Origin of the sequence: Branchiibius sp. NY16-3462-2 (genome assembly GCF_001594145.1) — a bacterium.
Classification (GTDB): Bacteria; Actinomycetota; Actinomycetes; order Actinomycetales; family Dermatophilaceae; genus Branchiibius.
Genome location: NZ_LVCF01000004.1, coordinates 1 through 112,580, shown reverse-complemented (window position 1 = coordinate 112,580; position 112,580 = coordinate 1). Strand labels below are relative to the sequence as shown.

General features: G+C 67.7%; 114 protein-coding genes, 2 tRNA genes and 1 pseudogene (1 of these 117 running past the window's edge). 60 read left to right on the top strand and 57 right to left on the bottom strand.

What is annotated here, in order from left to right; all coding sequences use genetic code 11:
• Positions 1–747, top strand: the 3' end of a protein-coding gene (locus tag AZH51_RS04150; RefSeq protein ID WP_291521646.1) for an ABC-F family ATP-binding cassette domain-containing protein. Its footprint begins 1,020 nt before the window's first position; 747 of the gene's 1,767 nt are visible here — the last part of the coding sequence; its start codon lies beyond the left edge, outside the window; its stop codon occupies positions 745–747.
• A 27-nt stretch (positions 748–774) separates the two neighbouring features.
• On the opposite strand, the gene AZH51_RS04145 is transcribed toward AZH51_RS04150, so the two are convergent.
• On the bottom strand, positions 775–1,221 hold the full coding sequence (locus AZH51_RS04145) for a hypothetical protein (protein ID WP_291521644.1): 447 nt from the start codon (positions 1,219–1,221) through the stop codon (positions 775–777).
• Positions 1,222–1,379: 158 nt separating this feature from the next.
• Between AZH51_RS04145 and AZH51_RS04140 the strand changes: the two genes are divergently transcribed.
• Both AZH51_RS04140 and AZH51_RS04135 read left to right on the top strand, forming a co-directional pair.
• Positions 1,380–3,053: a hypothetical protein gene (locus AZH51_RS04140; protein ID WP_291521642.1), complete on the top strand. Its 1,674-nt coding sequence runs from the start codon at positions 1,380–1,382 to the stop codon at positions 3,051–3,053.
• A 238-nt stretch (positions 3,054–3,291) separates the two neighbouring features.
• Entirely contained in the window at positions 3,292–4,179 is an 888-nt protein-coding gene (locus tag AZH51_RS04135; RefSeq protein WP_291521640.1) for a fructose bisphosphate aldolase, read from the top strand.
• Here the strand turns inward: AZH51_RS04135 and AZH51_RS04130 are convergent.
• The 11 genes from AZH51_RS04130 to metG form a co-directional block, all read right to left on the bottom strand.
• Positions 4,161–5,054 (bottom strand): nucleoside hydrolase, encoded by an 894-nt coding sequence (locus AZH51_RS04130; protein WP_291521638.1) that lies wholly within the window; start codon positions 5,052–5,054, stop codon positions 4,161–4,163. The two genes, AZH51_RS04135 and AZH51_RS04130, sit on opposite strands and share 19 nt — an antisense overlap.
• Complete coding sequence (locus AZH51_RS04125) at positions 5,018–5,890, bottom strand: ABC transporter permease (RefSeq protein ID WP_291521636.1); 873 nt, start codon at positions 5,888–5,890, stop codon at positions 5,018–5,020. The genes AZH51_RS04130 and AZH51_RS04125 overlap by 37 nt, the downstream gene beginning before the upstream one ends.
• The gene (locus tag AZH51_RS04120) at positions 5,890–6,744 is read right to left on the bottom strand and encodes an ABC transporter permease (protein ID WP_291521634.1); all 855 of its coding nucleotides are present in this window, start codon (positions 6,742–6,744) and stop codon (positions 5,890–5,892) included. Before AZH51_RS04120 ends, AZH51_RS04125 begins: the two co-directional genes overlap by 1 nt.
• On the bottom strand, positions 6,741–7,628 hold the full coding sequence (locus tag AZH51_RS04115) for an ABC transporter ATP-binding protein (RefSeq protein ID WP_291521632.1): 888 nt from the start codon (positions 7,626–7,628) through the stop codon (positions 6,741–6,743). The genes AZH51_RS04120 and AZH51_RS04115 overlap by 4 nt, the downstream gene beginning before the upstream one ends.
• Positions 7,629–7,706: 78 nt before the next feature.
• Positions 7,707–8,837: an ABC transporter substrate-binding protein gene (locus AZH51_RS04110; RefSeq protein ID WP_291521631.1), complete on the bottom strand. Its 1,131-nt coding sequence runs from the start codon at positions 8,835–8,837 to the stop codon at positions 7,707–7,709.
• Positions 8,838–9,007: 170 nt separating this feature from the next.
• Complete coding sequence (locus AZH51_RS04105) at positions 9,008–9,925, bottom strand: 4-(cytidine 5'-diphospho)-2-C-methyl-D-erythritol kinase (protein WP_291521629.1); 918 nt, start codon at positions 9,923–9,925, stop codon at positions 9,008–9,010.
• Between the two features lie 5 nt (positions 9,926–9,930).
• Entirely contained in the window at positions 9,931–10,764 is an 834-nt protein-coding gene (gene rsmA, locus AZH51_RS04100; RefSeq protein ID WP_291521627.1) for a 16S rRNA (adenine(1518)-N(6)/adenine(1519)-N(6))-dimethyltransferase RsmA, read from the bottom strand.
• A gap of 35 nt (positions 10,765–10,799) precedes the next feature.
• Complete coding sequence (locus AZH51_RS04095) at positions 10,800–11,825, bottom strand: peptidoglycan-binding protein (RefSeq protein WP_291521625.1); 1,026 nt, start codon at positions 11,823–11,825, stop codon at positions 10,800–10,802.
• A 331-nt stretch (positions 11,826–12,156) separates the two neighbouring features.
• Positions 12,157–13,002 (bottom strand): resuscitation-promoting factor, encoded by an 846-nt coding sequence (locus AZH51_RS04090; protein ID WP_291521624.1) that lies wholly within the window; start codon positions 13,000–13,002, stop codon positions 12,157–12,159.
• Positions 13,003–13,372: 370 nt separating this feature from the next.
• Entirely contained in the window at positions 13,373–14,221 is an 849-nt protein-coding gene (locus AZH51_RS04085; protein WP_291521622.1) for a TatD family hydrolase, read from the bottom strand.
• Positions 14,218–16,005: a methionine--tRNA ligase gene (gene metG / locus AZH51_RS04080; protein ID WP_291521620.1), complete on the bottom strand. Its 1,788-nt coding sequence runs from the start codon at positions 16,003–16,005 to the stop codon at positions 14,218–14,220. Before metG ends, AZH51_RS04085 begins: the two co-directional genes overlap by 4 nt.
• A gap of 53 nt (positions 16,006–16,058) precedes the next feature.
• On the opposite strand from metG, the gene AZH51_RS04075 reads away from it, so the two are divergent.
• Together AZH51_RS04075 and AZH51_RS04070 are read left to right on the top strand one after the other, a co-directional pair.
• A complete protein-coding gene (locus tag AZH51_RS04075) occupies positions 16,059–16,658 on the top strand; it encodes a DUF4126 domain-containing protein (protein ID WP_291521618.1) in 600 nt (199 codons plus the stop codon).
• Complete coding sequence (locus AZH51_RS04070; protein ID WP_291521616.1) at positions 16,639–16,965, top strand: hypothetical protein; 327 nt, start codon at positions 16,639–16,641, stop codon at positions 16,963–16,965. The genes AZH51_RS04075 and AZH51_RS04070 overlap by 20 nt, the downstream gene beginning before the upstream one ends.
• A gap of 6 nt (positions 16,966–16,971) precedes the next feature.
• Here AZH51_RS04070 and AZH51_RS04065 read toward each other — a convergent pair whose 3' ends face one another.
• From AZH51_RS04065 to AZH51_RS04055, 3 genes are read right to left on the bottom strand one after another with little or no spacing between them, the layout of a single operon-like run.
• Positions 16,972–17,490 (bottom strand): flavin reductase family protein, encoded by a 519-nt coding sequence (locus AZH51_RS04065; RefSeq protein WP_291521615.1) that lies wholly within the window; start codon positions 17,488–17,490, stop codon positions 16,972–16,974.
• Positions 17,490–18,911: an NtaA/DmoA family FMN-dependent monooxygenase gene (locus AZH51_RS04060; RefSeq protein ID WP_291521613.1), complete on the bottom strand. Its 1,422-nt coding sequence runs from the start codon at positions 18,909–18,911 to the stop codon at positions 17,490–17,492. The genes AZH51_RS04065 and AZH51_RS04060 overlap by 1 nt, the downstream gene beginning before the upstream one ends.
• 54 nt (positions 18,912–18,965) lie before the next feature.
• The gene (locus tag AZH51_RS04055; RefSeq protein WP_291521611.1) at positions 18,966–19,550 is read right to left on the bottom strand and encodes a TetR/AcrR family transcriptional regulator; all 585 of its coding nucleotides are present in this window, start codon (positions 19,548–19,550) and stop codon (positions 18,966–18,968) included.
• 82 nt (positions 19,551–19,632) lie between these two features.
• On the opposite strand from AZH51_RS04055, the gene AZH51_RS04050 reads away from it, so the two are divergent.
• Positions 19,633–19,956 carry a hypothetical protein gene (locus tag AZH51_RS04050; RefSeq protein WP_291521609.1) on the top strand — a complete coding sequence of 108 codons (324 nt, stop codon included), beginning with the start codon at positions 19,633–19,635 and terminating at the stop codon, positions 19,954–19,956.
• 3 nt (positions 19,957–19,959) lie between these two features.
• Here the strand turns inward: AZH51_RS04050 and AZH51_RS04045 are convergent, their stop codons facing one another.
• Genes AZH51_RS04045 through AZH51_RS04020 form a run of 6 tightly spaced genes read right to left on the bottom strand, consistent with a single transcriptional unit; the run spans position 19,960 to position 26,676 of the window.
• Complete coding sequence (locus tag AZH51_RS04045) at positions 19,960–21,249, bottom strand: PLP-dependent cysteine synthase family protein (RefSeq protein WP_291521607.1); 1,290 nt, start codon at positions 21,247–21,249, stop codon at positions 19,960–19,962.
• An 8-nt stretch (positions 21,250–21,257) separates the two neighbouring features.
• Entirely contained in the window at positions 21,258–22,853 is a 1,596-nt protein-coding gene (locus tag AZH51_RS04040; protein ID WP_291521605.1) for a copper resistance protein CopC, read from the bottom strand.
• Between the two features lie 3 nt (positions 22,854–22,856).
• The gene (locus tag AZH51_RS04035; protein WP_291521603.1) at positions 22,857–23,588 is read right to left on the bottom strand and encodes a YcnI family protein; all 732 of its coding nucleotides are present in this window, start codon (positions 23,586–23,588) and stop codon (positions 22,857–22,859) included.
• A 21-nt stretch (positions 23,589–23,609) separates the two neighbouring features.
• A complete protein-coding gene (locus AZH51_RS04030; RefSeq protein WP_291521601.1) occupies positions 23,610–24,392 on the bottom strand; it encodes an ABC transporter ATP-binding protein in 783 nt (260 codons plus the stop codon).
• The gene (locus AZH51_RS04025) at positions 24,386–25,501 is read right to left on the bottom strand and encodes an ABC transporter permease (protein ID WP_291521599.1); all 1,116 of its coding nucleotides are present in this window, start codon (positions 25,499–25,501) and stop codon (positions 24,386–24,388) included. Before AZH51_RS04025 ends, AZH51_RS04030 begins: the two co-directional genes overlap by 7 nt.
• 5 nt (positions 25,502–25,506) lie before the next feature.
• Positions 25,507–26,676, bottom strand: coding sequence for an ABC transporter substrate-binding protein (locus AZH51_RS04020; RefSeq protein ID WP_291521597.1), 1,170 nt, complete (start codon positions 26,674–26,676; stop codon positions 25,507–25,509).
• Positions 26,677–26,895: 219 nt separating this feature from the next.
• Here AZH51_RS04020 and AZH51_RS04015 point away from each other — a divergent pair, with 219 nt between their 5' ends.
• Positions 26,896–27,885: a PLP-dependent cysteine synthase family protein gene (locus tag AZH51_RS04015; RefSeq protein ID WP_291521595.1), complete on the top strand. Its 990-nt coding sequence runs from the start codon at positions 26,896–26,898 to the stop codon at positions 27,883–27,885.
• Here AZH51_RS04015 and AZH51_RS04010 read toward each other — a convergent pair.
• A complete protein-coding gene (locus AZH51_RS04010; protein ID WP_291521593.1) occupies positions 27,874–29,304 on the bottom strand; it encodes a DUF2079 domain-containing protein in 1,431 nt (476 codons plus the stop codon). The two genes, AZH51_RS04015 and AZH51_RS04010, sit on opposite strands and share 12 nt — an antisense overlap.
• Positions 29,301–30,131, bottom strand: coding sequence for a 16S rRNA (cytidine(1402)-2'-O)-methyltransferase (gene rsmI, locus AZH51_RS04005; protein WP_291521591.1), 831 nt, complete (start codon positions 30,129–30,131; stop codon positions 29,301–29,303). Before rsmI ends, AZH51_RS04010 begins: the two co-directional genes overlap by 4 nt.
• A gap of 52 nt (positions 30,132–30,183) precedes the next feature.
• Between rsmI and AZH51_RS04000 the strand changes: the two genes are divergently transcribed.
• Entirely contained in the window at positions 30,184–31,827 is a 1,644-nt protein-coding gene (locus AZH51_RS04000; RefSeq protein WP_367188026.1) for a dolichyl-phosphate-mannose--protein mannosyltransferase, read from the top strand.
• A gap of 7 nt (positions 31,828–31,834) precedes the next feature.
• Here AZH51_RS04000 and AZH51_RS03995 read toward each other — a convergent pair whose 3' ends face one another.
• A complete protein-coding gene (locus AZH51_RS03995) occupies positions 31,835–33,316 on the bottom strand; it encodes a PH domain-containing protein (RefSeq protein WP_291521586.1) in 1,482 nt (493 codons plus the stop codon).
• Positions 33,316–33,798 carry a PH domain-containing protein gene (locus tag AZH51_RS03990; protein ID WP_291521584.1) on the bottom strand — a complete coding sequence of 161 codons (483 nt, stop codon included), beginning with the start codon at positions 33,796–33,798 and terminating at the stop codon, positions 33,316–33,318. The genes AZH51_RS03995 and AZH51_RS03990 overlap by 1 nt, the downstream gene beginning before the upstream one ends.
• 82 nt (positions 33,799–33,880) lie before the next feature.
• Between AZH51_RS03990 and AZH51_RS03985 the strand changes: the two genes are divergently transcribed.
• The 6 genes from AZH51_RS03985 (at position 33,881) to AZH51_RS03960 (ending at position 38,729) form a co-directional block, all read left to right on the top strand.
• On the top strand, positions 33,881–35,251 hold the full coding sequence (locus AZH51_RS03985) for an FAD-binding oxidoreductase (protein ID WP_367188025.1): 1,371 nt from the start codon (positions 33,881–33,883) through the stop codon (positions 35,249–35,251).
• A 118-nt stretch (positions 35,252–35,369) separates the two neighbouring features.
• Complete coding sequence (sigK, locus tag AZH51_RS03980) at positions 35,370–35,930, top strand: ECF RNA polymerase sigma factor SigK (RefSeq protein WP_291521582.1); 561 nt, start codon at positions 35,370–35,372, stop codon at positions 35,928–35,930.
• Positions 35,927–36,598 (top strand): anti-sigma factor, encoded by a 672-nt coding sequence (locus AZH51_RS03975; RefSeq protein WP_291521580.1) that lies wholly within the window; start codon positions 35,927–35,929, stop codon positions 36,596–36,598. The genes sigK and AZH51_RS03975 overlap by 4 nt, the downstream gene beginning before the upstream one ends.
• Before the next feature lie 79 nt (positions 36,599–36,677).
• Positions 36,678–37,472: a hypothetical protein gene (locus AZH51_RS03970; protein WP_291521579.1), complete on the top strand. Its 795-nt coding sequence runs from the start codon at positions 36,678–36,680 to the stop codon at positions 37,470–37,472.
• A 75-nt stretch (positions 37,473–37,547) separates the two neighbouring features.
• A complete protein-coding gene (locus AZH51_RS03965; protein WP_291521577.1) occupies positions 37,548–38,243 on the top strand; it encodes a class F sortase in 696 nt (231 codons plus the stop codon).
• Positions 38,244–38,252: 9 nt separating this feature from the next.
• Positions 38,253–38,729, top strand: coding sequence for a GNAT family N-acetyltransferase (locus AZH51_RS03960; RefSeq protein ID WP_291521575.1), 477 nt, complete (start codon positions 38,253–38,255; stop codon positions 38,727–38,729).
• Between the two features lie 27 nt (positions 38,730–38,756).
• Here the strand turns inward: AZH51_RS03960 and AZH51_RS03955 are convergent, their stop codons facing one another.
• The 5 genes from AZH51_RS03955 to AZH51_RS03935 all read right to left on the bottom strand — a co-directional run bounded on the left by AZH51_RS03955 (position 38,757) and on the right by AZH51_RS03935 (position 45,128).
• On the bottom strand, positions 38,757–39,527 hold the full coding sequence (locus AZH51_RS03955) for an SDR family oxidoreductase (protein WP_291521573.1): 771 nt from the start codon (positions 39,525–39,527) through the stop codon (positions 38,757–38,759).
• A 26-nt stretch (positions 39,528–39,553) separates the two neighbouring features.
• Positions 39,554–40,309, bottom strand: coding sequence for an SDR family NAD(P)-dependent oxidoreductase (locus tag AZH51_RS03950; protein ID WP_291521571.1), 756 nt, complete (start codon positions 40,307–40,309; stop codon positions 39,554–39,556).
• Between the two features lie 77 nt (positions 40,310–40,386).
• The gene (locus AZH51_RS03945; protein WP_291521569.1) at positions 40,387–41,841 is read right to left on the bottom strand and encodes an NAD(P)/FAD-dependent oxidoreductase; all 1,455 of its coding nucleotides are present in this window, start codon (positions 41,839–41,841) and stop codon (positions 40,387–40,389) included.
• Positions 41,838–43,658, bottom strand: coding sequence for a DUF3556 domain-containing protein (locus AZH51_RS03940; protein WP_291521567.1), 1,821 nt, complete (start codon positions 43,656–43,658; stop codon positions 41,838–41,840). Before AZH51_RS03940 ends, AZH51_RS03945 begins: the two co-directional genes overlap by 4 nt.
• A gap of 195 nt (positions 43,659–43,853) precedes the next feature.
• Complete coding sequence (locus AZH51_RS03935; protein WP_291521565.1) at positions 43,854–45,128, bottom strand: helix-turn-helix domain-containing protein; 1,275 nt, start codon at positions 45,126–45,128, stop codon at positions 43,854–43,856.
• A gap of 130 nt (positions 45,129–45,258) precedes the next feature.
• On the opposite strand from AZH51_RS03935, the gene AZH51_RS03930 reads away from it, so the two are divergent.
• Both AZH51_RS03930 and AZH51_RS03925 read left to right on the top strand, forming a co-directional pair.
• Positions 45,259–46,758, top strand: coding sequence for a class I adenylate-forming enzyme family protein (locus AZH51_RS03930; RefSeq protein ID WP_291521563.1), 1,500 nt, complete (start codon positions 45,259–45,261; stop codon positions 46,756–46,758).
• 91 nt (positions 46,759–46,849) lie between these two features.
• Positions 46,850–47,275, top strand: a complete 426-nt coding sequence (locus AZH51_RS03925) for an organic hydroperoxide resistance protein (RefSeq protein WP_291521561.1) — start codon at positions 46,850–46,852, stop codon at positions 47,273–47,275.
• A 26-nt stretch (positions 47,276–47,301) separates the two neighbouring features.
• Here the strand turns inward: AZH51_RS03925 and AZH51_RS03920 are convergent, their stop codons facing one another.
• A complete protein-coding gene (locus tag AZH51_RS03920; RefSeq protein WP_291521559.1) occupies positions 47,302–48,534 on the bottom strand; it encodes a dipeptidyl aminopeptidase in 1,233 nt (410 codons plus the stop codon).
• 93 nt (positions 48,535–48,627) lie between these two features.
• On the opposite strand from AZH51_RS03920, the gene AZH51_RS03915 reads away from it, so the two are divergent.
• Positions 48,628–49,230: a TetR/AcrR family transcriptional regulator gene (locus AZH51_RS03915; protein ID WP_291521558.1), complete on the top strand. Its 603-nt coding sequence runs from the start codon at positions 48,628–48,630 to the stop codon at positions 49,228–49,230.
• Positions 49,231–49,308: 78 nt separating this feature from the next.
• Here AZH51_RS03915 and AZH51_RS03910 read toward each other — a convergent pair.
• The 6 genes from AZH51_RS03910 to AZH51_RS03885 all read right to left on the bottom strand — a co-directional run bounded on the left by AZH51_RS03910 (position 49,309) and on the right by AZH51_RS03885 (position 55,242).
• Positions 49,309–49,384: transfer RNA gene (locus AZH51_RS03910), tRNA-Ala, on the bottom strand.
• A 59-nt stretch (positions 49,385–49,443) separates the two neighbouring features.
• The gene (locus AZH51_RS03905; protein ID WP_291521556.1) at positions 49,444–50,397 is read right to left on the bottom strand and encodes a hypothetical protein; all 954 of its coding nucleotides are present in this window, start codon (positions 50,395–50,397) and stop codon (positions 49,444–49,446) included.
• An 89-nt stretch (positions 50,398–50,486) separates the two neighbouring features.
• A complete protein-coding gene (locus AZH51_RS03900) occupies positions 50,487–51,095 on the bottom strand; it encodes a GNAT family protein (protein ID WP_291521554.1) in 609 nt (202 codons plus the stop codon).
• Complete coding sequence (locus AZH51_RS03895) at positions 51,088–51,564, bottom strand: molybdenum cofactor biosynthesis protein B (RefSeq protein ID WP_291521552.1); 477 nt, start codon at positions 51,562–51,564, stop codon at positions 51,088–51,090. The genes AZH51_RS03900 and AZH51_RS03895 overlap by 8 nt, the downstream gene beginning before the upstream one ends.
• Positions 51,557–52,045 carry a cyclic pyranopterin monophosphate synthase MoaC gene (moaC, locus tag AZH51_RS03890; RefSeq protein ID WP_291521550.1) on the bottom strand — a complete coding sequence of 163 codons (489 nt, stop codon included), beginning with the start codon at positions 52,043–52,045 and terminating at the stop codon, positions 51,557–51,559. The genes AZH51_RS03895 and moaC overlap by 8 nt, the downstream gene beginning before the upstream one ends.
• 47 nt (positions 52,046–52,092) lie before the next feature.
• Positions 52,093–55,242 (bottom strand): carboxyl transferase domain-containing protein, encoded by a 3,150-nt coding sequence (locus tag AZH51_RS03885; protein WP_291521548.1) that lies wholly within the window; start codon positions 55,240–55,242, stop codon positions 52,093–52,095.
• A 50-nt stretch (positions 55,243–55,292) separates the two neighbouring features.
• Here AZH51_RS03885 and AZH51_RS03880 point away from each other — a divergent pair, with 50 nt between their 5' ends.
• Together AZH51_RS03880 and AZH51_RS03875 are read left to right on the top strand one after the other, a co-directional pair.
• Entirely contained in the window at positions 55,293–55,931 is a 639-nt protein-coding gene (locus AZH51_RS03880; RefSeq protein ID WP_291521546.1) for a TetR/AcrR family transcriptional regulator, read from the top strand.
• Positions 55,928–57,646, top strand: a complete 1,719-nt coding sequence (locus AZH51_RS03875; RefSeq protein ID WP_291521544.1) for an AMP-binding protein — start codon at positions 55,928–55,930, stop codon at positions 57,644–57,646. Before AZH51_RS03880 ends, AZH51_RS03875 begins: the two co-directional genes overlap by 4 nt.
• Position 57,647: 1 nt before the next feature.
• Here AZH51_RS03875 and glp read toward each other — a convergent pair whose 3' ends face one another.
• Positions 57,648–58,826, bottom strand: a complete 1,179-nt coding sequence (glp, locus tag AZH51_RS03870; RefSeq protein WP_291521542.1) for a gephyrin-like molybdotransferase Glp — start codon at positions 58,824–58,826, stop codon at positions 57,648–57,650.
• 15 nt (positions 58,827–58,841) lie between these two features.
• Entirely contained in the window at positions 58,842–59,780 is a 939-nt protein-coding gene (gene galU, locus AZH51_RS03865) for a UTP--glucose-1-phosphate uridylyltransferase GalU (protein WP_291521540.1), read from the bottom strand.
• Positions 59,781–59,814: 34 nt separating this feature from the next.
• Here galU and AZH51_RS03860 point away from each other — a divergent pair, with 34 nt between their 5' ends.
• The 6 genes from AZH51_RS03860 (at position 59,815) to AZH51_RS03835 (ending at position 64,357) form a co-directional block, all read left to right on the top strand.
• The gene (locus tag AZH51_RS03860; protein WP_291521538.1) at positions 59,815–60,378 is read left to right on the top strand and encodes a 5-formyltetrahydrofolate cyclo-ligase; all 564 of its coding nucleotides are present in this window, start codon (positions 59,815–59,817) and stop codon (positions 60,376–60,378) included.
• A gap of 43 nt (positions 60,379–60,421) precedes the next feature.
• The gene (locus tag AZH51_RS03855) at positions 60,422–61,960 is read left to right on the top strand and encodes a potassium/proton antiporter (protein ID WP_291521535.1); all 1,539 of its coding nucleotides are present in this window, start codon (positions 60,422–60,424) and stop codon (positions 61,958–61,960) included.
• A 10-nt stretch (positions 61,961–61,970) separates the two neighbouring features.
• The gene (locus tag AZH51_RS03850) at positions 61,971–62,321 is read left to right on the top strand and encodes an FmdB family zinc ribbon protein (RefSeq protein WP_291521533.1); all 351 of its coding nucleotides are present in this window, start codon (positions 61,971–61,973) and stop codon (positions 62,319–62,321) included.
• Positions 62,322–62,338: 17 nt separating this feature from the next.
• On the top strand, positions 62,339–63,154 hold the full coding sequence (locus tag AZH51_RS03845) for an S-methyl-5'-thioadenosine phosphorylase (protein ID WP_291521531.1): 816 nt from the start codon (positions 62,339–62,341) through the stop codon (positions 63,152–63,154).
• Positions 63,151–63,795 (top strand): SAF domain-containing protein, encoded by a 645-nt coding sequence (locus tag AZH51_RS03840; protein WP_291521530.1) that lies wholly within the window; start codon positions 63,151–63,153, stop codon positions 63,793–63,795. The genes AZH51_RS03845 and AZH51_RS03840 overlap by 4 nt, the downstream gene beginning before the upstream one ends.
• Positions 63,796–63,925: 130 nt before the next feature.
• Complete coding sequence (locus AZH51_RS03835; RefSeq protein ID WP_291521527.1) at positions 63,926–64,357, top strand: MscL family protein; 432 nt, start codon at positions 63,926–63,928, stop codon at positions 64,355–64,357.
• A 5-nt stretch (positions 64,358–64,362) separates the two neighbouring features.
• On the opposite strand, the gene AZH51_RS03830 is transcribed toward AZH51_RS03835, so the two are convergent.
• The 3 genes from AZH51_RS03830 to AZH51_RS03820 all read right to left on the bottom strand — a co-directional run bounded on the left by AZH51_RS03830 (position 64,363) and on the right by AZH51_RS03820 (position 69,853).
• Positions 64,363–64,512 carry a hypothetical protein gene (locus AZH51_RS03830; RefSeq protein ID WP_291521526.1) on the bottom strand — a complete coding sequence of 50 codons (150 nt, stop codon included), beginning with the start codon at positions 64,510–64,512 and terminating at the stop codon, positions 64,363–64,365.
• Between the two features lie 85 nt (positions 64,513–64,597).
• Complete coding sequence (locus AZH51_RS03825; protein WP_291521524.1) at positions 64,598–68,203, bottom strand: hypothetical protein; 3,606 nt, start codon at positions 68,201–68,203, stop codon at positions 64,598–64,600.
• 9 nt (positions 68,204–68,212) lie between these two features.
• On the bottom strand, positions 68,213–69,853 hold the full coding sequence (locus AZH51_RS03820) for a substrate-binding and VWA domain-containing protein (protein ID WP_291521522.1): 1,641 nt from the start codon (positions 69,851–69,853) through the stop codon (positions 68,213–68,215).
• Positions 69,854–69,927: 74 nt separating this feature from the next.
• Here AZH51_RS03820 and AZH51_RS03815 point away from each other — a divergent pair, with 74 nt between their 5' ends.
• Positions 69,928–71,196 carry an AI-2E family transporter gene (locus tag AZH51_RS03815; protein ID WP_291521519.1) on the top strand — a complete coding sequence of 423 codons (1,269 nt, stop codon included), beginning with the start codon at positions 69,928–69,930 and terminating at the stop codon, positions 71,194–71,196.
• Here the strand turns inward: AZH51_RS03815 and AZH51_RS03810 are convergent.
• Entirely contained in the window at positions 71,193–71,702 is a 510-nt protein-coding gene (locus tag AZH51_RS03810; RefSeq protein ID WP_291521518.1) for a gamma carbonic anhydrase family protein, read from the bottom strand. The two genes, AZH51_RS03815 and AZH51_RS03810, sit on opposite strands and share 4 nt — an antisense overlap.
• A 167-nt stretch (positions 71,703–71,869) precedes the next feature.
• Between AZH51_RS03810 and AZH51_RS03805 the strand changes: the two genes are divergently transcribed.
• Positions 71,870–71,942, top strand: a tRNA-Arg gene (locus AZH51_RS03805).
• Positions 71,943–72,368: 426 nt separating this feature from the next.
• Positions 72,369–73,280: a restriction endonuclease gene (locus AZH51_RS03800; RefSeq protein ID WP_291521516.1), complete on the top strand. Its 912-nt coding sequence runs from the start codon at positions 72,369–72,371 to the stop codon at positions 73,278–73,280.
• 239 nt (positions 73,281–73,519) lie between these two features.
• Here AZH51_RS03800 and AZH51_RS03795 read toward each other — a convergent pair whose 3' ends face one another.
• Both AZH51_RS03795 and AZH51_RS03790 read right to left on the bottom strand, forming a co-directional pair.
• Positions 73,520–73,954 carry a hypothetical protein gene (locus AZH51_RS03795; RefSeq protein WP_291521515.1) on the bottom strand — a complete coding sequence of 145 codons (435 nt, stop codon included), beginning with the start codon at positions 73,952–73,954 and terminating at the stop codon, positions 73,520–73,522.
• 61 nt (positions 73,955–74,015) lie between these two features.
• Positions 74,016–74,618 carry a TetR/AcrR family transcriptional regulator gene (locus AZH51_RS03790; RefSeq protein ID WP_291521513.1) on the bottom strand — a complete coding sequence of 201 codons (603 nt, stop codon included), beginning with the start codon at positions 74,616–74,618 and terminating at the stop codon, positions 74,016–74,018.
• Between the two features lie 128 nt (positions 74,619–74,746).
• Between AZH51_RS03790 and AZH51_RS03785 the strand changes: the two genes are divergently transcribed.
• Positions 74,747–76,237, top strand: coding sequence for an MFS transporter (locus AZH51_RS03785; RefSeq protein WP_291521511.1), 1,491 nt, complete (start codon positions 74,747–74,749; stop codon positions 76,235–76,237).
• Between the two features lie 57 nt (positions 76,238–76,294).
• Here the strand turns inward: AZH51_RS03785 and AZH51_RS03780 are convergent, their stop codons facing one another.
• Together AZH51_RS03780 and AZH51_RS03775 are read right to left on the bottom strand one after the other, a co-directional pair.
• Positions 76,295–76,528: a hypothetical protein gene (locus AZH51_RS03780; RefSeq protein ID WP_291521509.1), complete on the bottom strand. Its 234-nt coding sequence runs from the start codon at positions 76,526–76,528 to the stop codon at positions 76,295–76,297.
• Positions 76,521–76,988: a hypothetical protein gene (locus AZH51_RS03775; RefSeq protein ID WP_291521507.1), complete on the bottom strand. Its 468-nt coding sequence runs from the start codon at positions 76,986–76,988 to the stop codon at positions 76,521–76,523. The genes AZH51_RS03780 and AZH51_RS03775 overlap by 8 nt, the downstream gene beginning before the upstream one ends.
• Positions 76,989–77,399: 411 nt before the next feature.
• Between AZH51_RS03775 and AZH51_RS03770 the strand changes: the two genes are divergently transcribed.
• Both AZH51_RS03770 and AZH51_RS03765 read left to right on the top strand, forming a co-directional pair.
• Positions 77,400–78,407 carry a D-alanyl-D-alanine carboxypeptidase family protein gene (locus tag AZH51_RS03770; protein ID WP_291521505.1) on the top strand — a complete coding sequence of 336 codons (1,008 nt, stop codon included), beginning with the start codon at positions 77,400–77,402 and terminating at the stop codon, positions 78,405–78,407.
• Positions 78,408–78,517: 110 nt separating this feature from the next.
• Positions 78,518–79,630, top strand: coding sequence for a DUF4331 family protein (locus AZH51_RS03765; RefSeq protein WP_291521503.1), 1,113 nt, complete (start codon positions 78,518–78,520; stop codon positions 79,628–79,630).
• 8 nt (positions 79,631–79,638) lie between these two features.
• On the opposite strand, the gene AZH51_RS03760 is transcribed toward AZH51_RS03765, so the two are convergent.
• Positions 79,639–80,682, bottom strand: coding sequence for a hypothetical protein (locus tag AZH51_RS03760; RefSeq protein ID WP_291521501.1), 1,044 nt, complete (start codon positions 80,680–80,682; stop codon positions 79,639–79,641).
• A 200-nt stretch (positions 80,683–80,882) separates the two neighbouring features.
• Between AZH51_RS03760 and AZH51_RS03755 the strand changes: the two genes are divergently transcribed.
• Entirely contained in the window at positions 80,883–81,563 is a 681-nt protein-coding gene (locus AZH51_RS03755) for an A24 family peptidase (RefSeq protein WP_291521499.1), read from the top strand.
• Positions 81,564–81,653: 90 nt separating this feature from the next.
• Positions 81,654–81,914, top strand: a pseudogene (locus AZH51_RS03750) (DUF192 domain-containing protein); the annotation flags it as partial.
• A gap of 17 nt (positions 81,915–81,931) precedes the next feature.
• Here the strand turns inward: AZH51_RS03750 and AZH51_RS03745 are convergent.
• Positions 81,932–83,203: a hypothetical protein gene (locus AZH51_RS03745; protein WP_291521497.1), complete on the bottom strand. Its 1,272-nt coding sequence runs from the start codon at positions 83,201–83,203 to the stop codon at positions 81,932–81,934.
• A 123-nt stretch (positions 83,204–83,326) separates the two neighbouring features.
• Here AZH51_RS03745 and AZH51_RS03740 point away from each other — a divergent pair, with 123 nt between their 5' ends.
• Both AZH51_RS03740 and AZH51_RS03735 read left to right on the top strand, forming a co-directional pair.
• A complete protein-coding gene (locus AZH51_RS03740; RefSeq protein ID WP_291521495.1) occupies positions 83,327–83,755 on the top strand; it encodes a hypothetical protein in 429 nt (142 codons plus the stop codon).
• Positions 83,752–84,378: a hypothetical protein gene (locus AZH51_RS03735; RefSeq protein ID WP_291521493.1), complete on the top strand. Its 627-nt coding sequence runs from the start codon at positions 83,752–83,754 to the stop codon at positions 84,376–84,378. The genes AZH51_RS03740 and AZH51_RS03735 overlap by 4 nt, the downstream gene beginning before the upstream one ends.
• Here AZH51_RS03735 and AZH51_RS03730 read toward each other — a convergent pair.
• Positions 84,368–84,919, bottom strand: a complete 552-nt coding sequence (locus AZH51_RS03730; protein ID WP_291521491.1) for a hypothetical protein — start codon at positions 84,917–84,919, stop codon at positions 84,368–84,370. The two genes, AZH51_RS03735 and AZH51_RS03730, sit on opposite strands and share 11 nt — an antisense overlap.
• Positions 84,920–85,079: 160 nt before the next feature.
• The gene (locus AZH51_RS03725) at positions 85,080–85,652 is read right to left on the bottom strand and encodes a hypothetical protein (protein ID WP_291521489.1); all 573 of its coding nucleotides are present in this window, start codon (positions 85,650–85,652) and stop codon (positions 85,080–85,082) included.
• 144 nt (positions 85,653–85,796) lie between these two features.
• Between AZH51_RS03725 and AZH51_RS03720 the strand changes: the two genes are divergently transcribed.
• The 18 genes from AZH51_RS03720 to AZH51_RS03635 all read left to right on the top strand — a co-directional run bounded on the left by AZH51_RS03720 (position 85,797) and on the right by AZH51_RS03635 (position 101,208).
• On the top strand, positions 85,797–86,558 hold the full coding sequence (locus tag AZH51_RS03720) for a hypothetical protein (protein ID WP_291521487.1): 762 nt from the start codon (positions 85,797–85,799) through the stop codon (positions 86,556–86,558).
• 32 nt (positions 86,559–86,590) lie between these two features.
• A complete protein-coding gene (cpaB, locus tag AZH51_RS03715) occupies positions 86,591–87,283 on the top strand; it encodes a Flp pilus assembly protein CpaB (RefSeq protein WP_291521485.1) in 693 nt (230 codons plus the stop codon).
• Entirely contained in the window at positions 87,280–88,818 is a 1,539-nt protein-coding gene (locus AZH51_RS03710; RefSeq protein ID WP_291521484.1) for an AAA family ATPase, read from the top strand. Before cpaB ends, AZH51_RS03710 begins: the two co-directional genes overlap by 4 nt.
• Complete coding sequence (locus tag AZH51_RS03705) at positions 88,815–89,165, top strand: TadE/TadG family type IV pilus assembly protein (RefSeq protein WP_291521482.1); 351 nt, start codon at positions 88,815–88,817, stop codon at positions 89,163–89,165. The genes AZH51_RS03710 and AZH51_RS03705 overlap by 4 nt, the downstream gene beginning before the upstream one ends.
• Positions 89,162–90,472, top strand: a complete 1,311-nt coding sequence (locus AZH51_RS03700; RefSeq protein ID WP_291521480.1) for a CpaF family protein — start codon at positions 89,162–89,164, stop codon at positions 90,470–90,472. The genes AZH51_RS03705 and AZH51_RS03700 overlap by 4 nt, the downstream gene beginning before the upstream one ends.
• Entirely contained in the window at positions 90,469–91,395 is a 927-nt protein-coding gene (locus AZH51_RS03695) for a type II secretion system F family protein (protein ID WP_291521478.1), read from the top strand. The genes AZH51_RS03700 and AZH51_RS03695 overlap by 4 nt, the downstream gene beginning before the upstream one ends.
• Positions 91,392–92,303 carry a type II secretion system F family protein gene (locus tag AZH51_RS03690; protein ID WP_291521476.1) on the top strand — a complete coding sequence of 304 codons (912 nt, stop codon included), beginning with the start codon at positions 91,392–91,394 and terminating at the stop codon, positions 92,301–92,303. Before AZH51_RS03695 ends, AZH51_RS03690 begins: the two co-directional genes overlap by 4 nt.
• Complete coding sequence (locus tag AZH51_RS03685) at positions 92,293–93,474, top strand: ATP-binding protein (protein ID WP_291521473.1); 1,182 nt, start codon at positions 92,293–92,295, stop codon at positions 93,472–93,474. Before AZH51_RS03690 ends, AZH51_RS03685 begins: the two co-directional genes overlap by 11 nt.
• Entirely contained in the window at positions 93,471–94,178 is a 708-nt protein-coding gene (locus tag AZH51_RS03680) for a response regulator transcription factor (RefSeq protein ID WP_291521471.1), read from the top strand. Before AZH51_RS03685 ends, AZH51_RS03680 begins: the two co-directional genes overlap by 4 nt.
• A 91-nt stretch (positions 94,179–94,269) precedes the next feature.
• Positions 94,270–94,482 (top strand): hypothetical protein, encoded by a 213-nt coding sequence (locus AZH51_RS03675; protein WP_291521470.1) that lies wholly within the window; start codon positions 94,270–94,272, stop codon positions 94,480–94,482.
• 84 nt (positions 94,483–94,566) lie between these two features.
• A complete protein-coding gene (locus tag AZH51_RS03670) occupies positions 94,567–95,220 on the top strand; it encodes a pilus assembly protein TadG-related protein (RefSeq protein WP_291521468.1) in 654 nt (217 codons plus the stop codon).
• Positions 95,221–95,316: 96 nt separating this feature from the next.
• Positions 95,317–96,402, top strand: coding sequence for an OmpA family protein (locus AZH51_RS03665; protein ID WP_291521466.1), 1,086 nt, complete (start codon positions 95,317–95,319; stop codon positions 96,400–96,402).
• Positions 96,399–96,992 carry a hypothetical protein gene (locus tag AZH51_RS03660; RefSeq protein ID WP_291521464.1) on the top strand — a complete coding sequence of 198 codons (594 nt, stop codon included), beginning with the start codon at positions 96,399–96,401 and terminating at the stop codon, positions 96,990–96,992. Before AZH51_RS03665 ends, AZH51_RS03660 begins: the two co-directional genes overlap by 4 nt.
• 7 nt (positions 96,993–96,999) lie before the next feature.
• Positions 97,000–98,085: an OmpA family protein gene (locus tag AZH51_RS03655; RefSeq protein ID WP_291521462.1), complete on the top strand. Its 1,086-nt coding sequence runs from the start codon at positions 97,000–97,002 to the stop codon at positions 98,083–98,085.
• Positions 98,082–98,663 (top strand): hypothetical protein, encoded by a 582-nt coding sequence (locus tag AZH51_RS03650; RefSeq protein WP_291521460.1) that lies wholly within the window; start codon positions 98,082–98,084, stop codon positions 98,661–98,663. Before AZH51_RS03655 ends, AZH51_RS03650 begins: the two co-directional genes overlap by 4 nt.
• Before the next feature lie 88 nt (positions 98,664–98,751).
• The gene (locus tag AZH51_RS03645; protein WP_291521458.1) at positions 98,752–100,197 is read left to right on the top strand and encodes a hypothetical protein; all 1,446 of its coding nucleotides are present in this window, start codon (positions 98,752–98,754) and stop codon (positions 100,195–100,197) included.
• Complete coding sequence (locus AZH51_RS03640; RefSeq protein WP_291521456.1) at positions 100,197–100,733, top strand: hypothetical protein; 537 nt, start codon at positions 100,197–100,199, stop codon at positions 100,731–100,733. Before AZH51_RS03645 ends, AZH51_RS03640 begins: the two co-directional genes overlap by 1 nt.
• Before the next feature lie 25 nt (positions 100,734–100,758).
• The gene (locus AZH51_RS03635) at positions 100,759–101,208 is read left to right on the top strand and encodes a hypothetical protein (protein ID WP_291521454.1); all 450 of its coding nucleotides are present in this window, start codon (positions 100,759–100,761) and stop codon (positions 101,206–101,208) included.
• A gap of 10 nt (positions 101,209–101,218) precedes the next feature.
• Here the strand turns inward: AZH51_RS03635 and AZH51_RS03630 are convergent, their stop codons facing one another.
• The 4 genes from AZH51_RS03630 to AZH51_RS03615 form a co-directional block, all read right to left on the bottom strand.
• A complete protein-coding gene (locus tag AZH51_RS03630; RefSeq protein WP_291521452.1) occupies positions 101,219–101,740 on the bottom strand; it encodes a hypothetical protein in 522 nt (173 codons plus the stop codon).
• An 82-nt stretch (positions 101,741–101,822) separates the two neighbouring features.
• On the bottom strand, positions 101,823–102,908 hold the full coding sequence (locus tag AZH51_RS03625) for a serine hydrolase (RefSeq protein WP_291521450.1): 1,086 nt from the start codon (positions 102,906–102,908) through the stop codon (positions 101,823–101,825).
• 24 nt (positions 102,909–102,932) lie between these two features.
• Positions 102,933–103,973, bottom strand: a complete 1,041-nt coding sequence (locus AZH51_RS03620; RefSeq protein WP_291521448.1) for a 2-oxoglutarate and iron-dependent oxygenase domain-containing protein — start codon at positions 103,971–103,973, stop codon at positions 102,933–102,935.
• Between the two features lie 50 nt (positions 103,974–104,023).
• Positions 104,024–104,815, bottom strand: a complete 792-nt coding sequence (locus tag AZH51_RS03615) for an IclR family transcriptional regulator (RefSeq protein ID WP_291521446.1) — start codon at positions 104,813–104,815, stop codon at positions 104,024–104,026.
• Positions 104,816–104,915: 100 nt separating this feature from the next.
• On the opposite strand from AZH51_RS03615, the gene AZH51_RS03610 reads away from it, so the two are divergent.
• The 6 genes from AZH51_RS03610 to AZH51_RS03585 all read left to right on the top strand — a co-directional run bounded on the left by AZH51_RS03610 (position 104,916) and on the right by AZH51_RS03585 (position 110,452).
• Positions 104,916–105,713 (top strand): TIM barrel protein, encoded by a 798-nt coding sequence (locus AZH51_RS03610; RefSeq protein WP_291521444.1) that lies wholly within the window; start codon positions 104,916–104,918, stop codon positions 105,711–105,713.
• Positions 105,714–105,749: 36 nt separating this feature from the next.
• Positions 105,750–106,640, top strand: a complete 891-nt coding sequence (locus AZH51_RS03605) for a 2-hydroxy-3-oxopropionate reductase (protein WP_291521442.1) — start codon at positions 105,750–105,752, stop codon at positions 106,638–106,640.
• Positions 106,637–108,400, top strand: coding sequence for a glyoxylate carboligase (gcl, locus tag AZH51_RS03600; protein ID WP_291521441.1), 1,764 nt, complete (start codon positions 106,637–106,639; stop codon positions 108,398–108,400). The genes AZH51_RS03605 and gcl overlap by 4 nt, the downstream gene beginning before the upstream one ends.
• A gap of 5 nt (positions 108,401–108,405) precedes the next feature.
• Positions 108,406–109,521 carry a glycerate kinase gene (locus tag AZH51_RS03595; protein ID WP_291521439.1) on the top strand — a complete coding sequence of 372 codons (1,116 nt, stop codon included), beginning with the start codon at positions 108,406–108,408 and terminating at the stop codon, positions 109,519–109,521.
• A 104-nt stretch (positions 109,522–109,625) separates the two neighbouring features.
• Positions 109,626–109,919: a GNAT family N-acetyltransferase gene (locus AZH51_RS03590; RefSeq protein WP_291521437.1), complete on the top strand. Its 294-nt coding sequence runs from the start codon at positions 109,626–109,628 to the stop codon at positions 109,917–109,919.
• Positions 109,850–110,452, top strand: coding sequence for an AAA family ATPase (locus tag AZH51_RS03585; protein WP_291521435.1), 603 nt, complete (start codon positions 109,850–109,852; stop codon positions 110,450–110,452). Before AZH51_RS03590 ends, AZH51_RS03585 begins: the two co-directional genes overlap by 70 nt.
• Positions 110,453–110,474: 22 nt before the next feature.
• Here AZH51_RS03585 and AZH51_RS03580 read toward each other — a convergent pair whose 3' ends face one another.
• A complete protein-coding gene (locus AZH51_RS03580; RefSeq protein ID WP_291521432.1) occupies positions 110,475–110,837 on the bottom strand; it encodes a cupin domain-containing protein in 363 nt (120 codons plus the stop codon).
• Between the two features lie 19 nt (positions 110,838–110,856).
• Positions 110,857–111,153 carry a hypothetical protein gene (locus AZH51_RS03575; RefSeq protein WP_291521431.1) on the bottom strand — a complete coding sequence of 99 codons (297 nt, stop codon included), beginning with the start codon at positions 111,151–111,153 and terminating at the stop codon, positions 110,857–110,859.
• A gap of 236 nt (positions 111,154–111,389) precedes the next feature.
• On the opposite strand from AZH51_RS03575, the gene AZH51_RS03570 reads away from it, so the two are divergent.
• On the top strand, positions 111,390–112,580 hold a 1,191-nt coding region (locus tag AZH51_RS03570), incomplete at its 3' end, for a DUF222 domain-containing protein (protein WP_291521428.1).

Below are 112,580 nucleotides of genomic sequence, written 5' to 3'. Positions count from 1 at the left end.
CGCGTAAAGCGTGGCAAGACAGTGCAATTGGCGATCCTGGACCAGCGGATGACCCAGCTGGAGCCGGTCAAGCACGAGTTGGTGCGCGACGTACTGGCGCGGACCAAGACGACCTACTTCGTTGACGGCAAGGAGATGACGCCGGCGCAGTTGTTGGAGCGGTTGGGCTTCCAGCGCGAGCAACTCTCCACCCGAGTCGGCGAGTTGTCCGGTGGGCAGCAGCGGCGCTTGCAACTGCTGTTGATCCTGTTGTCCGAGCCGAACGTGTTGATCCTGGACGAGCCGACCAACGACGTCGACACCGACATGCTGACTGCGATGGAGGACCTGCTCGACTCGTGGCCGGGCACGTTGATCGTGGTGTCGCACGACCGTTACCTGATCGAGCGCGTGACCGATCAGCAGTACGCCGTGTGGCAGGGCGGCCTGCGCCACCTGCCTGGCGGGGTGGACCAGTACCTGTCGTTGCGGCACGCGGTCCCTTCGAAAAACGTTGCGGTTGAGGCCGATTCGTCGCCTGAGTTGTCTGGTGCGCAGCGGCAGTCGCTGCGCAAGGAGCTCACCGCAGCCGAGCGCCGCATGGCCAAGATCGACGATCTGGTTGCCGGGCTACACGCGAAGATGGCGGGGCACGACCAGGACGACTACACCGGATTAGCCTCTCTCACAACGCAAGTGACGGAGTTGGAGGAGGAGAAAGTCGAGCTGGAGGACCGCTGGCTGGAGCTTTCCGACGCACTTGAGTAGTAAAGAACGCCCTACGTGCCGTAGCGGCTACTCCGAGAGTGCGTCCAGCCGATGTTGTAGGCCATCGATACCCCGACGGATCATCGCTCCGTATCCCCCATCAGGCAGAAGATGTTCTGCCGCAAGGGCCTTCGCGAGTTGCTCGCGAGCCATCTCGAGCTGACCGGCGCGAAGGTAATCGTCGCCAAGGTTGAGGTGGAGGCTGGGTGCGAACCCGGCGGCAGCGTCGATGCCCAAGGCCGTGAAGGCCGACTCCTCGACCTGGGCGTGCTCAGCGAGAGCACGCGCGTCCCACTCCGTCTCCAGATTGAGGTCGGTCTGTTGGTCAGCCAGATAGTGAGCGATCACGCAGCGCTCAGCGTGGTCGCTGGGCTGGGTGCGCTCCCAGCAGGCCTGCAACGTCTCTTGGGCGTCGTCGCTCCGGCCGGCTGTTGCAGCACCCACGGCTTCGAGGATGGGCTCCCACGAGTTCATGCGGCCGACTTTAGTCGCGCCAGCGTCGTTGCTCGTGGCCCAGCATGAATTGATCGGTGCGGGATTGACTACGAATTCCGCTGTGAGCGTAGTGAATTGGGCCGAATTCGGGCTGTGTATATCTGGTTCCGGGTGTCGAACACCAGTACACTATGGGTATGTCCGCGACCCGCTCCGTGATCCGCCAGAAGGCGCTGTCGGATGCCTCGGTTGCGGACTTGTTGGCGGCCGCTGAGCAGTTGCTGCAGGTCGCGTATGACCGGGCCGGTTCGGGTGCTGCTGCCCTGTCGGAAGAAGCGTTGCTGTCTGAGGTGGCGGCCGCGCAGCGGGTGCAGAACTCCGCGTGGGGTGTGCAGACCCACCGCATCACCCAGGCTGCGGCGATCGAGCACCGCGAGGACCCCAACACGGTCGAGGACGCGTTGCCGCGGTTGGTGTCGCGGGAGGTGCGGCATGAGCCGGGGTCGTACGTCGATGAATGGTTCCCCCTGGAACTATCCACCCGCCTGGGCTGGTCGGACCGGCAAGCCGGTAACCGGATCAGCGACGCCATCGACACCCTGTCGCAGTGTCCGCGGTTGCTGGACCGGGTCGGTGCCGGTGGGTTGGACCCGTTCAAAGCCACCGTCGTCGCCGACGTCACCCACGGTGCCCCCGAACACGTCACCCAGGCTGTTCAGGACCGGGTTCTGGCCGGTGACCCCGAAACCACCACAGCAGCGAAACTACGGGCGAAGGCTCGCCGGCTGCGGGTGCGCCTGGACCCGGTCGGAGCCGATGCCGCAGCGAAGGCACGGCGTCGTTCGGCGGTGGGGGTGTTCGTCCGTGAGCATCACGAACCAGGCCTGTCGGAACTGACCGCGGTGCTACCCACTCTGGATGCGGCGAAACTGATGGCCGCCATCGACCAATTAGCCCGGGACCTGCACTCAGTCACCACGACCGACAAGACGTTGGCGGAATGCCGGGTCAATGCCCTCACTGACCTTGCGCTGGCCGGGGTCGGTGTCGACACCCGGCTGACGTTCCTGATCCCGATCAACACCCCCGAACCAGCGGTTCCGTCTGTCCAGGACTGGGCGGACCCGTTCGCGGGTGACCCCGGCGAGGACCTGTTCGATGGGGTGGATTTCGACGAGGCATCCCTGCTAGCCCATGAAGCGCTGATCGAGCAGGACCTGCGCGACGAAGGGCTGGTCCCGATCAACGGCCGTGACCTGATGGACGACGAACTCCGGGCGCTGTTCGATGCCGAACTCGCCGAACTCAACGCCATCGCCACAGCCACGGAACTCCAGCGACAAACCAGTCCACCGGATGCACCAAGCGGCAGTCCACCAGGCTGTGAGCACGTGCCCGACCCGGACAACCTCACCCACCAGCACCGCCCACCAACCAAAGCCACCGGTGCCGGGATGATCGGTGACCTGCTGCTACCCCGGGTCGGGGTCATCCCCGCCCGGACCATCACCGAAATGACCCACCTACTCGGAGTGAAACTGTCCCGAGCCCTCACCGACGCCACCACCGGCACCGTGGTGGAAACCGGTGACCGCTCCTACCGGCCCGGTGCGAGGTTGGCCCGGTTCGTCCAAGCCCGCGACCAACACTGCCGCTTCCCCGGCTGCACCAGGCCCGCGAAACTGTCCGACATCGACCACGTCATCCGCTACCCCGACGGAGACACCACCGCAGGCAACCTGCAATGCCTGTGCCGACACCACCACCGCGCCAAACACGAAGGCGGCTGGAAAGTCACGATGTCCCCCACCGGGGTCTGCACCTGGACCAGCCCCACCGGCCGCACCTACATCACCACCCCCGGCGACTGAGCCGCGCAGCGGCACCTGCCCGAACATCGGGGTAACCGACTGCCATCGGCAGTGTCGGCCCCGGCTGGGAGTACTACCTCGACCAACTGGTCGCCGCGAGCGCCGGTGCACCGGCGCCGGATTGGAAAGACTAATTCCCTGCCCAGCAGGAGTACTTCAACAAACAGAGAGGCTGACGACTCTCTGCAGCCGACTGCCGTAATGTCGGGAGTGCACAGGCGCATCGACGGAGGGTCCCATGCCGAACACGGAAAAACTCGACCGGTTCCGCAACGCGGACGGATTCATCGCGGCTCTCGACCAGAGCGGCGGCAGCAGCCCCAAAGCGCTCGCGCAGTACGGCATCGACTCGTCGGAGTACTCCAGCGACGCAGAGATGTTCGACCTCATCCACGCCGAGCGCACCCGTATCGTCACCAGTCCGGCCTTCACCGGCGACCGGGTCCTTGCCGCCATCATGTTCGAAGACACCATGGACCGCGAGGTCGACGGCCGGCCCACCGCCGACTACCTGTGGTCGGTCAAGGGCGTCATCCCGTTCCTGAAGATCGACAAGGGCCTGCAGGACGAAGCCGATGGCGTGCAGATCATGAAAGACATCCCCGGCCTCGACGAAACTTTGGCGAAGGCCGCAGCTCAGGGCGTCATCGGCACCAAGGAACGATCCGTCATCCACTCTGCGGATCCGGACGGTATCCACCGGATCGTTGACCAACAGTTCGCTGTTGCCCAACAGGTGATCGCTGCCGGCCTCCTGCCCATCCTCGAACCAGAGATCGACATCCACGCCCCGGACAAGCAACGATCCGAGGAACTCCTCAAGGCCGCGATCCTGGAGTGGCTGCCCCGGATCGGCGACAACCTGGTCGCCATCAAGATCTCGTTGCCGAGCGTCGACGGTTTCTACAACGACCTGATGCGACACCCGAATGTCGCACGCGTGGTTGCCCTGTCGGGCGGCTACTCACGCGAGGAAGCCGACGAGCACCTGCGCCGCAACCCCGGCCTGATCGCCAGCTTCAGCCGCGCGCTGCTCGAAGGACTCAACGTGCACCAGAGCGACGAGGAGTTCAACGCCACGCTCGACCAGTCCATCGAGCAGATCTATCAGGCGTCGGTGGCCTGAACCGACAGACCACGAAGCACCCGCCGCACAACGCTCCGGGCGGCCACTTCGGCGTTGACCGCCGTCGCGATGCTGGTCCGTCCTTCCCCTGGCGCGAAACGCGTTGCGCCATCATCGGATACGACGACCCGCCCCGGCCGGGAGAACTCGAACAACTCTGGCTCGAGATACGCCAGTGCGGTCACCGGATCGTGTGGCACCTCGTAGTCCTCGTCCCACCGGGCCAACCACCCGTCGATTTCCCGGCCGAGGATCGCGCCCAACGGACCCGCCGCCGCGACCTGCCGCAACTCCCCGGCGTACAACCGCACCTGCCGCGTGACGTCCAGGCCGATAGCGAGAATCGTTGCGTCCGAGTCGAATACCGCCTGGGCCGCGTCCACGTCCGAGACGACGTTGTGCTCGGGTGCCGCGTGCCTCCGGAAGTCACCCCCCATCACCACCAGCCGGTCCAGTGCGGGCGGCACCGTCGGTGCGGCGGCGAATCCTGCGGCGATGGTAGTCAGCGGCGCGATGCCGAGTAGGATTCCCCCGCTGGCCAGTCCGAGGTCGACCGGCTCCAGTTCCGCAGGTGGCGCCAGCTCGCCGTACGCCGATCCCTCCTGACCCGACCACCACACCGGGGCGTCCGAGAGGGGACGGTCCTGCCCCACCGCGACTCGTAACGAATGACCGGTCAACGCCGCCATCCGTTGCGCTATGGACGCGCGAACCTGCACATCGCCGTACGACACGATCAGTTGCCGCAGGTCGAACTCCGATGAGCCCCAGACGAATGCGAGCGCCAACTCATCGTCGGGATCCGACCCGAGGTCGGTGTCGACAACCAGCGGAGCGCTCAGGAGCCAGTCGCCTTCCCCGCATTGGGACCCCACTTGGCCAGCACCGCCGACTCGATGAAGGTCGCCACCATGTAGAGCGCGATCGCAACCACGGTCACCGTAAAGGTCACCGCCCAGATCTGGGCGTAGTCGCCCTGCGCCTTGGCGGACTGCACCGCAGCGCCCATCCCCTCAAACGTGAACAACCACTCGTAGAGCATCGCTCCGGTGATCGCACCCGGCACAGCGATCCGCATCGCCGCGAAGAAGTAGGGCAGCGCCGTGGGCACAGCCACCTTGCGCAGGATGGTGAATCGGTTGCCGCCGTACACGCTCACGAGGTCCGCGGACTGCTTACTGACACTGCGCAATCCGAGCGTCACGTTCACCAGCAGCGGGAAGAACACCACGATCGTCCCGATCAGCGCACACGTCACCAACCCGTTACCGAAGATCACGTAGATCACCGGTGCCATCGCCAACAGCGGCACGGTCCGCAGCAACATCGCGATCGGCATGAACATGAACTCGACCGGCCGCACCAGCACGAAGATCGCTGAAACGATCACACTGGCCAGCACCCCGAAGACGAAACCGATCGCCGCGTGCCGGAGGGTCACCCACAGCAGCGACAGCAGGTTGGAGCGATGATCGGCGGCTTTGCCGTTCACGCCGTCCTGCGTCAGGTAGTTCCAGACGTCGATCGGCTTCTTCGCGATGAACGGGCTCACCCCGCTGCGCGACACGATGACGTGCCACAGGATCAGCAGGATGATTCCGGAGATCAGCACCGCACCAAGAGTTTTCAAGGATCGCGTGATGAAGTAGCGCCACTCGTTCGTAGTCGTCGACGCTGGCCCCGACACCGCATCGGAGGTCACCGCGGCCATCAGAGCACCCCCTGCTCTTCAGTGGAACCGGACGACCACGGCGCGACCAATCTGCCGATCAGACCGATCACCGCATACGCCAGCCCGGCGATAGCACCACAGGTGATCGCCAACGCCCACAACCGCACCGAGGCGTTGTCGGCCTGTGCAGCAAGCAACTGGATACCGATGCCGGAGTCGACCCCGCTGAGGAAGTACTCCCCCAGCACCGCACCCAGGAACGCCGCCGGCGCACCGATCTTCAACGCGGCGATGATGGCCGGCAATGCGGCAATCAGCCGTACCTTCGTCAATTGCTTGAAGCGGCCACCGCCATAGGCACTGACCACGTCCAACTGCGTCTGGCTGGCTGCCCGGAAACCGAGAATGGCGCCCACCACGGTGGTGAAGATGACACTGATCCCGGCCAGGAAGATGCTCGTGCCGCGACTTCCCGCAGGAGTCATCAACGTCACGATGGGCCCGATCGCGGTCAGCGGGATACAGGAGCACACCACGGCCAACTGGGTGACGACGCCCTCGGTGATCGGCAACAACAGCACCACCACGGCCATCAGGAGTCCGATGAGCGTGCCCCATAGGTACCCGACCAAGGCGGCGCCTCCGGTCGCAGCAACCGCCTTCCAGTAGATCGGATCCCCGAAGTCGCTGACGAGTTCCTTCACCACGTTGACCGGCGATGGCACCGCGCCCTCGGGTCCGAAGAAGATGATGGAGATCAACCACCACGCGGCGATGATCAGCAGGGTGCCGATCAGGCCGGAAACCCACGGCGGCAAACTGGCCAGCGAACGCCAGGACAACCGGCGTCCGGAGCCAGCCAGAGTGTCCGGTGACGTAGCGCTCACGCTCACGCCGATGCCTCCTGGGCCGTGTCCACTTCACCGTCGGCGACCTCACCGTGCGGGTCACCGCCGTGGCTGCCGAAGAGGATCTCCGACAACTGGTCCACGTAGGCGTGGAACTCCGGCGCCCGCTGCAGATCCGGGGTACGCGGCCGCGGCAGGTCGATCGGCACGACCTGGTCGATCTTGCCCGGCCGCGGACTCATGACGGCGACGACATCCGAGAGAAACACGGCCTCGGAGATGCCGTGCGTGACCATCAGAGTCGTCGCCGGACGCTCGGTCCAGATCCGCTGCAACTCCAGGTTCATCCGCTGCCGGGTCATGTCATCGAGAGCCCCGAACGGTTCGTCCAGCAGCATCAGCGTCGGCTGCACCGCAAGACACCGCGCGATGGACGCCCGCTGGCGCATACCGCCGGACAACTGGGCCGGCTTGGCCTTCTCGAAACCAGACAACCCGACCAGGGAGATCAGGTCGGCAATGAGCTTCGGATCCGCTTTGATACCAGCGACTTCCAACGGCAGCCGGACGTTGTGCTCAATGGTCCGCCACGGCAGTAGCGCCGAGTCCTGGAAGGCGATCCCGATCTCGTGCGCCCGCTGGATCTCCTTGGCGGACATCCCGTTGACCAGCACTTGGCCGGTCGAGGGGGTTTCCAGACCGGCGATGATCCGCAGGATGGTGGACTTCCCACACCCCGACGGGCCGAGCAACGAGATGAACGAGTCGCGCTTGGTGCCCAGGTTGACTTCCGCGAGCGCTTGAACCGACTTGCGGCCGAGCGAGAAGGTCTTGGTCAATCCCTGCAGGTTGATCCCGGTCGCCAGTTCTGGATTGGCCGCCGGATCACTGGTAGCGACGGTCGAGGTGAGAGTCGTCTCAGAAGTCATGCAGCGCAATACCTTTCAGGCCCGTGGCCCATCGTCCGGGTGCGGACCGCCCGACAAGAGCGGCCCGCACCCGAGACGTCAACTGGTGGGAATGGTGAACTTGACGATCAGGTCGGGGTTCTCCTTGAACACCTCTTCGATCAGCGACAGGTCGAACAACTGCTCCGCGGTGACCTCGGTGCCCATCGCCTTCAACGCCTTGATGTTGTTGGCGATCAGATCGTCGGTCATCGTGAACAGCCCGTTGGTGTTCACGTCCTCGGTGACGATCAGACCGTTCTGCGCCGTCGCCTCCGCGGTCTGTTCGGTGAGGTTCAGCTTCTGGTCGGCCCCGTACTTGTCCACCGCGTACTTCGCCGACTGCGCCGGGTCCTTGATCGCGGCGGTCCAGCCCTGGACGGCTGCCTTGAGGTACGCCTTCAACTTGTCGCGGTCGCTCTTGATCGAGGCACCGGTGACCGTGTAGGTCTCCGCCGTGAAGGGCAGTCCGTTGTCGGCGAAGCCGAGGACGACCGGGGTGTATCCCTTGGCCTTGGCCAGGATCGGCTCGTTGGTGATGTAGGACATGTGCGCGTCGTACTTGCCGGCGTAGAGCGGCGCCAGGTCGTAGAGCGTCGTGACCATGGTGACGTCGCTCGGCGACAGGCCGTTGGCCTTCAGGAAGCCCTCGAAGATCGTCTGGTTACCACCGGACTGCACACCGATCTTCTTGCCCTTGAGGTCGGCCACCGTCTTGATCGGCGTCTTCTCCTCCAGGGACAACAGGCAGAACGGGTTCTTCTGGTAGGTCGATCCGATGATCTTCAGGTCCGCGCCCTTGGCGACCTGCGGTGCGGTGATCGACGGGGAGGACAGACCCAGAAGAGCCTTGCCGGACAACACCGCTTCCTCAGCACCGGTGCTGCCGCCTCCCGCCAGCAGGTTGACATTGGAGAAGCCGGCCTGCGTGAAGTACCCGCGCTCGATCGCGAAGTACTCTCCCGCGAACTCGATGTTCTTGATCCAGGACAGCTGCACGGCGACGTCGCCGAAGCTGCCCTTGCCGCCGCCGGAGGTGCCCCCGGTCGCAGACGGTGACGAACTCGATGAGCTACTGCCACATGCGGACAGCAAGGCACCGCTGACAAGGGTTGCGCCGCCGAGCCCGGCGAAACGCAGCAGGCCGCGGCGGTCGAGAGACGGGCCGGGGGAACGATGAGAAGCGGTCAAGGGAACTCCTAAGCGGTCGGTCATCCGGCCGCGAGGGCCGGCATCGCTCCCCGGACGGAATGCGGGGAAGCTATGCCGAGACGCTAGCTACGGCCCGTTTCAACCAGATTTCCCGGCGGTAACGGCCGTCGATCGTCTGGGTCACCGTCCGGTCACCGCGTCGGAAAGGGTCAGAGCAGATCAGCCACGCCGAGCACGCCGGCGTGCGCAGGACCGGTCGCACGCAGCACCTCACCGGGAAAACCCTTCTGCGACAGGATGTTCGCCAGATCATCGGCGTCCTCGGCGTCCTCGGCCAAGAACGCGCACGTGGGCCCGGAACCGGAGACCAAGCCACCAACCGCGCCTTCGGTCAGTCCGATGTCGATCGTGTCGCGCAGGGCCGGAAGCAACGAAAACGCTGCTGGCTGTAGGTCGTTGTGCAATAACGGCCCGATCTGTGCGGCGTCGCCCTGCCGCAACGCCCCGAGCAACTGCGGATCCGCCTGCGGCACGGGGACGGCGCGATCTGCCCGCAGACGGTCGCACTCGGCGTACACCGCACCAGCTGACAGACCCTCCGGGTGCGTGACCAGAACCCACTCCAGCGCACCCGTGGCCAGGACCGGCGCGAGCAACTCGCCCCGGCCGGTGCCCAGCGCCGTCCCTCCGGTCAGGCAGAACGCGACGTCGCTGCCGAGGCGCCCGGCCACCCGCTCGAGTTCGGTCAGGGGCAGGCCCAGGTTGAAGAGCTGATCCGCCGCAAGGAGCGCAGCGGCCGCGTCGGCGGATCCGCCGGCCATTCCACCCGCCACCGGGACGCCCTTCTGGATCGTGAGTGCCACGCCTTCGGCGATACCGGTGAGCAGGCGCAACTCCTCGACCGCGCGGACCGCCAGGTTGGAGGAATCGGTGGGTACGGCGTGTGCCTGGCGACCCTCGACGTGGCAGGTGTCGGCCGCGGCCAACGCCAACTCGACATGCTCCCAGAGGTTGACCGCGTGGAAGATCGTCGCCAACTCGTGGAAGCCGCCCGCACCCCGAGGACCAACCCGCAGCTCGAGGTTGATCTTGCCGGGGGCGCGCGCGGAGACGGTGACGGGCTCCATGCCGCTCACCTTAGGTGTTCGGCGATCGCCGCGAATTGTTCGATCGTGAGCCGCTCGCCGCGTAGCCCGGGGTCGATCCCGGCCGCCCGGCAGGCAGCCTCGGCTGCGGCGGCTGACCCGGCCCACCCCGAGAGGGCGGAACGCAACGTCTTGCGGCGCTGCGCGAAGGCGGCGTCCACACAGGCGAACACCTGCTCGCGGGACGCGGTCGTCACCGGTGGGTCGCGGCGTACGAAAGACACCAACCCCGAGTCCACATTGGGCGCCGGCCAGAAGACGTTGCGGCCCACCCGATCGGCCAGCTGCACATCGGCCCACCACGCCGCCTTGGCGCTCGGGGCGCCGTAGACCTTGGATCCCGGCCGTGCCGCGAGTCGCTCGGCGACCTCCAACTGGACCATCACCAGCGCCCGCTGGATGCTCGGGAACCGCTCCAGACAGGTCAGCACGACCGGCACCGACACGTTGTAGGGCAGGTTGGCGACCATCGCGGTCGGCTGCGGGTCGGGCAGAGCGGTGAGGTGCAAAGCATCGCCGGGTACGACGGTCAGCCGGCTCGCGTCGTCGTGCTCGGCCACGGTGTGCGGCAGTTGGGCGGCCAGCCGCGGGTCGATCTCCACGGCGGTGACGTGCCGCACCTGCTCCAGCAGGGCCAGCGTCAGCGAGCCCAGCCCGGGCCCGATCTCCAGCACCACGTCCTGCGGACCGACCCCGGCCAGGCGGACGATCTTGCGGACCGTGTTGGGGTCGATGACGAAGTTCTGACCCCATTGTTTGGTGGGTCGTACGTCGAGCTGTGCCGCGAGCGCGCGGATGTCAGCAGCCGTGAGCAGACCCATGGCGCCACCCTAATCGGGTGCCGAGGGACGAACGGTCAGGCTGCGTGGCGGCAGCTCCACGGCTTCAGGCCCAGCTGGGCGTACAGGCTGTTGGCCACGGTGATCTGCTCCTCGCGGGAGGACTGGTTGGCGTTGTAGGAGAACGCCAGACCGCCACCGATACGCCACGCGTCGTGGGTCATCATCAGACCGCCGTAGTAGGTGCCGGTGCTGTTGGTGGCCACCAGGCTCCAGCGCTGACCGGACTCGCACCAGGCGATGCGGTCCCACATAGCCGCGCGGGCCAGGTTCAACGGCGGCGTGCTGCCGCCACCGGTGCCGCCGGTGGGTGGCGGCGTGCTGGGTGGCGGTGTGGTGACCGGCGGGGTCGTCGTGGTCGGCGTGCAACCCAGGGCCTTCCAGGTCACCGGACCGACCACGCCATCGGCCACCAGTGCCTTGGAGGACTGGAACGACTTGACCGCAGCCAGCGTCACCGGACCGAACCAGCCGTCGGTCTGCAGACCCAGGGCCTTCTGCAGCACCTTGACCGAGCTGCCGGTGGCGTTGTAGCGCAGGGTCGCGCCCACGGTGCAGGTGCGGCCGCCGTCCCGGGAGGTGCCACCGCCGGTCGCCGGGAAGCCGCCCAGGGCCTTCCAGGTGAGCGGTCCGACCACACCGTCGACCACCAGGTGCCTGCCGGACTGGAAGGACTTGACCGCGGCGAGGGTCTTCGGGCCGAAGACGCCGTCGACGCTGACACCGCCCACCCGCTGTTGCACCACCTTCACCAGGGAGCCGGTCGAGCCGTACCCGATCGTGACGATCGCAGTGCTCGTCGCAGCCCTGACCGCGGTGGGCGCGCTGAGGCCGACCTGTACCGCTGCGGCCGGCTTGATCGTGGCCGCGTCAGCCGCCCCCGCGGCGAGCAGCGAGGCACCGGCAGCCGTTCCGGCGGTGGCCGGGATCGCCACCGCTGAGATGAGCCCCTTGCCCGCGAGAGTGTTCAGCGTGCTGGGCCGCGGCCGCTGGTGGCGCGGTGCGGTCCGTGGCCGGGACGCGTCGAGCGTGGCGCTGGTCATGGTGCTCCCTGGTCGGCGGTAGGTCAGTTCTCTCGTAGGACTATGACGCGCCCGTGACCATTGCGAAAGATGGGAAAAATGTGACTGGTGTGACTGGAGTGACCTATCGCCACGCGGCGGTCTGCAGCCGCAGGATGCCGCAGTCTCACGGAACCGGCGGAATGGCGCCTCAGTCCCCGATCCTGGGCTGTTGAAACGACAACGATGTCATTTACCGCGGAATGCCGCGGAAATTCACCCTTCCGACCGTCTCAGCATATGAGATTATGGTGCGCGAAGGCCCCCGCACCCATCAAGGGTGCGGGGGCCTTCGTCAGCCGGTAGCTACCGATCAGGCAGCGCCGCGGCAGCTCCACGGCTTCAGGCCGAGCTGCGCGTAGAGGCTGTTGGCCACGGTGATCTGCTCGGCGCGCGAGGCTCCGCTGGCAACCGGAGCGAACTTCAGTCCGCCGCCGATGCGCCAGGCGTCGCGAGTCATCATCAGACCGCCGTAGTAGGTGCCGGTGCTGTTCGAGGCCACGAGGCCCCAGCGCTGACCGGACTCGCACCAGGCGATGCGGTCCCACATGGCCGCACGGGCCAGGTTCAGACCCGCGCCACTGGACGACCCACCCGAGGTGGACTGGGCAGGCGCCGGTGCCGGGGTGGCGACGGCCTTCTTGGTGCCGATGGTGACGACCTTGTTGACCGGCGCCTTGGTGACATCGCGGTCCACGGTCACGGACTTGACGACCTTGCCGCCGACCAGGGTCTGCTTGATGGTCAGCTTGGCCGAACCGGACTGACCGGCGGTGGTCACCTTGCTGGTGCCCTTGGCCAGGGTCGAGTCGTACTTCTTCACTGTGGAGAAGCCGAGGGTCGTGGTGTCGGTCACGGTGCGGGTCGTGGTGGCCGGACGGGCCTCGCCACGCGATGCCGGCTTGGTCGCCTTCGCGGTGGGCTTGGTAGTCGGCTTCGCGGCAGCCTTGCTCGACGTCGTCGTGGACGGGGTCGCGCTGCTCGGGGCCGCGGAAGAAGAGGGTGCTGCGGACGAGCTGCTGGTGGCGCTCGTCGAGGGCTTCAGCTGCAGGTTCGCTGCGGAGTCCGAACCGCTCGTGCCACACGCGGCGAGCGCGGACACGGCGATCAGGCTGGAAGCCGCCATGGTCATGCGGGCAGGGGTGATGCGAAAGGTCACGATTCTCCGATGTCGTACTTCCCCTCGGGCGGCGGTGGATGACAGGCGCACGAAGGCCCTCGGGATGAGGGTTCCGGCGCTTGTGGGACTGCGTCGACGACATCGCGTCGTGCGTCCCGACCCGTTTTCAGGTCCATCCGAGAAGGAGTCCGCTCTCGGGCTAACGACGTCTACCGTGAACGACGGCAGGGGGGAAGGTCAAATTTGGATAACGAAAGATCGTTCACATCTTGGCGTGGGACTGCTTTGCTGGTAAAAGCCTGTGATCGATCCTGGCGCGGTATTCCGCGGAATTCACCGAGTCGTAAGACAGCTGTAACGCCGGTGAGGACGATCACAAATTTTTTCACCGCCTCGTGCTGTGGGCCGGTCACCAGGGCCCGTAGACCGCCTCGCTGTTGTCCGAGAGCGCCCGGCACAGGGTGGGCACGTCCACAGTGAGCGTGCCGGCCATCGCCCGGACCGTGATCGGGATCAGGTACGGCGCGTTGCCGGACCCGCGGTACGGCACCGGGGTGAGGTAGGGGGCATCGGTCTCCACCAGGAGGCGGTCCAGCGGGGTCACGGCCAGTGCATCACGCAGGGTTCGCGCGTTCTTGAACGTGACCGTCCCGGAGAAGGACAGGTAGTAGCCGCGCTCGACGCACTCCCGCGCCATCGGTACATCACCAGAGAAACAGTGCAGCACCGTCTTCTCGGGTGCGCCTTCCTCCGCGAGGATCCGCAGCACGTCCTCGTGGGAGTCCCGGTCGTGGATCTGCAGTGCCTTGCCGGTCCGCTTGGCCAGATCGATGTGCCACCGGAACGAATCCTGTTGTGCTGCAACACCTTCCGGACCGGTGCGGAAGTAGTCCAGACCGGTTTCGCCGATCACCCGGATCCGTGGATGGGCCGCAAGCGCCTCGATCTCGGCCCACGCAGACTCCAGATCACCGGCGGCGGCGTGGCGAGGGGCCTCGTTGGGGTGGATGGCCACGCCACCCAGCAACGCGGCGTACTGGTCAATCATCTCGGCGGTGAACCGGGCACCAGCGAGGTCACAGCCGATCTGCACCAGGCGGTCGACACCCACGGCGCGGGCCGCAGCAATGGCCTCGGCGACGTCAGGCGGTGCTCCGCCGTCGCGGCCGATGTCCAGGTGGGTGTGGTTGTCCACCACCGGCAGCGGCAGTGGCGTGGGCGGCTCGGGGGCCTGCCCTCGTGACGAGTGGTGGGTCATGAGGGACTCAGGCGCGCAATCTCCTCCTCGACCACCGAGGGGTCGAGTTTGGTGAAGACGGGCGCGGGCTTGCCGATCGGCGTACCCACCGTGACCGGGACCGAACCCCAGCGCGGGGTGCGGGAGTAGTCGCCGGTGATCACCGGGTAGCTGCGCGAGGAGTCGTCGAGGTCCTCGACGGTCTCCAGCCGGGGCATCGGCATGAACTCCCCGGTCGCTCCGAGCACCTGGGCGACGCGGTTGGCCGCGTGCGGCAGGAACGGCGCCAGCATCGTGTTCAGATCCGAGACCGACTGGGCCAGCGTGTGCAGGATGGTGGCCAGCCGCTCCTGCTGGTCCTGCGACTTGAGCTTGAACGGCTCGGTCTCGGACACATAGGCGTTGGTGAGGCGGACCAGGCGCATGGCTTCGGCCAGGGCGGCCTTCTGCCGGTGTCGCTCGATGAGGTCACCGACGGTGCCGAACCCTTCGGAGATCTCCGACAACAGTTCCTTGTCGACCGGCTCCAGCTCACCCGGTGCCGGGATCTGCCCGAAGGACTTGTTGATCATCGTGGCGGTGCGGTTGACCAGGTTGCCCCAACCGGCGACCAGTTCGGAGTTGTTGCGCTGGACGAACTCGGCCCAGGTGAAGTCGGCGTCAGCGGTCTCCGGGCCAGCGGCGCTGATGAAGTAGCGCAACGGGTCGGGGCCGTAGCGGGCCACGACGTCCTGCACGTAGATCACGTGACCGCGGGAGGTGGAGAACTGCTTGCCCTCCATGGTCATGAACTCCGAGGCGACGACCTGGGTCGGCAGGTCCAGCACGCCGTACTCCCCCGGGGTGCCACCCTTGGCGCCGGCACCGGCGTACCCCAGCAACTCCGCCGGCCAGATCTGGGCGTGGAAGGTGATGTTGTCCTTGCCCTGGAAGTAATAGGAGACGGCCTCCGGGTCGTTCCACCATTCGCGCCACCGCTCGGGCTCGCCCAGCCGGCGGGCCCACTCGATGGAGGCGGACAGATAACCGATAACGGCGTCGAACCAGACGTAGAGCCGCTTGCCCTCCCAGCCGGGCAGCGGGACGGGGATGCCCCAGTCGATGTCGCGGGTCATCGCGCGCGGCTTCATGTCGTTCGCGATGTTCTTGGCGAAGTTGATGACGCCGGGGCGCCAGTCGCCGCGCTCGTCCACCGCGGCCAGCCACTCCTGCAACGCGTCGGCCAGCGCGGGCAGGTCGAGGAAGAAGTGCTGGGTCTCGATGAACTCCGGGGTCTCCCCGTTGATCTTCGAGCGCGGGTTGATCAGGTCGGAGGCGTCCAGCTGGTTCCCGCAGTTGTCGCACTGGTCGCCGCGCGCCTCGGGGAATCCGCAGATGGGACAAGTGCCTTCGAGGTAGCGGTCCGGCAGCGTGCGCCCGGTGGACGGGCTGATCGCCGAGGTGGCGGTCTGCTCGACCAGGTAACCGTTGGCGTGGATGGTGCGGAACATCTCCTGCACCACGGCGTAGTGGTTGCGCGTCGTGGTGCGGGTGAACAGGTCATACGACAGACCAAGGTCGACCAGGTCCTGGGCGATGATCGCGTTGTACTTGTCGACGACCTCCTGCACGGACAGCCCCTCCTGGTCGGCCAGGACCAGGATCGGGGTGCCGTGCTCGTCAGTGCCGGAGACCATGAGTACGTCGTGACCGGCCATCCGCATGTACCGGCTGAACACATCGGAGGGCACACCGAAACCGGCGACATGGCCGATATGGCGCGGCCCGTTGGTGTACGGCCAGGCGACAGCGGAGAGAACCTTCACACCGTGAATCCTAGGCGTTTGCGTTCTGCGCCCCCTACCTAGATTCTGGGGCCATGTTCGCGTTGCTCACCGGCCTCGGCCTCACCGCAGCCGCAGGGCTCAACGCCTACATCCCGTTCCTGATCGTCGGCGTGCTCGACCGCTTCACCACGGTCATCGACCTACCGCCGGGCTTCGCGTGGATCGGCTCGTGGTGGGCGATCGGGATCGCGGCGCTGCTGCTGATCTCGGAAATCGTGCTGGACAAGATCCCCGCCGTCGACAGCATCAACGACATGGCCGGCACGATCATCCGACCGCTGACCGGCGGGGTGATCGGCGCCGGCGTGCAGGCGTCATCCCAGCTGGATCACTCCCAGTTCATGCAGGACCATTCGTGGCTGGGCTTCGTCGGCGGTCTGGTCATCGCCGGCATCATGCACAGCGGTAAGACCGCCATCCGGCCCGTCGCCAATGTGTCGACCGGTGGGGTCGCAGCCCCGGTGCTGTCCGTCTCGGAGGACATCTCGGCGCTTTTCCTCAGTCTCGCAGCGGTTTTCGTCCCCATTCTGGTTGTGATCATTCTGGCGTTGATGGCGTGGGCGGGGTACGTCCTGGTCCGACGGGTGCGTCGCTTCACCCAGAGAAGGCGCAATGCCGAAGCTCTCCCCTAGGTTGTTGCTCCCTGTCCTCGTGCTGCTGGTGGGGGTCCTGGTCTGGAGACACGTGTCGCAACCGGCCGTCGTGGCGACCCGTGGGATGGCGGCGGGGTCCGTGGTCTCGTCCACCCCGTCCGGCTCCGACCTGTCGTTGCGGGTGGCGTACGTCGCGAACGGGCGTTCGCTGGAAACCACCGGGACCGTGTCGGCGGCTGAGTTCTCTCAGCAGGGCAGGATCGTATGGGTCTGCTTCAACCCGGCCGACACCTCGCAGACGACGCTGCGGCTGCCGATGGAGCAGTTGTGCGCCAACGGCGGCTGACCTGAACTACGAGGCCGCGTCCAGGGTGTGCAATGTGCTGCGCTGCAGAATGATGGGCCGACGCCCTGGTTCGTCCGCGTGACTGCGGACGCGGAGCAGCACCATATCGTGATCCCCGGCCGGATGAGCGGCTTCCAGCGCACAGCTGAACCAGGCGGCGCCGTGGTCCAGCAGGACCTCCCCTTGATCGCCGACCGACCACGGCACGGCATCGAACCGGCGAGCCCGGTCGGACCCCGCCAACTGATAGACGACAGAAGCTTGTTCGCCAGACAGCGCCGTGACACCAATCGCTTCGGCCCTGGCCAGCTGCGGCCAAGTGACCGAGCGATGATCGGCTGCGAATGAGGCCAACGGCGGGTCGAAGGACACACCGACGGTGAAGGTCGAGACGACCATGATCTCCGGGTGGTCATCGATCAAGGCTGCCAGTGCGACGACACCCTGGGTGAAGCGGCCGAAGGCGTGCTTGATCCGGTCTGGTCCGCCGACCTGGGTCAGCGCCGAGGCGATCCCTGTCGCCACTAGGCGCTCTCCTCGATGATGGCCGACTCACCCGCGTGCCCCGGATGCGTGGCGGCGAGTCGGTCCGGGTTCGTCGCTGCCCCGATGCCGAGTTGCGAGCGGAAAGTACCGGTATCTGGGTCGTCCGGCAGCAGCCCTCGCCGACGCAACTGCGGCACCACCAGCTCGACGAAATCGGTCAGGTCGGGTAGATCGAAGATTGGCTCCAGCAAGAAGCCATCGAGGCCGGTCGTCACCATCAGGTCCTCCAACTGGTCGGCGACCTCCGTGGGCGAACCGGTGACCTGGAAACCGCGAGTCCCTTTGCCGCGCAGATCATCGATGATCTGGCCGACTGTTGGCGCATCCGGCCCGAGGAAGCGCTCGATGTTGCTCGTACCCATCTGCCCGACCGCTCCCGTGCCGATCACCTGCTCCAGAGTCCCGGCCGGATCCAACGACAGCAGGTCGATGCCGGTGTTGCCCGCGTAGAGCGCATTGACCACGGCATCGTTCTGCAGGGCGTCGAAGGCTGCCCGCTGGTCGGCTGCCTCGGCGCTGGTGGGGGCGACCGTCACCGAGACCCCGGCCATCGTGATGACGGCGTCCCCGTCCCGGCCCATCTCGAACGCGCGTCGGCGGATGTCGGCGACATTGCCCGCCGTGTGGGACGGGGTCGTCCCCTGGACGAAGACGGTCTCCGCCCAGGTGGCGGCCAGTTGCCGACCCGCGGGCGAGGTGCCTGCTTGGAACAGCACGGGGGTGCGCTGTGGGGACGGGTCGACGGTGAAGTAGCCCGAGGACCGGTAGTGGGTCCCGTCGTGTTCGAGCCGGTGCAGCTTGGACCCGTCGGCGAAGACCCCAGTCGCCGGGTCCATCACCAGAGCGTCGTCCTCCCAGACGGTCTCCCAGAACTTGGTGGCCAGTTCGACGTACTCCGCCGCCTGCGCGTAGCGGTCATCGTGTTTGGCCATCTGGTCATGCCCGAAGACCTCGGCGATCACGTTCTGTGAGGACCCGGTCACGATGTTCCAGCCGATCCGGCCGCCGGTGAGGTGGTCCAGGGTGGCGAACCGCCGGGCCATCTGCACCGGGTGGTCCAGGCCGGTCGAGGACGTGACCACGAAACCGAGTCGCCGCGTCGCTTGGGCCAGGATCGGGATGAGCAGCATCGGGTCGAGGCTGCCGAAGTTGACGCCGTGTTGGACGGCTCCGGGCGCGATGTCCCCGTCGATCGCCGGGTAACCGTACCCGTCGGCGAAGAAGAGGAAGTCGAAGCCCGCCCCATCGAGGAGCTGAGCCATATCCACCCAGTACGACGGCTCGTGGTAGCGCTTTGAGGTTGCCCTCGGGTGGGGCCAGCTGAGCGTTCCGCCGACCTGGGGACCGGCGACTTCGAAGACGCCGAGACGCATCCGGCGGGGCGTGGAGTGCGATGCCATGCCTTTGAGTGAACCAAATGGTTCACTTTCGGCGGAAGGGCTGAAACACGATGTTTACACAGCAGATTCGGCGACCTGGACGACGAGGGCTTCGATGCTGCGGCGCGCGGCTTCCGCGACCACGACGGGATCGCCACCGCTAAGCAGGGTCAGTTGCAGACCACGCCACGTGGCCACCACAGCATGTGCGGTCGCCATCGCCTCGATCGGATCCCATCCGTCGCTGACGAGCGCTTCCTGTACGTGCGCTGACCACTCCGAACCGACGGTCGCCAGGAACCCGGCGAACCGGTCAGGGGCGAACCCAGCTAAGCCCAGCACCTGGAAGAACAGTCGATGGAAGGGCAGGTTCTCCTGCGCGCCGATCAGGTCCCAGGCCGAATGGAACCGTATAGCAGGGGGATTCGCCGTATCGTCCAACACCTCGAATAGCGAAACCATTCGAGGAAAGCGAGCGGCCGCTGATTCCAGAGCCGTGTGGATCAACTCGTCCCGGCTACCGAAGTAGTAGATCAACATCCGGTTGTTCGAACCCACCGCCGCGGCCAGATCGCGCAACGTCAGATCGGCGACACCGTGCTCCAGCACGTAGTCCACCACGCGGTCCAACAATTGGTCGCGGCGACTCTGCTCGCTCATGGACGACAGACCGTAGCAGCGATGCGCAAACGGTGACCGCTATGCGGTTCCGGGACGGGGGCCACGCTGACATGATCGCAGGATGCGTCGGTGGCCGGTTCTGCTCGTGGCCCCGCTCCTGGGCCTGAGCGGCTGCACGTCGTCCGCTGGCGAACCGTCGTGGCGATCGGTGAGTCTGTATATGCATTGCGGCATTCGCGATCTCCAGATCGACGCCAACTGGTTCACGCGCGTCGACGGCGTGCTGGACGACGGCAACGGAAATCCACCGTCCGGCTGGGACAACCCCGAACAACGCGGCGAGGTGAAGTTGGTGGGAGACCGCGTGTTCTTCCGCGACGAGCACGGACACTCCGAGCAATTCAAGCCCGCACCGGGCAACCAGCCGACCACGATCTGCAGTTGATTCCTACTGCAGATCGCCCTGCCCGGCGTCCCCCTGCACGCCGACGACCCGGCCGTTGCGCAGGACGGGGCTGACCGTGTCAGGGCTGAGCGGCCGGGCGGCGGCCCGTGCCGTCTCGTGATCGCGTAGTAACGCTGGTGTCGTCCAGCCGAGCAGGTCACTGGGATGCGGAGCGAGGACGCGCCGCTCACGCGGATACGCCACGAAGACCGGAGCATCCTGCGGGATCCCGTCGGCGATCAACCGGGCGGCCGCTGCTACTCCTGCCTCCTGCGCGGTCACGAAGACGGCGGGATCTGAGGGTGTGTCCTCGAGCGTCCCGAACCCATTGTCCGCCAACCACTTCCGGTTGAAGTAGGTCGACAGGTACGCGCGCCCCGAATCCGGCAGCAGGATCACGACGACGTCGTCGGAACCCAAGTCCGCCGCCACCCATCGTCCTGCGGCCAGGGCCACCCCGGACGATCCGCCCGCGAGGATCCCCTCGGTGGTCGCCAACTCCCGGATGGCGGCGATGGCGTCCTCATCGGCCACCGGGAGGATCTTGTCGATCAGGCTCAGGTCGAGGGCGGTCGGCCAGATATCGACCGTCGCTTCCGGATGCACGAAGTGACCCGCGCCTTCGATCGCCTTCTGGCTGCCGTCTCCCCCGGCGTACGACGAGGTGAGCGGGTCCGCGCCGATCACCCGGACGCGTCCTCCACTGATCTCCTTCAAATACCGGGCGGTCCCCGAGATGGTGCCGCCGGTGCCGATGGTCGACACGACGTGCGTCACCTGGCCGTCGGTGTCCGCCCAGATCTCCGGCCCGGTCGTTTCGTAGTGCGCCTGCGCATTGGCCGCGTTGTCGTACTGCGCCGCCAACCACGCGCCGGGTGTCTGCTCCACGAAGCGTTCGGCATGCGACCGCAGGCTGTCCGGGTGATCCTTCGGCACGAACGTGTCGACCAACTCCAGCCGCGCGCCGTACGCCGTGATCTGGTTGCGCTTCTCGCTCGAGATCTTCGAACTCGTGAAGATGACGCACGAATAGCCCAGATGCGCTGCGGCCATTGCTAATCCGATGCCCGTATTGCCGCTCGTCAGTTCCACGACGGTGCCGCCCGGGCGGAGCAGCCCGTCGCGTTCAGCCTGCCGCAGCATCCACACTGCGGCCCGGTCCTTGACGCTGCCACCGGGGTTGAGCCATTCCGGTTTGACGTAGACCCGCGGCCCGCCCGACGGGACGCCACGGGTGAGCCGGATCAGCGGCGTACCACCAACCGCCTCTAGCACGGATTCGTATCGGGCCATCACAACTCCTAGTAAGCAGTGAATTGGGTTGCGGCGCTGTACTGCTCGGTCTCGCTGGCCACAACGGTCAGCTGGGCCTGCCAGTCACCGATATCGGGGAGCACGACCACCGAACTGACGAACGTTATCGGGACGGGTTGGCCGGAGTGGATGGTCCCGGGGATGCGGGCGGTGAACTCGACCGGTAGCGCGCGGGTCGCGCCACCCGGCTGGTTCAGCGTCAGGTCGACCTGCTGGGCCAGCGGCGTGGCGTCTGCGGCGCCGGTCACCGTCACCCGGAAGCCGACCGGACCCCGGCGTGCGGGCGCGATGCGCAGCTCGACGGTGTACGGCCCTGCGGTGAGGGTCTGGGGCGTGGTGGGTGCGTACGTCGCCTGGGCGGGGTCGACTGAGGACAGCACTCCCGACACGATCACGATCGCGGTCCCGAGAACGGCCTCGCGCCGGGCGAACCGCCGCAGGCGCGCGGTCTCTCCTGGCTCAGGTCGGGTTGCTAGACGGGAATGCGTTGTCACCCAACGGTTTCCGCGGATCGCGAAGAATCCGGCGACGGCGACCAGCGCCACCTTGGCCAGTAGCACCCACCCGTACGTCGTGTGGACCAGCGCCGCTGGATACCGCACCTGCACGACGGCTTGGGCCCCGCCCGTCGCCGCGATGCCCGCGCCCGCAGCGCCGGCGTACCGGGCCCACAACGGCAACCGCCGCAACTGGGCCACCTCGAGCCGCCGGGTCAGCATCGCCCAACCCAGCACCAGCAGTCCGCCGATCCACGCGGTAGCCGCGATCGCGTGCGCCAGGGTCGAGACGAAGATCCAGCCGCCCTCGGCGCCGCCATGACCGTTGCGGACCACCGTCGCGACGACGAGCAACGCCACCACGACAAACACGGACAGCCACCGCCGCACGACCCACGCCAGCACCAGCAGGACCACGCGCAGGTAGATCGTCAGGGCATAGGTCGAACCGAACGACTGCACCAACCCACCCCAGGTCGCGCGACTGGCCGAGGCACCCCACAGGTACTGGACCGGGATCTGCAGCACGGAGCCGGCCGCGGCCGCCAGGAAGCCGGCGGCCACCCAGCGGGTCGGTAGCGAGACGTGCAGCAGTCGAGCAGCGATCGGAGCGCCCAGCGCCGCGACCAGCCCCAGATAGACCAGACCCTTGAGCACACCGTTGATCAGCTGCAGCAGGGAACTCGGTTGCGGTGCAGCAGGTTCGGCGACGGCCGTGGTCGGGACGCCCACGCCGAACTGCAGGGAGCCACCAACCGGGTGACTATCGGCGGAAATCACCGACCAGTTGGCGACGTAGACGTCTCTGGGTAGACTGTGCCGCAACGGAATCGTCAGCAGGTCCCCCCGCAGAACCGGTGACCCGTTGTCGACCCGCTCACCGGAGCTGGAGACTACGGACGTGGCAGTTCCCGAGGCAAGGGCGACCGGTTCGGAGAACCGCACGACGACCGCCGCCGGCGACGCCGCCAACTCAGCGCCGCTGGTCGGCGACTGTGAGATGACGTACGCGTGGGCGGCGGCCGTCGGGGCCGACCAGACGAGAAGGACCAGCAGGAGTGCGACCGCGGCGACGATGCGCCGCACTGCCTAGGCCGGGACCGAGGTGCGGTCCGCGGCCTGGTCCTCGGTCGACGTACCGGAATCCGAAACGACAGAGTCCGATCGACGGCGGGAGACCCGGCTGCCGACGACGCCACCCACGACCCCACCGAGCAGCGCGATGCCAGCCCCACCACCGGCAAGTGCCCACGGGTTGGTGCCACTGTCCGCCGCGGCGGGAGTAGCGGCGGCTGCGGTGATCTCGAAGCTCGGTGCCGGGGACTCCGGCTCCGCATTGCCCTGTGCCTGTTGGACCCAGTTGGAGATCTTGCCGTCCGAATACTTCTGCTGCGTGGGCAAGTACACGGTTCCGGACTTGGGCAGCGGACCGGCCTGGATCGCAAACTGACCGAACTGACCGGGGGCGAGGCCGCCGTCGGTCGCGGTCCACTCGACCTTGATCGGGGCCTTGGTGATGATGTTGCCGTCATCGTCCTTGACCGGGTTGGCGAGGTTCTCGGTGGTGACCTTCGCGGTCCAGCCCGGAGTCGGACGGACACTGACGTAGGTGAATGGTGTCGTGGTGGGCAGATTCACCGTAAGGGCAACGGTGTTCGCGGTGTCGGACTCGACCGGCACGTTGAACGTCAGCACGGAGTAGCTGCCCGGCGCCGTGGAGGAGGGGATGACGCGCACGTGGGCGGAGGCGACCTCGGCGACACCGAGGGTAAGGGCAAGCGTGGTCACGGCCGTGGCCGCGGCGCGGGTGATGAGACGCATGATGATGTTCCTTTCGAGAGGTTACGAAGCGAGTTCGTCGGGCGCAGTGGTGGTTTCTTCATCGAGCAGCGCGAGGATCTGCTGCCGCAACGCCACGAACTGCGGCTCGGACTGGTTGCGCGGCCGGGGAAGGTCGACGCTGATGTCGGCCCGGACGGTTGCCGGGCGCGGGGAGAAGATGATCACCCGGTCGGCGAGGGTGAGCGCCTCGGTGACGTCGTGGGTGATCAGGACGGCGGTGAACCCGCGTTGCTGCCACAACCGGGCGAGCTCACCTTGCAGCACGCGGCGGGTCAGCGCGTCGAGTTTGCCAAGTGGTTCGTCGAGCAACAACACCTTCGGGTCGCCGACCAATGCCCTTGCCAATGCTGCGCGTTGGGCCATACCACCGGACAGCTGCGCTGGCCAGGCGTCGGCGAAATCGGTCAGTCCCACGACGTCTAGGACCTCATCGATCCGGCCAGCGGACTGCTTCAGCTCGCCGCGCGCCTGCGGCCCGAGTGCGACGTTGCCCCGCACGGTCCGCCACGGCAGCAGGGTCGGATCCTGGAAGACCAGAGCGCGTTCCGGGTCAGGTCCGGTGACCTTGCGGCCATCGACGTAGACCGTGCCGAAGAGCGGCTTGTCCAGCCCGGCCAGCAGCCGGATCAGCGTCGACTTACCCGAGCCACTCGGCCCGACCAGGGCCACGAACTCACCGGGCTTCGCCGAGAAGGTCACGTCGTCCAGGACCGGCAGGTCCCGGCCGCGACTGCGGAACGCCTGCGTGACGTTGAGGATGTCGATCGCGGCACCGGTCACCATCTCGTCAACTCCTTCTCCCAGCGCAGCACCCAGTTGCGGCTGCGGAACAGCAGGGTCAGCAGGACGCCACAGACCACGACCAGGACCACGATCCCGGCGTAGACGCCCGCGTAGTCACCCCAGCCCTTCTTCCAGTTCAGATACCAGCCCAAGCCGGAGTTGACCCCGAAGTTCTCCGCCACGGTGAGGCTGACGAAGGACGCGCCAAGGGCCATGAAGGCACCGGTGAAGATGCTCGGCAGTGCGGCCGGCAGGCTGATCCGGGCGACCAGGAACGCGCCCTTGGCTCCGAGGGTCTGGGCGACGTCGAAGTAGGACCGCGGCACGCTGAGGACTCCGGCCCGGGTCAGGACCGTGATCGGGAACCACACGCTGAGCGCGATCATGAAGACCGCTCCGGAGTACGCCGAGGGGGCCAGCACGAAGACCAACGGCACCCAGGCGAGGGAGGGCACCGGCCCCAGGAAGATCAGAATCGGGTGCACCCAGTAGTTCGCCTGCTGGAACCAGCCGATCGTGACCCCGGTGACCAGCCCCGCGACCAGGCCGACCACGAAGCCAACGACCAGCAACAGCAACGAATTGCCCAGGCTCTCGGCGAGCAGGCCGTGGTCGGTCCAGATCGCGTTGAGCACCGCTTGCGGTGATTGGAAGTACGGCGGGGCGAGGGCTGCCGTCTTGGCCGTCGAGTACTCCCAGAAGAGCGCCCACAACGCCAAGCCGAGCAGCCAGGCCGCGCCGTGCGTGGCGTGGCCGTGTGCCCAGCGGCCGAGCCGGGAGTCGCTGGCCGACAGCGCCCAGATCCCGGCCCACGCGACGGCGACGAGCAGACCAGCGATCGCGATCGGCGTACGCATGGCATCGATCGCTTGTAGGTCCCGCAGGGACTGGGAGGACTCGTTGGGCATGAAGAGGACGACGAGGGCGAATCCGACCCAGGCCAGGATCCCGCCGCCGAGCAGCAACGGATTGATCCGGACCGGATGGGAGACTCTGTCGAGCGCAGCGTGGATGCGAGCCGGACCCTGGACGGTGACGTCCGGATCAGGCTGTGGCGCAGCCGCTTTCGCGGAGGCGGACGCTGTCCGCCGTACGGTGAGAGTGGACATCGCGCTCAGGCCAGCTTCAGGTCGACGAACGATTTGTCGGCCAGCACCTGGGGGTTGGTGGCCGCGGGCAGGAACCCGGTTTTAATGAACTTGGCAATCCCCGGCTCGAGGGCCTTGTGCAGACTCGCGGTCGAGGGGTCGAAGGTCAGGGTCCGCAGCACGGCCAGGGCCTCCTCGGGCTTACCGGAGACGTACTTCTTCTCGGTGACCAGGTGCGCGGCCTCCTCGAGGTTGGCACCCACCCACCGGGAACCTTCGATCCACGTGCTGACCAAGGTGGCCGCAGTGACCGGGTCCTGGGTGACGAAGGTCTGGTTCAGGGCGACCGCGCAGCACGGGTAGGCAGCGTTGGTCGACAGGTTGCGGTTGTTGGACAGTTCCTTGGCCCATCCGTCCTTCACCCCCTGGATGATCGGCAGGAAGCCGCCGGCGGTCGCGATCGCGTCGACCTTCTTGGACTTCAACGCCTCCGGCAGCAGGTCCTGCTCGATGACGACCCACTCGACCTGCTTGGCGGCCGGGCTGGAGTTGATGCCGGCGTCCAGCAGATCCAGGGAGAAGAAGTTGGTCGCCGAACCCTGCAGGTTGCTGACGCCGATCTTCTTGCCCTTCAAGGAGGCCACGGTGGGGACCGAGCCGTCGTTGCGGGAGTAGAGGTCCAGGCAGCCGTGGTGCAGACCACCGCTGAGCTTGACCGGTGTGCCGTTGTAGATCGGCCCGAGGAAGTTGAAGAAGATGCCGTTGGATGCGACGTACTTGCTGGAACCGACTGCGGCCGTGGTGTCTTCGTCGGTGCCGGACTTCTTCAGCACGACGTCGAGGCCGGCCTGTTTGAACAGACCCTTCTCGTACGCCGCGATGAGTGGCGCTTCACAGACCCCGCTGGGCGAGACCAGCGCCAACTGTTTCTTGGCCCACGAGTTGGTCACGGTGGGCGTGCCGGTGGCGGCCTGTACGTCGTGGTCCTGGCTGCGCAGGAACGCCCAGCCGCCGACTCCGGCGGCGGCCGCGACGACCGCACCGGCGGTCACCAGACTGCGGCGGCTGACGCCCTTGGGGGCATCGGCATCGACATTGGCTTCGACCCGCGCACCGCTGGGCAGGACCTGGTCGCCGGCGGGCGCAGCGTCGTGAGAATCGTTCTGCTCAGGGGTTCCGGGGGTGTTCTCGGTCATGGGGTTGGTCACTTTCGATCGGGGGCAGATCGCCCCGCAGTGGGTCGCACAAGGTTGCGGGCGCCGACGCTAGCGCCGTTCGTCGATAATGTCTAATTATTGATTTCAGTGGGTATGGTTATGCCATAGTTATCCGACAGGAATTATCTGACGACCTCGGGCCATGCCCGGAACCGTTGGACTGCAACGACATTCGCCATCCCACCCCTAGGAGTACCCATGGCTGTCCTCGTCACGGAGATCACCGAACTCATCGGCGACACTCCCCTGCTCGAACTGACCCGCTACGGCCGCAACCGCGACCTGGGCGCGCGTATCGTCGCGAAACTGGAGACCTTCAACCCGATCGGATCGGTGAAGGACCGCATCGCGTGGGCGATCATCCGCGATGCCGAGGAGCGCGGTGAGCTCCAGCCCGGCGGCCGCATCGTGGACCTGACCAGCGGCAATACCGGCATCGCCCTCGCAGCGATCGCCGCTTCACGTGGCTACGGCTCGACGTTCTACGCCGGCGACAACATCAGTGCCGACAAGGTCGCCCTGCTGCGCGCGTTCGGCGCTGATGTCATCGCCGTGCCCAACACGTTCTTTCTGGACCCGGATGCGCTTGTGCTGCTGCGCGAACGCGCGCGCACCGAGCACCCGGACGCCTACTTCACCGACCAGTTGGCCAACCCGGTCAACCCGCAGTACCACTACGACACGACCGGCCCGGAGATCTGGAAGGCCACGGGCGGTTCGGTCGACATCCTGGTCGGTGGCGTCGGGACCGGTGGCACGTTGTCCGGGACCGGCCGCTTCCTGAAGGAGAACAAGCCCGGGGTGCAGGTCGTCGTGGCCGAGCCCGGCTGGGGTTCGGTGCCGACGCCGGAGAACCCCTATCCCAAGGAGATCGACGGGGTGCACAAGATCACCGAGGCCGAGCCGCAGCAGGTCCCCGACAACTTCGACCAATCCATCGCCGATGAGTACGTCGCGGTGGAGACCGCCGATGCCTACCTGGCGGCGCAGGCCCTGGCCCGCGAGGAGGGTGTCCTGGCGGGCTCTTCCGCTGGTGCCATCCTGCACGTCGCCACGCAGTTGGCGCAGCGACCGGAGAACGTCGGCAAGACCATCGTGGCGATCGTGCCCGATTCCGGGGAGCGCTACCTGTCGGCGGGGATCTACGGCAACGTCACCGCGCAGGACAGTGCCGCCCTACCGGTCTGAGCCGGCTTCATCGCAGTCGGCCAGCCTAACGACGGTGGGCTCGAGGTAGCGGATGGCGATGATGTCACCCTGCGCGGTCGCGCCCCCGAGCCCCTTCGCATCGTCCAGCAACGCGTCGCCCTGGCAGCCCGACACTTCGTCCAGCGGTCCGCCGTCCCGCCCGAAGACCACGTAGCGCACCGCCGGCGCCGACTCGATCGACCACACCTGATCATGGGTGGCGACCAGGTAGGCGCCGGTGGTGTTGCTGGCCGCGATCGGTGCGTCCTTCGGGATCCGCGCACTGATCTCCTGCAGGTCGCGGAACCGCTGGGTGGGGGCAACGGCATGCCACGGCGCAGCAGCCACCTCGACCAGTTGGCTGCCGCCCAGACCGACGCTGATCACGCCACCGAGAACTGCAGCGGAGGCGACGACCGGACTTTTGGATCGGGATTCACCTGAAATGTCGCGCTGCGGGTGAAAAGCGTTCCAAAAGTGGGCGGACGGGAGGCGGGACATCGCGTGCGCCGCGGCGATCAGGGCAATGGGCACCAGGATGAGGTCGTAGTGGGTGTCCAGCCGCCAGTACGACGGGTTGTTGCCGATCATCCGCCAGGCCAGGGTCGGGATGGCCAGAACCGCTACGGGAGAGCGCAGTCCGACGAAGAGCGCGGTGACTGCGAAGAGAGCTAACGGTGCCAACCGCCACCAGGACCACCCGGTGTCGACCTGCTGCCCCATGGGCGTGCTGCCCGATCCCCCGAAGAAGACTCCGTAGCCCGACCCGCCGCCCACGACCCGCAGCACCACGGTCGCTGCGACCAGTCCCGCGACGCCGACACCTGCCAGCACCGCCGGCCGTCGCCACCCATCGCGGTGCAGCAACCACCACGTTGCAGCGGCCGCGATCACTGTCAGCCCCAGATCCTCCTTCACCAACACCAGGACGATGGCCGCACCGACGGCGAGGCGGAAGCGACCCCGCACAGCAGCCGCCGCCAACAGCGCAACGGTGGGCGCGGCGTACGCCACCTCGTGGAAGTCGAACAGGTCCGCAGCGATCGTCCCCCGAGCGATCAGGCCAACCGCGAACAGGGCCAGGGCAATTGGTTCGCCGACAAGTGTGCGAGCGACCCACCAGACAATCACCATCGCCAGGGCGATCAGGATCGCCTGCACCAGCAGCAGCACGCGGGGATCGGACCAGATCCGCCACCACAGACCGTTCAGCGCGAGAACCGGACTGAAGTGATCACCGAGCAGGTCGAGCCCGCGGATGTCCGAGCGTGGCCAGTGCCCCTGCGACCAGGACTTGGCCGACTGGCTGAAGATCCCCAGGTCGTACGACGTGGCCAGACCTGCGTTGTACCTCGCGATCGACCACATCGCCAGCCAGAGACTGCCGACCAGCCATAACAGCGCCGCCCGCAGTCTCACCGTGATGCGACCGCCGCGTCATAGAGCGCCTTCTTGGACAGCCCCGTCGCAGAGGCGATCTCGGCGCAGACGTCCTTCAGACGCTCACCGTCGGCGACCCGGGAAAGCACCTCGGGCAGGACGTCCTCGACGGCGACCGAGGCACCGCGCGCCCCGGCCACGACCACCGTGATCTCACCGCGGGCACCCTCGACCGCCCAGTCCGCGAGCTCGGCCAGGCCGCCTCGACGTACTTCCTCGTAGGTCTTGGTCAGCTCCCGGCACACCGCCGCGGGCCGGTCCGGCCCGAACGCGTCGGCCACCGCTGAGAGCATCTCGGCGAGCCGGTGCGGCGCCTCGAAGAACACCATCGTGCGCGGTTCGGTGGCCAGGGTGGCCAGGTGCCGGGCGCGCTCGCCTGGTTTGCGGGGCAGGAAACCTTCGAAGCAGAACCGGTCGGTCGGCAGTCCGGACACCGCGAGCGCCATCAACACCGCGGACGGACCGGGCACGCAGGTGACCCGCACATTCGCGGCGATCGCCGCGGTCACCAATCGATAACCGGGATCGGACACCGACGGCATCCCCGCGTCGGTGACCAGCAGCACGCTGTCCCCCGCACTCAGGCGCTCGACCAACTCCGGCGTGCGAGCGCGCTCGTTGTGCTCGTGGTAGCTGAGCACCCGGCCGCGGGGCGACACCTCCAACTGCTCGGTGAGGCGGTGCAACCGTCGGGTGTCCTCTGCCGCGACGACGTGCGCCTGGGCCAGCCACGAGACCAACCGGGCCGGTGCATCACGGGGGTCACCGATCGGCGTACCTGCCAACACCAACAGACCGTCCGCCATGTCGTTAGCGTCGCACGGACCACGCCAAGACGCCTCGGTTACCCTGTCGCGGGTGAGCTCCACGACCCTCGACGCACCCGCGCCCCCGGTCGCCGACTCACCGCTCCCGCTGCGTTACCAGTTGCGCCGACGGCTGCTCGGCCGCCCGCGCACCGCCCGGGAGAAGCTGTGGGCATGGCTCGGCCCGGCGCTGGTGGCGCTCATCGGCGGCATCCTGCGGTTCTGGGATCTCGGTCGCCCGCACCAGTTGATCTTCGACGAGACGTACTACGTCAAAGAGGGCTGGTCGCTGATCCAGTACGGCATCGAGCGGCAGCAGAACATCTTCGGCTCCCAGAGCGACAACCTCTTCACCATGGGCAGCCCGCAGGTCTACGGCAGCCAGGCCGACTTCGTGGTGCACCCGCCGTTCGGCAAGTGGGTCATCGGATTCTTCGAGTGGATCTTCGGGATCGACTCCTCCTTCGGCTGGCGCGTGGGAGTGGCGCTGGCCGGGACCATCGCGATCTATCTGATCGGCCGGTGTGCCTGGCACCTGTTCCGCTCCCCGCTGCTGGCAACGCTGGCCTCGATCCTGTTGTGTTTCGAGGGCACCGCCTTCGTGATGTCGCGGGTGTCGATCCTCGACGGACTGGTGATGTTCTGGCCGCTGGCGGCCTTCGCGGCGCTGCTGGCCGACCGGGATCGCAGCCGGCGGATCCTGGCCGACAAGGTGGCCGCCGTGCGGGAGTCCGGCGGGTCGGTCGCCGCGCTCGGTCCGTGGCTGGGCTGGCGGCCGTGGCGCTGGGTCGCCGCCGTCTGCCTCGGCCTGGGCATGGCCACCAAGTGGTCCGACGGGTTCTACCTGGCGATCTTCGGGCTCATGACGGTCTGGTGGGACCTGGGTGCACGCCGCGCGGCGGGTGTCCGCAACTGGATCGCCGGGACCTTCCTGAAGGACGCGCTGCCGGCGATGGTGAAGCTGGTCGGCGTCAGCGTGCTGACCTATCTGTTGTGCTGGATCGGCTGGTTCCGCAGCGACGACGGCTACGACCGCCACTGGGCGGCGGCCAATCCCGCGACCCAGGACAGTGGATTCTCCCCGGACAGTTCACTGTTCGCGTGGTTGCCGGACACGTTGCGCAGTCTGTGGCAGTACCACATCGAGATGTACAACTCGGCCAAGAGCATCACCTCCGAGCACCCCTACATGTCCAACCCGTGGTCGTGGATCCTGCAGACGCGCCCGACCTCGTTCTTCTACGAATCGCCCGGCAAGGATGCCGGGTGCACCGTCGACCAGTGCTCGAAGGCGGTCACGTCCCTTGGCAACCCGCTGATCTGGTGGTTCGGCGCGATCGCCTTGGTCATCTGCATCTTCTACTGGCTCTTCGGCCGGGACTGGCGCGCGGGCGCGATCGTCGGCGGCGTGATGGCCGGATGGTTGCCGTGGTTCAGCTACCAGGACCGCACCATCTTCACGTTCTACTCGGTCGTCTTCGTGCCCTACATCGTGCTGGCCTGCGTCTTCGTGCTCGGCCTGGTGCTCGGGGCGCCCGATGCGTCCGTACGCCGAGTGCGGGCCGGGCGGATCGCCGTCGGCTCGTTCACGGTGCTGACCGTGGCGCTGTTCGTGTTCTTCTGGCCGATCTGGACGGCACAGGTGATCCCCTACACCCACTGGCAGGCACGGATGTGGCTGCCGAGCTGGATCTGAGCGGATCTCACCCGTTGGCCGCCGAGGCCAACAGTGCATCGGCCAGTTCCGTGGCCCGGTCGGAGGTCACGTCGAGCACGGTGTAGCCCTGTTCGCCCGCGGCCGTGGCGAGTTCGACGCTGGCCACACCCTGTCGCCGTTGGAAGATCGACTGCCGCACCACGACGGCCACTGTGCCGTCGGTGCGCACCACGTGGGTCGCCCCACCGAGCCCACCGGTCCGGCTGACCAAGTAGTCGCCGGCGATGGTGTGCCCGAGACGACGGGCCCGGTCCCACGCGAGAAGGCCGGCGGCGGGCAACAGGATGGGCGCGGCGTACGCCACCCAGAGCGGCAGGGGGCCCAGGGTCGCCGCCAGCACCAGCGCGAGCACCACGACCAGGGTCGGCCACAGCGCCCGGGTGTAGCGCCGGCGGGTGGCGACCGGGCCGTGCGGTGCGATCGGATGGGCCAGCACGGCGGGGTCGATGACGTCGGCCGCCAGACCCAGCACGACCGGCACCGGTGACGGCGGCGCCAGCAGGTCGGCGTCGCCGCGGGAGCGGTCCTCATCGTGCCGACCGTGCAACCCGGTGGTGATCGCCGACAACCGACCGCCGCCGACCCAGCGCAACGGCACCGGCTGATGGATGGTGACACCGCGAATCCGTCTGGTGTCCAACGACGTTGACCGGGTCGTCAACAAGCCGCGCGTGACGTGCCAGGTGTGGCCGATGTCGTCGGCGGTGAGGCGGAAACCGTAGTACGCCAGCAGATATCCGGCCATCGCGAGGACTGCCGCGAGTGCCAGGATCGCCAGAGCAGACAGCGCTACCGCCAGGGGCAGGACCCGACCGCGCAACCAGTCGATGGCGTCATGGATCTCGGGGTTGCTGTTCGGATCGAGGTGCAGATCGTTGACGATCCGGAACACGAACCCGGCCAGCACCAGGACGATCACCATGTTCGACGGATTGAACGGCGCGAACCGCACCCAGGAGGGCTGCCAGGTCAGCAGCACCCGCTCGCCGACCGGGGCCAGCGGCTGATCAGCCTCGCTGGTCGTGGCCTGCAGCTGCGGGTCGCGGTGCAGCAGTTCCGCCCGCAGGTTGGCTGCCTGTGCGCCGGTCAGTCCGTCGAGCACCAGATCGTTCTCGCCGGCACCCGTGCCGATCCGCACCTTCGCCAACCCCAGCAGCCGGTGCAGCGGCGACGCAGTGACATCGACGCTGCGCACCCGATCGATCGGGGTGGTGAGCAGCTGCTTGGTGAACACCCCGTGCTGCAACTCCACCCGCTGGTCGGTGAACCGGTAGCGCGTGGTCAGCCAGCGCAGTGTCCCGATCACCACGAAGACCACGACCACGATTAGCACCCACCACCACGGGTCGTCGGTGGTGGTGCCGAAGATCGCGGCCGCCACCAACGCTGGCACGAAGCGGCCGATCTCCTTGAACGGGTGGACCAGCAGCATCCGTGGGGACAACCGCCGCCAGTCGTCCTGGTCCATCAGGTGGCGTCCCGGTGATCGGCCGCGCTGATCGCCGTCAGATCGGAGACCAGCTGGGTGGCCACGTCGACGTCGAGGGCCGGAATATGCAGAGCGCCCTTGGACGAGGCAGTCGTGACGGTCACCGTGCTCAACCCCAGCCAGCGCATCAACGGCCCACGCTCGGTGTCGACCGTCTGCACCCGGCTGATCGGCGCGACCCGCAATTCGCTGACCCACCAACCGATCTGGGTCGACACCGCCTCCTGGTTGACGTCCCACCGGTGCACCGCGAAGCGCCAGCGCGGCATCACCAGCACCTCGACCACGGCGATGGCGGCGACCACGAGCCACATCAGGACGGCCAGCGGCGTGGGCGGGTGCACGGTGAACTGCACGACGGCAGCGACAACCAGCAGAACCACGGCAACCAGGCCGCCGCGCAGCCGCCAGTAGCCCGGCGCCCGGGCCGACACGCGGCGCTCCGGTTGCGGAAGTTGCATGCCCTCACCCAACCATCTGCGTGCGGCGGGGTTAAGTTGCAAGGGTCCGTGTCGTCGTACGTCGATGTGCGAAGGAGTCCTCGTGACCTCCCCCAAGCCCGCCCACCTGGCCGCGACGCTGCCCACCGGGCGCCTGCTCATGGACCCCGACAAGATGGCCCCCTACCGCTGGGACCGCGCCCTGGACCCCGATGCGGGTACGCCGATCGCGGTCTTGTGCGCCAAGACCACCGGGGACGTGCAGGCCGGGGTGCGCTGGGCCGCCGAGCACGGTATTCCAGTCATCCCCCGCGGCGCGGGATCGGGACTGTCCGGTGGTTCCAGCGCGATCGACGGCTGCCTGGTGATCGCGGTCGATGAGATGACGGCCATCGACATCGACCCGCTGACCCGGATCGCCACGGTCGAGCCCGGCGCACTCAACGCGCACGTCAAGCAGGCGGCCGCGAAGCACGGTCTGTGGTACCCGCCGGACCCCAGCTCGTTCGAGTTCTGCTCGATCGGCGGCAATGTGGCGACCAACGCCGGCGGCCTGTGCTGCGTGAAGTACGGCGTGACCACTGACTACGTGCTCGGCATGACCGTGGTCCTCGCGGACGGCAGCGTCGTCGAACTCGGCGGTCCGCGCCTGAAGGATGTCGCCGGTCTGTCGTTGACCAAACTGTTCATCGGCTCGGAGGGCACGCTCGGCATCATCACCAAAGTGCTGCTGCGGCTGGTCCCGGCGCAGCGACCGCCGGCCACCCTGGTTGCGACGTTCGCGCGGCTGGACGATGCCACCCAGACCGTCGTCGACATCACCTCCACCATGCGGCCCTCGATGCTGGAGTTCATGGACAAGCCGACCATCAACGCGGTCGAGGACGTCACCAGGATGGGCCTGGACCGGGACGCCGAGGCGATGCTGATCGTGCAGTCCGACGAACCGGCCGGGCACGCCGGCGTCGAGATCGCCCAGATCACCGCGATCTGCGAAAAGAACTCGGCCACAGAGGTTTTCGACACCGACGATGCAGAGACCGGCGAACAGTTCGTCGTCGCCCGCCGGATGGCGATCCCGGCGGTCGAGCGCAAGGGGTCACTGCTGCTGGAGGACGTCGGTGTCCCGGTGCCGCGCCTTGGCGACCTGGTCCGCGGTATCGCCGACATCGCGCGGCACCGCGACATCCTGATCGCGGTGCTCGCGCACGCCGGCGACGGCAATACCCACCCCCTGTTGGTCTTCGACCCCTCAGACGAGGACCAGGCGCAACGCGCCCACACGGCGTACGGCGAAGTCATGGATCTGGCCATCGGCCTGGGCGGCACCATCACCGGCGAGCACGGTGTGGGCCGGTTGAAGAAGCCCTGGCTGGCCGACTACCTGGGCCCGGACGTGCTCGCGTTGAACCAGCGGATCAAGAAGGCGCTGGACCCGGCGGGGATCATGAACCCGGGCACGATGCTGGACTGATCGGGAGGCAGTCATCCGGTAGGCCGGGCGGCTCCGAACTACCGGTATGACGATCGAGGCGGCCCTCACGACCGGCTGGGGGGTGTCGGTTATGGGGGCGCCTGCGAAGATACGCGTGATGCCAATCGCCGAATCCGATCCACTGGAGGATCTGCTCACCGCCACCGCGCGCGGTGACGAGGCCGCCTTCGCGCGCCTCTACGACGCCGTGAGCGCCCGGGTATTCGGCCTGGTCCTGCGGGTCGTGGCCGATCAGACTCTGGCCGAGGAGGTCACCCAGGAGACGTTTCTGGACGTGTGGCGTCGGGCGGGCTCGTTCGATCCTTCTAAAGGAGCCGGGTTGTCCTGGATCTTCACCATCGCCCACCGCCGATCGGTGGACCGGGTGCGCTCGGTGGTGGCCGCGCGCAAGCGGGATGCGGCGTACGGCGTGCAGCACCAGGACCGGGATTTCGACAGCACCGTGGATGAGGTGACCGGGCGCCTCGATGCCGAGCGGGTGCGCGGCGCGATGGGCAGAATGACTCCGGTGCAACGCGAAGCGGTGGAACTGGCCTACTTCGGGGGCCTGAGTCACGCGCAGGTCGCCGACGAACTCGGGATCGCCCTGGGTACTGCCAAATCCCGGATCCGCGACGGGCTGCTTTGTCTACGAGGCGCGTTGGGCGGTGAGGCATGAGCGAGCACATCGAAGCGATTGATTACGTCATGGACGCCCTGGACCCAGCGCAGCGCGACGCTGCAGATCAGCACCTCGCGACCTGCGCCGAGTGTCGCGCCGAGGTGAGCGAGTTCCAGGAGCTCACGGCACCCCTGGGCGCCACGGTCCCCCCGGTCGCCCCGCCGCCGCACCTGCGGGAGGCCATCCTCGCGGAGGTGGCCACCACTCCGCAGGACAACGTGCGCGCATTGCGACCGCGCCGCCGCACCCAGTGGCTCGCGGCGGCGGCCGCCGCGGTCGTGCTGGCCGGTGGGGCGACGACCGTTGCCCTGTGGCCGCAGACACCGGCACCCGTGTCGGCAGTGCAACAGATCGAGTCCGCATCCGACGCGACGACATTCACGGCACCCCTGGGTGATGGCACGATGCGCGTCGTTGCCTCGAAATCATTGGATCGCAGCGTGATCCGCCTGTCGGATGTCTCCGCCCTGCCCGCGGGGAAGGTCTACCAGGCGTGGATGCTCGCCGACACCGGACCGGTCAGCGCCGGAGTGGTTGCTCCTGGTCAGGACGTGCTGATGAAGGGTTCGCCGAACGCAGCGACCGGCGCGGCGGTGACCGTCGAGCCGGCGGGCGGTTCGCAGGAACCGACCACCAAACCGGTTTCTTCGGTGTCGTTCAGCTAGACCCATCCGGTACGGCAAGGCTGCCGAACTCCTGATGTCCTCCGCATCCGCGGTCGGACACCTCAGGAAGGAAGCAGTCATGGCATCTCGCACACTCGCTCTTTCTGCGGCGGCGGCCGGCCTGGTCGCTCTGCCCGCTATCGCCCTCCCGGCGATAGCGTTGGCTCCCGCGGCTCACGCCTCAGCTCCGGCGCAATCGGGCACCACGCACCTGTGGGGCAAACTCACCCAGTTGAACGACAGCGGGGCCTCCGGCACCGTGACCGCTTCGCTGACCGGCGACCAGCTGAGCATCAAGATCGTCTCCCACGGCCTGTTGGCGGGGGCTCCGCACGCCCAGCACCTGCACATCGGCGGCTCCAGCACGTGTCCCAGCAACGACACCAAGGGGACCGGCGTCGACGGCCACCTGCGCGTCGCCGATGCGATGAAGGACTACGGCATGATCGCCGTGTCGCTGACCACTTCTGGGGACACCTCTCCCAAGAGCGGCCTGGCCGTCACCCGTTTCCCGGTCGGTTCGACGACCTACTCGCGCACGATCACCGTGTCGGACGCGACGGCCGCCTCGATCCGGGCCGGGAAGGGTGTCGTGGTGCAGCACGGTGTCGACTACAACGGTGACGGCAAGTACTCCGGCAGTTCCAAGTCCGAGCTGGACCCGTCCCTGCCCGAGGAGGCGACCGACCCGGCGAACTGCGGTCGGCTCGAAGTCAGCCAGATGAGTGGGATGCCGACCGGCGGCGTCCAGACCGGTGCCGGCGCCTCGGATGACGCCTCGGTTGTCGCGTTCGGTGGTGCAGCGACCGCACTCACCGCGGCCGCGGGATTCGGCTACCTCGGCCTGCGTCGACGTCACACCAACCGGATCTGACCGGTTCCCCCGACCGCCGGCGTCTGGTGGGCGCACCCTCTGGCCACCCACCAGCCGCCGGCCCTAGGACCACCCATGACCGCCTCTTCACCTCGTCCCGCCACCCGGTGGCTGATCGCCGCTGTGCTGGCTGCGGTACTCGCGATCGCTGCCGGTGTCTGGGGAATGACCCATCGGTACGAGACCCCGACGCCGCCGGGCGTCGCACAGTCGGCGGCGACGACTGAGTCGCCCGAAACCGCTGGGCCACAAGGACCCTCGTCCGCCCCACCCTCCGTGCCGTCCAGCGGGAGTCCGGCGATCGGCGTACGTCCGGGGTCGCGGCCGGTGAGCGTGAGCATCCCGGCCATCGACGTGCAGTTGCCGCTGATCGAGTTGGGCCTGCAGTCCGACGGGACGCTGGCTGTCCCCTCCGGCGCGCAAGTCGGCAAGGGTGCGTGGTTCACCGGGTCGCCGACCCCCGGTGCGCCCGGTCCGGCCGTCGTCGAAGCCCATGTGACCACCACGACCGGCAGGGGTCCGTTCTTCCGGTTGGCGAGTCTCACCGCCGGTGACCGGGCCAGTGTGCGGTTGGCCGACGGCAGTTCGGTGCTCTTCACGGTCTACCGGGTGGCTCGCTATCCCAAGAACGCGTTCCCCACCGGCGACGTCTACGGCAACACCACCGGACCTGAGTTGCGGCTGATCACCTGCGGCGGCCAGTTCGACCGTTCCACAGGGCATTTCGATGACAACACGGTGGTATATGCCCGCGTGACGACACCGTCCTAGGCTGGGGTCATGCAGTTGGTTACCACCCCGGTCGACGATGAGGTCGCCCAGAAGTTACTCGACGACTACTTCACCAGCCGTGAACTCGGCTTCGCCACACATGCGGAGGGATACCGCCGGAGCAATCCGGATCCGGCCGCGTTCACGCCGCCGGAGGGCTTGTTCGTCATCGTGCGTAATGACCGCGACGAACCTGTCGGCTGTGGCGGCGTACGCCGAGTGGCGGATTATCTCCATGAGCCCACCTTCGAGATCAAACACCTGTGGGTCGAACCCGACCAACGGGGCCGGGGCATCAGCCGGACGTTGATGGCCGGCCTGGAGAAGGCGGCGATCGAGTACGGCGCGCACTGGCTCGTGCTCGACACCAACGAAACGCTCACTGCGGCCCAACAGCTTTACCGCAGTAGTGGTTTCGTGGAGATCGACGCGTACAACGACAACCCGAACGCGACGCACTGGTACGCCAAACGGGTGCACCACTAGGTCACCGCTCGCGTCCCGCTCCTGCTCTCAGATCAGGCTGGCGGTCAGACCTCCGTCAAGTACCAGCCCGGCGCCGGTGATCCAGGACTGCTCCGGGTCGGCCAGGAAGGCGACCGCCCGGCTGACGTCGCTGGCATCGCCCCACCGGCCCTGCTTGGCCACGATGAGGTCGCTGAAGCCCCCTGCGGGCAGACCGAGGTTGACCTCGAAATCCGCCGCGACGTCGGTGACCAGGTCAGTGGCGATGAACCCCGGCAGGACTGCGTTGACCCGGATGCCCAGGGGTCGCCACTCGATGGCCGCTGTCTTCGTGAGGTTGAGGACGGCGGCCTTGGCTGCGGCGTACGGAGCGATGAGGGCCGAGCCCGCCGTGGCGGTTACGGAGGAAATGGTCACGATGCTTCCCCCGCGGTCCTTCATGGCGTCGCCGGCGTACCGGACGCACAAGAAGACACCGTCCAGGTTCACCTCCAGCACGCGCCGCCACGTTGCCAGGTCGGTCGTGGCCAGGGGCTGCACGACTCCGATGCCCGCGTTGGGAACCATCACATCGAGGCGGCCGAGCCGATCCACCGTCTGGTCGATCAGCGAGACCACCTGGCTCTCGTTGCGCACGTCGCAGGCGATGGCGACCGCGCCGGGGATCGCGCTGGCCGCGCTTTCGGCCGCCGCGCCGTCGATATCCGAGATCACGACGGTCGCGCCGCGCTTCGCCAACTGCGTCGCGATCTCCAGGCCGATGCCTTTCGCGGCTCCGGTGACGATGGCGACCTGGTCTGTCAGTGGTGCGTTGCTCATGGACTTCTCCTTCGAAGCGGTTGTCATCAGATGAGGGATGCGGTGAGGCCACCGTCCAGGACGTAGGCGGAGCCGGTGATCCAGGTGGCATCGTCGGAGGCGAGGAGGGCGACGACGGTGGCGATGTCGTCGGCCGTTCCGAGTCGCCCCTGCTTGGCGGCGACGAGGTCGGCGAAGTTGGCGCCGGTGGCCGCCTCGAACTCGGGGCGTAGCCGGTCGACCATGCTGGTGTCCGCGAAGCCCGGGCAGACGGCGTTGACGCGTACGCCGCTGGGTCGCAACTCGATCGCGGCGACCCGGGTGAGCTGGACCAGCGCCGCCTTGGTCGCACAGTAGGAGCCCAGGAGCGGCGATCCGCCCAGCCCGGCGATGGACGCCATGTTGACGATGTTGCCCTTGGACTCCACCAGGTGCGGGATCGCCGCCTTCATCGCGACGAATGGTCCGCGGACGTTGACCGCGAAGATCCGGTCGAAGCTCTCGGTGGACTGCTGAACCAGCGGTGCCGCCACCTCGATCCCCGCGTTGTTGATCAGAACGTCCAGGCCGCCGAGCTGTTCGACGGCGGAGGCGACCGCACCCTGGACCTGCTCCTCGTCGGTGACATCGCAATTGGCGACGCCCGCGGCGGAGAGGGCCGAAGCGGTAGCTGCTGCTGCCTGTTCATCGCGGTCGCTGATGACCACGCGGGCACCGCGGGAGATGAACAGCTCCGCGATGGCGCGTCCGATCCCTGCTCCGGATCCGGTGACGAGGACGCGCTTGTTCGTGAGGTCAGACATGGGGGTGAAGCTCCTTCAGGTCGAGCCGGCGTCGCCGGCCTGGTGATGCGTAGGACAAATCAGGGTGGAAGGGCACGTCAGCGCAGCGTTTGCGGCGACGGCTCGGTGCGCACAGCGTCCGCCGGCAGTGCCCGCAGTGCTCGCTGGGCGGCGAGGTACCCGGAGACACCGTGGGCACCCGGCCCGGGAGGCACCGCCGCCGAACACAGATAGACCCCGTCCGCACCCGTTTCGTACGGGTTGACGGCCAGACGTGGTCCCAACAACATCTGCTTCGGCGTCTTGAGCCCGGTGACGATGTCACCACCGGCGAAGTTGGGGTTGTCGACGGAGATCTGCCGCGGGCTGCGCGGACTGATCTTGAGGACGCGGTCCCGGAAGCCGGGTGCGAAGCGCTCGATCTGCCGCAGGATCGCTTCGGTGGCGTCTCCGGTCCACCCCGCCGGCACGTGCGCGTAGCAGTCGATCGGGACGATGCCGTCCTGACCTCTTCCTGGGTCCGCGACGTGCTGTTGGCCGAGCAGGATGAACGGCCGCTCGGGCATCTGACCCTTCGCCACCTGCCGCTCCGAGCGCGCCGTCTCCTCGTAGCTGCCGGAGACGTGCACGGTGCCGGCGCGGCGAGCCGGCTCGTACGCCCAGGGGATGCCGCCCTCGACCGCCAGGGCCAGTTGGAACGCGCCCGGTCCGCGCTTGAAGCGGCGGTACGCGCGCACCGTGCGGTCCGGCAGCACCCCCGCTGCGATACGGGCCGCCACGTCGGGCGAGGTATCCAACATGACGATGTCGGCGTCACCCAGGTCTCGTACGTCGCCCACGAACCTCCCGGTCTCGACGCGCCCCCCGTGGGCCTCGATGAGGCCGACGAGTGCCTGGGCGATCGTGCCGGAGCCGCCGACGGCCACGGGCCACCCGTACCGATGCGCCGCGGCTCCCAGGGATGTCCCGATGGCAGAGCTGAACGGGACGCTGAATTTCGTGAAGCCATGCGCTGCCACCCCGGCCCACAGTCCACGTCCCTCAGCGGTCCTGAAAAGTTGTGCCGTGACCGCGGCGGGTGCGGGCGAACGCAGGCCGAGCTGCGCCAGGTGTAGGGGGTGGCGCGGGACATGCAGGATCGGTTGCAGGAACTCCTCAGCGATGGTGTCGAAGCGGCGGACGACCGGCCCGAAGAAGGCCTCGTAGCGCCGGGCGTCAGCCCCGAGGGTCTGGGCGGTCTCCTCGACGGACCTCACCACTGACGCTCCGCGGCCGCTGTCGAGAGGGTGCGCGAACTGCACCGGTGGCTGCGACCAGCGGACCCCGGCTGCCTGCAGGTCGAAGCGTCGACCGAACTGGGACGCAGCCGCGAAGGGGTGGAACCCCGAGCACTCGTCGTGGATCAGACCCGGGAGGGTCAGCTCCGCCGATCGGGTTCCTCCCCCCGCGACGTCGGCACCCTCGTAGACGGTGACCTCGACGCCGGCGGCGGCGAGGGTGAGGCCGGCAGCGAGTCCATTGGGTCCGCTGCCGACCACGACGGCTCGCGTCACGAGGTCGCTCCACTGCCGGCGACTGTTCTGCTGTCGTCGCGGCGCCACTCGACCTGGGTCGGGATGGGGCCGTTGGGAAGCCACGGCTGCTCAGCCACGAGGTCGTGGACGTTCCAGGTGCCCTCTTCGATGACGCCGAGCGCCGCGTCGATCACCTTGTACCGCTGGACCGACTTGTGGATCGGCTGCGACTCGACCCAGGCGACGATGAACTCACCGGGCTCAAACTGGCAGCGGCGCTGGATGGCCTCGATGAGACGGTAGTTGTGCAGGTGCCCGTCACCGAAGTTGAACCCGATCAGCGAGTTACAGGCGAACTCCCCTTCGCGGATCGTGGCGCGGTCCACGTCGGGGACGTGCGTCAGGATCAGCGAGAACAATCCCCGACCCTGGCTGTGCATCGAGCGCCAGCCGAGGGTCTGCTGCATGGTGATCTCGGCGACCTCAGCCGGGTAACCCATGGCCTGGAGCTGCTCGACCTGGTTCTTGGTCGGTCGCTTCACCAGGTCCAGCTTGGACTCACAACCCGGCTGGAAGGCCCACAGGGCCGAGGCCCAGTTACCGGCGTACTGCCGCATCGCAGGGGTGAAGGCGACCAGGTCCGGCCGCAGGTTGCCAAGGACCGGGAAGAAGCACAATGCGATCACCGCGGCGACGATCAGCCACGGACTGCTGACGTCCGTCACGGCGTACCCGTTCCAGGCCGGGAATCCCGCGAAGAGGAAGACGGCCGTGTAGGCGAACAACAGGTTCCACTCCAGGGGGACAGCCAGCGGGAAGGTCGAGGTGATGAACAAATGGAACACAACCATGAGGGCGACTGCCGCCAACGTGATGAACTTGTTGGTCGAGAACAACAGCACGAGCGGGGTGGCGATCTCGACCAGCGTTCCGCCCAGGTGGCCCAGCGCCTTGCCGGCGATCGACGGCCGGATGTCGTTCGGGAAGTCGCGGTAGTGCGCGCGTCGCAGCGCGCGGGTCGGGATGCACGGGCTGTTGGACACCATCGGGGGCACGACGTTGGCGAAGTGCACGCCGAACTTGGACACACCGGCCCCGATCCACACCGACACGATCAGCAGCTTCAGCAGGATGATCATGTCCACGAACGCGTTGCCCTGTCCGAATCCCAGGACTGGCAGCAGGGCGAACGCCAGGACGGCCGGTCCGTACTGCTCGGCACGGGCCGCGATGAAGATGGTCTTGTCGCGCAGGCCGATGATGACCAGCAGCACCAGCGGGATGATCATCAGCGCGGGCCGCACGAGGCCGTGGTTGTCTCCGGAGACGGCTGCGTCCAGCGCGCTCGACGACTGTCCGGGCAGCACGACTGGAACCGCGAGCGACACCAGCAGCGCGAGGTAGAGAACTACATCCAGCACCGTGCGGCTGTCGCCGGAGGTGCCCGGAACCTTGTCGGGCCACGGAGGCATCCGGATCGTCCCGGGACGGGCCCAGAACAAGATTCCGCCCGTCATCGGCTTGAACTTGCCGGCGATCGGACCCCAGGACCCCGCGACCCCGATCGCCTCGAGGAGCATCGTCCAGAGCACCAGCTTCTGGTAGACGATCGGCTGGTTCCACCACTTGTCTACCTCCCACGGCATCCCGACGCCGGAGGTCAGGGTGATCAGGGTCAGCCCGAGCCCGATGTACAGGAACACCAGCTTGACGACATACGTGGTCGGGATGATCTTCGGCGACCCGAACCCGTACTCGACCCAGTGCAGCGCGAGAGTCTTCACCCGCTCCATGAGTGGCTTGTCGAGGAAGGTATCGGGGTCAACAGGCGGGAACTCGCCGGTCTTGAAGCCCATGGTGAAGCCCTTTCAGTCCGAGGTCACCGGCGGAGCGAGCACGCTCGCGCGACGACTGCTGCGGCAATCGCCGCGAGTCCCGACGCTAGGTCGCCCCAGGGCCTGTGACCTACGTCACAGCATCACCAACCTCGCCCTACTTTTTGTCACTTACGACCAAACGGTGTGTTCCGCGCACAGGTCGAGGACCCGGCGTCACTCGAGCACGGAAGAGCCGAGGAGCCCGGCCAGGGTCAGCGCCACCTCCAGGTCAAGGCGATCCTCGGTGAGGCTGCGTCCGAGGGCTTTCTCGGCAGAACTGACGCGGTACTTGATCGAGTTCTTGTGCATCGTCATGGCCTCCGCCGTCGCGGTGTACGAACTCTGGTGCCGCAAGAAGACCTCGAGGGTCTGCCGGTGCCGTCGCGAGATCTCGTCGGCACCGGCGAGGTCGCCCAGGACGCGGCGCACCCAGGCGCGGGTGCTCTCGATATCGGTGGAGAGCAGTCCGGCGAGCGCCGCTCCCGTTTCGTCGTGGGAGATGACTTGTCGCTCGGTCCGCTTGCGCATCAGCGCTACCCGCTGCATCCGCACGGCTTCGTCGTGGCTGCGCCGGAAACCCTCGACCCCGTCGTGGGCGCTGCCCAGCGCGATCGCGGGCGCGGGCGTCTCATCCAGCCGCCACGAGGCCCACCCCCGGGTGGTGCCGACACTGGAGGGAACGTTGATCCACGCCCACGAGGTGGTCTGGTCATGGCCCACGATCAGCGGCGGGCGGGTCGAGCCCATGGCCCGCGCAAGAGACTTCAGTGCCCGCATCGAGCGGGACAGCTGATCCGAATGATTCTCCGAGTCGAGCCATGCGACAGCCGCAATGTGACGACCGCGCAGCCGGTAGTCCAGCGTTCGCTCCCAGGCGTCGAGCTGGGGAGGTTGGCCGGCCAGCAGGAGTCGTACGACTGCCTCACGCTCGTTGCGCTCGTTGGCCAGCCACGACTCACGCTCCTCCTCGTAGACGCCCACCACACGCTGGGAGATCCAGTCGATGTAGGTGAACACGGCGTCGTTGACCCGGGCGTACGTCGGACCCCGCAGGGACTCATCGTCCAGGGCGATGACGACGAGGAGTGTCTGCTGCATGAGGAACTGGTGACCGAGCCGGTAGGCGCGCACGAGCGCGTTGACGGGAACACCGCGCTGAGCCAGGCGGCGAGCGTATTCGTTGGCGGCGGTCGGCGGCTCGAAGCGCGTGACCTCGATGCCGTGTTGCAGTGAGTGCAGGATCGTATCGACGTTGCCCTCGATGCTGGCCCTGAGTAACTCCACGAGCGCAGGGTCACCGTCGAGCTCCGTGATCGTGGTGGCCAGCAGTGTCCGCATGTCATCCACGACATCGGCGAGGCGTGCGTTGAGGGTGGCCGCGGTTGCTGCGACCGCCGCCGTCACCCGCTCATCATCGGGCGGCTGCGGTCCGGTGGACGCTGTGTTCATGCCCTCACCCTAGATTCATGCGGGACCGTGATCGTGGGTCCGCGGTCGGGTGCCCGATGACGAAGCGATGGCTGATCTTTGGTTGTTGGGTACGAAGCGGCTCACAGCGTCCGCGGCTTACCGTGCGCCTGTGGACAGCTCCTTCGACCTCGCCCAACAGGCCACCACCGTGAGCGACCGCCTGGTCGACCTCCCCTCGTCCCGAGCGCACGAAGACCCTTCGGGTCCGTGTCTTGTCGATGGTCAGCGACGCTGGGACAACGCGACCTTCGCGGCGGCGGTGACCCAGCTGGCTGCCCGGTTCGCAGCCCTCGGCGTCGGCCCGGGCGACACGGTTGCGGTCATGCTGCCCAACCGGATCGAGATCGTCACAGCGATGTTCGCCGCGTGGTGGCGCGGCGCCGCACTGACCCCGATCAACCCTGCACTGACCGACGCGGAGGTCCTCTTCCAACTCGAAGACTCCAGTTCACGTGTCCTGGTGGGCGATCAGCGTTCGACCGGCCTTGCCGAGCGGCTCGGCATCGCATCGATCGACGTCGACACCATGGACGAGCACCCGGTTGCTGCTGACGACCTGGGCGAGCACCTGTCACCTGCGTTGGACGAATTCGCCCTCATCATCTACACCTCCGGCACGACCGGCCGGCCGAAAGGTTGCGTTCTCGACCACGCCAACATCGAGGCCATGGTCAACTCGATCCGGCAGCACCTTAGTCTGACGGCCGACGACCGCAGCCTTCTGGTGCTGCCCCTCTTCCACTGCAACGGCCTGCTCGTCGGTGTCCTCTCCCCGCTCCTCGCGGGCGGCTCCGTGATCATCTCTCCCCGCTTCGACCCGGCGACCTTCTGGGACCTGGTGGAAGAGGAGAAGCCGACGTACTTCTCGGCAGTGCCGACGATGTACGCCCTGATCGACGCACGCACCACCCGGGCTGTCGATTCCTCATCGCTGCGCTTCGTCATCTGCGGTGCGGCACCGATGCCTACCGAGTTGATCAGCCGGTTCGAAGAACGATTCGACGTGACGGTGGTCGAGGGTTACGGACTGTCCGAATGCAGCGTTGCGGCCACGATCAACCCCATTGAGGGGATCCGCAAAGCGGGCACAGTCGGCCTTGCCCTGCCCGGCGTCGAGATCCAGATCGAGCCGGCGGACGGGCACATCGCCGCACCCGGCGAGCGAGGTGAGGTCCTCATCAAGGGCGACATCGTCATGCGCGGATACCTCGGCCGCCCGGAGGAAACCGCCAAGGTGCTCGCCGACGGATGGCTGCACACCGGCGACGTGGGCTATCTCGACGATGACGGCTATCTCACCCTCGTGGATCGCATGAAGGACCTGATCATCCGAGGCGGCGAGAACATCTACCCCAAGGAGGTCGAGAGCGTTCTCTACGAACACCCGGCCGTTCTGGAGGCGGCCGTGGTGGGCCGCCCGGATAGCACCTACGGCGAGGTGCCCGTCGCGTTCGTGGCGTTGCGGCCCGGCACGAGTGTGACGGCAGCAGAGCTCGAGGAGCACTGCTCCGCCGTCCTGGCGCGCTTCAAAGTGCCCAGAGAAATCAACTTTGCTGCCTCGCTGCCCAAGAACTCGGTGGGCAAGCTGATGAAGTCACAACTCCTCTGAGCGCGGAGGTCTGCTGGATCCACCCGGCCCGCAAGGAGCTGCACGCGCGGTGTCATCATCGGGATACCCCCTTCCTCTCATAGGAGTTCCCATGGACACCTTGGCCAAGACCTTCTACACCGCTTCGGCGACCTCAACCGGTGACGGCCGCAGCGGGCACGTGCGCAGCAGCGACGGAGTGCTCGACCTCGACCTGCTCCCGCCGTCGGAGCACAGCACGCACACCAACCCCGAGCAGTTGTTCGCGGCGGGCTACTCCGCGTGTTTTCACTCCGCCCTGAAGGGCAGCGCCAAGCGGCTGGGTCTTGACGTCAGTGACTCCGCGGTCACCGCCGATGTGTCACTGGGCCAGATCGAGGAGAACCGCTTCGGCCTGGCCGTGACGTTGCATATCGAGCTGGGTGGACTGAGCCAGGAGGACGCCGACCGGTTGGCCGATGTCGCGCACCAGGCCTGCCCCTACTCCAACGCCACCCGCGGCAACATCGAGGTCACCCTGGACGTGCAGGTGGGTTAGGCCGCGAGCAAGACCATCACACCGGCTTATCGCACCCGCTCGTCCAGGAAGTCGAAGAACCGCTGCGCCGCGAGGCCTCGCGCCATGGGCTCGCAGTGACCGGCCGCACCCTCGGCCTCGGTGAAAGAGACGAGCTCCTTCTGCCCCGGCAGCATCTCGTAGAGCTGTTCGGGCTGGCCGGCGAAGTAGCCTTCGCTCTCCGGGTTGGCAATCAGCATCGGTGTGGTGATCCGGGCGGCGAGCTCGGGGGTGATCCGGTAGTCCTGCACCCGCTCGTAGGCCTGTGCGACGCTCGGCTGCCCGTACGGCTTGGTCCGCCAGGCGATCATCCGGCGGGCGGGCGCCGGCAGGTGTTGCAGGTCGGCCGCGAGACGGTCGTTCTCGCCCGCCTCGATCATCGCGATTCTGTCCTCGCCGAGCAGACCCCTCCATGCCGCCGAGACATCGACCACTCCCCCGTCGATGACCGCGGCGGCGAAACGGTGCTCGAACGCCAGGGCTCGCGGGCCCCAGAATCCGCCCTGGCTGACCGCGTAGAGGACCAGACGGTCCTCGTCGACCTCCGGTCGGCCCAGTGCGTAGTCGACCACGGGCCCCAGGACGTTCTCCCAGTCGTGCCGGAAAGGGACACCGCGCTCGAACAGCATCCGTTGCTGCCCCGGGCCGTCGAAGAGGATCACGTTGTATCCCCTGGTCGCCGCCTCCAGCCCGTATCCGGGATACAGGTAGCTGGTGGCCCCGTCGGCTCCGTTCGCCAGGACGATCGTCTTCTTCGGGCCGTCGCCGGGCGCCGCGAAGAACCACCCGGGCATCGTCGACGCGCCGGTCGCATCTGTATACGGGATCTCGATCGGCTCCGGCGGATTGTCAAGAAGAGCGAGGTATTGCTCCCAGCAGCGGCGGTAGGCGGCGAACGCGCGCGTCAGGACGGTCTCGGGGTCCTCCAGGCCATCGACCATCAGGATGACCGGTGTGTAATACGTCGCGGCGCGCAGGAGGGTGTTGCGTGCGCTGACCCGGTGCCCGCGCCGCAGGCTCTCTTCGCCGATCGACGCGACCCGGTCGGCTGTGGCCTCCCATTCCGCGACCCAGGATGCGACGTCCCCGTCAACGATCCGGTCGACGGTGGCGAGGGTCTCTCCGGTGTCGGCCGCCCCCACGTACACGCGACCGAGCATCGCCCTGGTCATGGAGTTCATCGCGCCGTCCTCGAAGAACGTTGAGCGAGCCCCGCTACGGGGCTGGACGGATACCACCATCGTCGTCTCCTCTCATTCACAAGAAAGTATTTACTTTCTAAACCCACGGTAGGTCATCTTGGCAAGAAAGGCAATACTTTCTAAGATCGCCTCGTGACCTCCTCCACGCCCACCTCGGCCCCTCGCCGCCGCCGCGGGCGCGAGCTCGAAGCCGCGATCCTGGATGCAGGGTGGGCCGAGCTCGTCGCCACCGGCTACGGCAACCTGACCATGGACTCGGTGGCCAGGCGGGCGGGCACCAGCGAGCCCGTGCTGTACCGCCGCTGGCCGAACAAGGACGAACTGGTGCTCGCGGCACTGGCGCACTACCGGGCCGAGCACACCCTCGAGCTGCCCGACACCGGGACGCTTCGGGGAGACCTGATTGCCGCCCTCACCGGGATGGGCGCATCCGGAGACAGCTTCTTCCTACCCGCTGTCGCCGCCGCATTCGGCGGGCTCGCAGCGCGGACCGGTCTCAGCCCGGAGCAGGTGCGTGACCGGGTCTTCGGCGACCAGCGCGCGTCGCGGATGATGACCCTCTACGAGCGTGCCGACGAGCGCGGCGAGATCGATCTGGCGCAGATCGATCCGGCCGTGCTCGCCCTGCCCTTCGACCTCATCCGGCACGACTTGTTGATGAATCCGGAGCCGGTGTCCGACGAGCGCATCAGAACCATCGTCGACACCATGCTTCTGCCCCTCGTGCGTCGCTGACGAGAGCCACGGGAGTGCGCACCGCACCTCACCATGAGAAATGACCGGGCGATCAAGCGTGCCCGGTCATCAGTGGTTTGGTGGAGCTGAGGGGATTCGAACCCCTGGCCTTCTCATTGCGAACGAGACGCGCTACCAACTGCGCCACAGCCCCTTGAAGCGGAAGCAACCATAACATCGGGCCGCCGCAGGCTCCGAATCGGTCGAGCGGCCTCAGCCGGCGCGGTAGACCGGACGCACGTCGTCGTCCTCCAGGTCCAGCGCCATACCGTCGAACGGCAGGTCCTCGACCGGCATCTGCTCGTACGCCGGGGTGACCGCCGCCGGCGCCGGAGCGGGCCGCGGCGCCTCTTCCTTCATCGTGTACGTCGGTCGCGGGACCTGGACGGGCTCCCAAGGGCTGCCGGTGGCCGGCTGGGGTACTTCGACCACGGATGCTGCGACCGGGGCCACGTCGTACACCTCGTGCACGGGTGCGTAGACCGGCTCGACGGTGTTCACGGCAGCCGGAGCCACGGGAGCCTGCAACGGCTGCCGGCGCGCACCGCCCACCTGCGCCGAGGTCCGGACGGCCGGACGAGGAGCCACTGGTCGACGTACACCGGATGCGGCCTGTTGCTTCAGCGCCGCCGATCGCAACCACGCGACCACACCACCGGTCACCAGCAGCATCAGGATGGGCGACCACCACGGCACCAGGCCGAAGGGCGCCAGCAGCGTCGTGATCACCAACAGCGCCAGCGACACCAGCAGGCAGACCCCGCGGACCTTGCGCCGGTCGAGGCGGCCCAACGCCTTCATCAACCGGTTGCCGACCTGGACCGGCGCCTGCATGATCGACGACTTCTCCTGCACGGCAACCTCTTCCGTCGTAGTGACTGCGGCATCACGGGCCGCCGGGAGGGACCCCGCACGCAACGAGATGCGCTCGGGTTTGACGCTCACTGCGGGCAGCGCGGGCCGCGCCTGCTCACCGTCGAGTTCCATGGCGACCGCACCGCTATCGGCAATCACGCCACGTCGATCAAGAACGCGCATGGCCTCGGAAAAGCGGTCGACCGAGCGCGCCGTCGCCAGTGCCTCGCGGCGACGGATCCAGTGCTGCAACAGATAAGCAGCCCAGATCAGGATGATGACGACGAAGATCAAACTGCTGGGCGCGGGCACGCTCCGACGTTATGGCGTGTGACCTCGGAAACCGCGGATTTGCCTGGTGTGTCGGGGATTCTGTGCCTGCGATGTGCCTGCGGTGGCTACTAACTGACCGTCGCCCGCAACCGTTCGACCAGTGACACCCCGCCGGTCTCCTCCGCGGTGATCGCGAAACTGCGGTGGTCGTGCCACGCACCGTCGATATGCAGGTAGCGCTCGCGGATCCCTTCGTCGCGCAGCCCGAGTTTGGCTGCGACGCGGAGGGATCGGGCGTTGTCCGGCCGGATGTTGACCTCGACACGGTGCAATCCACACGGCCCGAACGCGTGATCGATCAGCATCGCCAGGGCGCACGGCGTGATCCCCCGTCCGGCGAACCGTTGGCTGATCCAGTACCCCGCCGCCCCCGAGAGCAGTGCTCCGCGGCTGATCCCGAACAGGTGCATCTGGCCGCCCAGGCGACCATCCACCTCGACCGCGAACGGCAGCATCCGTCCGTGCCGGGCTTCTTGATTCTGCTCGCGGACCAGCTCCCCGAAGCTCACGATGCGCGGCCCCTTGGGGGAGGTCGAGTCCCAGGGTCGCGTCCACGCCGCATTGGCCTCCCGCAACGTCATGAACTCGCGCTTGTCAGCGCGAGACCGCAACGGCCGCAGGACGACCCGCGTGCCGTTCCAGTCCTGCTCCAACCGCACCGGCCACACGCTAGCCATGGTCGCCACCGGCGATCTGCTGGACGGCATGCACCAGCACCGGCTCCAGCACCGCGATCGCATCGCGCACGCCCCCGGACGAGCCGGGCAGGTTCACGATCAGTGTCCGGTCGGCCAGTCCGGCGAGCCCCCGCGACAGCATCGCCGTGGGGACGCCGGCCGTGACTCCAGCGGCCCGCAGTGCCTCCGCGATACCCGGCACCTCGCTGGTCAGTAGCGGCGCGGTCTGTTCCGGCGTCTGATCGGTGGGCGTCAATCCCGTTCCGCCCGTTGTGAGTACGACGTCCGCGCCCCCGGCGATGGCTGCACGCAACGCCTCCCCGACGGGTGGGCCATCGGGTACGACGACCGGTGGCGAGCACTCGAAACCCCACCCCCGCAGCGCGTCCACCAGCAGCGGGCCGGAGCGATCGGCGTACGTGCCGTTGGCGGCCCGGTTGGAGCAGGTGATCACGACGGCGTCAGGCATCCTCGGCCCAATCCCCTGACCGGCCACCGGATTTGGCGACGACGCGCACATCGGTGATCCGGGCGTGCTTGTCGACCGCCTTGATCATGTCGATCAACGCGAGCGCCGCGACCGAGACACTGGTCAGCGCTTCCATCTCGATGCCGGTGCGGTCCGCAGTGCGCACCGTGGCGTCGATCTGCACCCCCTCGTCGTGGACGGCCAGGTCGACCGACACCGCGTGTACGGCGACCGGATGCGCCAGCGGGATCAGCGCCGGGGTCGCTTTGGCGGCTTGGATCCCCGCGATCCGGGCCACCGCGAGCGCGTCACCCTTGGGTACGGTCCGATCGCGCAGCGCGGCGACCGCGGCGGAGGACAACAGGACCAAGCCCCGGGCGGATGCGCTACGGGCCGTGATCGGTTTGGCCGACACGTCGACCATCGCGGCGCTGCCGTCGGCCCGCACATGGGTCAGCCGGGGCGCTTCGTTGCTGGTCACCTACCTATTGTGCCGCGCGCCAACCACCAATTCTCGATTCGGCCGGACTAGCTGCGCAGGGTCTGGATCCACCGGCGGGTGTCAGCGGGCTCGATCACGTCGTCCAGTTCGAACACGGTAGCGGCGACCATCGCCTTGCCCTGTGCGTACGCCGCCGCAACCAGCCGGTCGTACTCCGCCTGGCGTTCCTGTGGGTCCTCGATCGCCGCGAGCTCCTTGCGGTAGCCCAACCGGACGGCACCCTCCAGACCCATCGGTCCCATCTCCCCCGTCGGCCAGGCGATGGTGAACTGGGGCGCCCGGAAGGATCCACCCGCCATCGCCATCGCGCCCAGGCCATACGCCTTGCGCAGGATGACTGTGCCCATCGGGACCCGCAGCGCGGCGGTGTCAGCGAACAGCCGCCCGAACCGGGTCACCGTCGCCTCCTTCTCGGCATCCGGGCCGACCATGAAACCCGGTGTGTCACAGAAGGTCACGACGGGCAGCCCGTGGGCGTTGCACACCCGCAGGAAGTCACGCAGCTTGTCCGCACCCGGTGCATCGATCGCGCCGCCCAGGTGCCGGCAGTCGTTGGCGACGATGCCGTACGCCGCGCCGGCCACCCGGCCCAGTCCCGTCCGGATACCGGGGGCGTAATCGGCCCGCAGTTCGAGGAAGGATCCCTCGTCGAGAACTCCGGTCAGGGCACGGTGCACGTCGTAGGAACGCATCCGGTCCTGGGGTACGGCGTGCTGGGCGATCCGGGGGTCCGGCGCCGTCCAGTCGCTCGAATCGCCCTGGAAATAGGACAGGTACGTGCGAGCGGTTGCCACCGCATCGGCGTCGTCCTCGGCGACGACGTGCACGACCCCGTTGCGTCGCTGGACCTCGACCGGGCCGACATCCGCAGCGCGCACGACCCCCAGACCACCGCCCTCGATCATCGCCGGACCGCCCATCCCGATACTCGCCTCGGGTGTCGCGATCACCACGTCGCAGACTCCCAACAACGCGGCGTTGCCGGCGAAGCAGTTGCCGGAGACGACTCCGACCAGCGGCACGAGCCCGGACAGCGCACCCATCGCACGGAACGTCCCGACGTCCAGTCCGGTAATGCCCGAGACGTCGGTGTCACCGGGACGCCCACCTCCGCCCTCGGTGAAGAAGACGACCGGCAGCCGACGGTGATGGGCGACCTCCAGCATCCGGTCGGTCTTGGCGTGGTTGCGCACCCCCTGGGTGCCGGCCAGCACGGTGTAGTCGTAGGACAGGACCACGACCGGCTGCCCGTTGATCTCCGCGGTGCCGCAGACCAACCCGTCTGCCGGCGTGTTGTCGACCAGGTCCTGCTCGCTGCGGCGGGCGCGTTGGGCCGCAATGGCCAGGCCGCCGTACTCCACGAACGAGCCGTCATCGACCAGGTCGGCGATGTTCTCCCGCGCCGTGCGCCGGCCCTTGGCGTGCCACCGGGCGATCGCCTCCGGCCGGGAGTCGTCCAGCAGCCGCGCCTGGCGGTCGCGCACGTCCTCCAGATCGTCGCGCGGGGCGTCCAGGTCGGCCTCGACCCTGTTGTCGCCGGAGGTGTCGGCGCCCACCGACTCGACCACGAGCAACGCCTGACCGGCCTCGACCTGATCGTCGAGGGACACCAGGTGCCGCACCACGCGCACCGGTGCCTCGTGCGTCAGGGGGTGCGCCATCTTCATGGCTTCGACGACGGCCAGATCGCTGCCGGCGGGCCGGTCGCCGCCGACCATCGCCAGGGCGGCCACCACGCCGGGCATCACCGAGTGGACCGCGAACTGCCCGGGCTCGAGAGCGTCCAGGACCTGCTCATCGGGCACCTCCTCGACAGCACTGGCTGCTGCGTCGGCGATGACGGCTGACCAGTCGTCCTCCAGCCAGGAGGTGCTCAGTCGCCCGCGGGTGAGTCCGTCGGTGGCGGCAATGGACTGCAGCACAGGGATATTGGTCCCCACGCCTACCAGCCGCGTCTCGCTCAGCGCCTGCAGCAATCTGCGCTGTGCGACAGCGCCGGTCGGCCCGGAGCAGATGACCTTCGCCAGCAGGGAGTCGTAGCGCGGGCTGTGCCGCAACCCGGCGTACGCACTGGTGTCGACGCGCACCCCCGGGCCACCCGGCCACTGGACCTCCTGGATCGTGCCCGAGGTGGCATGCACCTCACCGTCCGGGCTCAGCGTTTCGGCGTTCAGCCGGGCCTGGATCGCCATCCCCCGGACCTCGGTGCGCAGCACCTCCTGCTCCAGCAGCTCCGCCATCCTGGCCCCCTGCGCCAACCGCAGTTGGGCCGCCACCAGGTCACTGCCGGTGACCTCTTCGGTGACCGTGTGCTCGACCTGCAAGCGCGGGTTGACCTCCAGGAAGTACGCCGCGTCCTGGGTGACCAGGAACTCCACCGTGGCGACGCCCCGGTAGCCGACGCTCTCGGCGAGACGTTTCGCACCCTCGGCCATCCGATCCCGAAGAGCCACCGGTAGCTGCGGCGCCGGTGCCATCTCGATGACCTTCTGATGGCGGCGCTGGACCGAACAGTCCCGGTCGCCCAGGGTCAGTGCCACCTGACCGTCGGCGACGACCTGCACCTCGATGTGTCGGGCGCTGGTCACGAGCGCTTCGGCGTAGATCCGTCCGTCACCGAAACCGGCCTGCGCCTCGTCCCGGCAGCGCTGCATCTGCTCCTCGACCTGGTCGGGATCGGTGACCTGACGGATCCCGCGACCGCCACCACCGGCAACCGCTTTGATCATCACGCCGCCGGGATGCTCGGCCAGCAGGGCGCGCACCTGCGCCGGTTCCGGGTCGATGCCGGTGCCCGGTGTCAGGTCCAGGCCCGCTTCCGTAGCGGCCGCCCGGGCCCGGGTCTTGTCACCGAAGAGTTCCAGCGTGCCTGCCGACGGCCCGACGAAGACCAGACCGGCGGTCTCGCACAACCGGGCGAAATCGGCGTTCTCCGAACCGAATCCGTACCCCGGGTGGACCAGGGCACCCGCAGGTGCGGCCGCCACGATCGCGGCGAAGTCCAGATAGGCGGCCGGGCCACTCTGGGGCAGCGCCACGGCCTCGTCGGCGAGCCGGACGCCCATCGTCTCCGCCTCGTCTGCCGCATGGACGATCACCGTGCGCTGCCCCAGTTCCTTCGCCGAGCGAATGATCCGGACAGCTATCTCGCCGCGGTTGGCCACCAATACAGTCACAGCTAGCCATGCTCATTGACATTGACGTCAATGTCAATCACGATGACCACGTGACCGATGGCAACGGATGGGTAGTGCGCGATGCCCGCGAGCGCAGCCACACCCAGCGCCATCAGCAGTTGCTCACCGCTGCCGAGCAGGTGTTCGCCGAGCGCGGCTACGACGAGGCAACGATGGCCGACATCACTGCCGGCGCAGGAGTTTCGCGCGCCACCGCCTACGTCTACTTCTCCTCCAAGGAGGACGTTCTCCTGGCGCTGGCCCAGCAGGTCGTGGCCGAGTTCATCGCCGCGCAGGACGTGCCGCCCGGCGATCCGTGGACGGTGCTCTCGCAGACCTGCCGTCGCACGGCGCAGGCCCTGTGGGTGCACGGGCCCCTGCTGGAGGTCATGACCGAACGAGCCCGCCGCAACGAGGACATCCGGGCGCTGCACGACGAGTTGTGGCACCGCCCGGTCCGCCGCTTTGCGCGCTACCTCGAGCGGGAGCGCGCGGCCGGCACGATCCACCCGGTGGCCTCCAGCAGCATCGTCGCCGAATTCATCTCCTCGACCCTGCGCAGTGGGGCGCTGGACCGGCGTACCCAATCCCGTTCCGCCCAGAACAAATTCGTTGATTCCGTCATCGAGGTCGGAGCCACGCTCATCGGCATCGATCCGTCCTCGCACACCCACCAGGAGCAGTCATGACAGCAACGCCGCTGCGGCCCAGCTACGACTCGGCCCTCGAAGAGATCCGCTCGCTGCAGAGGGCGAACTGGCCCGAGCAGGTGCCGCAGGACCCGACGGGTCTGCCCGGCCTGGCCGGGATCACCGACTACCTGTGGCACTGGGCGGACCACGCTCCGGACGCACCGGCGCTCTCGTTCTACGGACTCACCTGGGACTACCGCACGTTGGCCGATCAGGCACTGCGGTGGGCGGGTTGGCTCCGGGCAGCAGGGGTCGAGCCTGGCGCCCGGGTCGGCGTCCTGGCCGGCAACTGCCCGCAGTTCACGGCGATCATGTTGGGCACGCTGGCCGCGGGATGTGTGCACGTGCCGATCAACCCGATGTTCCGTGAGCACGAACTGACCCACGAACTCACCGACGCCGGGGTAAGCGTGCTGGTTGCCGAGGAACCGCTGCTGCCCCTGGTCCGCTCGGTCCTGGACCGCACCCCCGTACGCCGAGTCCTGCGTCTGGCGCCCAGCGCACCGTTGGTCGCGGCCGGGCTACCGCTACCCGACGTACTCGTTGCGCCAATCCAGGATGCTCCGGAGCCGGAATGGCATGCCGCAGTTGCCGATTCGACACCCATCACGCCGCAGGCAGCCGATCCGGACGCCCTGGCCGCACTGAACTACACCGGCGGCACCACCGGTATGCCCAAGGGCTGCGAGCACACGCAGGGCGACATGGTCTACACGGCGGTCACCATCACGGCCGCCCAGGGACAGCGGGTCGGGCAGGAGCGATCGGCCAGCATCATCTTCGTGCCGATCTTCTGGATCGCCGGCGAGGACTTCGGCATTCTGGGTCCCCTCGTCAACGGCGGACAGGTGCACCTGCTGCGCCGCTGGGACGTGTCGCTGGTGCTGGACCTCATCGAGAACCAGCACGCGACGACCATGCTCGGCACGGTCGACAACTACGTGGAGTTGCTCGAGCAGGCACCCGGTCGTGATCTGTCCTCGCTTCATACCGCCCTGGCGATGTCGTTCGTCCTGAAGCTGACCCCACAGATCCGTCAGGAGTGGCGGGAGGTGACGGGCCACGTGATCCGGGAGGCGTCGTACGGGATGACCGAGACCCACACCGGTGACACGATCACGCTCGGCTTCCAGGACGGGGACCGCGATCTGACTGCCGAGCCGGTCTTCTGCGGACTGCCGGTGCCGGGCACCGACATCCTGATCGTCGACGACGAGTTGGGTCCGGTGCCGGTGGGCACGGCCGGGCAGATCATCGTGCGCAGCCCCTCGCTGCTGAAGGGCTACTTCGGGCGACCGGACGACACGGCCGCTGCCCTGCACGACGGGTGGTTGCACACCGGCGACACCGGTCGGCTGGACGAGTGGGGCGCGCTGCACTACCTGGGGCGCAACAAGGAGATGATCAAGGTCAGCGGGATGAGCGTCTTCCCCTCGGAGGTGGAGGCCATCCTGCGACTGCACCCCGAGGTCGCCACCCTGGCCGTCGTCCCGATGCCCGACGCCGACCGCGGTCAGCTTCCCCTGGCGTTCGTCGAGCTGATCCCGGAGGCGTCGGTCACCGCGGAAGAACTCACGACCTGGGCCCGCGACAACATGGCGCCGTACAAGGTGCCGGTCGTGGAGGTGGTCAGCGGACTGCCGATGACGGCGACGGGCAAGGTGAAGAAGGGCGAACTGTTCGAGCGGGCCCGCGAGCGTGCCGAGGGCTGAGTCAGCGGCCGGGGAATCCGATCACATCGACCCAGTCGCCGACGGCGATATCCGGCGATCCTGCGGGCACGATGGCCAGTCCGTCGGCTCCGGCGAGGCCACCGATCAGGTGTGATCCATGACCGCCGGCGGGCTCGACCCGACCGTCACCGGTGAAGCGGATCCGGGCGAACTGGGCGCGGTGGTCGACCCGTCGCCAGGGCGCCGCCGCCTGCACCCGCACGGTCCGGATCGGTGAGAGGTCACCGCTCATCGCGCGCAGCGCCGGCGCCACCAACACCAGGAACGACACGACGACGCTCACCGGGTTGCCGGGCAGCGCGAAAACCGGTGTGCCGTCGAGGATTCCGAAGCCCTGCGGTTTCCCGGGCTGCATCGCCACCGAGTAGAAGTCCAGCTCGCCGGAGTCCTGGAAGGCCAGCTTCAGCGGTTCGTAGGCGCCGGCGCTGACACCACCGGAGGTGATGATCGCATCGGCGCGGTCGGCAACGGAGGTAAGCACCCGGCGTACCTCGTCGGCGGTGTCCCCCACCCGGCCCACGAAGGTCACCTCGTGACCCGCGGCGGAAGCGAGCGCCGCGATCGTCGGACCGTTCGAATCCACCAATTGCCCTGGCAGCAGGTCGGATCCGGCCTCCCGCAACTCATCACCGGTCGACACAACCGCCACACGGGCAGGTCGGCGGACCGAGAGCACGGGCGCTCCGCAGGAGACCAGGGCCGACAACTGGGTCGGTGCGATCCGGGTGCCGGCGGTGAGCACGACGTCACCGGGCCGGACATCGGAACCAGCCGTGCGCACTGCCGTCCCGACCGGCACGGCAGCGGGGAACTGCACCGAAGAGCCTGATACGACAACGTTTTCGACCTGCACCACGGCGTCCGCACCCGCGGGCAGCGGCGCTCCGGTCATGATGCGGGCAGACGAACCGGCCGGCAGGCTCAGCGAACGGGTGTCACCGGCCGGGATGTCCAGGGACACCGGCAGCGTCGCGGGCAGATCAGCGGCCCGGACGGCGTACCCGTCCATGGCCGAGTTGTCGAAGCCGGGCAGCAGGACGTTCGACACCGCATCAGCGGCCAGCGTCGAGCCCACGGACTGCACGGGCGGCACGTCGACCGCCGCCAGCAGCGGCACCCGCTCGCACAACAGCGCGCGGTATTCCTCGGGAGTCAGCAAACCGTCAGCGCCTGCTCAGTGACCCAGATGTGCCGTCTTGCCCGACCGACCGAGCGCCTCATCCGAGCCAGCCCACGCCTGCAGCCACGCCCGGAAGTCCGGTCCGATGTCGCGGTGCCGGACAGCCAACCGCACCACGGCCTTCAGGTAGTCCAACCGGTCCCCGGTGTCGTAGCGCAGGCCCCGGAAGACGACGCCGGTCACGCCGCCGCCCTTCTCCGGCGAACCGGCCAGTTCCACCAGGGCGTCGGTCAGTTGGATCTCTCCGCCCCGGCCGGGCTTGGTGTGCTTGAGCACCTCAAAGACCGAGGGGTCCAACACGTAGCGGCCGATGATCGCCAGGTTGCTCGGCGCCTCACCCACCGCGGGCTTCTCCACCAGCGACTTCACCCGCACGACATCGCCGTCGAGCTCTTCGACGGCCGCGCAGCCGTAGAGATGGATCTGGTCCTCCGGGACCTCCATCAGCGCGACCACCGAGCCGCCGAACTCGTGCCGGGCGGCGATCATGTCCAGCAACAGGTGCTCGGTCTCGTCGATCAAGTCGTCGCCGAGAAGCACCGCGAAGGGTTCGAAACCGACGTGGTCCTCCGCGCACAGCACCGCGTGGCCCAGGCCCAGCGGCTCGCCCTGGCGGATGAAGTGCACGTTGCCGAGGTTCGCGGACTTCTGCACCCGCGCCATCCGCAGCTTGTCGCCCTTCTTCTCCAGCGCCTGCTCCAGCTCCCAGTGCCGGTCGAAGTGGTCCTCCAGCGCTGCCTTGTTGCGACCGGTGACCATCAGCACGTCGTCGATACCGGAGCGGTTGGCCTCCTCCACGACGTACTGGATCGCCGGCTTGTCGACGACCGGCAGCATCTCCTTGGGGATCGCCTTGCTGGCCGGCAGGAACCGGGTGCCCAGGCCCGCGGCGGGGATGACTGCCTTGCGGACCGGGTCCTCGATCGAGATCATGCGCACACCCTATGCGGTCGGGGACACTCGTCAGGTGGATCAGTCCGAAGCTGCGGCCAAGGTCGCATTGCGCCGCGACCTGCGGGGCGCCCGGCGCGAGCGGGTCGCAGCCTCCGACGAGTCGAGCCGCCGTGAGTTGGGCCGGCGCCTCGCGGCGCACCTGGCGCAATTCCTGGCCGATGCACGTACGCCGTGTGTGGCGGTTTTCGAGTCCCTCCCGACCGAGCCACCCACCGAGGAGATCATCGCGACCTTACGATCCGCCGGGTATCAGGTCATCGCTCCGATCCTGCTGGCCGACAAGGACCTGTCCTGGCGCGACCTGGCCACCGACGAGGACCTCGGAGTGACCGCGATCGCCGACGCCGCAGTGATCGTGCTGCCGGCCCTCGCGGTCGATGTGACCGGTCGCCGGTTGGGTCAGGGCGGCGGTTCCTACGACCGGGCGCTGCTGCGCAGCGACCCCGAAGCGCTCCGGCTGGCAGTGGTGTTCGACGACGAGGTGCTGACCGCCGTACCGGCGGATGATCACGACCAGCCGGTGGATGCCGTCCTCACTCCCGACCAGGGCGTGCGGCGCCTGCCACTGCCCGACTGAGAGAATCGGCGCACCGACCCCTACGCACGAGGAGGCCTGCCGCATGCTGCCCTCCTCTCTGAGCGCCATCACGTCGTTCACCCCGGAGGACCTGACCCGCACGCTGGTGATCGGGTCCCTGGTGCTGCTGGTGTCCGTCGCCGCGGTGCGGTTGGCCAACCGATCGGGCCTGCCGACCCTGCTGCTGTATCTGGGCATCGGGCTGATCCTCGGCGAGGCCGGGCTGGGCATCCAGTTCAGCGACCCGCGGCTGACGCAGGTGTTCGGGTATTCGGCGCTCGCACTGATCCTGGCCGAAGGTGGTCTGACCACCAGTTGGGATTCGATCCGACGCAGCGTCGCCCCGGCAGCGGTGCTGTCCACCGTCGGGGTCCTGGTGTCGATCGCCGTCGTCGGTGTCGCCGCGCACTATCTGCTGAACCTCAACTGGCAGGTGGCCTTCCTGCTGGGCGCCATCACCAGCTCCACCGATGCCGCAGCGGTCTTCTCGGTCCTGCGACGGGTGCCGCTGCCGCACCGCCTGACCGGGGTGCTCGAGGCAGAGTCCGGTTTCAACGACGCACCGGTGGTGCTGATCGTGGTCGCTCTCGCCGAGGGCGCGGCGCACCGCAACGAGAGCCCGTGGTGGGTCGTGGTCATCGAGGCGACCCTCGAACTGGTCGGTGGCGCCGCGATCGGTCTGGCCATCGGCTGGGCCGGGTCCTGGATCGGCCAGCGGATCACCGCGACCTCCTCGGCGCTGTTCTCCCTGGCCATCCTGAGCCTGACCGTCCTGGCGTACGGCGTGGCCGACCTCGCGCACACCAGCGGCTTCATCGCGGCGTACCTGTGCGCCCTGGTCATCGGCAACCACCGGCTGCCGCACCGGCAGGCAACCCGCAGTTTCGCCCAGGCGCTGGGCTGGTTGGCCCAGATCGGCTTGTTCGTGATGCTCGGCCTGCTGGCCTCGCCCAAGCGCCTGATGGACCAGTTGGTGCCGGCGATCGTCATCGGCGTGGTGTTGCTCCTGCTGGCCCGGCCGCTGTCGGTGCTGGTCAGCCTGACACCGTTCCGGTTCACGCCACGGGAGATGGCCTTCCTGTCCTGGGCGGGGCTGCGCGGAGCGGTGCCGGTCGTGCTGGCCACGGTCCCGTTGACGGTCGGCACCCCCAACACCGGCTGGATCTTCGACCTGGTCTTCGTCCTGGTGGTGGTGTTCACCATCGTGCAGGCACCGACGCTGCCCTGGTTGGCCCGCCGGCTCGGGATCGCAACCGCCGCGCACACCGTCACCGTGGAGGTCGAGTCCACGCCGCTGGATGAGTTGCACGCTGATCTTCTGCAGGTACGGGTCGGCCCGGAGTCGCGACTCAACGGCGTCGAGATCCACGAGTTGCGGCTGCCCGCGGGGGCGGCGGTGACGCTGGTGGTCCGCGACGGGACGAGCGCCGTTCCCGGCCCGAACACCGTCCTGCGGCACGGCGACGAACTGCTGGTGGTCACCACCGCCGATGCCCGCACGGCCACCTTGCGCCGGATCCAGGCGGTCAGCGCCGGGGGCCGGCTGGCGGGGTGGCGCAAACCACCCTCCAACCGTTCGTAGAATTGAGCCCATGCCCACTTACTCGTACGCGTGCAAAGACTGCGGGCACGCCTTCGACATCGTGCAGTCCTTCAGCGACGACGCGCTGACCGTCTGCCCCGAGTGCGGCGGCACGTTGCGCAAGCAGTTCAACGCGGTCGGCGTCGTCTTCAAGGGGTCGGGCTTCTACCGCAACGACAGCCGCGACTCCGGCAAGAAGTCCGCTGGTTCGGCGGACAAAGCTGACAAGAAGGCCGACGCGAAGCCGGCCGAGAGCACATCCCCGTCCTCGGACAGCAGCCCGACCAAGTCTTCTGACAGCGGCAGCTCGTCGTCGAGCACCTCGTCATCCACAACCACCTCGGCGGCCAGCAGCTCCTAGCCCCTACATTCGGGGCCATGAGCGAATCCCTCGTCGGCATCATCGGCGGCTCCGGGCTGTACTCCTTCTTCGGAGACGATGCGCAGCGCCGCAGCGTGGACACCCCGTTCGGTGCACCCAGCGACGACGTCGTGATCGGCGAGGTCGGTGGTCGTGAGGTCGCCTTCCTGCCCCGGCACGGCCCCGGCCACCGCTACCCGCCGCACCGGATCAACTACCGCGCCAACCTCTGGGCGCTGCGCAGCGTCGGCGTGCGCCAGGTCCTTTCCCCCAGCGCCGTGGGTTCGCTGCAACCGCAGTTTGGTCCGGGCACCTTCGTGGTGCCCGACCAGGTCGTCGACCGCACCTGGGGGCGGGCGCACACGGTGTACGACGACCCGGGCACGGTCGTGCACGTCGCCTTCGCCGACCCCTACTGCCCGCTGGGTCGTGCCGCACTGCTGGAAGCGGCCGACGGGGTCCCCAACCAGTGCGTCGACGGCGGCACTCTGGTCGTGATCAACGGTCCGCGGTTCTCCAGCCGGGCGGAGTCGCGATGGCACCAGCAGGCCGGGTGGAGTGTCGTCGGGATGACCGGGATGCCGGAGGCCTCGATCGCCCGGGAACTAGCGCTGTGCTACTCGGCGATCTGCCTGGTCACCGATCTGGATGCCGGTGTCGAACAGGACGACGGGGTCACCCACCAGGAGGTCATGGCCGCGTTCGAGCGCAACCTGGAGCAGGTGCGCGCCGTGATCTCGGCCGCGATCCCGGCGCTGCCCACGGCCGAGCCGCCGTCCTGCGCCTGCCGCCACGCCCTCGACGGACTGGCGCTGCCCTTCGACCTGCCGTGAAACGTCCAGCCCAGCGCTTGCTGCCGGATTCGTGGCGGGGCGGCAGTGTCGCGGCCACGGCACGACGGCACCGGGCCCGGCGGATCCTGGCCGCAGTGCTAGTCGCGATCGCCGCTCTGATGGTCGTGCAGCGCATCACCTCCGCGGGATCGACCCGACCGATCGTGGTCGCCGCCCACGACCTGAGCGCGGGACAACGGCTGACAGCAGCGGATCTACGGTCCGTGACCTGGCCGGCGAGCGTGCCGCTGCCTGACCCGCTGACCACGGCCCGGGCCCTGGGCGCCGTCGTCGATGCGCCGATGCGGGCCGGCGAACCGGTGACCGCCGCACGCGTCCGGGACGCCCGGACCTGGGCGGCGGGCGGCACCCGGGTCGTGCTGAGTGTCCCGGTCGAGCCGACCCTGGCCGCTGTGCTGGCCCGGGGCGATCGGGTGGATGTGTACGCCGGGGGGCGGCTGCTCGCGGCCGGCACCACGGTGGTGCAGACCTCCGCAGCTGCCACCTCGACCTCGTGGACCGAGCGGGACGATCCGCGGGTTCTGCTGTCGGTGAGGCAGAGCGATGCGGCGGCGGTCGCCGCTGGTGGGGACGACTCCGGCGGGGGTGGCCTCACGGTGGCGTTGCATCCTGCGGCCTAACGATGACCACTGGGTGATTGTGTTCAGCACTGTGGCATGGACCACACGTTCGCGCGTGTGAGGCGGTCGAACCGCGACGGCATTGTCGATAGATTCGGTCGGGACCGAATCCCCCGACCAAGGAGACTTCATGCTGAAGGGCTTCAAGGACTTCCTTTTCCAAGGCAACCTGATCGAACTGGCGACCGCGTTCGTCATCGGCGCCGCGTTCACCACGTTGGTGAACACCTTCACCAGCGCCATCATCGAGCCGGTGCTTAACGCCTTCGGCGGCAAGAACGCCTCGCAGGGCCTGGGCTTCCGGCTGGTCTCGGACAACCCGTCGACCTTCATCAGCATCAGCGCGATCATCAACGCATTGATCGTCTTCGTGCTGACCGCAGCGGTGCTCTACTTCCTGTTCATCGTTCCCTACGAGCGCTCGAAGAAGTTCATCGGCATCGAGGACGCGGAGAACGAAGAGACCGACAAGGACATCCTGTCCGACATCCGCGGTCTGCTGCGCGAGCAGCGTGGCGGCCGCGCCGACGGTTCCACCGTCGCCGACCCCGCGGACGGCTGAATCAGCTACTCCCAGTGCGGTGGTCGCTGCTCCAGCAACCACCGGTCGTCACCGCTGAGCGGCGGTTCGTCAGACTCACGGGTCTGCCGGGCCGCCGCTTTTGTGTCCATCACCGGCGGCTCACGGTGGTCGGTGTCGTCATCACCGGCGACCACCGGTACCTCACGCTGCGGGTCGCCGCCCGTCGCGGGCCGAACCGCCCGACGATGCCGACGCGGCGAATTCACCACAGCCCCAAGCTCATAGCGATTCCAGTACCGAGGCCAAGCGGTCGGCTTCTGCCGCCAGATCCTGCTGTAGGTCCTGGCCGTAGACCGTCTCGGTGCGCCAGCCACGAGCGGCCAGTTGCTCAGGACGCAGCCGCAGCCGGAAGCGCAGCGTCTCAGTGTGGTCGCTGTCGTCGGACTCCACCGCCACCACCAGCCGTCCATCTGCCCCGCCGACCGCGAGTTCGACCGGACGCCCGGACACGCCGTACGACGGGATCGCCGTCAGCCCACGCGAACGCAACTGCGCCCCCAACGCCTCGATCAACACCGGAACCTCGGGCCGGATCGTGGCGGGGAGTACCGGAGCATCGAGCACACTCCCGGAGGAGGCGGTTCGCCGCCGCCGGCGCGGCGTGCTCTGTTCCAGTGACTGCACCTGCAGCGACTGCTGGTCGCCACCAGCGGCGCAGTAGCGCAGATAGTCCCGAAGGGTCCGCGAGCCGGTGGTGCGCAACCTGTCCTCCGGGAAGGTCTGCGGGTCAAGGGTGCTCAGGACCATCAGGCGTCTGCGGGCTCTGCTTACTGCACTCCAGAACCGGACCATCGCGCCCTCGGCGCCCATCGCCTGCAGCAGTGCGGCACCGCCACGCTCGTCGGCGAGCACCACGATCGCGGTGTCCGCGGTGATCGATCGCGTGGTCACGACATCGCCGATCACGATCGTGCGCTCGGCGGCGGCCAAGCGCCGGCGGAGGTCCGGATCGTCGTGACGCTGCAGGAGTTCGCTCTGGATCCGCTCGGCCAGCATCGGGGTCCAGGTGACCACGACCAGAGACCCGTCCGGGTCCGCCGCCACCGCCTCCCGGATCGCTGACACCGCAGCGGGGACGATGCGATCCTCGTGCACCGTCCTCATGGCGATGACGTTGCCACCCCCGGCCGCCGGGAAACCAGCAACGTCCCCGGCGTACCGGCGCACCGCCCCGAACGCGGACAACCGTTCATCGAAACTGCGGTAGTCGTGAGTCAGATTCAGCTGTGGCGCAAGGGGTTCCAGCGCTTGGAACAGCGACGGCGCCGACGGTGACGTCAGTGCGCGCGGCAGGACGACCTCCTGCGTGCGGTCGCCGAAGACGACCACCTGGCCGGCCCGGGTGATCGCCGGCAGTGCCTCGGGCAGCGGCACCTGACCACCACCGTCGAAGATCACGACGTCGAACCACAGCCCGGTGGCCACGGTCGCCGCCACCGCGAGCGGGCTGACCAACCAGGCCGGCCGCAACGCGGTCAACAACTCGGGAGCCTGGCCCAGGAGGGCGCCGGGATGCAGGACCCGACTACGCACCGTCACGACCTGGTCCGGCAGGTCGACACGCACCCGCTCGACCTGTCGGCGCACCCGGTCGCGCACTGCCGCCGCACCGGCTCGCACGTGAGCGGCGTCGTCGTCGCGGTAGGCCTGTTCCAACGAACGCGCGGCGTCCGCGTCGTGCGCCGCCAGGACCGGGTCCGTGCGCTGGGCGTGCCCCAGGACCGAACTCCACCACACCCAGCGAACCTGCCAGGAGGCCTCGTCGGCGCTGGCATCCCGTGCGGCCAGATCGTCCAACAAGTCGCCGAATCCGTTGGCCCGCAACAGATCCAGGGTTCCGATGACTTCAGGAACCACCGCCAACCGGTCGTCAGCGTCGCGCAGCCGCTCGGTCAGCACCTGGATCTCATCGAAGTCGCTGTCGACCAGACTGCGGGCCGAGGTACTCCCGGCGAGCCTGGCCTCGAGCCACTCCAATCGGCCGCGCAACGATTCGACCTGGGCGGCGACCTGCGGGGTGCGCAGTGGGGCGGTCGGCACGCTGCCCTTGCCGGCGAGCGCCTGCCACCGGGTGCGCTGCTTGAGTGCCCGCTGCAACAGTCCGTGCAGATTGTGCGTGCTCGTGCCCGGCCGCAGCAGGCGCTTGGCCTGGCTGCGCAACCGCCGCCGTTCGAACATGCCCAGGTTGGTGGGTGCCCCCTCGCCGTCCGCGGTGCCGGCGACCATCTCCGGAAGACCTGCTCCGAAGACCTCCGGGCTGAAGGCCTCCAACGTCTGAAACACCCCGGCCATCAGGTCCAACTGGTCCTGGGCCTCCAGCAACGAGCGGGGTCGGGCCAGTCCGACCTCGTCGGACAACTCGGTGATCGTCGCTCGTTCTGCATCCAGACCGCCACCGGCCAGATCCGCGACGAGTTGGGCGGTGCGTTGGCGGTGTTCGGTGCCCACGACCCGCGCTCCGAACCACGGGTCGTTCGCCGATCCGCCCGACCAGGCGCCGGCATCGACCGCGGCGTGCAGGGCGTCGGACAGTGCGTAGAGGCGCTCCACGCTGACCGCCACCAGGTCGTCGATCGCCAACCGACGGTTGCTGCCGTCGTACTCTTGACCGCTCATGTCTGCCAGCGCCCGACGGCACTGCGCCGGGCTGACGCCCCACGGCGCGCGCAGCTCTTGCTCGGCCGCCCACTGTTGCTCGAGCGCGGCGACCGTCGCCGGCAGGGCCGCGGGCTCCGCGGCCGCCGGATCGTCGACCGTGGCGGCCAGATCCGCCAACTGCGCGCGCAACCGGTCGGTGAGGGCCGCAGCCGTCTGCGAACGTACGTCGAGGAGCACGTCGCCCAGGCCGACCTGCTCCAGGCGGTCCACCAGTGCGTCACCATCGGCCCAGGCCTGCGTCACGACCAGCGTGCGGCGACCGTCCATCGCCAACCCGGCCACCAGCCCGGCGATCGCCTGACTCGTGCCACAGCCGGGAGGGGCGTGCACCGTGAGCTGGGCGCCGGCACGAACGGCCTCGATGACCCGTTGCTGATCGGCATCAAGGTCGAGGGGCACGAACTCCTCCAGCACCGACACCGGCGCCGCCGGCGGCGGCTCGGCAGCCACCTGCTGGGCCGCCGCCGGGTCACCGGCCAGCGCTGCCACGACGTCGTGGGTGCCGATCCAGGACCGCTGCCCGCTCAGATCGCGGGCGTTGGCCGCCTTCACGTAGCTGAAGGAATCGATGACCCGCGACCGCTCGATCCGGAACCGCGGAAGCGTCGCGGCCCGCTCGACGAGGTCGAAGGCCTGACTGAGGTCGAACACGTCACCGGAGCGCGAGACCCGCAGCACCTCACCGTCGTCCAGTTCGATCCCCTGGGCCCGCAGGTACGACGTAAGCGCGGGGTTGACCTCGATGTCACCGACCAGCTGGATCGTGATCCGTCCACTGTGATCACGGGCGATGTCAGCACGCCACAAGATGACCGGTGCGCGAGGGGTGTTACCCGGTTGCTCCCAGGTCGCCGTACCCATCGCCAGATAACAGGTGAGCAGACCGACCTGCTCGCGCAGCACCTCGACGCGTTGCTGCAGGGCCTCGGCGCGAGCGGTCAGTGTCGCCAGCGCGCTCGGCTCACGCACCAGCTCCGGTAAGCCGACGACGGCACCCGACAGCAACCGGGCCAGACCGCCGGGGTGGGCCCGCGACAGGTCCACTTCGGTGGGTTCACCGGGTGTCGCCCACAGCAGATTGTTGGGCCCGCCGAGGCCGATCAGGTGCCGCGACCACTCATTGACCGCTGCGTCCACCAGGGCGTTCCGGTCGGGTCGATCGTTCACTGCGACAGGCTATCCCGCCGGCAGAGGAGTTCCTCTATGCAGGAAGGCGTCGATGAACACGCCGGTGATCTGCTCCGGCTTGTCGACCTGGTAGAAGAGTCCACCGGTCGCAGCGCTGATGGACTTGAGGGCGTCCGGGTCGGTCTCGCGGGACAACGAGATGGTGACGATCTTGACCGGCTTGTCCTTGTTGTACGCGGCCTTCAGCCTGCCCAGGAGGGTGCTGAGATCGAGCGTGCCGTCCGGGTTGTCGTTCTTACCGTCCGTGAGGACGACCACCGCGTTGACGTACTTGGGGTCGTAGGACTTGGTCATGTAGTCGTAGGCCGCCCACGTGGCGTCGTACAGCGGTGTGTCACCGTGCTGCTGGACGTAGCTCATCGCGTCCCCCACGGCCTTGAGCAGTTGGCCCTTGACCACCGGCAGCGGCCGCACCCCATCGGAGAACCACTTGTACCCGCCGGGCAATGCGGTGCTGAACGCCAGGGCACCCATCTGCCCGGTCTGCGGAAGTGCCGCGAGCGCGAGTCGGGCTACTCCTTGGAACAGCGACATGCGGCTCGTGCCGTTGGCGTCAACGGGGTCACCCATGGATCCGGAGGCGTCGACCGCCACCAGCATGCGGTCGTCGCGCCCGAGATCGTTCCAGGACGTCAGGGTGCTGGTGCGGATCCGGTCGCTGGGCGCCTTGCTCAGCACGACGTCTGCGGCGACCGGACTACCGGCCGGCGGGTTGCTGTCCGGCACCCGGAAACCGGCCTGGCAGAACGCCGACTTGGCATCGCTGGAGGTCAGCGTCTTCTCCAGCAGGTCCCTGGCCTTGTCGGGTAGCGGCGTGGACCGATGGGGGTAGAGCACCTGATAGGTCAGCTGCGCCGCGCCCGACGCGGGCGCGACCGCACTCAACGGCGCGGTTTCGTGGTCACTGTTGTACGCAACAATCTCCTGCTCGCTGGCGACGAAGGCGCGGGCCGTTCGCGAGCCCTCGGCGGCGTGGGTCATCAACTCGGCGCGCGGCAGGGCGCTACGGGTCAGTCGCAACATGGCCAGGAAGTAGGTGGTCCGGTCGTTGTCGGTCCTGATCTGGGTGTTGGCGTCGGCGAGGGCCATGATCGTCGGGGTGGAGGCTTGCGGGTTCAGCACCGTCAACGGAACGTCCATGGCGAGCAGCGCGCTCCACGTCGGCGTTCCGGTGGCCCACCGCTGGGTCTTCAGCGAATGGGGCACCGCCACCACGACCGGACTGGTGGCGATCGTCGGCCCGGGGCTCGGCGCAGAGCTGCCCAGCGCCGTACTCACGTCCTGCGTCCACAGCGAGCTGTCCGAGATCCAGACGTCCGGTCCCGGGGCACCGGAGGTGAGTTGCTGGTCCTGGTCGTACGACGACACCGTGCTCACCTGGTAGTCGATGCACGAGCCGGCCTCCGCGCTACGGGTCAGGTCGTCCACGGTCGTCGCGATCGCAGCGGGAGCGGCGACACGCACAGTCGTACTACTGGCACAGGTCGCTATCGCTGGCTCGTTACCCTTGAGCACGCTGGAAGCACCGACGACGCCAAGACCGAGCGCGACGCAGGTGCCGCCGGCGATCGCTACGCGCTTCGGCCACCGGCCGCTGCTCATGGCGGACGAGGAGGAATGGCGTCCCATGACTGACGTAGGTTACCGCTTCGTAGTGTGTCGTTGCTCACAACTCGTGAGCCCGATTCAGACAGGAGACGTCGATGCGGCTGCCGACGAAAGGCGTGCACACGGTACAGCGCTCCGAACCTGACCCCGATCCGTTGGCCGAGCAGGACCCGGCTCCCCGGGCTGATCAAGCCATCGAGCGGACCACGAACGAGGGTGTCGACCGGGCGCAGATCATCGGCGACGGCGTGCGGTGGCTGGCCAGTTGGGGTCTTCGGCTGATCATCATCCTGATCGCGACCTGGATGATCCTGGAGGTCATCGGCCGGTTCTGGAGTGCGGTGCTGCCGGTGCTGTTGGCGCTGATCGCCTCCACCTTGCTGTGGCCGCCCACTCGCTGGCTGCGCAAGCACGGCTTCTCGGTGACCTGGTCGGCGGTGACCGCGCTGGTCGGCGGATTGGCGCTGATCATCGGTATCTTCGCGGCGCTCGCACCGTCGGTCGTCGACCAGGCCCCGCAGCTGAGTGCCAACGCCATCAAGGGCGTCAACCAGATCCGCAACTGGCTGCAGGGCCCGCCGCTGAACGTGCGCCCCGACCAGATCGACGATGCGGTCAATGCCATCACCCAGCGACTGCAGTCCAGCGGGGAGCAGATCGCCAGCGGCGTCTTCAGCGGCGTCGCAACTGCCGGGTCCGTGCTGATCACGTTGGTCGTGGCGCTGATCCTGACCTTCTTCTTCGTCAAGGACGGCTACCGCTTCCTGCCCTGGGCCCGCCAGACCTTCGGTCGGGGCGCCGGGGCGCACTTCACCGAGGTGCTGACTCGGATCTACGGCACCCTCGGCGGGTTCATCCGCACCCAGGCGATCGTGAGCGCGGTCGACTCGACCTTCATCGGTATCGGTCTGATCCTGCTGGGCGTGCCCCTGGTCGGGCCCCTGGTGGTGCTGACCTTCTTCGGTGGCTTCATCCCGATCGTCGGTGCGTTCGTCGCCGGGACCCTGGCCGTCCTGGTCGCCCTGGTCACCAAGGGGCTGACCGCGGCGATCATCGCGCTGATCATCATCATCGCCGTGCAGCAGATCGAGGGTCACGTGCTGCAGCCGCTGCTGCAGTCGCGGTCGATGCGGTTGCACCCGGCCATCGTGTTGTTGGCGATCGCGGCCGGTGGTGACACGTTCGGGATCATCGGCGCGTTCCTGGCGGTGCCCCTGGCCGCGACCGCTGCCGTCATCTGGCGCTACATCAGTGAACAGATCGACCTGCGCACCGGGGATGCGGTCCCGGAGGACCTCACCCCGCTCACCGCGGAAGGCAAGTTGGCGCAGGAAGCCGCGGCTCGGCGTACGTCCAGGGGTTAGCCGATCGCTGCGTGCTTGCGGGTGAGGTCGCGGTAGACCTCGGCGTTCAAGAGGATCCCGGCTTTCTCCTCGTCGGTGAGTTCGCGGCGTACCTTGCCGGGCACCCCGGCGACCAGGGATCCGGGCGGTACGACGATGCCCTGGGTGACCAGCGCACCGGCGGCGACCATGCTGCCGGCTCCGATGACGGCGCCGTTGAGGACGGTCGCGCCCATCCCGATCAGCACGTCGTCCTCGATGGTGCAGCCGTGCAGGGTGGCGTTGTGCCCGACGCTGACGTTGCGGCCGATCGTGAGGGAGTGGCTCGGGTCGACGTGCAGGGCGCAGTTGTCCTGGATGTTGCTGCCCTCGCCGATCTCGATGCTGTCCATGTCCGCGCGCAGCACCGCGCCGTAGAAGATGCCGACAGCTGCATGCAGGGTGACGTTGCCGACGACGGTGGCGTTGCTCGCCACCCAGGCGGTCTCGTCGATCACGGGCTGGTGGTCATCGAAGGTCAGGATCATGCGGTCATTCTCGCGGTGGCGCGATGCGTTTCCGCAGTGTGTGTCACTTTCGGGGCCTCGACGCCCGCTCACAGCCCCCGTTTGCGGCACAACCTGCGCTCGGGTCCCGCTCGGTGCTGCGGTTACCCTTGGTGGCGCGTACGGCGAGTGGTCGCCTTGCGCTCCCCGCCCTCGTAGCTCAGGGGATAGAGCACCGCTCTCCTAAAGCGGGTGTCGCATGTTCGAATCATGCCGGGGGCACTTTGGCAAACAGCCCGTAGCAAGCCAGTCGTTGTTCCAGTCAGAGACCGGCGATCCCCGCTCGCTGATTCCGGACAACAGGCACCAGATCGCTAACCAACTCCGCGATTGGCACGGTATTGCTGGGTCGGGCTCGAAACCCGACAATCCCGTTCCACGGGCGCATTTGAAACGCAAAGGCGTGCCAGTTGTTTGACCGGACAGCCAGCCTTCGACATGTCACGCACTTTGCACCATCCCTAGACTGACCAGCACCATGTCTGCCGACGATGACGTCACCGGTTTGCCTGCGAAGGCGCGCGCCCGGGCGCTTGCCACAACACCTGCTCGAGTGGCGGCGCTCCGGCGGGATGTACTGGCCGCAGGGTTCAGCGGGAAGCCCACTCGTCGGCGTTCGGACAATCGACCAATAGAGAAGTTGGCTTAGTGATCCCCGATTTCCAAACCCTCATGCGCCCGGTCCTTGCGTACCTGGGCGACGATGCGATCCGTCGGTCGCGCGACGTCAAGGACGCGATGGCGGACGAGTTCGCTCTCTCCGACACCGAGAAGGCTCAGCTATTACCAAGCGGTCGCCAGCGGACTTTCGACAATCGGGTCGGCTGGGCACTTACCTACTTATCGCAGGCCGGTCTTGTCGAGCGCCCCAATCGCGGCCGCGTGACCATCACCGACGACGGCCGCACGGCGCTCACTAACAATCCGACGCGAATCGACATGAAAACGCTGGAGTCCTACCCGGCGTACTTGGACTTCCGCGAACGGACACGGGATAAGAGCGCGACGGTGGTATCTACCGAGGAGCCGGTGACCAGCACCGCGACACCGAACGACCTTATCGAGCAAGCAGTTTCGACCAATCGCGCCGCGGTGGAAGGCGAGGTACTTCATGCTGCCCTTGCCCTCTCCCCTACCGGATTCGAAGATCTGGTGATCCGCCTGCTAGAGCGGATGGGGTATGGCAGAGCAGGATCCGTCGAACGGACCAGCGCCTCCGGCGACGCAGGAGTCGACGGCATCATCAGCCAGGATCCGCTCGGACTCGACCGCATCTACGTGCAGGCGAAGCGGTACGCCGAGGACCGGACCATCGAACGGCCACGGATCCACGAATTCGCGGGTGCACTGCTCGGCAAGCAGGGCGACCGAGGCGTATTCATCACCACGTCACGCTTCTCCTCCGGTGCGATTCAGGAAGCAGAGCGAATCAACGCCCGGATCGAACTCATTGACGGTCGGCGCCTCGCGGAGTTGCTCGTCGCGTACGGGGTCGGGGTGCAGGCGGACCAAACGGTAACGCTCTATCGACTGGACGAAGACTTCTTCGAAGACCTATAGCAATGCGTCCATTGGAACGACCTTCGTACCGGCCGCCCAACCTCCCGCACGCTGGGCACGACCTTCCGCGAGGTGCAGAACCGCCTTCAGGACGTGGCCAAGCCCAAGCGACTGATCCATGACCTGATCAATAGGGAGAACTGGTCACAGAGCGGCACCGACATCAACGGTCACGCTTACGACTCAGTGCTTCACTGCTCAGGCGTGCGGGGGAACCATTGGGCGACTATCAGCCGCACCTAAGCGCTCGGGATGTTGATCATGCTGTGCCGGCCGAACCAGGCGATCATCTCTCCACCGTGAGCGGTTGCGACATCAGCTATCGCGATCGCGTCGGACGGCTTGCACGGCACACGCAGCATGACCCGGCCACCCCGCAACGCCTCGTCGACCAGATAGAGCTCGTTCACGCCCGACCCCGCATGCTGCAGACCCCGGACCAAGTGCGCCCGTGAGCCGTGGGCGTTACCGGTGGCGTCAAAGATCCGGACTCCTTCCGGGCCAGACAGCATGTCAACATCTTCGATATCCGGAAATTGGCCAGCCAGCTGATCGGCAGCGGCGCGGGCTTGTTCCTCCGTGTCGAATACCGCGATGAGCTGGTCGAACGGGAAACTCGGGTTGCGGTCCTCGTTGACTTTGATCTTCATGGCACTACCTCCTGTGATGGTCACGCCTCCACCATCACCGCAGCAGCGAACGAATTACCAGGCTGATGAATTACCGCCGTCCCCGTCACAAAACCCGGCGCCGGGGACCGGCCATCGCGGCATGCAACCCCGGGGCGACCCACGGCACCAACTCACGCACCGTCATCGAGGCGATCGGCTCCAGCTGCAACCAGTACCGGGTCAGCAGAAGCCCGGCCACCTGTGAACCGAAGGCCGTCGCACGCGCGGTGGCACCGACGCCGCCGAACCGCTCGGCCAACTGCCGGACCATCTCCGTCTGCACGACTTCCTTGACCAGCCGGGCGACCTCCGGATCCTGGGTGGCTGCAGTCAGCATCACCCGCAGTGGCCCGCCCGACTCCGGATCGTCCCAGGTGGAGATCAGCACCTGGATCACCCGCTCGGGAAGGGTGGCCAGGTCACCGTCGATCGCTTTGTGCAGCAGTAGCGGGGGGTTCACCTCGAGGGCGAGCGCCGCGCTGAACAGGCCGGATTTGGAGCCGAAGTAGTAACTGAGGAGAGCAACATCCACGCCCGCCTCGGCGGCGATCGACCGCATCGTGGTCGCGGGATAGCCGTTCGCCAGGAACTGCCGCCGGGCGACATCCAGGACTGCCTGCCTGGTGCCTGGCTTGCCCCGACGCCTGCCCCGCGCCGGCGAATTCATCGCCCGGCCGCTGCTAGCGAGAGCCGACCACGGGGAGTCGCGGATAAGTAATTCATCATCCTAGAAATTTATCCACGGCCAGTGCAACGGTCAACGGAAGAGCCCGTCGATACCCACCAGGAGCCGCCATGACCGACCTGTCCGAAGCCGTCACCACACCAACCACTCCCTACCGGCGAAGCGTCCTGCCCGTCATCGTCATCGCGCTCGCGGCGGTCGTCTCCGCGATTTCGTCCTTGAACCTGGCCGCGCCCTCGATCGCCCGGGAGCTCGGCGCCGACGCAACCCAGATCTCCTGGATCGTGGACGCCTACGCCCTGTCGTTCGCGGCGCTCCTCCTGCTCTCCGGAGCGATCGGTGACCGCTACGGGCGGCGTCGCGCCCTCATCGCCGGCCTCGTGATCTTCATCGGTGCCTCGATCTCGGCACTCTTCGTCAACTCGCCGGGCCAGCTGATCGCCGTACAGGCCATCCTCGGCGCCGGAGCCGCACTCGTCATGCCAGCGACCCTGTCAACGATCACCAGCACCTTTCCCCCGGAGCGCCGGGTACGGGCGGTCGGCACCTGGGCCGGGGTATCCGGCGCCAGCGCCATCCTGGGCCTGCTGGCCGCGGGACTGCTTCTGCAGCAATGGAGTTGGCGGTCCATCTTCGTCTTCAACCTGACGATGGGGCTCATCGCCCTGATCGGCACCTTGCGGTTCATCCCGGAATCTGCCGACCCCAACGCCCCGAAACTAGATCTGGTCGGAGCACTGCTCTCGGTTGCCGGACTGGCCATCCTGGTCTACTCGATCATCGAAGCGCCGACCAACGGTTGGAGCAGTGCCGCGACCCTCGTAGGAATCGGCCTCGGAGTAGTCGTCCTGCTGGGCTTCCTCGGCTGGGAGTTGCGCCGCCGCGACCCGCTCCTGAACCCTCGGCTCTTCCGGCTGCGCGGCTTCTCGGCCGGCACCTTGAGCATCACAGCGCAGTTCTTCGGGTTCTTCGGTTTCGTTTTCATGATGGTGCAGTACCTGCAGTTTGTGCTCGGCTACAGCGCCCTGACCACCGCCCTGGGCATCGTGCCGCTGGCCGTCCTGATGATGCCGGCCGCCCGCGTCCTGGCCCCTGCGGCCGCCGAGCGGATGGGCACGGGTACGACGATCGCGGCCGGCCTGGTGCTGATCGCCGCCGGGTTCGCGGTGCTGGCCCAGTTGGGCCCGCAGAGCAGTTACTGGCTCGTCCTTGCCGGCCTGCTGCTGCTCGGACTCGGAATGGGTCTGGCCATGACGCCGGCGACCAACGCGATCACCGCGTCGCTGCCTACGGCCAAGCAGGGCGTCGCCTCCGCCATGAACGATCTTTCGCGCGAACTCGGCGCGGCCCTGGGCATTGCCGTCCTGGGCAGCATCCTCGACTCTGCCTATCGCAGCAATCTGAGTCTGCCCGGCGTGCCGACCCCTGCCGCGGAGCAGGCGCGATCGTCCATCGCCGTGGCGATGCACATGGGCCGACCGATCGCGACGCAGGCACAGTCCGCCTTCACCAGCGGGATGTCGGCGGGTCTGTGGTGGGGCGCCGGGGTGGCCGTCGTTGCCGCTCTCGCCGCTGTCCTGACCCTGACGAGCAAGCGGTAGCACGTACGCCGATGCGCGCGTTCCGACCCGCGCCACGTGCGCGGGTCGGCGCCGGACTCAGGCGCGCTGCGCCGCGATCCGGTCCTTTTCGTGGATCGCCAGCCGGGCGATCACAGCGGCTCGCGCGGCCGGATCCAGCGCATTGAGGGCAGCCTCTATGCCGTCAGCAGTTTCGTGAATCGGCTGAGCCTTTCGCTTCAGCGCCAGAACTCCGGCCACCGACGCTGCGGTGGCGGCGGTGACAGCCAGGATGGCGATGGCCCGGTCTGCGTCCGAACCGTGCCTAGGCATCGTGAGCACCGGCCGTGGTCTGGTCGGCAAGCTCCCGCACGTACAGCTTGGCGTCAAGAGCATCGAGGATCGCGACCCAGGCATTCTGAATGGCGACCCGGGCGAACACCACCGCATCCTCGGCGTAGGCCTGCGAGATGTCGGCCGCCCGTTGGGCCTGCCGGGCGTCATGCTGACGGCCGCGTTCGGCGACCTTGGCCTCGAATTCGGCCTTCTTGTCCGCCAGGGTGCTGCTGAACTCATGCAGGTGGGCGCTTGCCTCCGAGGACCCGGCGTCAACCTTGGCCTTCAGTTCGTCTGCCTTCTGCTCGGTGTCACCTGCCGCCTCGGCGATCCGTGCCTGCACTTGTTCGTGGTTCTCCTGCTCGGCGGATGAGTAGGAGTCGAGGACGTAGTTGATGTAGTCGCGCAGGTCGTCCAGACCGGCATCGACCTGTTGGGAGAAGCTGTCCCCGGTCACTGCCGAGTCTCCAGACCGGCATCGACCTGTTGGGAGAAGCTGTCCCCGGTCACTGCCGAGTCTTCTGAAGTGGTCATTTCGTTGCCTTCCGTATGTCGGGCACGACCACCCTGCGAGGACTGTCGGAGGACAGCCGCGCTGCTGGGGGAGGCTTTGTGTAGCCGTGTCCGCGATGAGTGGACATAACGAACGTAGGACGGTGGTATCGCGGGCGCCGCAGGACCGCACGATTTCACCGGGATCTGCCATACCAGCTACAGGGAGCTACCAGGATCGGGTGCATGGCGACGGCTCTCAGCAAGCGAAGGCTGCCGACCGGCGACATGGTCCCAACGAACCTGGTCAGCGGGGATCGGGCGTGCCAAACTGGCGAATTCGGGAGGGCAGCAGGTCGGTTCCAGGGGAGATGAGATGAGCAGGCTCGCACCAGGTATCCACGGACCCACCCGGCGCCCTCGACTGGCCATCGGGGTTGCGGCGTCCGCCATCGCCCTCGGCACCGCCGCTCCCCCTGCCGTGGCGGCCACCCCCTCAGCCGTCAGCACCACTGTGGTCAGCATGCGCGTGGTCTCCTCCGTGTCGACGTTGAATGTGCGCACGGGTCCGGGTTCGGCGTACGCCCGCGTCGGTTCGCTGACCGGCGGGTCCTTCGTGCTCGGTGTCGTGAACGGCGGTTGGCTGAAGATCAGTTCCGGCCAGTACGCCGGGCGATACACCTCCGCTGCCTACCTCGCGGTCGCCCGACCGGCGCCGACCGCAGCTGTCGGGAGCACTGTGACCGGCTGGGTGGCACTCACCGGAGGCATCCCGGCGAGCGTGCACAGCGCGCCCGGATACATCTACTCGGTGGGCCGCACCGTGCCCAGCGGCACGGCGGTCACCGGCAAGGTCATCAACGCTGACTGGATCAGGATCAACGGCATCGGTGGCTACATCAATCGCGGCACGCTCCAGACCTTGTCGGCGAATCTGACGTCGGTGAACGGCAACCTGCCCGCCTGGGCACTGTGCCGGGTGAACACGGCGTACAACTCGCCGCAACCGTTCGACCCCGGCTACACGGCAACCACCCAGCGCTACCTCAACTGCGACGCGGTGCGCGCCCTCGATGCGCTCCAAGCTGCGTACAAGACCACGTTCGGCCACTACGCGAGCATCGACCTTGCCTACCGCACCTACAGCGAGCAGCAGTACTGGTACAAAACGCTCGGTCCGAAGTACGCCAACGCACCTGGCGTCTCGAACCACGGCGTCGGTCTGGCCGTCGACTTCCAGGAATGGGAGGGCCACACCACCGAATTCGATTGGGGCGGAGCGGGTTCCAACTGGTTACGCGCCAATGGCGGCAAGTACGGCTTCACCCAGCCGTACGCCTACGGCACCGCTGGAGAGTCCTACCACTTCAACTTCACGGGATAGCCGGCGCCCGAACTCAACCTCCTTGCGGAGGGACATGCGGCAGCCCGCCGTGCGAGGCTCGGGCGGTCCCCAGGACAGCGTCGTCCTCTACCCCGACGTAGGGAGCACCCGTGTCGCATCACAACTCCGGTCCGCGCGCTCATCAGCTACCGATCGCCGACATCACCGACGCATACGCGTTCCCGGCGCCCGGGCAACCGGGGCACCTGGCCCTGGTGGTCAACACCGTCCCGTACGCCGATCCGAACGGCTTCCTGTCCGAGGCCTTGATCTACCGGTTCCGCATCCGTCCTCTCACGACAGACCCGTCGACGCCGGCGTTCTTCACGCCGGGTGCCGATGACACGCAGATCACGATCGACGCCACGTTCGATCCACCAACGGGCGACAAACAACAGGGCCATCTTGCTGTATCCACCGGCGCCACAGTCGATTTCGTCGTCAACCAGGTCGGCGAGGGGGATGGACTGCGGGTCTTCGCCGGCCCACGCTGGGACCCGTTCTTCAGCGACGCCCTCGCGCTGCAGGAGACGATCACCACCGGCAAGCTGTCGTTCAAGAACCCCGGCGCCATCTTGTCCGACGGCAAGAACGTCTTCAGCGTCGTCGTCGAGCTCGACCTGGCCAGCCTGCTGGGTGAGCAGACGCTGGTAGCCGTCGTGGCTGAGACCGTGATCAACGGCAAGATCCCCATCCGCTGGGAAAGGTTCGGTCGCCCCGAACTGGAGAACGCCGTACTGGGAATGAAGACCTATGACACGGTCAACCGGGACCTGGAGATCCGTGACCTGTTCAACGCCGAGGACGCCTTCAACCTGGGCCCGGACTACCTTGGCGCCTACCGCGCGCGACTCAACGCCAACCTGGCGTTCTGGGACGGCATCGACGGCAGCACCGAGTGGCCGCTGGCGCAGGACGGGACCCACCCGCTCACCGAGCTGTTGCTGGCCGACTATTTAATCGTCGACTACGGCAAGCCGTTCGCGCAGGACACATTCCTGGAGATCGAGCGAGCCGTCGTCGCCGGCGAGCCGCACCAGACCTGCGGCGGGCGATCCCTGAACGACGACTGCATGGACACCCTTTACACCTACCTGATGAACGGCGCGAAGGGCCCGCGCATCAGCGACCACGTGGACGGCCCGACCAGGCGGGCAACCCAGGAGTTCCCCTACCTCGTCGAGCCCAACCCGAACCCGCCGTCACCGCCCCAGCATCACTGAGGCGCGGTTCACCCGACCCGGGCGCCCTTGGGCGCGGCACCGTGCCAACCGTTGACCGCACCCTCGGTCACACCGCTCAGGCGACGTTTGACGGCCCGGGAGTACCGCGGCACAAACGCTTGGGAGGCAGCCGGTTTCGCGGCAGCAGGCGCCGCGGCGGGAACCTCGACGACCTTCTCGCGGTAGACGATCTGCGGCTCGGGATCGGCCTTGCCCGGGTACCAGTAGGGCTGCCATTCCTTCCAGCCACCGGCTCGCGGGTCGTCTATGACCTCCGCGGGCATGTTCCGGACCGTCAGCCCGGCCGCTTCCAACTCGGCGATGGTCTCCGGGGTGAAGGGATGGTTGCGCCACATGTTCGCGATGTAGGTGCGGTGCCGCAGGTAGTCCAGGTAGCGGCGCGCGTGCTTGTCGTTGGCCCCGATGTGCGCGAAGACCGCCAGCCGGTTCTCGTGCAGCGGCGCAACTTCCTCCTCGCTGAAGGAGTCCCACTCCTTCGGCTCCGGATCCGGCCGGTCCGGATCCTTCAGCAGGGTGCCGGCACCCGAGTGGGTCATCCGCATACTCCACACGAGCAGGTCCGTGGGCCGACTGCGCACGTAGGTGGTCTTTCCGCTGCTCAGGTCGCAGATGTCATGGGCGCCCGGTTTGAGGTTCAACCCGCCGCTGTGCTCGGTGTGGTCCTGCAGGTAGATCCCGAAGCGCAACTGGGTGTACCGGTCGTCCCAGTCGGGTGCCTTCTCATCCAGGCGGTCCGTGTTGTCCTTGTGCCAGACCCGGATCTTGCCGTTGATCGTCGCCGAGCTGCCCCCGCCGTAGATCACGTCGTCGGTGTCGAGCAGTTTCTTGGCCACCGCTGCCATCTTGCCGTCGGTGAGCACGTGCTTCAGCGGACCCGCGGTCAGCTCCCCGCCGACGGTCGCGTTCGCCATGACTTCGTCGCGCATCTGCGCGACTTCTTCCTCGGTGTAGACATCCGGCAGGATCGCGTAGCCCTCGGTCCAGAAGGCATCCACGTCCAGGTCTTGCAGGGACTTCTCAAAATCGGCCATTCCGTCAAAATAGTGAAGCGCCTCACGTTTGTCTGGATAGACGCTGGTGTTTCTTGAAAAACCTCCGCTGTATTCGCACCGAATTCCCGGGGAGCCCGGTTCGGCGGCTGGCGCATACGGCGCCGGGCGCTGCCGGTATAACTGGTCGTCACCAGCCGAGGAGATGACATGACGACCAGCACCCGACCCGGAGCGGGCTGATGAGCCTGGAGATCGCGGGCGTAGGTGTCGTGGGGCTCATCGGCGGCCTGGTCGCTGGACTCCTGCTTGCTCCCCGCCTGGCGACCCTCGGGCATCGCTATGAGGATGAGGCCGAGGTGCGCACCATGTCCTTCAGGTGGGTGCCGGCCGCGGCCGCCGTCGCCGCGGGTCTGGTCGGCGCCGCCCAGACCCATGTCGGCGGCGTCGTGCAGGGAGTGGTGTACGCCGCGTTGACCGTTCCGCTCATCGTGCTGGCGGCCATCGACCTGGATGTGCATCGACTGCCCGACCGGTGGACCGGCCCCACGTTCGTCGCCGCCCTGGCCGGTGTGCTGGTCGTGAGTATCGTTCGCGCTCAATGGCATTCGCTCCTGGTAGCCCTCTGCTGCGCGGCGGGCGTTGCCGCGTTCTACCTGCTCATCGCGCTCGTCGCCGGTGGCCAGGGCTTCGGTCTCGGGGACGTCAAACTCTCCCCCACCCTCGGGCTGATGCTGGGCTTCAACGGCGTCGCACAGGCCGTACTGGGAGTCTTCGCCGGCTTCGTCTCCGGCGCCGTTCTGGGTCTGATTCTCATTGTCTTCGCCGGGGCCGGACGCAAGACGGCCATCTCCTTCGGGCCGCACATGATCCTGGGCGCGTTGTTGGTGCTGGCACTCCCGCTCGTGGGTGCCCTGCATTGAGCGCTCGCCCGGTGAGCACCCGCCGTACTCTCGTGGTCGACGGTCGCGCGATCGGAGAGGTTCGGCTGCTCACCCGGCTTCTGGCAGCGCCAGCGGGGTTTGCTGGCCACCGCCGGGAGCAGCGGTGCGGTGTGGCTGAGGCCCTGTCGCAGCGTGCACAGCTGGGGGATGACGTACGCGCTCGACGTCGCCTTCGTCGCGGCGGACGACCGGGTTCTTGCCGTACGCCGATTGCCCCCGTGGCGGGGCCCGCTGCGGCCGGTGCCGGGTGCGGTCAGCGTGCTCGAAGCGCCCGCCGGTTGGTTCGCCAGTCGGCGGTTGCTGGTCGGCTCCCAGCTGGCCGCGCTCTAGCGACCGCGCGCCCCGGGTCAGCGGCAGGTGGCCCAGTTCACGAAGCGATGGCCATCCCAGTACTGCGCGCTGCTGACGCTGGCGCGCGGCAGCTTCAGGTTGCCGGTGATACCGACATCGGCCAGGATCTTGCCGCCAACCTTCACCCCCACGTCGGACCCAGCGTCGTGGTAGGTCAGTTTCGTCACCTGGCCGTGGCCGCCGGACGCGTCGAAGAACGCCTTCCACGTCACCGGGTTCACGTTGTAGACCAGATCATTGGCCGCCTGCCGGTCGGCTTCCGATGAGATCGGCAGGTTCCACGATTCGACGGTGCTGTCCTGCCTGGTGAGCCCGGTGGTACCGGTGAACTTCACCGAAGTCATCGTGCCGGTCTTGTCGTAGGACGCCTCGACCAGCGCACCGGCGTTCGGGTCGAACGAGGCGTTCTTCCACATCGCCGATGCCGAGGCGACGGCGCCGGCCGACGCGCGGCCGATCACGACGTACGACCCATCGGAGTTGGTCCGCACCCCGATGACCGCGTCGATGGACGCACTGCCCTTGAACTGACCGACGCCCAGGGTGTCGTGGGCCGACGCGTCCGCGCTGACACCGCCGTACACCATGGTGGAGTCGGGCGCCGGCGGCTCCTGCAGGCCACCGAGCTGCTCCGCGATCTTGTCCACCGCCCCACCGACGAACGGCAGACCTGCCACGATGCTGGTGGCCGGATTGCTTGCGACCAAAGCGTTTTTGGCGTCCTGGTAGATGTTCCAGTTCCGGATCTGGAAAGCCTGCTCCTTGGTGTTGACGATGTAGGTGGTCTCGACGCCTCCTTGGATCCGGGCCGCCGCGTCGGCACCGATGTCCCAGCCGTAGCCGGAGCCGTTCACGCTCACGCTGGCGTCCCAGCCCACGCCCGCTTCGGCACCGACCGACCCGCCCTTGGTCACGGTCACGGCGTACTGACCGTTGCTCAGGGTCTCGATCTGAACCTTGCTGTTGGAGCCGCCACTGATGCCCGCGGCCACCTCCCCTGAGACTTCATACCCCTCCGCGGCCGTGGAGCAGGGCTCGGTCGGTAGGTGCGGATCCGGCGCGGTCGATCTACCGGCGTCGCACGTACCGTTGCCCAGCGTCAGGATCTTGCAGACCGCGTTCGACACCGCGCGGCCGATCGCGTTGTTCTGCATCATGGCCAGGACGATGGCGCCGACCAGCAGGGCCGCGAGGACGATCATGCCGACCGTTTCCAGGCTCGCCGCACCCTTGTCGCGGTCGACCCGTCGCAGCCTCGTGAAGGTCATGGCACCCCTTTCCGCGCCCCACTGTGGTGCACGGCGGGGCTAGCGGGCATGGGCCCACGGACCTGACCGATCGGGGCCTGCGGGCCCGGGCGCCGGACCCGCAGGTCCGGCAGCATCCTCGGCATGGATACCTCTGCCCAGCGCACCCTTCGGTGGATCGGGCTCGCCCTCACCCTGGGCGTGGTCTGCGGCACTTTCGCGGTCATGGCGATCGCCTACGCGGCGGTCCAGGGCGAGGTCGGCCTCGGCATCACATTGCGGACCATCCTGGAATTGTTCGCGGTGCTCAGCATCGTGGCGTTCTACGCGCGGCGGTGGCCCGGTTACGGCTGGGCGTTCTGGCTCAGCTCGGCGACGGCCGGTTACCTCCTCAACCCTTTGTCGTGGACCGGACAGGCGCTGGCCGGTGCCGCCTTCCTGCCCGCTGGGCTACCCACGATGGCGCTCGACCTGGCGATCTGGCTCCTGGCGACCGCAGTGGTCGTGTGGGTGCAGGGCCGCCGGCGCGAGGCGGTTCCCGTGCCGGCCGACGTGAGAGAGTTGCTGCGATGAGATCGCAACTGCTCGCCACCGCGGCGGCCCTTGTGGTCACCGCCTCAGCCATGACCGGGTGTTCGCAGTCGAGCCAGGAGAACGCCATTCCCGACGCAGCCACGAGCCTGACGCCGACCGACCCACCCCCGGCATCGTTCTCGCCGCTGGCTACCGCACCGCTGAACTTCCGCACCCTGGCCGGCAAGGGCTTCCAGATCCAGGTGCCGGCGTCCTGGCAGGACAACGTCGTGCCCGCCACGACGACAGGCGGGGTGCCCGGCGTCGCTGCCCGTGAACCCGGCCGCGACCCGGCCCGGCCGATCGGTGTGGCGGTGGTGATCGACAACGACCCGTCCTCGGATGCGGTGGCCCAGTCCGAGGTCCTCGCGACCACCAAGTCGTCGCTGGGTCAAGCCAAGGACGTCAAGCGGTCGATGGTGAAGTGGCCGGACACCCAATACGCCGTCCTGGTGAGCTGGACCGAGACACCACAGGGCACCAGCGATGCGTACCGCGTCGAGCAGTTGTTCGCCCAGGTCTCCCCGAAGCTGATCGTCAACGTCGTGGGTAAGGCTCCGGTCGCAGACTTCGCAACATCGGGCATCGAGCGAATCATGCGCACGCTGGTCATCAAGACCTGACGGGCCGCCCGATCAGCACGAAGATCGCCGCCCCGACAGCCAGCACGAAGCCGCCGCCGGTCAGACCCAGGGCGTACGGGCGCCAGGTCGCAGCGCCGTCGACGGCGAGCAGGACAGCGGTGCCATCGGCCGCCGGGCAACTCACCGTGTGCCCCGCCGCCCATCCGTCCTCCAGCACACCTGCCTCATACCAGGTCCGCCCGTCGTGCTCTAGGGACGCGGAGGTGGCGCCGGTCCCCTCCAAGTGATCGAAGAACCAGAAATAGCTGCCGCTCGTCGTGCACTCCCCGGTCACCTGCGGGCGGTCGGTGAACACGATCAGCTTGGCCGGCCCGGGCGCCGATCCGGTGATCGTCACGGGCGCTCCGGTGGGCCCGGTCCCGTGGAAGGTGAGACCACTGGTGAGGGTGGCGATCCAGAAACCGACCGCACACAGCGCCACCACGGCTGCTCCGGCGAGGATCGGCCAGCGATACCTCCGCGCCACCATCACGACCGCCCCGGGCGATGCGGCCGGGGCGGCCGGGTCCACCCCGGTCACGCGTGACCGTCCACGGCGAGATTCCTTCTCCCGCGGGCGATCCCGGGGGAAATGCCGGGTCGGTAGTAGGTCCTGGGGCCCGGTTGCCGACGGCCCCCGGGCCCATGCCCATCACGTTCCCAGCCGACAGCATGAGACCTATGGATCGGTTCGGACACTCTCACCGTCCGAACCGTGTGAGACCGCGAGCGCGCGGATGCACGAGGGCGGCGGCACCGAGCAGCGCGATTCCCGCGACAACGAGTGACAGCGCCACCCGAGGTAAGCCGGCGTCGGTCGGTAGCACCCACATGGCGACGCCGGTGTCGGCCCGAGGCCCGGAGCAGGAGATGGTGTCACCCGCGCCGCTGGTTCCGATGGTCACGACCGGGAACAGGCTCTGGTCGTCGACCACCCGGGTGCCGACCAGGTCCGGATTGGGCGTGCCGCCCAGGGTCCGTGCGGCCGAGCCGGCCGTCTGCAACCGGCAGTCCCAGTCTCCCGGGGTGGTCCGTTCTGTGGGGTCGATCGCTGCGAAGACCGTCGACCCCGAGTCGAACCAGGGCGTCTGCCCGAGCGGGGTCGTGGCGCCGGCGGAGAGCTTCACCGGGTTGGGTTGGGGCATCGACCAGGCCACCGCACCGATGCCCAGCAGGATCAGCGCCAGCACGGCCATGACCGCCGATGCGGCCACCCCGACCAGGTGCCGACGCGACGAATCGGTGTATCCGCGCCGGTCAACCGTTCGCCTCACCGTGGTTCACTTCCCCCTCGATTCGCGGAAACTCCCGACAATTCTCGTCTCCTCCTGGTCGTCGTCAGCAGACAAGATGAAGACGTCCTGCCCCGAGCAAGGGGCACGCTGCCGCGAGTCGGCGAAGTTTTGAGGGGATTTCTCGTGCCCGTGATGGTAGTCGTACTCAGTCGCGCCGCCGAAGCCGACGTCGTGGGCTGGCCCGACCCGTCGGGCCCGGTCTGGATCCTGCGACCGGGTGCGACCGAACTTGCCGGCCACGTCGGCCGACACCGGGCCGAGAGCGTCGTCGTTCTCACCCGCCCCCAGGACGCCCGGGCCGGGCGACTGGCGATGACCGTCGCGGCTGGCGCCAATCCCGCCACCCGCTTTGCGATGCGCGTCGCTCCCGTGAGTGTTCTCGCGCTCGCCGCCCTCGGCCGGCAGGCGGTCGGGACCTGCGCGTCCGCTGCCGACGTGCTCCGGTGGGTCGATGCCCACCTCGATGACCTGCTGTCCGGCGTGTGCCTGACGCGGGTGGGCAAACTGGACCGGCCCTCCCCCGGGATCTGGCAGCACCTGCGCTCGATGCTGCCCGGCAGCCCGGGATTCGTGGTCACGTTCGGTGACCAGGCCCGGGTCTCCAGCACCCCGCTGGAGGTGGCACAGGAGGCGACCCTGCTGGTGGGCGCATCCGACCCCGCAGCCGCCGCGCCCCAGCTCCAGGGAGCGCGACCCGTGACCGTGCCACCAGCGGTCAGCACTCAGGAGTGCTACGGCAGCGCCGGCGCCGAGTTCGTCGCGCTTCCCCGGCCGCGGGAGCTCCCACCGGCCCGCACCACCTGCCGCATCTGCGACGAACCGTCCGATGACCTGACCTGCCCGTTCTGCCATGTCGTACTGAATCCCCAGGAGCACGTAGCGTGAACCCCCGCCAGCGACGCGGTCTCATTCTCGTCGTGATCTCAGCCATCGTGGCGATCGCGACCTTCTTCGTCGTGACCAGCTACGTGGCCTCGGTTAATACGCAGGTCGGCGACAAGGTCACCGTCTACCGGGCGACCGAGCCGATCGAGGCGTACACCCCCCTGAGCGCCAGCAATCTGCAGCCCGTCGAGGTCCCGGCCCGATGGACGTCGACATCGGCCGTCCTCACGATGTCGCAGTTGCAGGGCAGGCGGATCGGGTTCCGGATCAACGCCGGCAGCACGATCAGCTCGGACATGCTGATCCCCAGTTCGAGCCTCAACCGCGACGAGCGCGAGGTAGCCATCGATGTCAACCCCGTGACCGGTATCGCCGGGCGGGTGCGCCCAGGTGACCGCGTCGACATCTACGCGGTGTACGGCGACGTGCCCGGTCTGCCCAAGTCGGTGAAGGTGCTCACCCGTGACGTGCGGGTGGTCTCCATCGCCGGACAGCAGACCGTGACCAACCAGACCACCAGCGGCACCAGCCAGAGCCAGGTGATCCCGGTGACGCTGGCCCTGGTGCCCAAGGATGCGATGGCGGTGACCTACGCAGCCAACTTCGCCCAAGAGGTCCGGCTCATCGGCCTGCCGACCGACGTGGGTGCGCAGCGGGGCAACGAGATCAACGAATACGACGCCTCGCAGCTGGGCGGCAAAGCAGTCCCGGAGAGTGCGAAATGACAGACATCCTCATCGGTCTCGGCGACCAGAACCTGGTCGCGGACCTCACCGGCATCCTGCAGGAGATCGACAACGTCTCGATCAAGGCGATCGCCACGAGCAGCCAGGAACTGCTGGACCTCAGTCGCCGGATGCGACCCGACGTCGTCATCGCCTACCAGGAGATCGGGCAGGAACCGATCGCCGAGATCATCCGCGACCTCACGGCGCAGCGGGCCGATGTCGCCGTACTCGAGGTGTCTGACACCCGCACCCCCGCCACCGTCATCAAGGCGATGGAGGCCGGCGCCCGGGGCGTGATCGCGTACCCGTTCTCCTTCCCGGATGTGTCCAGCCGGCTCGAACTCGCCCAGGAGTGGATCTCCCACATCCGGCGGTTCCAGACCGGTGCGACCGCCGCCGGTCGCCAGCGCGGCACAGTGCTGTCGGTGGTCGGTGCCAAGGGTGGCGTCGGGACCACCACGATCGCCACGCACCTGGCTCTGGACCACGCGGCGAACCATCCCGACGCGAAGGTCTGTCTGGTGGACGTCGATGTCGAGAAGGGCGACGTGGGAGCGGTCCTCGACGTGCGCCAGTCCGTGTCGATCGCCGACGTCGCCAAGGTGGCGGAGGATCTGGGCACCCAGACCGTGATGGACGCGGTCATCCTGCACGAGACCGGTATCAGCGTCCTGCTCGCACCGGTCGATGTACGCGAGGCGGAGTTCGTCACCCCGGAGGCGCTCCAGGCGATCGTCGAGATCCTGCGGCGTGAGTTCGATGTCGTGATCCTGGACGGCGGCGGGCACGTCTCCCCCAGCCAAGCCGCCTGTGTGGAAGTCGCCGACGAAGTCCTCGTTGTCACCACCGCCGACGTCATGTCCGTACGCGCGATGCGCCGCCGGATGATGGCTTGGACCGCACTGGCCGTCGGCGACGAAGCCAACCTGCGGGTGCTGGTCAACAAGGTCGACAAGCAGAGCATTTTCCCCGCCTCAGCAGTGTCGCGCCTCACCACCGCGCGGGTCACTGAGGTACGGATCCCGCTGTCGACCCGGCTGCTCGAGGCCGCCCAGAACGAGCGGAACCCGCGGGCGATCACCGAGGTCGCCTGGTGGCGGTTGTTGTCCGGACTGCGCCGCGAAGTCGGTCTCGAACGGCCGTCCGCGCCGGCCGCCGCCCCGGCGCCGCCGCGCACCCGGCGCCGGAAGCGTGAAGCCGGGGCGATCTCGTTGGAGAACGCGGCGCTCATCCCCTTCGTGCTCATCCTCGCCGCGATCGCCTGGCAGTTGGCGGTCACCGGCCTGACCTTCATCTGGGCCGGTCACGCCACCAGCGCCGCCGCGCGGGAGTACGCAACGAGCCACCAGTCCTCCACCGCCCGGTCCGCGGCCGTCCAGGCCATCCCGGGCTCGTTCTCCTCGGGACTGAGCGTGGCCACCCCCAGCTCCCGGTCGATCTCGGTGACGGTCCGGATCCCGATGGGCTTCGGCAACCTGGTCGGGTTGCCCACCACCCTGACGACCAGCCGATCGGTGGTGGCCGAGCCGTGATCAACCACCGCAGGGCGAGAGAACGAGGTACGGCGGCCGTCGAGTTGGCCGGGCTCGTTCCGATCCTGCTGTTCGCCGCCCTGGTCGCTCTCCAACTAGGTGTCGTCGGGTGGGTGACCCTGTCCGCGGGCTGGGCCGCGAGGGACGCAGCCCGTGCAGCGACGCTCGGGCAGGATCCGGTGCAGGCCGCCCGGGGTGCCCTACCGGGCAGTCTTTCTGCCGAGTCCATCAGCGGGGGCGCCGCTGACCGCGCCCAGCGATACACCGTCCAGGTCCGCATACCCAGCCTGATCCTGATCGACCTGGGATCGGTTTCCCGTACCGCCGAGATGCCGGATATCAAATGAAACGTAGCTACGCCTCCTTTGCCGGCGCGCAGCCGGTCGGAGCGACCCGCGAGGATGACTCCCTGGTCGGCCGCTTTCGTGCCCTGCTGCTGGATGAAGTCGATCTCAACGCGCTGAGCAAACTGGACCCTGGGCAACGCCGGGCCCGGCTGGAGCGGGTGATCGCCCACCTCGTGTCGCGCGAGGGCGTGATCCTCAGTGCCAGCGAGCGCAACCAGCTCATCCGCCGCGTCGTCGACGAAGCCGTCGGGCTCGGTGTCCTTGAACCCATCCTCGCCGACCCCTCGATCAGCGAAATCATGATCAACGGGCACGAAACGATCTACGTCGAGCGACACGGGCGACTGGAGCGGTGGCCGGCCCCGTTCAGCAGCGAGGAGCAGTTGCTGCAGACCATCGACCGCATCGTGTCGACCGTCAACCGCCGCGTCGATGAGTCCAGCCCCATGGCCGATGCGCGCCTGCCTGCTGACACCCGGCTGCCCCGCGGCGCCCGGGTCAACGTGGTCCTTCCTCCCCTGGCCCTGAACGGACCGACAGTGACCATCCGGCTCTTCCCGGTCTCTCTTCCGCTGGGCCGGCTGATCGAGATGGGCACCCTGGACGCGCGCACCGCGGCGCTTCTGCGCGCCTGTGTCGAGGCGCGGCTCAACGTCGTCGTCTCTGGTGGAACCGGCTCGGGCAAGACGACCCTGCTGAACGCCATGTCGAGCTTCATCGACGGGCGTGAGCGGATCGTCACGATCGAGGACGCCGCCGAGCTCAGCCTGAACCAGCCACACACCATCCGGCTGGAGACCCGACCGGCGAACGTCGAAGGCCGGGGCGCAGTGTCGGTGCGCGACCTGGTGCGCAACTCGTTGCGGATGCGGCCCGATCGCATCATCGTGGGTGAATGCCGCGGTGGTGAAGCGCTGGACATGTTGCAGGCGATGAATACCGGTCACGAGGGCTCATTGACCACCGTGCACGCCAACTCCCCCGACGATGCACTCTCCAGGCTGGAAACCCTGGCGTCGATGAGCGATGTGGAAGTCCCGTTCCACGCCCTGCGCGACCAGGTCAACTCGGCCATCGACGTCATTGTCCAGTTGATGCGGTTCCCCGACGGCGCCCGGCGCGTGACCAACGTGTCGTTCGTCGCGAGCCGACGGCAGGAGCCGTTCGAGTTGAACGAGTTGCTCACCTGGGAGCCGGCCGACGGGCGCTCGCCCGGCCGGTTCGTGGCTGGCCCGCTGCCCGACCGACTACGCCAGCGTTTCACCAGCGGCGGGGTGAACTCCGGCGCGGGCTGGTGGACACCATGAGCGTCCTCCTGATCCTGGGTGGGTCCCTCGCCTCGATCTGCTTGTTCGCCCTGGGCATACGCGAATTCGCCGGGACCGCGGCCGCCCGCAGACGCGCCGTCATCGGCGCCGAGGGCGTCTCAGCCGCTGATCACGCCGAGGGCCTCATCGATGACGCCGATCGCCGACTCCGACAGACCCGCCTCGGGCGGTGGCTGGAAAGTGAGCTCGATCTGGCCGGCATCGACCGCAAGCCGGTGGTGGTGCTCCTGGCCGGCCTCGCGGTCGGCCTGGTCGCCACCTGGGCGGTCTGGAATTTCCTGGCGCCCGCCCTGGCCGTGTTCGGTCTGGTGGTCGGCGCGCTCGGGGTCCGGTGGTACCTGCGCCGTGGGCAGGCTCGACGCCGTGAGGCGTTCGTCGCCCAGTTGCCCGACCTGGCCCGCGTGCTCGCCAACGCCAGCTATGCCGGTCTGTCCTTACCCACCGCCATCGCCATCGCTGGCGATGAGTTGTCCGAGCCGGCCCGCACCGAGTTGTCCAGGGTCGCGACGCGGTTGAAGTTCGGCGCGCCCCTGCCGACCGCGTTGGAGGGCCTGCGCACCCGGGTCGGTTCCCGCGAGGCCGGCGTGCTCATCTCGACCCTGGTGGTGGCGTCGCGCAGTGGCGGATCACTGGTCACCGCGTTGCGCAACATTGCCGACACCTTGGAGCAGCGCAAGGAGACGCGGCGCGAGATCCGCACCACCCTGGCCCAGTCCGTCGCGACTGCCTACATGGTCATCGTCATCGGAGCGGGGTCGCTGCTCTTACTGAACTTCATCGAGCCGGGAACGGTGCAACGGATGACCACCTCGCTCCTGGGCCAGGTCGCGCTCGTCGTCGCTGCCCTACTCTTCGGCGGCGGATATCTGCTCATCCGACACATGACCAGGATCGACTCGTGAGCTGGCTGGTCGGCGCGGTGCCCGGCCTGGTGGCGATGGTCGCAGTCGTCGTCTTCGCCCGCGGCTACCGGATGCTGCGTTCGGACCCCGCGATGGATCTGGGGACCGATGAGATCGCGCTGCTTCGCGGCGCCGAGCAGCAGCGGTCCAAGGGCCAGAGCGCGCTGGCGTCCCTGTCCTACCGGTTCGTGCCGCTGTTACGGCGGATCCTTCCGGACCCCGCCCTGCGCTGGCTGCAACGGCAGGTCGACTCCGCCGGCCGACCCGACGGACTCGACGTCGACTCGATGCTGGCCCGCACCGCGCAGTGGTCGCTCATCATCAGTCCCGCCTTCGTCATCTTCTTGCTGAAGGGCAACCTGCTCTTCCTCATCCTGTGCGTCCTCGCCGTCACCATCCTGCCCCTGGCTCGATTGTCGGGACTGGCCCGCAAACGCCGTGAGCGCATCGACGCCGATCTGCCCGACTTCCTCGACGTACTGTCGGTCACGGTCACCGCGGGGATCGGCTTCCGCGCCGCGTTGGCGACCGTGGCTGACCGGTTCGGCGGCCCGCTCGGTGAGGAGATCCAGCTCACCCTCCGTCAGATCGACAACGGGGCAACGGTGCGGGCCGCCTTCGTCGGGTTGCGCGCCCGGGCCAACTCCGAGGCGGTGGAGGATTTCGTCACGGCGTACCTGCAGGCCGAGGAACTCGGCGCCCCACTGGTCGACACGCTCACCCACATCGCCGACGACATGCGCAAAGCCCACGCCCAACGTCTGCGGCAGAAGGCGGCTCGCGTCGAACCGCGGGTGACGCTCATCGTCACGATGGTCATGGTCCCGGGCATCCTGATCATCTTTCTGGTCGGTTTGTATTTCGCCATCGGCGGCGATCAGCTCAAGGGGCTGTTCGGTGGGAATTAGCGAAACCGCGGGCATCAACCGGGTCGCCCTCAAGGTGACCCAGGCAGCGTTCGTCGTCCGGCTCATCGCGATCGGCACGGCGCTGCTGGCGTCGTTCGGGCGCCCGCTCGACGCCGCTGCGCTCGCCGGTTGTGTTGTGGCGGGACTGACCAGTTACCTGGGCCTGACCCGCCCGGATCTGTTGGCGGCCGTCACCCGCCACCCCTCGATCGCGCTGGTCGATGTCCTACTCATCGCTTCCGCGACCGCCCTCGGCGGCCCGATCAGCCCGTTCGTACTGGCCGTCCTCACAACGGCCGTGCTCCTCGGACTGTGGATCGAGCTCGGTGCCGGCCTGATCGTCATCGCCACCCTGATCAGCGTGTACGCCGTCGGCATCTACAGCCGGGGACTGTCCGGTGATGACCACCTCATGACCATCGTCGTCGTGCCGTTCGTCTATCTCATGCTGTGGTACCTCGGTCTGACGTTGCGCCGGGCGCTGGACCAGCAGGACCGCAATGAGCGGACCCTTCGCGATGCTGTAGCAACTGCCGCCGCATCCGAGGAACGGGCCCTCGTGGGCCGGCAGCTGCACGATTCGGTCGCCAAGACCGTCCAGGGCATCGTGATGTCGGCCAGCGCCCTTCCGGTGTACCTCGCGCGCGACCCCGATCGGGCCGTAGACGTCGCGGCCGACGTCCAGGAGATGGCCGGGACAGCCGTGCACGAGATCCGGCAGATCATGGGCAATCTGCGTGCCCGGACCTCCGAGCAGCCCCTGGGCGAAGCGGCCCGGCACGTGGTCGCGACCTGGCAGGTGCACACCGGACGGACCGCTCACGTCGAGATCGACCCCGAGCTGGACACCCGGGACGAGGCAATTCGTTACGAGCTGCTCGTCATCCTCCAGGAGGCATTGGACAACGTGCACAAACATGCGGGCAGCACGGCAGAGGCCACGGTCAGATTGAGCATCGATGCCGACGACTGCGTGCTGGTGGTCACCGACAACGGCCGCGGAGTCGATCCGATCCAGGTCGAACGGGCGGCTCGAGCCGGTCACCAGGGGGTCAAGGGGCTGCACGAACGCATGGCTCGCATCGGCGGCCGCGTGCTGTGGCACAGCGCGCCCGGCGAGGGCACGACGCTCACCTGCACCGTCCATCCCCAGGGGTTGATCGAGGTATGACAACCACTCAGACCACACTCGGCGTACTCATCGTCGATGACAGCCCGGTGGTGCGAGCGGGCCTGCGCGCCCTGATCGGCACCGAACCGGACCTCGCGGTGGTCGCGGAGGCGAGCAATGGCGACGAAGCGATCCGCCAGGCGGCCGCGGCACGACCAGACGTGGTGCTGCTCGATGTCCGGATGCCACGGCGTGACGGGCTGTCCGTCGTGGCCGACCTCGCCGCCGGTTCCGCCGTCCTGATGCTGACGTTCACCGATGACGCCGCTGTGATCAGCCAGGCGCTCAGTGCGGGCGCCGTGGGGTATCTGGTTCACGGCACGTTCGACGCCTCTGCCCTGTCCCACATGATCCGCGGCGCCGCCGCCGGCATCGGCGCCTTCTCCGGGCCCGCTCTGGCAGCCTTGCGAACCACGGCGGCCATCGAGAGCCCGTCCGGGCTGCGCGACGGCAACCACACCCTCAGCCCGCGGCAGGTGGAGGTGATGGACCTGGTGGCGGAGGGCCGGTCCAACTCCGACATCGCCAAGCATCTGTTCGTCGCCGAGAAGACGGTGAAGAACCACATCAACCAGATCTTCGCCGCGCTGTGCGTCACGACGCGCGCGGAGGCGATCGCAGCCTGGGTGGGTCTCGTGCGACCACCGAACTTGGGCCCGTCGTTGGGCCCACGGACCCTGCGGCCCGGTTCGCCAAATCCGTAAATTCTTGGTTGTCGCCAAGGGGGCTCCTGGAGCCCGAAGGTGAAGCAACACAAGGGCTCCCGGCCGCAACCTCAAGTTCAAGGAGATCGAAATGCAGAACTTCCTCGCCGCTCGCATGATGGTCACGCTGCACGTGCTGAAGGCTCGCTACACCGACCGCGAGCGTGGCGCCTCCGCACTCGAATACGTCGGCATGGTGATCCTGGCCGCACTCCTGGTGGTCGCCATCATCAGCGCCATCAACCCCGCCAACATCAGGAGCACGGTCAGCGACAAGGTGAACGAGATCCTCACCGCGTCCTAAATGCGTCTCACCACACGTTGTGCGGGGAGTGGCCGGCGGCCACTCCCCGCACAGTCGCGTCACCGGTCAGGAGTCAGTGGGCAGATGCGCAGCGGCGAACGCGGCCAGGCAGTGACGGCGGTGGTGGTTGCGGTCACCCTCCTCCTGCTCGGTGTGGGCTTCCTGGCCTTCGTCAAATACGACAAAGCAACGGATCAGGCCAGCAACCTACAGACCGCCGCTGACGCGACCGCGCTCGCAGCGGCGCAACAGATCGCCAAGGACGCGCCCTCGGCGATCATCGACGCGCTCCTGCGCGGACGCGGCCTGTCCGGGCTCGGCCAGGACGCCGCCAACGACTTCGCCGGCCGCGGCGGTGCCAGCGTTATCTCCTACCACTACTACCCCGACTCCGACCGTGTCGAAGTGACCGTTCAGAGCCAGCGCAAACTGGAGTCCGGGCGACAGGAGACCCGCTCCGCGGTCGCACGCACCGGAATGCGACTCGGACCCTGCCGACTGCCCGATGCACCGACCCCCACTCCCACGCCGACACCCCCGCCGGCACCGTCCCCGTCGTCCTCGACGTCCGGTGCGGCCACACCGTCACCGACCACTTCGACCCCACCACCGGACACCGACGCGGTGGCGACCTGCGGAGATGTGCAGATCCCGATCACCTTCCCGGGCGACGGTGATCCGGTGCAGGCCCATCCGGGTCGGGTGGTGTTTCATTTCGAGCCGCGGTTGAGCAACTGACCGATGGCCAGAACGATTCGTGCAGCGAACCTCGGCTATGGTCGACAACCGTTGCCTGAAGACCGCATTCCTATCGATCCAGCAGGAGAACCGCTCGTGACTACCAGGCGTGTCAGACGACTTGCGGCCGTGGTCTGCGCTGCCACCGTCGCTACGGGATGGTGGGTCGCACCCGCCCGGGCCGTCGACGACACAGCGATCCCGGTCCTGGGCCAGGCGATCAGCCGGGGCACGATCAATCCCCAGTCCCCGGAAGCGGTCCTCACTGTGCACGGGGTGCGCCGGATCCCCGGTGGCACAGCGGTGTACTTCTCCGCCGGATTCCCCGCCGGGACCGCGGACCCGTCGACGTTGAACTATTCGCTGTCCCTGGTCGACCAGTTCCGCAAGTATGCTGCGTCCGGTCGCAACTCGGCGCGTGACGATCTGGGCATCGTCGCTGCCGTCGACCAGTCGGGAAAAAAGGTCTACAGCGCCCTGCTGGCTAGCGGCAACCGGTGTGTGTGCTCGCACGGCAGCGTGCTGGAGCACGCCAAAAGCGACTCCGCGGGAACCGCATTCGTCATGTACGTCGTGCTGCCGCAGCTGCCGTCGTCGGTGAAGAACCTCGACGTGGTGATCGGCGACAAAGTGATCCCCGACGTCCCGGTGCAGGACGGGGCAATGACGCCCACCGTGTCTGCTGATGAGCCCATCGCGCTCGGCAAGGGCTGGCCGGCCATCGACCAGAGCGCCCTGAGCAGCGTGACCGACCCGAACACCTCGATCTACGCCCTGACCCAACAAGTCACCTCCGGACAGCTGACGACGCGCACCAAGTCCGACACCACATCGGTCGACATCGCCTCCGATGTGTTGTTCGCCGTCGATAGCGCCGCACTCTCTCCCGCGGCCAACGCCACCTTGGCCAAGGCCGCCGCCGGGCTGAAGGCCGACCGGATCACAGGAACGGTCAACGTGATCGGCTACACCGACTCCGATAACACCGAGGCGCACAACCTCGATCTGTCCAAGCGCCGCGCCCAGGCCGTGGTCACCGCCCTCCAGCCGATGGTTCCCGCCGGGATCACGCTCGTCGCCCAGGGCAAGGGCGAAGCGGACCCGGTCGCCAGCAACGACACCGACGCCGGTAAGGCGCTCAACCGGCGGGTCTCCCTCTCGTTCAAGGGGGCCGGCCAGTGACCCGGTCCGTCCAGCAAGCCCTTCGTGGCACCGCGCTCCTGGCGCTGGCCGCGAGCCTCAGCCTGACTGCGTGCACCGGCGGTGGCGGCACGAACGATCCCACCTCCGCACCCACTGGTAACGGCACGAGCACCACCAGCCAAGGAACGGGGTCGGCCACCCCCACCGCCACCGTGCCGCCGGATTTGCTCAACTACAAGATCGACAAGGTCGCGGCTACCGCCAAAAGCACGGCATTCCTCAGCAACCACGCCGAGGCCACATTGTCGGTCGCCTCGATCAGAGCCACCCCCGACACCACCGTGCTCACCTTCTGGGTAACTACTGGCACGCCGTGGGCCTCGCCGATCTCCTCCAGCCGCCCGGAGACCTGGCCCGGCCTCATCGACGCCGGCACCAAGAACAGGTACGGGGTCAACACCTTCACCGGCGTCCAGAAGGGAACCTTCTGCGTCTGCACCGACGTCAACATGATCGAACCCACCCGCCGCGTGCTGACCGCGCAATACCCGCCGCTGCCCGCCGGCCTGTCGCAGGTCACCTTCCGTCTCTCCGGATTCCCCGACCTCACGGTTCCCCTCACCCGCTGAGCAACGTATGAGAACCTCCACCCGCCGCATCGCTGCTGCCGCTGTGGCGGTGGTGACCGCTTCGTTAGGCCTGACGGACACAGCCACCGCCGCCGATGAGAACACCGTGCCGGTCCTGGGTCAGGTGCAGGTCGGGTATGCCGGGTCCACGACGACGCCGCAAGGGGTGGTGACCGTGCACGGGGTGCGGCGGATCCAGGGCGGGACCGCGGTGTACTTCTCCATCGGTTTCCCGGCCGGCACCCAAGGTGCTGACTCCTTCAACCTGGGCTCCATCATCTACTCCGCCGCCGACCTCTCGGCGAAGGGAAAGGGCACGGACCAACTCACCAACGCCGGGGTGGTGGACTCGGCAGGGAAGAAGCTCTACGTCACCCTGCTCGGTTCGGATGACCGGTGCGTGTGCTCGCAGGGGGACTTTGGCAGCCACGTGGACGACGACAACGCGGGCAAGGCGTACGCGTTCTACTACGTGGTCCCGACCCTGCCCTCCAGCGTCTCCACGGTGGACGTGAACATCGCCGGCAGCATCATCCCCAACGTTTCCGTCCAGGACGGGGCCATGACGCCCACCCGGCCAGCGGACAAACCCATTGTGGTGGGCACCGGATGGCCGGCCATCGACCAGCCCGCGTTGGCCAAGGTGACCAACACCAACCAGTCGATCCTGCCCCTGACCCAGGCCGTCAGCGACCTCAGCGGCCAGATCACCGACCGCACCCAATCGGACACCAAGTCCGTTGACATCGCCTCCGACATCCTGTTCGCCGTCGACAGCGCCGCACTCACTCCCGCAGCCAACGCCACCCTTGCCAAAGCCGCCTCCGCCCTGAAGGCCGACGGGGTCACCGGCACCGTCAACGTGATCGGCTACACCGACTCCGACAACACCGAGGCACACAACCTGGACCTGTCCAAACGCCGCGCCCAAGCCGTCGTGGCCGCGCTCACGCCGATGGTTCCCACCGGGATCACCCTGGTCGCCCAGGGCAAGGGCGAAGCCGACCCGGTCGCCAGCAACGACAGCGCAGCAGGCAAGGCACTCAACCGGCGCGTCTCGTTGTCGTTCGCGAACCCAGGAGGTGCCCAGTGAAACGCTCCTCCGCGCGACTCAGCGCCGTGACCACCCTGCTCGCAGCCCTGACCCTGACCGGGTGCACCGGCAGCGACCCCAAACAAACCAGCAGTCCCGCTCCGCCGACCTCCTCCAGCGCAACCGGGAGCGCGACACCGGGTGCTGGCGCCACGATGCCCCCGGACATGTTGAATTTCCAGAACAAATCCATCGCCCAGGCCACCAGCAGCACCTTCCTGAAGAACGGCAAACAAGCGACCGTGTTCATCTCCTCGGTCCGCACCGGCGCCAAATCCACCGTGCTGACCTTCTGGTTCACCGCACCCCAGGGCGGGGACTCTCCCCTGGCACCGAATCTGTCCACCACGTGGCCGACCCTCGTCGACACGGCTGGCAAGAAGGCGTACATCGTCACCATGTTCTCGGCGTACCGCTTCGGCAGCAGAACACCCGAATGCGTCTGCACGCCCCCCAGCACCGTCAGCCCCCAACCCAGGGTCATGACCGCCGCCTACCCCGCCCTACCAGCCAACCTCACCGACATCACCGTGCGCCTCAAGGGCTTCACCGACCTCAAGGTCCCGATTACCCGCTGACCGAGGCGTCCCGAGCTGCCCGATTTGGGCCCGGGTTTGGGCCCGGCGACCCGGGTGCTGAGCACCGTCACGGACATACGGTCCACGCGTGACCAGGCGGAGCGCGGCTGAGCGAGGGGTATCCAGCCTCGAGTACATCGGTGCGATCGTGCTCGCCGCGATGCTGGTCGCGGCCGTCGTGCTGGCAGTGACCAAGGACAACTCGGTCAAAGTGGCCATGTGCAAGGCCGTCAACAGCATCCTGCGCAGCGACGGCACGTGTGGACCGGCACCCTCCGGGGGAAAGACCGACAAGGACTTCCAGCCTGATAAGTGCAAGTTCAACGAAAAGGGCCAGTCGTACAACTCGAAGGTCAAGATCTTCTTCATCGAGATCGGGGACAACGCCGGTCTGGTCGAGACCGTCTACAGTGACGGTTCCGTGGAGCTGACCGCCACCGACGGCGGCAGCGTCGGGGCCACCGGCGGCGTCGGAGCGGACGCGACGTTCGGCAAACTCGAAGCGGGCGCCAAGGTCAATTTCGGGGCCGGCCTGGAGTTCGACTACGGGTCCACGTGGAGCTTCAGCGGTCCCGACGGGAAGAAGAAAGCGGAGGAGTTCCGGACGGGTCTGGAGCACTATCTCGCCGACCAGGCCGCCATGGAGAACAGCCCCGGGTATGCCATCTACTGTGCGTTCGGCGGCTGCGCGGACCCGCCGAGGGACCCGGACTCGCAGATGACCAACATCAAACTCACCGGCGATGTCTCCGGCGAGTTGGGGATCAGCCTGACCAATAAAACGGGAACCGGCGAGAACAAAACCGGTGAGTCCGTCCCCGCCTCCCAGGTCGTTGGCAAGATCGGCCTCAACTCACAGTGGGCCGTCAACACCGACAACCTGACCGGGGACACGACGTACACCACCTCCCTGGGCATCGACGCCAGCGTGGGGTCGCAGCTGTGGACTGCCACGTGGGGCACCCAGGGCGCCGCCGACGTGACGATGGCGATCACCAAGAACAAGGACGGCAAGGTGGTGGGTCTGAAGTTCGTGAGCACCACCGAGGGCGGGATCTCCGGCGGATCGTCGGCATCCGGTGACACCCAGAACGGCAAGAAGAGCGGCGGCGACGGCAGCATCCTGACCAGCACCGACAAGACGAAGGCCACCGTCATCACAACTGATCTGTCCATCGACGCGAATGACACAGCGGCACAGCAGACCATCACCAACTGGCTGGGCGGTGACACGAACTACTCGTGGGCCGGCGCCATCGCCGCGGGCGGGATCGACCCGTCGTACGCCGATCCGAAGGACCCGTTCCAACAGCTCATGCACGACCGCGCCAGAGTCAGCGCCGTAACCTATGACAACGTGAAGGACACGACAGCGTTCGGGTTGAACGTCAAGGTTGGCGTCGCGTTGGGCTTCGACTTCAGCTTGGAAGACTCTGAGTCACAGGCAACCGCGGCCTCCTACTTGGGAGCACCCGACTCCTCCGGGAAGCGCGAGCCGGTTGCCTACTCCGATTGCGTCACAGGGGGCAACTGATGCGCATCACCGCCGCAACTGCTGCGCTGGCTGTGTGTGGCGTGCTCTTCACGAGTGCGTGCAGTTCGTCGACGACCGGGCCCGAACCCGGTGGGGGTGGGCAGGTGGAGTACGTCGAGGTCACCGAGGGTCACTTGATCTTCCAAGTGCCGCAGAGCTGGAAGAAGTCGAGCGACGCCAGCAAGCCGTTCACCGTGAGGTACTCGGGTGATGGCATGCAACTGCAGGCCGCCGGTGAACTGGGTGACGACAGTGGCGCCTACACCGCGCTGGCCCGGCTCGACCTTCCGGCGACGGTCGGCCTCAGCGGTTACCAGCCGGGGACCACCAATCGCATCACCGTCAACGGCGCGCACGACGCAGTGGCCCGCGAATTCACCTACACCGACGGCTCCAGCACCAAACACGGGGTATGGATCGTCGCGACCCAGTGGCCGTATCCGAAGTCGGCGGCCCTGACCATCACCGGTACGCAGGTGGATCCCGATGTGGCCTCCCACATCCAGGAGAACCTGCAGTTCAAGACCTACCACTGAGCTTCCCCGCCACCCAGGAGGACCGATGAACGCTGACCGAACCGAACCTTCCGCTGGGTCTGTCCTGCTGCGGGGCTTCTGCATGATGGCGGTGGGCTTCCTTGCCCCGGCCTTGTTGCTACCCAGAGTCGCGCGACCGTTCCTGAGCGGAGCCGACGGCACCGCCAGCACGTCGCCCCTGGTGGTCCTCGCGGTCGCCACCTGCCTGGCGTACGGCGTTGCCGGCCTGGCGAACGGCCTGCTGTTCCGCCTCGGGTGGCGCCCTGCCCTTGTCGCTTCCGCAGCGGCCAGCCTGCTCACCCTGGCTCTCGGCGCCGTCGCCGCCGTCCATCGCGGGGTCGAGCTCAACGTCCCGTTGCAACTGTTCTGGGCTGCTCTGAGCTGCGTCGTTCTGTGTGCTGGCGCCCTGCTCGGTGCCTGGGTGCGCGGTCAACTGGAGACCCGTCGTGCCCGCACACAGGCCTGGTCGCTCTAGCGCGGCCCCGTCAGGTCTTTTTCTTGTCCTTCTTCTCATCGAGCATGCTGCCGAGGTAGCCGCCGATCGCGCCACCGAGAACTCCTCCGGCGACGCCGCCCAGGATCGTGCCGATCGCCGCACCGATCCCGGCCAGTTGCTGACCGTGGCTCATCCGGGCAACACCCACCACGGACCCACCGTCTTCGCCGGGGCTGACCTGGAAGCTGCCGAGCCCCGCCCCGGCGATGACCACGGCCACCGGACTGACCGCCGGATCCGCCGCGATCTTGTCGTAGATCGCCTGCACCGCGAAGTAGGCCGCCGCCGGATCGTGTTTGGGTTCGCCCGCCTCCTGCACCCGTCGGAAGATGTCGAGCAGTTGTTCGGACTCCCCGCTGGTCAGCAGCTCGGCATCGATCAGCCGGTCCAGGATCATTGAGTGCTCCAGGAGCAGATCTCCATCGGCCGCGTCCATGATGCGCCGGGTCTCGGTCCGCATCGCGTGCATCAGATCGCTCATCCCGATCACGCCGGTCAGTGCTGTTTCCATCTCCGTACCTCCTGCTGTGCGGCCGCCGCGGGGGTACGGCGGTCACGAATGAGGAGGCAGCACAGCGCACTGCACGGACATCTCACCCGGCTGCTTGCCAGGCCACCTGCACCACGTCGGCCGTCGCGATCGTGTCCGGAAGGGCTTGCGGAAGCAGCGGCCCGACCGTTCCGTGCAGCCGGGTTGCGGCCGCGGCGACCACCAGAGGCTCGTCGAGCGCGAACCCGAGGTAGCTGCCGGTGAAACCCGGGTGTTCCAAAGCCACCCCGCCGCCGGGCAGGATCCGTCGGCGGAAGCCAACAGCCTGAGCCGGATTCACCGGCGAGGGTCGGGCGAAACGGGCGAGCACCGACCCAGGCACGAACCCCGAGCGCAGCGCCGATCCCAGCGTCACCAGGTCATCAATGGACGCGAACAGGCCAGCGTGCGCGGCGACTCCCCCAAAGGCATGGGTCGCGTTCCCGTCCGCGACCTCGCCGCGCACGACACCGGTGCGCCATCCGCCATAATCATTGGGCCCGAACGGAACTGGGTGCGGTGTACCGGTCGCCAGCATGGCGTACTCGTACCCGTCGCTGTCAGCCGACGCTGCCGCGAGTGCCGGATCCAGCGGGCCGAACCGCGCCGCCAACCCCAGTGGCCCGGCGACCCGCTCGGCGAAGGCGACCTCCAGTGACTGCCCGATCACCGCTGAGACCACGGCCCCTGCCAGCAGAACGCCGAGGTCGGAATAGTCGAATCGCGTGCCCGGCTCGGCGGCCAGCGGCAGCGCGCAGATGGTCGCGATCGGATCGTCCGGCACGCAGTAGAGCGGCCACCAGGCCTTGAGTCCCGCTGTGTGCGTGAGCAATTGCTCGACCGTGATCTGCGGATGCGGGAAGGCCGGCAGGTACGACGCGACCGGGGCTTCCAGCGACAACTCGCCCGCGGCGACCAGTTGCATCGAAAGCGTCGTCGTCACAGCCAGTTTCGTGACCGAGGCCAGATCGAAGAGCACCTCGCGCCACATCGGAACACCCGGGTCGCTCTCCGTTGGCAGGAGCGCCCAGCCGCCCCAAGCGACCTCCCGTTGGTCACCGCGTTGGACACCGATCGCCGTACCTGCCGGGTGCGTCCCGGCCGACCCGAGCGCAAGGATCCGATCGACGTACGGCGACAAGGAGTTCACGTGTCCGCTCGCCCTGCCCACGGGCTAGGCCAGGGTCGCTGTCACCCGGGCGTTCTCCCGCTGCGCGGCCACGTTGCGCACGCCGGCCCGCGAACCGGCCAACTTGGCGCGGATGTGCTCATCAACGGTGACGTCGTCGTACAGCCGCGGCCGATCCGCCGACACGAACGAATCCCACGGTCCCACAACGGCTTCCGCGTCGGCATCGAAGAAGTAGGCAGCCGAGCGCCGCCGCTCGATGGTGCCGTTGACGATCGGCGGTTTGACCCGGTGCAGGGTGGAGAGCCACTGCTCGTTGGTGAGGCGGGTCGTCAGGTCACCCAGGTTGATCAGCAGCGCGCCGTCGGCCGGGCTGACGTCGTGCCAGCTGCCGTCGTGCAGCACCTGCAGCCCCTTGACCTGGTCGGCCCACAGCAACGTGACGATGCCGTAGTCGGTGTGCTCGCCCATCCCGATCAGATCCTCGTCGACCTCGACGTTGGTCCCGGACGGCAGCGCGTAGTTGTTCATCCGCAGCACCTCGATCGGATGCTGCGCCAACGCCGCGAGCGATCCCGGTGCCAACGACAGCGCGTCTTCGAAGATCGCGACCATGGTCCGGGCGACCCGCGCTACCTCGTCGCGCCAGGCATCGACCCGCTCCTGGAAACCCGGGACGGCTGGCCAGGTGTTCTCGGCGTAGTGACCGTCCTGCAACTGATCGCCCGGGTAGTCAGACGCACTGGACCCCACATTGAACGCCTCGAAGAAGTCCTTCATCCGCTTCTCCGACTGCACCCCCAGGCTCAGCGCCAGCGTCTCCGATTTCGGGGGCGTATAGCCCCGGTTCTCAGCGGCGGGACGGATCCACTGTTTCTTGTCCGGCAACGGCAGCCCGAAGAAGTCGTCCATCGCCGAGGCCAATCCGGCCGCCGTTTGCGGCGGGATCCCGTGGCCGACGATCTGGATGAATCCGACGGAGCGACAAGCCGCGTCGATCTGCTGGGCCACGAGGGCGCGCTGCTCGGGGGTGCCGTCCCCGACGTACGCCGAGATGTCGACGGTAGGGACCTCGAACTGGCTCATGGGAAACTCCGCAGCCGTGGGATTGGGACTGCCCACCATTGAACACCCGCTCAGCCGACGAAACCGACCTGGCCGGCGCTGCTGGGGAACCGGTCGCGCAGCCGCTCAGCGACCTGCATGAGCACGGGCGCGATCTGCGGCACCTTTTCTTCGGTCACGCGGCTGTTGGGGCCGGAGATCGACACGGCGGCGGGGAACGGCAGGCCGCGGACCGCAGCCGCGACACACCGCACGCCCGGCTCCTGCTCCCCGTCGTCGACGGCGTACCCGCGCTCCCGGATCTGCTCGATGTCGGCCATCATCGCCTCGGGCGAGGTAATGGTGTGCGCCGTGATGGCGGGCATCCGGGTTCGCTTGAGCAGCGCGAGGATCCGATCGTCGGGCAGCTCGGCGAGCATCGCCTTGCCGACGCCGGTGCAGTGCGGCGACACCGCGCGGCCGACCTCGGTGAACATCCGCATCGTGTGCGGGGAGGGCGCCTGGCCGACGTAGATCGCCAGATCGCCCTGCAGGATGGCCAGGTTGGCGGTCTCTTCGAACTGCTCGACCAGACCGCCGAGTTCGCCGTGTGCCCAGACGTCCAGGCCGCGACTGGCCGACTGGCCGAGGCGGATCAGCCGCAGCCCGAGTGCGTAGCGGCGTGAATTGTCCTGTCGCACATAGCCTTCGTTGCTCAGGAAGCGCAGCAGTCGGTGGATCGTCGGCAGCGGGATGTCGCTCATCTCCGCTAGTTCGGAGATGCCGACCGGGCGTCCGGCATCGGCGAGGTGCTCCAACAGGCCGAAGGCACGATCCAGCGACTGGACCCGTTCGCTGGCCTTAGGCCCGTCGTTTTCCGTCATGCGGAAGACAGTAGCCGATATCTAACCCTTGACGTGCGGTGAGTCACGTCTTAGTGTTCCGTAATACAGAAACTTGTTTCCGTATTACGGAAGGTTGCTCATGTCTCTCCGCTACGCAGTCAACTGCTCCCTGCTCTTCACGGAGGTGCCGCTCCTGCAGCGCCCGCAGGCCGCCGCCGACGCCGGTTTCTCCGCCGTCGAGTTCTGGTGGCCCTGGCCGGACCAACCGGTGCCCGCCGACCAGGACGTCGATGCCTTCGTGAGCGCAGTCCGCGACGCCGGGGTGCAACTGATCGGGCTGAACTTCTGGGCCGCTGACCTCACCGGTCCGGACTGCGGCGTGGTGTCCCAGCCCGGGCGCGAGCAGGACTTCCGGGACAACGTGGCCGTGGTTGCCTCGATCGCCTCGCAGCTCGACGTGCCGGCGTTCAACGCGCTCTACGGCAACCGCCTCGAGGGCGTGGACCCCGCCGAGCAGGACGCCGTGGCCACCGACAACCTGAGGTACGCCGCGAAGACCGTCGGTGCCGATCGCACCGTGCTTGTCGAGATGGTCAGCGGACCCAAGCCCTACCCGCTGCGCACGGCCGCGGACGTGGCCGGCGTACTCGACCGGGTCGGGGAGCCGAACGTGCGGATGCTCTTCGACATCTTCCACCTGGCCAACAACGGCGACGACGTCTCCGCAGGCATCGACACGTACGCCGATCGCATCGCCCACGTGCAGGTCGCCGACCTGCCGGGCCGGCACGAGCCGGGCAGCGGCGAACTGCCCATCGCCGACCACCTCGCACACCTCGAACGCGCCGGGTACGACGGCCGGGTGGCGCTGGAGTACATCCCCGCCACCGACACCGCCGACAGCCTGACCTGGTTGCCGCGCGAACAGCGCAGCTGACCACGCACCGCCGAAAACCCTTAGGAGCCAGTAGTTATGAGCACGATCGCATTCATCGGCCTGGGCATCATGGGTGCCCCGATGGCCGGACACCTGGTCGACGCCGGACACACCGTTGTCGGCTACAACCGCAGCCAGCCTGCCATCGACGCTCTCGTCGCCCGCGGCGGGAAGGGCGCGTCCAGCGTTGCCGACGCCGTGGCCGAGGCCGAGGTCGTCATCACGATGGTCCCGGACTCCCCCGACGTGCTCGGCGTGGCGCTCGGTGAGGAGGGCATCTACGCGAACGCCAAGCCGGGCACGCTGCACATCGACATGTCAACGATCCGCCCGGACGTCGCCGTCGAGTTGGCGCAGGCGGGCGCCGAGCGCGGGATTCGCGTCATCGACGCACCCGTGAGCGGTGGCGAGGCCGGCGCGAAGGAAGCGGTCCTGTCGATCATGGTCGGGGGCGCGGACGACGACGTCGCGGCCGCCACGCCGTACCTGGAAGTGGTCGGCAAGACCATCGTGCACGTGGGGCCGGCTGGCTCAGGTCAGACCGTCAAGGCCGCCAACCAGCTGATCGTCGCGGGCAACTACGAGCTGGTCGCCGAGGCCATCGTGTTGCTGCGCGCGTACGGCGTGGACGCAGAAGCGGGGCTCAAGGCGTTGGCCGGTGGGCTGGCCGGGAGCACCGTGCTGGACCGCAAGGGCGCCAGCATGCTGGCCGGTGACTTCACCCCCGGCTTCCGGATCGACCTGCACCACAAGGACATGGGCATCATCCTGGAGTCCGCGCGGGCCAAGGGTGTTGCCATCCCGCTGGGGGCGGCGACCGCCCAGCTGATCGGTTCGCTGCGGGCGCAGGGCGACGGTTCGCTGGACCACTCCGCGCTGCTGCGTGGCGTCGAGCGCTTGTCCGGGCAGGAGGTGTCGGGCTCATGACGAAGATGCGAGCCGTCGACGCGGCAGTGAAGATCCTCGAACTCGAGGGCGCGACAACGGCGTTCGGGCTGCCGGGTGCCGCGATCAACCCGTTCTACGATGCGATGCGTGAGCACGGCGGGATCAAGCACATCCTGGCCCGGCACGTCGAGGGCGCCTCGCACATGGCGGAGGGTTTCACCCGCGCCGCCGCGGGCAACATCGGCGTCTGCATCGGCACCTCCGGGCCGGCGGGCACCGACATGATCACGGGTCTCTACTCGGCCAGCGCCGACTCGATCCCGATCCTGTGCATCACCGGCCAGGCGCCGGTGGCGCGGCTGCACAAGGAGGACTTCCAGGCGGTGGACATCGCCTCGATTGCCGCCCCGGTGACGAAGGCAGCCACGACCGTCCTCGAACCCGCCCAGGTGCCAGGCGTTTTCCAGCAGGCCTTCCATCTGATGCGCTCTGGTCGTCCCGGTCCGGTGCTGATCGACCTGCCGTTCGACGTGCAGATGGCGGAGATCGATTTCGACCCGGACACCTACACTCCGCTGCCGGTCTACAAACCGGCGGCCACCCGGGCGCAGATCGACCACGCGCTGGCGATGCTGGCGAAGGCGGAGCGTCCGGTGATCGTTGCCGGCGGCGGGATCATCAACGCCGACGCCTCGTCCCTCCTGGTGTCCTTCGCTGAGGCCGCGAACATCCCGGTCATCCCGACGCTGATGGGTTGGGGCGCGATCCCCGACGACCACCCGTTGATGGCGGGCATGGCCGGCCTGCAGACCTCGCAGCGCTACGGCAACGCGACCCTGCTGGAGTCCGACTTCGTCCTGGGCATCGGCAACCGATGGGCCAACCGGCACACTGGCGGCTTGGACACCTACACCGCGGGGCGCACGTTCGTGCACGTGGACATCGAACCCACCCAGATCGGAAGGGTTTTCGCGCCCGACTACGGCATCGTGTCCGACGCCGGGGCTGCCCTGTCGCTGTTCGTGGAGGCGGCGCGGGAGCGGGAGTTCCCCGACTGGGACGTGTGGGTCAAGGACTGCCAGCAGCGCAAGCACACGCTGCAGCGAAGCACCCACTTCGACTCGATTCCGATCAAACCGCAGCGGGTCTACGAAGAGATGAACCGGGCCTTCGACCGTGACACGGTCTACGTGTCGACGATCGGGCTGTCGCAGATCGCCGGCGGGCAGTTCCTGCACGTCTACGGACCGCGGCACTGGATCAACGCCGGACAGGCCGGTCCGCTGGGCTGGACGATGCCCGCCGCGCTCGGCGTTGCCACTGCGCGGCCGGATGCACCGGTCGTGGCGCTCTCGGGTGACTACGACTTCCAGTTCATGCTGGAGGAACTCGCGGTCGGCGCGCAGTTCAACATCCCCTACGTGCACGTCCTGGTCAACAACGCCTACCTCGGCCTGATCCGGCAGAGTCAGCGCGGCTTCTCGATGGACTACCACGTGCAACTGTCCTTCGAGAACATCAACGCCCCCGAGCTTGGTGGCTACGGTGTCGACCACCTGAAAGTCGTTGAGGGACTGGGCTGCCGGGGCATCCGGGTGCAGGACCCTGAGGAGTTGCCGCAGGCCTTTGCGGACGCGCAGAAGCTCGCCCAGGACCTGCGGGTGCCGGTCGTGGTCGAGGTGATCCTGGAACGCGTCACCAACATCGCGATGGGCACCGAGCTCGACAACGTGGTCGAGTTCGAGGACCTGGCGGCCGTCGGTACCGATGCGCCGACCGCGATCAGTCTGCTGGACTAGCAGACATGAGAATCGTCGTCGCCCCCGACAAGTTCAAGGGGTCGCTGTCGGCCTCCGGGGTCGCGGCGGCGCTTGCCTCAGGACTGCAGTCGGCGCTGCCGTCGGCGGAGATCGTGCTGCTGCCGATCGCCGACGGCGGTGACGGCACCGTTGCTGCCGCCGTCGCGGCTGGCTTCACCGAACACCAGGTAACCGTCGACGGTCCCGTCGGCGACCCGGTGTCTGCTCCGTTCGCGGTCAACGGCGACCGCGCGGTGGTGGAGTTGGCCGCGGCGTGCGGACTCTCGTTGCTGCCCGGTGGACGGCTGGCACCCATGACCGCCTCGACGTACGGCCTGGGGCAGGTCATCGACGCCGCTCTCGCGACCGGAGCCCGCGAGATCGTCGTCGGCCTGGGCGGCAGCGCCTCGACCGACGGGGGTGCCGGCATGCTCGCCGCCCTGGGTGCACAGCTGCTGGATGCTTCCGGTACGCCGATCGCCCGGGGTGGCGCCGGGTTGTTCACTCTCGCTTCGGTGTCGTTGGATCCCGTGCGGCAACGCCTCGATGGAGCAACAGTGGTTGTGGCGTCTGACGTCACGAACCCGTTGCTCGGATCGGACGGTGCTGCAGCGGTTTTCGGACCGCAGAAGGGCGCGTCACCCAGTGAGGTGGCGGCACTGGACGATGCGCTGGGACGGTGGGCCGACGTACTCGCACCGGTCGTCGGCACCGACTTCCGGGACGTTCCGGGGGCTGGCGCGGCCGGGGGTGCCGGTTTCGGTGCGCTGACCGGTCTCGGTGCGCGCCTCGAACCGGGAATCGATCTGATCCTGTCGCTGCTCGATTTCGATGCCGCAGTGGCCGGGGCGGACCTGGTGATCACCGGAGAGGGGTCGTTGGACGAGCAGTCGTTGGCGGGCAAGGCACCCGTGGGGGTGTCCACCGCGGCCGGACGGCACGGCGTTCCCGTGGTGGCGGTGGCCGGGCGGTCGTTGCTTTCTTCGGAACGTCTCGCGGACGCGGGAATCACTGCGGCGTGGACTCTTTCGGACCTCGAACCCTCGGCGGAACAGTCAATGGCGAACGCGCAGTCATTGTTGGAGCAGGTGGGCCGGCAGATCGGTGCGCAGTACCGCTGACCCGCCCTCCGCCTCGCCCTTCGCCCGGTTTGTGCGTCGATTGCCCACCACACCACGATTCGTGGGCCAGCCGGTCCCAAGGTCGACACGGTTAGTCTCGTTGCATGACCGATGTCGTGATCACGGATAACCCAGCCGAGAACCGCTACGAGGCGCACATCGATGGTGCGCTAGCGGGCTTCGCCGTCTACCAGCTGACGGACGACCTCATCGTCTTCACGCACACCGAGGTGCAGCCCGAGTTCGAGGGGCACGGCGTGGCCTCGACACTGGCGCGCGAGTCTCTGGCCGACGTACGGGCCAAGGGGCAGCGCAAGGTGATGCCGCTGTGCCCGTTCTACAAGTCGTACATGTCCAAGCACCGCGAGGATTACGCGGACCTGATCTACGGCTCGTGAGGCGCAGCAGAGTTCACGTCATGGGGGCCAGTGGTTCGGGGACGACCACCCTGGCCCGGGCGCTGGCGAACTACTGGTCGGTGCCACACGCCGACGCCGATGACTACTTCTGGCTGCCCAGCGACCCGCCCTACATCACGAAGCGACCAGAAGCCGACCGGTGCACATTGATGCGGCAGATGTTCGTCCCGCGCGAAGCCTGGGTGCTCTCCGGATCGATGATGGGGTGGGGTGAGGAGATCGTCGACGAGTGCGACGCCATCGTGTTCCTGACCCTCGACCCTTCTGCCAGACTGCGGCGTCTCGAAGCACGTGAGGTGCATCGGCGGGCCGGCCGACCGTTCGATGCCGACGCCTGGGCGGAGTTCCTCGACTGGGCGAAGGGCTACGACGATCCAGCGTTCGAGGGACGAAGCCTCGTCGGGCACGGGAAGTGGCTGGCCGAGCGCCGCCAGCCGGTCCTCCGCCTCGACAGCGCGGCCGACCAGCAGGCGCTTGTCGACCAGGTGCTGCAGTGGGAGCCCGATCGCTGACCGGGCAGCGGTGGTCCAGCGTTCAGATCTTCTCGACGACTGCGGTGAGTTCGCCGCCCGCGTCACCGGTGTTGACGACGCCGGCCGGCTCCAGCAACAGCGCCTTCACCTCGTCGTCGGCGCGGGGGCAGTGCTCCACTCCGCGCGGGACGACGAACAGCTGGCCCGGCCCGAGTTCGACGTCCCCGTCGCGCAGCTGGATGGTGAGCCGGCCCTCGATCACCACGAACAGCTCGTCGGTGTCCTCGTGCGTGTGCCAGACGAAGTCGCCTTTGATACGAACGACTTTCACGTCGTAATCGTTCAGGGTCGCCACCAGCTTCGGTGACCAGTGCTCGCTGAACAGATCGAACTTCTCGGCAAGGTCGACGACTGGTCCGCTCATGCCGTCAAGTATGCCGCTCTTACTTGTCAGCGACGAGATACGTGACCCCGGCTGCGACAGCAGTGACAGTCAACACCGACGGCCATGCGCCCAGCTTCTTGGCCAACGGGTGGGAGGCGCCGAACGCCGTCACGTAGAGGGCGCTGAGCCCGACCGTCGTCGCAATGCCCTTGTGAGACAGCCATTCTCGTCCTGCCGCGATGCCGGCGGCGGCAAGGACCGCACCACCCAGGGGACGTACGCCGCTTGCCCGGGCCACGCCGTACCCGCCGATCAGACCGGCGGCAACGAAAGGTGATGTGGGGTAGGTAGCCATGCCCTCACGGTAAGCGGTGGGTCGCGTTGACCCGGCGGCGGCCTGTGGATAGTGCGGCGGACGGTTGAGTTGTCCACACAACCGGTTTCTCCCGTGGTGGTTGTCGGTGCTGGTCGATAGGTTTTCTTCATCCGCACACGCGGTGGATCGGGCGACCTGGGGAGGTGGCGCTGCACATGAGAATAGCTGAATCATTCAGTGCTGCAACCGGTTCCAGCGTTGCCGACGTCTCATCGGTGTTTTCACCCGATGACGTGATCGCCGAGTTGATCGGTGCGGTGCACACGGCGCTGGACCGACTCGTCGCGTTCGACGCGTGGGATCAGGTCTCGCAGGCTGTGGCGCTGACCGCCTCGGGTCGGTTGGGTTCGGCGAAGGCCCGGATCGATGCAGCGTTGGTGTCTTCGGCAGATCGGCTTCGAGCGATTGCGGTCGACGCTGGAACCTCACCTGGATCGGTCGGACCGATGCTGGCGCAGCAATTCGGTGGGGATCGCCGCGAAGGCAACGCCCTCGTCCAGTTGGGTCAGCAACTGGCGGACGCACACGCGACGGGTGACTCGCTGGCCGCGGGGCAGGTGTCGAAGGAGCAAGCCCGCATCATTGCCCGCGGCCTGTCCGCGCTGCCGCCGTCGGTGTCCGACACGGACCGCGCGCGGGCTGAGCGTGAGTTGCTCGCGGACGCGCCGAAGATGCCCCTTCCCGATCTGGCCCGGCGGGCGACCCGGATGCGGGAGGCATTCGAATCCGTGCATGACGCGGACGCCCACGAGAACGACCAGTTGGTGGCTCGGGAGCAGTCCGCATGGGAGCAGACGGCGTTCTGGATGAAGGAGTTCAAACCCGGCCTCTTCAAGGGCGGGTTCCTCCTCCCGGAGGCTCAGGCCCGGATGCTGCAGACCTCCCTGGAGGCCATCAGTGCGCCGCGCCGACTCCACCTCATGAACGCCGACCCGACGAGCTCACGGGCCGGAAGCGGCGGCCCGGTTGCCAGTCCCCCGGACTGGGCGATCGGCGACGGAGCGACAGCGGCACCACCGCCGCCCGACCCGGGCACGGCCAATCAGGGCTGGGCCCGGACGACGAAGCAGGTCGAGGCCGAAATCGACGCGGCCGATGCTGCCGACGCGGGCGGCGCGCCGATGGACAAGTCGCATCGTGAGGGTCGGGCGTTGGCCCAGCTGTGTGAGCACCTGCCAATCGACAAACTTCCGGGCGCTGGTGGTGTCTCGGCGATCCTGACGGTCAACTTCGACTACGAGACACTGGCGCAGGGAGTGCGCGCCGCCACGTTGTCCACCGGCAGCTTCAAAGGGTCAGCGCAACACCCTGATTTGAAATGGGTGATGTGGATGTCCCGGCTTGGACCGTTGCGTGGTGACCAGCGCCGATTTTGGCGGCAGATCGCCGAGGGCAAGGAGACGGTG

What these genes read in the sequence shown, in the direction of transcription:
- AZH51_RS04145 (WP_291521644.1), bottom strand. Translation starts at nt 1,221, where the DNA reads ATGAACTCGTGGGAGCCCATCCTCGAAGCCGTGGGTGCTGCAACAGCC.
- AZH51_RS04140 (WP_291521642.1), top strand. Translation starts at nt 1,380, where the DNA reads ATGTCCGCGACCCGCTCCGTGATCCGCCAGAAGGCGCTGTCGGATGCC.
- AZH51_RS04135 (WP_291521640.1), top strand. Translation starts at nt 3,292, where the DNA reads ATGCCGAACACGGAAAAACTCGACCGGTTCCGCAACGCGGACGGATTC.
- AZH51_RS04125 (WP_291521636.1), bottom strand. Translation starts at nt 5,890, where the DNA reads ATGGCCGCGGTGACCTCCGATGCGGTGTCGGGGCCAGCGTCGACGACT.
- AZH51_RS04115 (WP_291521632.1), bottom strand. Translation starts at nt 7,628, where the DNA reads ATGACTTCTGAGACGACTCTCACCTCGACCGTCGCTACCAGTGATCCG.
- AZH51_RS04105 (WP_291521629.1), bottom strand. Translation starts at nt 9,925, where the DNA reads ATGGAGCCCGTCACCGTCTCCGCGCGCGCCCCCGGCAAGATCAACCTC.
- rsmA (WP_291521627.1), bottom strand. Translation starts at nt 10,764, where the DNA reads ATGGGTCTGCTCACGGCTGCTGACATCCGCGCGCTCGCGGCACAGCTC.
- AZH51_RS04095 (WP_291521625.1), bottom strand. Translation starts at nt 11,825, where the DNA reads ATGACCAGCGCCACGCTCGACGCGTCCCGGCCACGGACCGCACCGCGC.
- AZH51_RS04085 (WP_291521622.1), bottom strand. Translation starts at nt 14,221, where the DNA reads ATGACCCACCACTCGTCACGAGGGCAGGCCCCCGAGCCGCCCACGCCA.
- AZH51_RS04075 (WP_291521618.1), top strand. Translation starts at nt 16,059, where the DNA reads ATGTTCGCGTTGCTCACCGGCCTCGGCCTCACCGCAGCCGCAGGGCTC.
- AZH51_RS04070 (WP_291521616.1), top strand. Translation starts at nt 16,639, where the DNA reads ATGCCGAAGCTCTCCCCTAGGTTGTTGCTCCCTGTCCTCGTGCTGCTG.
- AZH51_RS04060 (WP_291521613.1), bottom strand. Translation starts at nt 18,911, where the DNA reads ATGGCATCGCACTCCACGCCCCGCCGGATGCGTCTCGGCGTCTTCGAA.
- AZH51_RS04055 (WP_291521611.1), bottom strand. Translation starts at nt 19,550, where the DNA reads ATGAGCGAGCAGAGTCGCCGCGACCAATTGTTGGACCGCGTGGTGGAC.
- AZH51_RS04050 (WP_291521609.1), top strand. Translation starts at nt 19,633, where the DNA reads ATGCGTCGGTGGCCGGTTCTGCTCGTGGCCCCGCTCCTGGGCCTGAGC.
- AZH51_RS04045 (WP_291521607.1), bottom strand. Translation starts at nt 21,249, where the DNA reads ATGGCCCGATACGAATCCGTGCTAGAGGCGGTTGGTGGTACGCCGCTG.
- AZH51_RS04035 (WP_291521603.1), bottom strand. Translation starts at nt 23,588, where the DNA reads ATGCGTCTCATCACCCGCGCCGCGGCCACGGCCGTGACCACGCTTGCC.
- AZH51_RS04030 (WP_291521601.1), bottom strand. Translation starts at nt 24,392, where the DNA reads ATGGTGACCGGTGCCGCGATCGACATCCTCAACGTCACGCAGGCGTTC.
- AZH51_RS04025 (WP_291521599.1), bottom strand. Translation starts at nt 25,501, where the DNA reads ATGTCCACTCTCACCGTACGGCGGACAGCGTCCGCCTCCGCGAAAGCG.
- AZH51_RS04020 (WP_291521597.1), bottom strand. Translation starts at nt 26,676, where the DNA reads ATGACCGAGAACACCCCCGGAACCCCTGAGCAGAACGATTCTCACGAC.
- AZH51_RS04015 (WP_291521595.1), top strand. Translation starts at nt 26,896, where the DNA reads ATGGCTGTCCTCGTCACGGAGATCACCGAACTCATCGGCGACACTCCC.
- rsmI (WP_291521591.1), bottom strand. Translation starts at nt 30,131, where the DNA reads ATGGCGGACGGTCTGTTGGTGTTGGCAGGTACGCCGATCGGTGACCCC.
- AZH51_RS03995 (WP_291521586.1), bottom strand. Translation starts at nt 33,316, where the DNA reads ATGGACCAGGACGACTGGCGGCGGTTGTCCCCACGGATGCTGCTGGTC.
- AZH51_RS03990 (WP_291521584.1), bottom strand. Translation starts at nt 33,798, where the DNA reads ATGCAACTTCCGCAACCGGAGCGCCGCGTGTCGGCCCGGGCGCCGGGC.
- sigK (WP_291521582.1), top strand. Translation starts at nt 35,370, where the DNA reads ATGCCAATCGCCGAATCCGATCCACTGGAGGATCTGCTCACCGCCACC.
- AZH51_RS03975 (WP_291521580.1), top strand. Translation starts at nt 35,927, where the DNA reads ATGAGCGAGCACATCGAAGCGATTGATTACGTCATGGACGCCCTGGAC.
- AZH51_RS03970 (WP_291521579.1), top strand. Translation starts at nt 36,678, where the DNA reads ATGGCATCTCGCACACTCGCTCTTTCTGCGGCGGCGGCCGGCCTGGTC.
- AZH51_RS03965 (WP_291521577.1), top strand. Translation starts at nt 37,548, where the DNA reads ATGACCGCCTCTTCACCTCGTCCCGCCACCCGGTGGCTGATCGCCGCT.
- AZH51_RS03960 (WP_291521575.1), top strand. Translation starts at nt 38,253, where the DNA reads ATGCAGTTGGTTACCACCCCGGTCGACGATGAGGTCGCCCAGAAGTTA.
- AZH51_RS03955 (WP_291521573.1), bottom strand. Translation starts at nt 39,527, where the DNA reads ATGAGCAACGCACCACTGACAGACCAGGTCGCCATCGTCACCGGAGCC.
- AZH51_RS03950 (WP_291521571.1), bottom strand. Translation starts at nt 40,309, where the DNA reads ATGTCTGACCTCACGAACAAGCGCGTCCTCGTCACCGGATCCGGAGCA.
- AZH51_RS03940 (WP_291521567.1), bottom strand. Translation starts at nt 43,658, where the DNA reads ATGGGCTTCAAGACCGGCGAGTTCCCGCCTGTTGACCCCGATACCTTC.
- AZH51_RS03935 (WP_291521565.1), bottom strand. Translation starts at nt 45,128, where the DNA reads ATGAACACAGCGTCCACCGGACCGCAGCCGCCCGATGATGAGCGGGTG.
- AZH51_RS03925 (WP_291521561.1), top strand. Translation starts at nt 46,850, where the DNA reads ATGGACACCTTGGCCAAGACCTTCTACACCGCTTCGGCGACCTCAACC.
- AZH51_RS03920 (WP_291521559.1), bottom strand. Translation starts at nt 48,534, where the DNA reads ATGGTGGTATCCGTCCAGCCCCGTAGCGGGGCTCGCTCAACGTTCTTC.
- AZH51_RS03900 (WP_291521554.1), bottom strand. Translation starts at nt 51,095, where the DNA reads ATGGCTAGCGTGTGGCCGGTGCGGTTGGAGCAGGACTGGAACGGCACG.
- AZH51_RS03895 (WP_291521552.1), bottom strand. Translation starts at nt 51,564, where the DNA reads ATGCCTGACGCCGTCGTGATCACCTGCTCCAACCGGGCCGCCAACGGC.
- AZH51_RS03875 (WP_291521544.1), top strand. Translation starts at nt 55,928, where the DNA reads ATGACAGCAACGCCGCTGCGGCCCAGCTACGACTCGGCCCTCGAAGAG.
- galU (WP_291521540.1), bottom strand. Translation starts at nt 59,780, where the DNA reads ATGATCTCGATCGAGGACCCGGTCCGCAAGGCAGTCATCCCCGCCGCG.
- AZH51_RS03855 (WP_291521535.1), top strand. Translation starts at nt 60,422, where the DNA reads ATGCTGCCCTCCTCTCTGAGCGCCATCACGTCGTTCACCCCGGAGGAC.
- AZH51_RS03850 (WP_291521533.1), top strand. Translation starts at nt 61,971, where the DNA reads ATGCCCACTTACTCGTACGCGTGCAAAGACTGCGGGCACGCCTTCGAC.
- AZH51_RS03845 (WP_291521531.1), top strand. Translation starts at nt 62,339, where the DNA reads ATGAGCGAATCCCTCGTCGGCATCATCGGCGGCTCCGGGCTGTACTCC.
- AZH51_RS03835 (WP_291521527.1), top strand. Translation starts at nt 63,926, where the DNA reads ATGCTGAAGGGCTTCAAGGACTTCCTTTTCCAAGGCAACCTGATCGAA.
- AZH51_RS03820 (WP_291521522.1), bottom strand. Translation starts at nt 69,853, where the DNA reads ATGGGACGCCATTCCTCCTCGTCCGCCATGAGCAGCGGCCGGTGGCCG.
- AZH51_RS03815 (WP_291521519.1), top strand. Translation starts at nt 69,928, where the DNA reads ATGCGGCTGCCGACGAAAGGCGTGCACACGGTACAGCGCTCCGAACCT.
- AZH51_RS03810 (WP_291521518.1), bottom strand. Translation starts at nt 71,702, where the DNA reads ATGATCCTGACCTTCGATGACCACCAGCCCGTGATCGACGAGACCGCC.
- AZH51_RS03790 (WP_291521513.1), bottom strand. Translation starts at nt 74,618, where the DNA reads ATGAATTCGCCGGCGCGGGGCAGGCGTCGGGGCAAGCCAGGCACCAGG.
- AZH51_RS03785 (WP_291521511.1), top strand. Translation starts at nt 74,747, where the DNA reads ATGACCGACCTGTCCGAAGCCGTCACCACACCAACCACTCCCTACCGG.
- AZH51_RS03780 (WP_291521509.1), bottom strand. Translation starts at nt 76,528, where the DNA reads ATGCCTAGGCACGGTTCGGACGCAGACCGGGCCATCGCCATCCTGGCT.
- AZH51_RS03770 (WP_291521505.1), top strand. Translation starts at nt 77,400, where the DNA reads ATGAGCAGGCTCGCACCAGGTATCCACGGACCCACCCGGCGCCCTCGA.
- AZH51_RS03760 (WP_291521501.1), bottom strand. Translation starts at nt 80,682, where the DNA reads ATGGCCGATTTTGAGAAGTCCCTGCAAGACCTGGACGTGGATGCCTTC.
- AZH51_RS03755 (WP_291521499.1), top strand. Translation starts at nt 80,883, where the DNA reads ATGAGCCTGGAGATCGCGGGCGTAGGTGTCGTGGGGCTCATCGGCGGC.
- AZH51_RS03745 (WP_291521497.1), bottom strand. Translation starts at nt 83,203, where the DNA reads ATGACCTTCACGAGGCTGCGACGGGTCGACCGCGACAAGGGTGCGGCG.
- AZH51_RS03740 (WP_291521495.1), top strand. Translation starts at nt 83,327, where the DNA reads ATGGATACCTCTGCCCAGCGCACCCTTCGGTGGATCGGGCTCGCCCTC.
- AZH51_RS03735 (WP_291521493.1), top strand. Translation starts at nt 83,752, where the DNA reads ATGAGATCGCAACTGCTCGCCACCGCGGCGGCCCTTGTGGTCACCGCC.
- AZH51_RS03710 (WP_291521484.1), top strand. Translation starts at nt 87,280, where the DNA reads ATGACAGACATCCTCATCGGTCTCGGCGACCAGAACCTGGTCGCGGAC.
- AZH51_RS03700 (WP_291521480.1), top strand. Translation starts at nt 89,162, where the DNA reads ATGAAACGTAGCTACGCCTCCTTTGCCGGCGCGCAGCCGGTCGGAGCG.
- AZH51_RS03695 (WP_291521478.1), top strand. Translation starts at nt 90,469, where the DNA reads ATGAGCGTCCTCCTGATCCTGGGTGGGTCCCTCGCCTCGATCTGCTTG.
- AZH51_RS03680 (WP_291521471.1), top strand. Translation starts at nt 93,471, where the DNA reads ATGACAACCACTCAGACCACACTCGGCGTACTCATCGTCGATGACAGC.
- AZH51_RS03675 (WP_291521470.1), top strand. Translation starts at nt 94,270, where the DNA reads ATGCAGAACTTCCTCGCCGCTCGCATGATGGTCACGCTGCACGTGCTG.
- AZH51_RS03670 (WP_291521468.1), top strand. Translation starts at nt 94,567, where the DNA reads ATGCGCAGCGGCGAACGCGGCCAGGCAGTGACGGCGGTGGTGGTTGCG.
- AZH51_RS03655 (WP_291521462.1), top strand. Translation starts at nt 97,000, where the DNA reads ATGAGAACCTCCACCCGCCGCATCGCTGCTGCCGCTGTGGCGGTGGTG.
- AZH51_RS03640 (WP_291521456.1), top strand. Translation starts at nt 100,197, where the DNA reads ATGCGCATCACCGCCGCAACTGCTGCGCTGGCTGTGTGTGGCGTGCTC.
- AZH51_RS03635 (WP_291521454.1), top strand. Translation starts at nt 100,759, where the DNA reads ATGAACGCTGACCGAACCGAACCTTCCGCTGGGTCTGTCCTGCTGCGG.
- AZH51_RS03630 (WP_291521452.1), bottom strand. Translation starts at nt 101,740, where the DNA reads ATGGAAACAGCACTGACCGGCGTGATCGGGATGAGCGATCTGATGCAC.
- AZH51_RS03620 (WP_291521448.1), bottom strand. Translation starts at nt 103,973, where the DNA reads ATGAGCCAGTTCGAGGTCCCTACCGTCGACATCTCGGCGTACGTCGGG.
- AZH51_RS03615 (WP_291521446.1), bottom strand. Translation starts at nt 104,815, where the DNA reads ATGACGGAAAACGACGGGCCTAAGGCCAGCGAACGGGTCCAGTCGCTG.
- AZH51_RS03610 (WP_291521444.1), top strand. Translation starts at nt 104,916, where the DNA reads ATGTCTCTCCGCTACGCAGTCAACTGCTCCCTGCTCTTCACGGAGGTG.
- AZH51_RS03605 (WP_291521442.1), top strand. Translation starts at nt 105,750, where the DNA reads ATGAGCACGATCGCATTCATCGGCCTGGGCATCATGGGTGCCCCGATG.
- gcl (WP_291521441.1), top strand. Translation starts at nt 106,637, where the DNA reads ATGACGAAGATGCGAGCCGTCGACGCGGCAGTGAAGATCCTCGAACTC.
- AZH51_RS03595 (WP_291521439.1), top strand. Translation starts at nt 108,406, where the DNA reads ATGAGAATCGTCGTCGCCCCCGACAAGTTCAAGGGGTCGCTGTCGGCC.
- AZH51_RS03590 (WP_291521437.1), top strand. Translation starts at nt 109,626, where the DNA reads ATGACCGATGTCGTGATCACGGATAACCCAGCCGAGAACCGCTACGAG.
- AZH51_RS03580 (WP_291521432.1), bottom strand. Translation starts at nt 110,837, where the DNA reads ATGAGCGGACCAGTCGTCGACCTTGCCGAGAAGTTCGATCTGTTCAGC.
- AZH51_RS03575 (WP_291521431.1), bottom strand. Translation starts at nt 111,153, where the DNA reads ATGGCTACCTACCCCACATCACCTTTCGTTGCCGCCGGTCTGATCGGC.